Source organism: Eikenella sp., from assembly GCF_057315495.1.
In genome coordinates this window covers 1-111,136 of the sequence record NZ_DBHKXY010000010.1, presented here as the reverse complement: position 1 = coordinate 111,136, position 111,136 = coordinate 1, and the positions used below count along the sequence as shown (strand labels likewise).

Below are 111,136 nucleotides of genomic sequence, written 5' to 3'. Positions count from 1 at the left end.
CAATATCTACAAAGGCATCATCACCCGCATCGAGCCCTCGCTCGAGGCCTGCTTCGTGGACTACGGCACCGACCGCCACGGTTTCCTCCCCTTCAAAGAAGTTTCCCGCGCCTACTTCCAAGACTACGACGGCGGCCGCGCCCGCATCCAAGACGTATTGCAGGAAGGCATGCAGGTCATCGTGCAGGTGGAAAAAGACGAACGCGGTAACAAAGGTGCCGCGCTCACCACCTTCATCAGCCTGGCCGGCCGCTATCTCGTGCTCATGCCGAACAATCCGCGCGGCGGCGGCATTTCCCGCCGTATCGAAGGCGAAGAGCGCCAAGAGCTCAAAGCCGCCATGAGCGAGCTTGATGTGCCGCACGGCATGAGCCTGATCGCCCGCACCGCCGGCATCGGCCGCAGTGTGGAAGAGCTGCAATGGGATTTCAACTATCTGTTGCAACTGTGGCGCGCCATCGAAGAAGCCGGCAATGCCCATCAAGACCCTTATCTACTCTTTATGGAGAGCTCCCTGCTCATCCGTGCCATCCGCGACCACTACCGTTCCGACATCGGCGAAATCCTCATCGACAACCGCGAAGTGTTCGACCAAGTGCAGGAATTCATGAGCTATGTGATGCCGCACAACGTGGGCAAGCTCAAATACTACGACGACCACATCCCGCTCTTCTCCCGCTTCCAAATCGAGCACCAAATCGAAAGCGCCTTCTCGCGCTCCGTGAGCCTGCCTTCCGGCGGCGCTATCGTAATCGACCACACCGAAGCCCTGGTTTCCGTAGACGTGAACTCCGCCCGCTCCACACGCGGCGCCGACATCGAAGAAACCGCCTTCCAAACCAATATGGAAGCCGCCGAAGAAGTGGCCCGCCAAATGCGCCTGCGCGACTTGGGCGGCCTGATCGTGATCGACTTCATCGACATGGAGAATCCCAAGCACCAACGCGATGTGGAAAACACCTTGCGCGACGCGCTGAGGAAAGACCGCGCCCGCGTGCAGATGGGCAAACTTTCCCGCTTCGGCCTGCTTGAGCTTTCCCGCCAACGCCTGCGCCCCTCCTTGGGCGAAAGCAGCCACGTGGCCTGCCCGCGCTGCGCCGGCACCGGCGTGATCCGCGGCATCGAATCCACCGCCCTGCACGTGTTGCGCATCATCCAAGAAGAAGCGATGAAGGACAACACCGAAGAAGTGCACGCCCAAGTACCGGTGGATGTGGCCACCTTCTTGCTCAACGAAAAACGCGCCGAGCTGTTCGGCCTGGAAGAGCGGCTGGATGTGTCTATCCTGATGATTCCCAACACCCATCTGGAAAACCCGCACTACAACATCACCCGCGTACGCCCCGACGACGTGGACGACGACGCCGAGCCCAGCTACAAACAAGTCGAAATCCCCGAAGAAGACGACAGCCAAAACTTGGAAATCGGCCACCAAGCCAAGCCGGTTAAACCCGAGCCTGCGGTAAAAGGCATCAAACACAGTAGCCCAGCCCCCGTGGTGCAGCAGCCTGCCGAACCCGGCTTGCTGGCCGGTATCGGCGCCTGGTTTGCCAAATTGTTCGGCGGCGGCGAAACCAAGCCCGCCGAAGCCCCCGCAGCCAACAATGGGCGTAATGGCGGCAACCGTAGCAAAGCCCAACAAAACCGCAACCGACGTAACCGCGGCCAGCAGCGCAGCCAAAACGGCAACAACCGCCCGCCGCGCCAGCAAGCTGCCGACGATGCCGAAACCTTGGATAACCGCGCCCCGCAACAGCCGGCTGAAAAATCCGCTGCCGAGCAGCAGTCCAACCCGCGCCAACGCCGCCGCCAACGCAAAGACAGCGATGTTCAGGTAGCCTCGGCCGAAAACGACAAGCTGCAGACTGCTCGCCAAGCGGTTGATATTCCCGAACGCTTTGCTGACGAAACCGGCAACTCTGCAGAAAACCAAGAGCGTGGCAGCGAACGCGGCGATCGCGAGCGCAACAATGAGCGCGGCGAACGCAACGAACGCCGCTCCGGCCGCGACCGCCGCCAAGACAACGGCCAGCGCAACGGCAAAGGCCGAGGACGCCAGCGCAACATCCCCTCGGCGCAGAAAATCATCCAATATCTGGATATTCCGCTGCAAGCCGAGCTGGTGAAATCTGCCGCCGACGTGGTATTAGGCCTGCACACCGAAGCACCCACCCCCGTGCCGCAGCCCGATGAGACCGACAACGACAAACCGCTGGTCATCACCATCCCCGAAATGGCCGATGAAGCCGATGCACCCACCTTCGTGTTTGCCGAAGAAAATGCAGCCGAAGCCGTGGAAACAGCTGAAGCTGTAAATCCGGCTGCTGTTGAGAGCCCGATTGTGGCAATTGCGCAGGAAGAAGCCGTTGCGGTAGAAATCTCATCTGCCGAAACTCAAGCCGCTCCGGAAGCTGCTCCTGCCGATGATTCCATTGCTGCTGCCGCCCAAGCTGTAGAAATAGCAGCGGCAGCCGTGACTCAATCCACACCACCAGCCGCAGCCGAACCTGCTGTTGCCAATCTCGGCGGTTTGGTATTGGTACAAACCGATCCCGCCGCGCTCACCGCCGTTCAGCCCGAGCCCGAGCAGCCCAAAGGCCTGCGCCGCGCCGATGTTGCCCCCGCCGCCCCGGCTGCCGTGCCTGAGCCGCAGCAACTGCAACAAGTGGAAACCCACCGCAGCTGATACAGGCTTTCAGGTAGCCTCAGCAGCCAATAGCAAACCACCCCGAATGATTATTCAGGGTGGTTTTTTATGGTCAATTTCCAGGCTAGCCGGATCTGTATAGCTATTCCAAAGGGAGACAAAGCAAGGCAGCAACCCTCAAAATATGGGCACAATAGCAAGATGAATCCACCGCATTCCTATTGCTCACGACCAACAACATTGCAATTCCGTTATATATCGCTTTCAGCTAGCCTTTCCCAGCTTGCCGGGCTGCCTAAAATCCATCTGTCCGTTTAAGGCAAGCAAGACTAAGGTTTCGCCATTTTTTCCTACGAATTCAATTTCATACTTATCTTGCCCATATATATCCACAATCACGCCGCGTGCGCCGGCGGTCAAGCGGTGCTCAGGGATATCTCGAATCAGTTCAACCACATCCAATAATTGATACGGCATAGCTATTTCCGTTTCTAACGCTAAAACCTTCACACAGCATTGGCTCGCTCTGCTTTACATTTCATTCCTTATCTCGTTAGCAGGAAGCGGCTCTATCTGCAAAGCCGGCCAGATGCCGTGTGGCGGCAGCAGAAGCCGACCTTGGCTATGCAGCCGCTCTTCCAAAGCCAATGCTGCAGGCAAAAAGGTGGACTGGTGCGGCATAGAGGTGATGGCATCATCAATTGTAGTGGTACTTATCCGACAGCCATGTTGTCCTGGCAGCAGGCTACCTGAAACTTGCCACCACACGCTGCCTTCCTGCTCCTCGTGTCCCGACTGTTCATAAGCCCAGCCCAGCAGCACGGTTTGCCCCGGCTCGGCCAGCAATGCGTTCAGCACGGCATACAGCGGGCTGAGGCAATCGGCGGCATCGGCGGCGAGAAACACGCTGTTGCCGCTGCTGCCGAGGATTTGCGCCAGCTGGAACGTGGCGGCGTTGTGGAGGTTGGCCATGAAATCGAGCGGCGAGGGCTGGCTGGCGGCAAGTTTTTGCTGCATCGCGGCCATTCGCGAGGGGGAGCTGAACGGCGAGGCGAGATAAATGGCAGGTTTTTCAGGTAGCCCTTGGCACAGCGGCAAAGCGCCGAGCAGGGCGAGCAAGGTGAAACGGCTCAGGCGGCGGGCATCGATGCCGTATTGCTCGCGCAAAAGGCGGCGCAGTTCGCCATCGGGCTGCTGCAGCTCGGCGATAAAGCGGGCAGTGGCTTGGAGATAGGCCAGTGTTCGGCCTGGATTTAATGGGTTCGACATCATCAGAATACTTTTCAGGTAGCCTCAGCCCTGCCAATCCAACACCCAAGCGCAATGGCTGCCGCCGAAGCCGAGAAAATAGTTCAGATAGCTGCCATTGGGCAGCGGCTGGCCGTGCAGGGTGGGCAGGGGGAAATCGGAGGAGGATACGGGCAGGGGTGGCAGGCGACCTTGTTGCAAGGCTGCGTGATGCAGGGCGGTTTCCAAAGCGGCGGTGGCGCCGAGGGTGTGACCGGTGTAGGGTTTGAACAGCAGGGACGGAGTATGCGGCCAGATTTGGCGGCGCACCTGCTTTTCTACTTCATCGCTCAAGCCGCCGCTGCCGTGGGTTTTCACGCCGCGCAAATCCGGCGCGGCTATTCCGGCGCGGCGCAGGCATTCGGCAAGCAGGCTGTACAGTGGTTCGGCGGAGGAGGCGGTGAGGTTGAGATGGTCAGTTTGCGCGGTGAAACCATGCAGGCGGCAAACGTAATCGCGGTGCGGCCGGGCAGAGAGTGCCAGCGCAGCCATGCCTTCGCCCAACACCAGCCCGCCGGCATTAAGAAACGGCAGCCTGCCCGGCTCAGTGTCGAGCAGGTTCATGGCCTGGAAATGCTCGAAGGTGAGCCGGTTGAAGCTTTCAAAGCCGACCACGATGGCACGTTCGGCCAAGCCGTTTTCGATGCTGCGGGCGGCGTCGAGCAGGGCTTGGGCAGCGGCGGTGCAAGAGGTGGCGAAGCTAAATACGTTGGGGCTGCGTAAACGGGTTTTCAGGTAGCCTGCAATTTCACACAGGGTGTAGTGTTCTTCTTCGGGGCTGGCAGCCGGCGCGGCTTCGCGGTCGGACATCACATAGGAAGTGGAACCGATAAACACAGGAATGCCGGCCAGATTGTCTGCATCCCAGCCGGCCGCGGCGGCGGCTTGGCGGATTTGGGCCTCAATCCAGCCGCACAGCTGCGCCAGCGTGGCCGGCGCGGCGGGGAAGGCGGCAAAATACGGCAGCTCGCGCGGCTGCCCCAGGCCTTGGGCGGTACGGCGGGCGGGCGGCAAGAATAAGGTTTCAGGTAGCCCGAACGGGCGGCTGCCCTGCCCTTGTGCGCACCAATAGCTGCTGCCGCACAAATAGGCGGCGCAGGATGGAGTGTTTGCAGTGTTCATTTTTCAGGTAGCCTCAAGCGGTCTGCCCGGCGTTTCCAGCAATTCCCATTCATACTCCGCCTCATGGATGGCCAGCGCATAGCCGTTTTCAAGATACAGCCCGAAATCGCCGTATTGTTCAAACCAATGATCCAAAGCGGCCTGCAAGGCGGGCAGGGAAATGCGCGCCCAGAAGCCGTTTTCGCTTAAACTTATCCACGCCGTATCGGCCAGCAAGGCACGTATCCGGCGCACCATTTCGGCGCGGGCGGCTTGGTGTTGGGCTTGGTATAGCGGGTGGTCGATGATGCCGTTTTGATGAAACGGGAAGGTGGCTGCGGCCTGGTTAGTAAGCCGATAGATGCCGCTGTCGACAAACCGGCGGGCAATGTCGCCATCTGTGGATTGGATGTCGGCAATGTTTAAAAAGGCATAGCGCTGCCGCAAGCGGGCTTGGGTGTTGCGTTGTTGGAGTTGGATGATTTTCGGATTCATGCGGTGTGCTTAGCGATACGGCAAAGGCTACCTGAAAGCGGGTAGAACGGTTTTTCAGGTAGCCTTTATGCGCCGTGCTGTTCGCGGATAAAGGCGGCCAAATCGCGCACGTTCATCATGTGTTTGCGCACCATGCGGTCGCCGTTGAGGCGCACGCCGTAATGGGCTTGCAGCGCGACGGTGATTTGCAGCGCATCGAGCGAATCGAGGCCGACCGGGCTTTCCGGGCCGAACAGCGGGGAGTCGTCGGCAAAGGCGGCCATGTCCACATCGTCTTGTTTTTCGGTTTCGCGCACAATCAGGTTTTTCAAGGCCTGCTCCAGCGCGGGGGAGCTTAAATCGGGCGTGTTCACTTTAAAATCTCGCTTGGGTTTTGAGTTGGCGGCGGTAGAGTGCGGCGGCGGCGGCAAGGGCAGCCAGGCCGAAGCCGGCCAGGCGCAGCAGCTGTGGGGCGATTTGCGCCAGGGTGTAATGGTTTAACAGCAGTTTCTGGAAGGCGGCCAGCCCCCAGCCCATTGGCGAGAGTTGGGAGAGCTGCTGCATCAGCGCGGGCATGATGTGCACGGGCACCATCACGCCGCCCAGTGCGGCCATGATGATGATGCCGCCGCCGCCCAGCACCACGGCGTGTTCGGTGGTTTTGGCCAATACGCTTACCAAAAGTCCGTAACCCAGCGCGGCCAGGCTCACGGCGCAGGATACGGCGGCATAACCCGCCCAGCCGCCGGCCAGCGCAAAGGCGGGCATGCCGAGCAGGGGCAGCACCCATGCGCCCAGCGCAATCATGCCGGCAAACTGCAACTGATTGATTAAGAAGTAGGGAATCAGCTTGGCGGCCAAGAGCTTCCAAGCGGGGGCACGCGCCATATTCAGGCGGGTGAGCGTGTTGGTCTGCCGCTCCATCGCCATCACGTTGGATAGCGGTATCATGATGAAAAACATGCCAAAAATCAGCCAGGCGGGTACGCTGTGCTGCACAGAATTGGGCTGTTCCACTGCCTCACCCTGCCGGTTGAGATAGGTTTCCTGCCACATTTCGCGCCCGAGATAAGTTTCGATTTGGCCGAACTTATCGTCCAATTCTTTATTCACTTGGTCTTGAATGCGGCGCACGGCGGGATTCTTGTTGTTGTCCAACACGATTTCGTTGCCATCGAAATACTGCGCCAGGCGCGCCCGGGTGTAGTGCTGGCGCATCAGGCCTTTGATGCCAAGCAGCCAGCCGCGGTCGGCATCGGGCTGGAGCCACAGGCGCAGGGGCTGTTCTTTTTCCAGCGGGGTGGCTTCATCGTTTGGATTGAGCAGCAGCAAATCGGCCTCGCCGCGCTGTAAGGCTACCTGAAACTCGGTCAGGCGGCTTTTATCGGCCAGTTGCACTTTCAGCTTCTCGTTTTGCAGGGCTTGCAGAAACTGTTGGTTGAGCTGGCTGCCGGGCTTACCAAGCAGCACGATTTGCGCATCGGGATTGAGGTTTTCCCGGCTGCTGCTCAAGGCGGCCGACATAATCAGCATAAATAGAATCGGCATCACAAACAGCACTGCCACGCCGTGCAAATCGCGGCTGAGCAGCTTGAGTTCTTTGGTGATGGCGGCGGCTAACATGAGGCCAGCCTTGTGGAATGGAATGCTTGCATGGGTTTGATCATATTCGTTTTATGGTTTTCAGGTAGCCTGCTTGGCCAAGAAGTCCAAATAAAAGCTTTCCAGCGAAGCGAAGCCGAAACGGCAGGCTTCGGCGGTATAGCCTTTATTTTGCAACTCGGCCAGCAGCTCGGCAGGCGTATCGGTATCGAAATGCAGCGTGCCGTCGGCAGTGCGGCGGCCTTGCAGCGCGGCCAGCTCGGCATCGGGCAGCGGCGGCACGGTGCGCAGAGCCAAACCGGATTGCTCGCCTTGGCGCAACACTTCGTGCAAGTCGCCGTGATACACCAGCCGTCCGCCGTACAGCAGCGCAATATCGCGGCACAAGAGCTCGATTTCCTGCAAGTAATGCGAGGTGTACACCACCGTGATGCCCTGCTGCGTGAGCGCGGCCACGCTATCCAAAATAAAGCGGCGCGATTCGGGGTCGATGCCCACGGTGATTTCGTCTAAAAAAATCAGCTTGGGGCGGTTGATGAGGCCGATGGCAAAATTCAGCCGCCGCTTCAGCCCGCCGGAGAGGTGTTTGGCCAGCTTGGTGCTGTGTTCGGCCAGGCCGGCCTGCTCCAGCAGGGTTTTCAGGTAGCCTTCGTCGCGCACGGCATACAGCGCGGCGAAAAAGCGCATATTGTCCCACACCGAGAGCAAGGGATAAAAAGCAAAATCCTGCGGCACCAGCGAAATACGCTGCCGCTCTTTAGCCGGCAGCCTGCCCAGCGGCACGCCGTCAAACAAAATCTGCCCGCCTTGCACCGGCAACAGCCCGGCCAAAAGCGACATCAGCGTGGTTTTGCCCGCTCCGTTGGGGCCGAGCAAGCCCAGCGCCGCTCCCTCGGCCACCGGCAGGCTCACGCCGTTGAGCGCATTTTCCCGTGCCTGCGGGTAGCGATAGGTAATTTCCTGTATTTCAATCATAAATTTCTAAATTTTAAGCCAAAGCAACAGCAGCCGCCCATTGTATTCGGCTACCTGAAAAATAAATCGGAATAATAGCCCAAATTCGCTTGAAACTGCCTCCCAAAGTTTCTACAATCGGTTCTCCTTCTCAACTCAACCTCAAAGGATACTGATATGAGTACAATGAAAGCTGCAAGATGGTACGGCCGCCGCGACATCCGCGTGGAAGACGTAGCCGTTCCCGAAATCACACGCCCATCACAAGTGAAAATCGCTGTGAAATACACCGGCATCTGCGGCAGCGACCTGCACGAATACCTCGGCGGCCCTATCTTTATCCCGGTAGAGAAAGAGCACCCCTATTCCGGCCGCAAAGCCCCGCTCACGCTCGGCCACGAATTTGCCGGCGAAATCGTGGAAGTGGGCGCTGGTGTGACCAACGTAAAAGTGGGCGACCGCGTAACCGTTGAGCCGATTTTGGCCAAAGACGGCCTCAAAGGCAAATACAACCTCGACAAAAACCTCGGCTTCGTTGGCCTGGCTGCCGACGGCGGCTTCACCAGCTACTGCGTGGTAGACGGCGAATTGTGCCACAAATTGCCCGACAGCATCGACTACGAACAAGGCGCGCTCACCGAGCCTGCCGCCGTGGCCCTGTATGCCGTGCGCCAGAGCAAACTGAAAGCCGGCGACACCGCTGCCGTATTCGGCTGCGGCCCCATCGGCCTGCTCACCATCGAAGCCCTGCGCGCTGCCGGCGCCACTACCATCTACGCCATCGAGCTTTCTCCTGAGCGTCAGGAAAAGGCCCGCGAGCTGGGTGCCGTGGTCATCGACCCCTCCAAAGTAAACGTAGTAGAACACATCAAAGCCGAAACCGACGGTGGTGTGAATGTATCGTTTGAAGTAACCGGCGTCGCCCCCGTGCTGAAACAGGCTATCGAAGCCGTGGAAAACGACGGCGAATGCGTGATCGTAAGTATTTGGGAAAACGAAGCCTCCATCCACCCGAACGAAATCGTGATCAAGGAAAAAACCGTGAAAGGCATCATCGCCTACCGCGATATTTTCCCCGCTGTGTTGCAATTGATGGAACAAGGCTACTTCCCGAAAGACAAGCTGGTGACCAAACGCATCAAGCTGCAAGACATCGTGAGCGAAGGCTTTGAAGCCCTGGTGAAAGAGAAGAGCCAAGTGAAGATTTTGGTGTCTCCGAACTAAGCACTCGCTTAGCTTAAACCGAACAGCCGCCCGCAGGGAAACTTGCGGGCGGTTTTGTGTGAAAGGCTACCTGAAAAACGGCTTTCAGGTAGCCTTGCGGCATAGCAGAAAACGTGTATAAATCACATCCATCGCTTGCCGCTCCTGGTTAATAGTGCAACAATGCGGCCTGCAAAAAACAGCACAGGCAAACGTCTGCCGGCCGCCTTGTTGATTTGGCCGTTTTACGCTAATTGATTAATCCCTTACCAAGAAAGAAGCCCTATGCCGAACTTCCTCCTCGTGCCCATCGGCACCAAAACCGGCCTCACCAGCATCTCGCTCGGCCTGCTGCGCGCCCTGCAACGCAGCGGCCGCCGTCCGGTGTACTACAAACCGGTATCGTACAAACCCACGCCTGCCGGTGACACCGAAGCCGCCATCGTGTTTGCCAACAAACTGTTCCACCTCAACCCGCCGCCTCCGCAGCCGCTCTCTAAAGTAGAAGAGTTGGTGGGCGCCGGGCGTGATGACGATTTGATCGAGCTGATGGTATCCGACTTCGACCGGGTTACCGCCGCCGAACACGACGTGGCTATTATTGAAGGCGTGGTGCCCGACAGCGAACGCGGTTTCCTCTCCAACAAAAACGCGCAAATCGCCGCCGCGCTCAACGCCAACGTAATCTTGGTGGCCGCTGCCGGCAACCACAGCGCCGAACAGGTGGCCGACCAAATCAACCTAGCCGCGCAGGAATACGCCAACAGCCATACCGATGTGGCCGGCTTCATCATCAACCGCTACCACGGCAACGACAGCAAAGCCTTCGCTGCCGAAGTGGCTGCCAAAGTGCGCAGCGACACCCCCTGCATGGGCGTGCTGCCTTTCGCGCCAGAACAATCGCTGCGCCGCATGGCCGACATTGCGGGCTACCTGAACGCCCAAGTGATTGCCGGCCAAGAGCATTTGGGCAACCGCACCAAAGAAATCGTGGTGGCTGCGCAAAACGCCGCCCACATGCACCACCGCATCACTTCCGGCGCACTGGTGATTACTCCCGGCGACCGTGAAGACATCCTGATGGCTGTTTCGCTGAAAATCCTCAGTGGCGTGCCGGTGGCCGGCCTGCTGCTTACCTGCGGCACCGCGCCTTCGCCTGCCGTACATGGCATCATCAGCCCCGCGCTGAGCCAAAACGTGCCGGTGCTGCTCACCGAACACGACACTTTCGCTACCGCCTACGCACTGGCTCACCAAGACCAAACCATCCCCGCCGACGACACCGAATGCATGGAAACCATGGTGGAATTCGTGGCCGAACATGTTGATGTGGAAGAACTCTGCCGCCACATCGGCCAGCCGCGCCAGCTGCTGATGTCGCCGCCCGCCTTCCGTTTCCGCATGATGGAGCAGGCGCGCGCCGCCAACCGACGCATCGTTCTGCCGGAAGGCGACGAGCCGCGCACCGTGGAAGCCGCCACCATCTGCCAAAGCAAAGGCATCGCCCGCTGCGTGCTCCTGGCCAAACCGGAAGCCGTGCGCGAAGTGGCCGCCAACCGCGGCATTACCCTGCCTGAAGGCTTGGAAATCATCGATCCCGACACCATTCGCGAGCAATACGTCGCCCCGATGGTAGAGCTGCGCAAAAACAAAGGCCTCACCCCCGGCTTGGCACGTCAGGCGCTGGAAGACAGCGTCGTGCTCGGCACCATGATGCTGCAGCAAGACGACGTGGACGGCTTGGTATCTGGCGCGGTACACACCACCGCCAACACTATCCGCCCAGCCCTGCAGCTGATTAAAACCGCCCCCGGCGCCAGCCTGGTGTCCAGCGTGTTCTTCATGCTGATGCCCGAGCAGGTGTTCGTGTATGGCGACTGCGCCGTGAACCCCGAGCCGACCGCCGAAGAGCTGGCCGACATCGCCATCCAGTCGGCCGAATCTGCCAAAGCCTTCGGCATCGATCCCAAAGTGGCCATGATTTCCTACTCCACCGGTACCTCCGGCAGCGGCGCCGATGTGGAAAAAGTGAAAGAAGCCACCCGCCTGGCGCAGGAAAAACGCCCCGACCTGCTCATCGACGGCCCGCTGCAATACGACGCCGCCAGCGTGCCCAGCGTAGGCCGCCAGAAAGCGCCCGACAGCAAAGTAGCCGGCCAAGCCAACGTGTTCGTTTTCCCCGACCTGAACACCGGCAACACCACCTACAAAGCCGTACAGCGCAGCGCCAACGTATTGAGCATCGGCCCCATGCTGCAAGGCCTGCGCAAACCGGTAAACGACCTCTCGCGCGGCGCATTGGTAGACGACATCGTCTACACCATCGCCCTCACCGCGATCCAAGCAGTGCAGATGAGCAAGTAACTGCCCTGCTGGTTTGAAGCATCAAGCAAAAGGCTACCTGAAAACTTCAGGTAGCCTTTGTATTGCAGACAAATACAATGTTTAGAAACGCACGCCGCCTCGAATACCGAAGCTGTGGCGGTTAGTTTTCGGCACTTCGATATTCTCACCTTCGTGGGTAAAGCTGGTGGCTTTATCCCGTGTGTAGCGGTAGTAGGGGCCGAAGGTGAGGCTGGTGCTTTCGCCCAGCTGTTTGTTCACGTCCACGCCCAGGCCGAGGCTGTAGTTGTTTTGTTTGTATTTACCATCGCTGGCATACTCAATCTGTGTATATTGCTCTTCCACTCGGCGGTGTAGGCTGACTTGGGCTTCAGTCCAGGGGGTAATGCTCCAGCCGCTGTCCAGTTGCTGCTCGTATTCCACCTGGGCTTTCAGATACAGGTTGTTGGCACTGATATCGACAGAATCGTCATCGGAATCAATTCGGTGGTTGCGCACATCGATTTTGCCATGGTTGTAGCCCAAACCGCCGCCCACGCGCAGACCGCCGTTTTTGAAGCCGGAGGGAGAGAACAAGTAGCCGGCATATACGTCTACATTATTGGTTTTGGCACCATTAATCACTTTCTCGCCATTGGCTTTCGCATCAGAATCAAGGTATTGATAGCCCAATTCGGTACGAATGGCGTGTTGCTGAGCCAGCGGGATATCGGCGCGGCCTTGCAGGGTAACGCCGTCGCCGGAATATTTGAGCTGATCAATTTTGGCATTTTCGTGTGCGTAGCCGGCGGTTACGGTGTAGCGGCCGTCGTTGATAGGGTGCAACGGCACGCCCTCATCTGCGGGGGCAGCCTGAACAACAGCAGACAAGGCCAACACGGCCAAGGCAATCAGGTTTTTTGCATAATTTTCTCCGGTGTGGATGGAAAGAATACCGTGGAAGCGGTTTGCCGTATCCAACGGTGAGATATTACTGACAAAATCGGTTTAATGCTTTGAGGAAGCAATATTTTCGAGTGCATGATAAATCTTGGTCGAATTGAGCTTCAACTCTGAATGGACAAACCGTCCTATTTTTACTGCCCATCAGGCTTATCAACGTTCAGTGTAGCAAGATAGAGTATTGAAATTTAGAAAAATTAGCACATTATTCTTTTCAGGTAGCCTTTATCCATCAGCCTTCATACCCGTTCGGATTACCACTTTGCCAGCGCCAAGAATCACGCATCATGTCGTCTAGGCTGCGCTCGGCATACCAGCCCAGCTCAGCAGCGGCGCGGGTGGGGTCGGCATAGCATTCTGCGATGTCACCCGCGCGGCGGGGTTTGACGGCATAGGGGATTTTTTTGCCCGAGGCGGCTTCGAAGGCACGGATGATTTCCAACACAGATGAGCCTTTGCCGGTGCCGAGGTTGTAGATGTGCACGCCTGCTTCGCGGCTTTTTTTATCGAGGGCGGCCACGTGGCCGAGCGCCAGATCGACAACGTGGATATAGTCGCGCACGCCGGTGCCATCGGGAGTGGTGTAGTCGTCGCCGAATACGGAGAGTTCGGCCAGTTTGCCGGCAGCCACTTGGCAAACGTAGGGCAACAAATTATTCGGAATACCGTTGGGCTGCTCGCCGATGCGGCCGCTGGGGTGTGCGCCGATGGGGTTGAAATAACGCAGCAAAATCACACTCCACTCAGGGTCGGCCGTGTGGAGGTCGGCCATCATGCGCTCCATCATCTGTTTGGATGCGCCATAGGGATTGGTGGCTTCGCCGATGGGGGCGCTTTCGGTAATCGGCACGGTGTCCGGGTCGCCGTACACGGTGGCGGAGGAGCTGAACACGATGCTTTTCACGCCCGCGCGCTGCATTTCTTCCAGCAGGATAAGGCTGCCTGAAACGTTGTTGCTGTAATACTCAAGCGGTTTTTTCACGCTCTCGCCCACGGCTTTGAGGGCGGCGAAGTGGATGACGGATTGGATGGGGTGTTCGGCAAAAATGCGGCGCAGTAATCCGCGGTCGCGGATGTCGCCCTGATAAAAGGCAAGAGTGTGGCCAGTAATTTCGGCGATGCGGTCGATAACTTGGGGCGAGGCGTTGCAGAGGTTATCGACAATCACCGGACTGTGGCCGGCTTGGATAAGCTCAACTACGGTGTGCGAGCCGATAAAGCCGGCACCGCCGGTAACGAGGATGGTGGACATGGGTTTCTCTCTAGCTTTTGATGACAATATATTAATGGCTATTCTTAACTTATAAAAACTTGCTGTCTTCGCTTTCAGGTAGCCTTGCTTTGCTACCGCAGCAATGCCTTACAACATCCCGATTCCCGACACTTCCCGCGCCAGCCGGGCGGCGGCATTGTCGGTCATACCGCCGACGAAATCGAGGATTTTCATGTAGGCGGTGTAGAGTGTGTCTTGTTCGTTCAACGGGTCGTCGCGCAGCAGCTCCAAGGCCAGCGATTGGCGGGTGCCGATGTGTGCTTTGGTGATGTAGGCGAAGGCAGCGGGCACGAGCAGGTTGAGAATCGAACCGATACAGGGGAAGGCGGCGATTTCGGTAATCAGCTTGCTCTGATGGCGAAACACGCGGGTGCGTGCCAGCTCTTTGGCCCGTTCCAGCGAATCGCGCACTTCGGGCGTGCACACGCTGAGCAGGTCTTTGCCTTGGAAGCTCCCGGCAAGCAGATCGGCATGGTGCAGCATAAAGGTTTGCGCCATATCGTCGATGGCGCGGCCGATGGCCATGCCGCGCAGCATGGCGCAACGCTGGCGGGCGGATTGCTCCGGCCAGAGTTTGTCGATGTGCACCATGCCCTGCAATACGTTTTCCACTTCGCGGTCGTCCAACAAGCCGAGCTCCACCGCGTCTTCCAAGTCCAAGAGCGCATAGCAGATGTCGTCTGCCGCCTCCATCAGATAAGACAGGGGGTGGCGGCTCCAATGGTGTGCGGCAATTTCAGGTAGCCCCAATTCGGCGGCCACACATTCGATAAACGGCAGCTCGGTTTGATAAATATTAAATTTTTTCAAACCCTGCGGCGCGGAGGTAGTCCACGGGTATTTGAGCAGCGCGCCGATGGAGGCGGCGGTAAGCCGCATGCCGCCGCGATGCTGATACATTTCCAGGTTGGCCAAAATGCGCAGGCTGTGGGCATTGCCTTCGTAGGTTTGCACGTCGCGCCGTTCGGCTTCGGCCAGGTGTTTCAGGTAGCCTGCATGCTCGGGATTGCGGAACCAATCACGCAGCGCCTCTTCGCCGGTGTGGCCGAAAGGCGGGTTGCCCATATCGTGCGCGAGGCAGGCCACCTGCACCACGGCGCCGATATCGGAAGGCGTATTCTCCGGCGGCAAGAAACCGCCCTTGGCCAGCATCACGCCCACGCGGTTGCCCAAGCTGCGCCCCACGCTGGCCACTTCCACGCTGTGGGTGAGGCGGTTGTGGGTATGGTCGTGCTCGGCGAAGGGGTGCACCTGCGTTTTGCGCCCCAGCCGCCGGAACGAGCCGGAAAACACCACGCGGTCGTAATCGATGTGGAAATCGGTGCGCAGCGCATCCGCGCCTTCTTGGCTGGATGGGGTAACGGTGGCCACCAGCCGGCCGTTCTCGGGCTTGAAACGCTTGGTGCTGAGCAGTTGCTGCCAGTTCATGTTGGTCCTTTGGTTTGGCTGGATAAATTGAGGCTACCTGAAAACTAAGCCTGCGGTTTTCAGGTAGCCTCTTTGCGCTTTAGCGGGTTACCGGTTTGTAGCGGATACGTTTCGGTTTCGCGCCCTCTTCGCCCAAACGGCGTTTCTTGTCGGCTTCGTATTCCTGATAGTTGCCGTCGAAGAACACCCATTTCGAATCGCCTTCGCAAGCCAAGATATGCGTGGCAATGCGGTCGAGGAACCAGCGGTCGTGCGAAATGACCATCACGCTGCCGGCAAATTCCAGCAATGCGTCTTCCAGCGCGCGCAGGGTTTCCACGTCGAGGTCGTTGGACGGTTCGTCCAGCAGCAACACATTGCCGCCACTCAACAAAGTTTTTGCCAAGTGCAAACGCCCGCGTTCGCCGCCGGAAAGCTGCCCCGCGATTTTGCTTTGGTCGCTACCTTTGAAGTTGAAACGACCCAAATATTGGCGTGCGGGGATTTCAAATTGCCCCACCTGCAAAATGTCGCGGCCTTCGGCAATGTTGTCGAACACGGTTTTATCGTTTTGCAAACCTTCGCGGCTTTGGTCAATCAGGCTCATTTTCACGGTTTGCCCAATTTTCACTTCGCCCGAATCGGGCTGCTCTTTGCCTGAAATCATTTTAAACAGCGTCGATTTACCCGCACCGTTCGGGCCGATGATGCCGACAATCGCGCCCGCAGGCACTTTGAAGCTCAAATCGTCAATCAGCACTTTATCGCCGAACGATTTGGAAACGTTCACAAATTCAATCACTTCGTTACCCAAACGCTCGGCAACAGGGATAAAGATTTCCTGCGTTTCATTGCGTTTTTGGTATTCGTAGTTGCTCATTTCTTCAAAACGCGCCAAACGCGCTTTGGACTTGGCTTGGCGGCCTTTGGCATTTTGGCGCACCCATTCCAATTCCTGCTTCATCGCCTTCACGCGCGCAGCTTCGGATTTCGCCTCGTTTTCCAAGCGTTTTTCTTTCTGCTCCAGCCAAGACGAGTAATTGCCTTTCCACGGAATGCCGTGGCCTCGGTCGAGTTCCAAAATCCACTCGGCGGCGTTGTCGAGGAAATAGCGGTCGTGCGTTACCGCGACCACCGTGCCGGGGAAGCGCACGAGGAATTGTTCCAGCCATTCCACCGATTCCGCATCCAAGTGGTTGGTCGGCTCGTCCAGCAGTAGCATATCGGGTTTGCTCAACAAGAGTTTGCACAAGGCAACGCGGCGTTTTTCACCGCCGGACAGATTGCCGATTTTGGCATCCCATTCAGGTAGCCTCAACGCATCGGCAGCGATTTCCAATTCGTGCTCCGCACCGCCGCCCGTGGACGAACCCGCCGCAATAATCGCTTCCAAACGGCCCTGCTCTTCCGCCAGCGCGTCAAAATCTGCATCAGGATTGGCGTACTCGGCATATACCTCTTCCAAACGTTTCTGCGCCGCGGCCACTTCGCCCAAACCGCTTTCCACTTCCTCGCGCACGGTTTTTTCGGGATCAAGCTCCGGCTCTTGCGGCAGATAGCCGATTTTGATGCCGCCCATCGGCACGGCTTCGCCCTCGAATTCCTTATCCACGCCCGCCATAATCCGCAGCACGGTGGACTTGCCCGCGCCGTTCAAACCGAGCAGGCCGATTTTCGCGCCGGGGAAGAAGGAAAGGGAAATATCTTTAATGATGGTTTTCTGCGGCGGCACAACCTTGCTCACGCGCAGCATGGAATAGACGTATTGCGACATAACAACTCCTCGAAAATAGGGGAAACAGGCAAATGGGTAAATGCCGCCGATTCTAACCGAAAAAAGCATTTCAGGCAGCCGAAAGGCTACCTGAAAATACAGGTCGACTGCGTTTCTGAGAAAAAGAAATTTTTCAGGTAGCCTCTCCCCCTCTTGAGGCTACCTGAAAACTGACATCATCTATCCGGCAGCAAAAAACGGCGTTTGCAGCCCGGTTTGCACACAGCCCTTTCAGCCTGCCCGCTCTTGCCTTACAATGCCGCCCGTTCTTTCTATTTGCGGTTTTCCCATGCTTGCCAGCCTGATTGATTTCGTTCTGCATATCGACCAACACCTCATCGAGCTCACCCAAACCTACGGCCTGTGGATTTATGCCATCCTGTTCCTCATCGTGTTTTGCGAAACCGGGCTGGTGGTTACGCCCTTTCTGCCGGGTGATTCGTTCTTGTTTGCTGCCGGCGCGGTGGCGGCGCTGGGCGGGATGAATGTGCATATCGCGGCCGCGCTGCTCTTGGCGGCAGCGGTAATCGGCGATGCGGTAAACTTCGCCATCGGCAAGTATTTCGGCGAAAAGCTGTTTGCCAAACCGGATTCGCGCGTGTTCAAACGCGAGTATCTGGATAAAACCCATGCTTTCTACGAAAAATACGGCGGCAAAACGATTATTCTGGCGCGATTCGTGCCGATTGTGCGCACCTTTGCGCCCTTCGTAGCGGGTATGGGCAATATGCATTACGGCCGCTTTATCCGCTACAATATCATCGGCGCGCTGATGTGGGTGGGGCTGCTCACTTATGCGGGCTACTTCTTCGGCGAGCTGCCGGTGGTGAAAAATAATTTCGGCTTGGTGGCGATCGGCATTATCGTGGTGTCCGTGCTACCGATGGCAGTGGAAATCGCCAAGGCCAAATGGGGGAAGAAGGCTTAGTCTGCCGCTCCTGCTTCATTTTCAGGTAGCCTCTTACCATAGCGAATTAACATGGCGGCAAGCCAACGCAGTAGCAGTCTTATTGTCATTCACTCTATTTTTAAACGGCTAATTTCTTTTCAGGTAGCCTTCACGTTTTCCTATGATTTATCCTTGGCATGAATCCGCTTGGCGGCAGTTGGCTGCCCAATGGGGCAACCGCCCCAACGCCTGGCTGCTCACCGGCCGGCGCGATACCGGCAAAACCGCGTTTGCCCGCCATCTGGCGCAGGCGCTGTTGTGCGAACAGCCGCAGGCCGAACACCAGCCATGCGGCAGCTGCCCTTCCTGCCATCTGTTCGCCCAAGGCAGCCATCCGGACTACTACGAACTCGCGCCCGAGCTGCCTGCCGAAGGCGAAAGCGCGCGCAAGCTGCTGCAAATCAAAATCGATGCCGTGCGCGCCGTGCTATCGCCACTGCTGCAAAGCTCCGTGCGCGGCGGACTGCGCGTGGTGCTGGTGCAGCCAGCGGAAACCATGAACACCCAAGCCGCCAACGCGCTGCTGAAAATGCTGGAAGAGCCGCCCGCATCGGTGGTATTTCTCTTGGTTACCCACAACAAAGACCGCTTGCTGCCCACCATTAAAAGCCGCTGCCGCCCCTTCCTGCTGCCCGCCCCGAGTGCAGAAGAAGCCTTAGGCTACCTGAAAACGCAAAACACCCCCCAAGCCGAAGCCCTGCTCGCCTTCCACAGCGGCGCCCCGCTGTTTGCAGCCGAGCCGGAGCAAGACGCCATGCGCGAAGAGCTGTGCCAACTGCTGGCCAAACCGCGCCTGTTGGCCATGCTGGATTACGCCGCCGCCTTCGACAAGCAAAAATGGCCGCTAGCCGTGTTTCTCGACTGGCTGCACAAATGGCTGGCCGACACCGCGCTCGCCCAACAAAACCTGCCCCCGCTCTACTACCCGCAACACCAAGCCGCCATTTTTCAGGTAGCCTCCCGCACCCGGGGGACAACCTTATTCCAACTGGTACACACCCTAAACCGCCTCAGCCCTTACGGCCGGCACACCTTAAGTGTTAGAATGCAGGTTGAAAATTTATTAACCAACTACCTTGCTTTCTGGCAAAACAAACCGCTTTAAGAAAACAAGCCCGTTATTTATTTTGTATAAACGTTACTTACTTAAAACAAGGAAATACCCATGAGCACACCCGCCGACAGCGCCCCCGGCCGCATGATGAGCGTCAGCCTCAAAGACAAACCCATCGCCTACTACAGCTACATGCCGTTTCTGGAGCATGGCGGCATTTTCGTGCCCACCAACGACGAATTAAAAATGGGCGAAGAAGTGCTGTTGGTATTGGAACTGTTTGACAATCCGGAAAAATTCTTCCTGCGCACCCGCGTAGTGTGGATCAACCTCAGCCGCACCACCAACGGCCAGCCGCAAGGCGTAGGCCTCGCTTTCGGCGACGACGAAACCGGCATCAAATGTAAAAACTACATCGAAGACCAACTGCCCGGCCTGGTGCACACCGACCGCGCCACCTACACCATGTAGCCATGCTGATCGATTCGCACTGCCACCTCAACTTCCCCGACCTCGCCCAAAGGCTACCTGAAGTCCTCGCCAACATGGCCGAGGCCGGCGTGGATAAAGCCATCGCCATCAGCGTGAGCCGGCAGAGCTTCGAAGAAGTGCACGCCATCGCCCAAAAACATCCCAACATCTATGCCACAGTCGGCATCCACCCCGACGACCCGGAAGCCGAAGAATTCAGCCTGGAAGAACTGCTGGAACGCGCCGCCCGGCCCAAAGTGGTGGCCATCGGCGAAACCGGCTTGGATTATCATTGGTGCAAAGGCGATCTGGCCTGGCAGCACCAACGTTTCATCCTGCACATCGAAGCTGCCAACCGCAGCGGCCTGCCGCTTGTCGTCCACACCCGCGATGCCGCCGCCGATACCATGCGGCTGCTGCGCGAACACCAAGCCCGCGCAGGCGTTATCCACTGCTTCACCGAAGACGTGCGTATTGCCAAATTGGCGCTGGACTTAGGCTTCTACATCTCCTTCTCCGGCATCGTTACCTTCAAAAACGCCACCGCCATCCAAGAAGCCGCCCGCTACGTGCCGCTCGACAGGCTGCTGGTGGAAACTGATGCCCCCTACCTTGCGCCCGTGCCCAAACGCGGTAAACCCAACGAACCGGCCTACGTCCGCCACACCGCCGCCTTCGTTGCCCAGCTGCGCGGCGACAGCTTGGAAAATATCGCCCAAGCCACCACCGCCAACTGCCTGCGGCTGTTCAATAAAATCTGCACGGCGGCTTGAGATCTGTTGGGTACACACGGCTTCTGCTGAAAATCTGTAGCATCCGTGTGGTTTAGTCGTACTAAATCGGCATACCGAAGCCACATCGGATCATCCCAATCCGAAATAAAATAAAAAGGCTACCTGAAATCTTTCAGGTAGCCTTTTAACATTGCAGAGAGCAGGCCAAACATTTATACCAAACCAGCTGCCACTTAATGCCAATTTCTTCCATTCAGCCAAAGCATAAAAACAGATTGCTCACGCTTGGCTGATAGCTCATCTTCCCTTATGCAGCCTCTCACGCCCGCATAGATTCAAACAATCGGAAATAATCGGGAAAGGTTTTATTCACGCATTGCGGGTCGTTGATATACACCGGCACGCCGAGCAGGGAAACCAGCGAGAAGCACATGGCCATGCGGTGGTCGTCGTAGGTGTCGATACGGGCGTTGGCGGCCAGGCGGGGCGGCGGGGTGATGTGGATGGCTTCGGCTTCCTCTTCCACCCGTGCGCCGAGTTTGCGCAGTTCGGCGGCCATGGCGGCGATGCGGTCGGTTTCTTTCACGCGCCACGAGCCGATATTGCGCAGGCTGCAACGTGCGCCGGAAGCCAGTGCCACTACGGCCAGGGTCATTGCCGCATCGGGGATGTGGTTGGCATCCAAATAAAAGGGGCGGATGCGCTGGCCGGGGCGGCGGGCTACCTGAATATAATTTTCGCCCCACTCCACGGCGGCGCCGATTTTTTCCAGCTCGACGGCAAACGCAGTGTCGCCCTGGATGCTGTGCCGCCCGATACCGTACACGCGCACGGGGGCGGCGGCAAGCAGGCCGGCGGCAAGGAAATAGGACGCTCCGGAGGCATCACCTTCCACATGAAGGGTAGCCGGGGCGTGGTAGCGGGCACTTTCAGGTAACCTGAACAGGCAGTGGCTGTCGTGGGCTACCTGAACGCCGAATTGCGCCATCAGTTTGAGCGTGATGTCGATATAGGGTTTGGAAATCAGCTCGCCCTGTACTTCGATTTCGTACGCTTGGCCGGTGAGCGGCAAGGCCATCAAAAGGGCGGTGAGGAATTGGCTGGACACGTTGCCGCGCACGGTAATGCGGCTCTGGCCGTCGGCCTGCCGCTCACCGATGTGCAGCGGCGGATAGCCTGCCTGGCCTTCGTAGTGAATGCTCGCCCCGGCTTGGCGCAGGGCATCGACCAAATCGCCGATGGGGCGTTCGTGCATCCGCGCCACGCCGTGCAGATGATAATCGCCGCCAAGCAGAGCCAGGGCGGCGGTAAGCGGGCGGAAGGCGGTGCCGGCGTTGCCGAGGAACAAATCGGCCTGCCGCTGCGAGAAACGGCCGCCGCAGCCGTGTACGGTGTAGCTGCCGCCACCATGATGTTCGATGCAGACACCGAGACTTTGCAGCGCGGCGAGCATGTGACGGGTATCATCGGCATCGAGCAGGTTGTCGATGCGGCAAGCGTTGTCGGACAGGGCGGCCAACAGCAGGGTACGGTTGCTGATGCTTTTGGAGCCGGGCAGCGTGATGGCGGCGGGTCGCAGGCGGGCGGCGGGGAGGTAGAGGGAATCGGTCATGATGGGATGGGCTTGGGATAGAGAGGGAGGCTGGCTGCAAACAGGCAGCGGGTTTTATAGTGGAATGGCTGCTTTCAGGTAGCCTTTCGTGTTTGCGGGCTACCTGAAATTTTGGCGGATTTCTTTTTCAGGTAGCCTCTTTTTTGGCCTAAAGGCTACCTGAAACAACCGCCCTACTCTGCTGCCGCCATTTCCAGCATTTCGGCGGCATGGCGGCGGGTGGTGTCGGTGAGGGTTTCGCCGCCGAGCATGCGGGCGATTTCTTCAACGCGCGCACTGCCTTCGAGATCACGGATGGTGCTCACGGTTTGGCCACCGCCGCTGTGTTTGCTCACCTGCCAATGCTGCGCGCCGCAGGCGGCCACTTGCGGCAGGTGGGTCACGGCGAGCACTTGGTGTTGCCGACCCAACGTGCGTAGGGCGCGGCCGACGGTTTCGGCTACGCCTCCGCCTATGCCGCTGTCTACTTCGTCAAAAATCAGGGTGGGAATTTGCGTATATTGGCTGGCGGTGACCTGCAAGGCTAGGCTGATGCGGGCCAGTTCTCCGCCGGAGGCCACTTTGTTCAGCGGCCGCAAAGGGCTGCCTTGGTTGGCGGCTACCTGAAACTGCACCTGCTCCAGCCCGTATGCCTGCGCTTCGCACGGAATGAGCTCGATGTGGAAACGTGCGCCGCGCATGGAAAGCTGCTGCATGTGTTCGGTAGTTTCTTCGGCCAGTTTGGCGGCGGCCTGCTGCCTTTGGGCAGACAGCTCGCGCGCAGGCTGCAAATAAGCGGCTTCGGCCAGGCGCACTTGTTCGCGTAGGGCTTCGATGTCGGCGGCAGCTTCGGAATCAGCCAAATCCTGCTGTAGCTGTACCAGGCGGGCGGGCAGTTCTTCGGGCTCGATACGGTGGCGGCGGGCGGCAGACATCAGTTCGGCCATGCGCTCTTCCTGCGCGGCTAATTCGGCGGGGTTGATTTCGGCACGGGCAGCCACGCTGTGCATGTGGCTGCCGATTTCGCCCAACTCGGCTTCGATGCTGTCGAGCATAGCCAGGCTTTCGGCAAAACGCGGTTCGATGCCGGAGAGGCTTTCCAGCTGGCGGCGGCAGCGCCCGGCCAGGCTGTGCAGGCCGTTGTCGCCATCGATGTGTGCGGCCACTTCTTCGGCAGCCTGCAACAGCTCGGCGGCGTGCGCCAGGCTGTCGTAGCTTTGCGAAAGCTGCGCCCATTCGCCTTCCACCGGAGCGAGTTTTTCCATTTCGCCCACCTGCCAAGCCAACCGTTCGCGCTCTTCGGCCAAACGCTCGCCCTCGGCTTCGGCGGTGGCCAAATCTTCTTGTGCCTGCCGCCATTGCCGATAAGCGGCTTGCACTTGCTCAGCCAAAGGTTTGCTGCCGGCAAAAGCATCCAGCAGATCGCGCTGCACGGCTTCGCTGTTGAGTGAGTGGTGCGCGCTTTGGCCGTGGATGTCCACCAGGCGGCTGCCGATTTGGCGCAGTTGGGCTAGGGTGGCGGCCTGATTGTTGATGAAGCTGCGGCTGCGGCCTTTACTGTCGATGGTGCGGCGGATGGAAAGCTCAACTTCGTCTGTACCAAGCAGGCCTTGTTCGCAGAGTTCGGCACGCAATTTGGGCAGATCGCTCAAATCAAACAGGGCAGACAGCTGCGCTTCGGGGCAGCCGTGGCGGATCTGGCTGTAGTCGGCCTTATCGCCGAGCAGCAGGCTGAGCGCATCGAGCGTGATGGATTTGCCGGCGCCGGTTTCGCCAGTAAGCACGGTAAAGCCGGGCTGGAAATCCAGATGGAGTTGCTCAACAATCACAAAATCGCGCAAAGAGAGGGCAAGCAGCATGGCGTTCTCGAAAGGAAAGGGTGAGGCGGATTATATAACAAGCTACCTGAAAACCGAGAGGCTACCTGAAAACGGTTTTTCAGGTAGCCTTTTGCTGTGCATAGTGGAATTACAGCAGTGCGTCTACAAACTCGCGGGCGTTGAACGGGCGCAAATCGTCGATGCCTTCGCCCACGCCGATAAAACGCACCGGCACGGGGCGACGGCTGGCCAATGCAGCCAGCACGCCGCCTTTGGCCGTACCGTCGAGCTTGGTCACGATGAGGCCGGTGAGCCCCAGCGCGTCATCGAAGGCAATCACTTGGTTCACGGCATTCTGGCCGATATTGGCATCCAGCACCACCACGATTTCGTGCGGCGCGTCGGGCATGGATTTCTGCAACACACGTTTCACTTTTTTGATTTCTTCCATCAAATGGGTTTGCGTGGGCAAACGACCAGCCGTATCGGCCAGCACGATGTCGATACCGCGCGCCTTGGCGGCTTCCACGGCATCGAAGCAGACGGCGGCAGAGTCGCCGGACGCTTGGGAGATCACGGTAACACCGTTGCGCTCGCCCCATTCGGCCAGCTGCTCGCGGGCGGCGGCACGGAAAGTGTCGCCGGCGGCCAGCAGCACGCTTTTGCCCTGGGCTTGGAAATATTTGGCTAACTTGCCGATGGAAGTGGTTTTGCCCGCGCCGTTGATGCCGGCGAGCATAATCACAAACGGCCGTTTGTCTGCCGGTAAGGCCAGCGGCTGTTCCAGCGGTTTAATCAGCTCGTAGATGGCCTCTTTCAATGCCCCGCGCAGTTCTTCACCGTCTTTCAGGCCGCGCAGGCTCACGCGCTGGCGCACTTCTTCCATCAGATGCTCGGTGGCTTCAATGCCCATATCGCTGGTGAGCAGCACGGTTTCCAGCTCTTCATACAGGTCTTCGTCTATCTTGCCGCCGCCAAACACGCCGGCCAGCGATTTGGCCATTTGCTGGCGCGATTTACTCAAACCTTGCTTGAGGCGGGCCGCCCAGCCAAGCGAGATTGGCTGCTCTGAAACTGGCTCGACAGCGGCTTGGTCGATGTCGGTGCTTAATGGAGCAACTGATTCCGCCGCTGCCGGTTCACTGGATGCTGGCTCGTTGCTTGCCTGAGCATCAGAGTCGTGTTCATCAACTAAAGCAGCTGCTTCAGCTATAGCAACAGATGTTTTGCCCGTTGCTGGTTCTGCCACTTCCACCGCAGGCACGGCATCAGTGATTGTATCTGCCTGTGTTTCAACAGGGGATTGTTCGGCCAAAACTTCCGGTTGTGCGGGCGCTGCTTCAGCATCTGCTATTTCTGTGCTTGCGGGCTCGTATGCCGATGTTCCGGTGGCTAAATCAGTTAACTCCGATTCGGGCACAGCAATTTCAGCAGCAGGCGTTTGGGCAGCGGCTTGCTCTGCGGTTTCTGAGGCTGGTTGCGCCACAACCTCTTCGGTTTGCACTGCTTCTTCAACAGCCTGTACCAACTCGGCATCCTGTTGCGGAGCGGCAGGTTGCGCTTTGCGCTTTCTAAAAAATCCAAAAACCATCTGGTTGGTTATACTCCATAAACAAACCGGTTTACCAACCGGCAATGGAACAAAGGCTACCTGAAACAGATTGGCTGTATTTTCAGGTAGCCTGGCGTGCGGCACTCAGTGCGTATTGGAGAGGCGTTTAGCTGCTTTCCAAATCCACAATGCTGCGGGCTGCACGGCGGGCGTCGAGCAGAATCAAACCCAATTTAGCGCTTTCGCGGGCGGTTACTACCAATACAGTGTCTTCGCCGGCCTGAATCAGCAAGATGTAGCCATCGGTGCCTTTCACAATCACCTGCTCCAATTCGCCGCACAGCAGCTCTTTGGTAGTACGGTTACCCAAGGCCAGCAGAGCGGCAGACATCGCACCCACGCGATCCGGGTCGATATTGGCCTGGAGCATAGAAGCAATCGGCAGACCGTCACTAGAAATAACAGCGGAAGCGGTAATATCAACAGACGAACTGTTCAAATCGCTCAATACGGAAGAAACTAATTGTTGTTGCATATCGTGTTTTCCCAATAATTTAATCAGAATGTTTCAATTTGGTTCGCAGAATCAACGATTTGATACAGCGCCCGCACCAAAGATACAAATTCATCTTTATGCAACTGCGGCACGCCGCCGGTCACCAGGATAAATTTCAAATCACCGATATACAGCGGGAAGAAGGTCAGCTCGCTTTGGCCGGACGGATCACAAATGCCCACCGCGTTGTGGTAGATGTTCAGGTTATTCTTAATCAGAAGACTGTGCTGTTCATACAAACGCACGGCTTCACTAGCCAACACAGCGATTTCTTCAGCCGCTTCGTGGTTAAAACCAGAGCTGGAGAAATAGAAACCGTCTTGATCCACCAACAATGCTTTTTGCACATCAGAAAGGTGCATCAGGATATTGGGCAGGCCGGTACCGCTGAGTAAATCAGTTTTCTTGTCTGGCTCGTCTTCGCCATACAAAAATTCCAAACGCTGCATGCGATACAACAAGTTGAGTGCGGCATCAATATCGTTGGTTTGCGCCCAGCGCAATACATTTTCACGGCTAACGGTTTCCTGCTCACCAGCTTGTAGAATACCGCCCAATAGAGTACGGCTAGCGCTTTGGCCTTTATTGGAAACCGCATAATATGCGCCGGCAGGAGTTACTCGCGGGTATAGATTAGGCTGCAAAAGTAGTGTCGAATCCATTTTTATACCTCTAAACCAGGATCAATTGAATACAGCATAGCTGTAACCAGCTGTTTCACATCGTTTTCGTTACGAGCATCAATTTCAAATACTGGCACGTTCATGCCGTATTGCAACAGATATTTCTGGTATACCTCGATACCGGGCGTAGCTTTCAAATCCATCTTGGTTACACCCACTACCACTGGTGCGGTTTTGAGCAAGTCGCTGAATGAGTCCAAAAAGAACTTCAAATCTTTCAAAGGATTGGAACGGGTATTATCCAACAGCAACACCAAACCCATACTGCCTTGGCTCAAAATGTCCCACATGAAATCAAAACGTTCCTGCCCAGGCGTACCGTACAAATGCACTTTGGTTTTTTCATCCAAATGAATCACGCCATAGTCCATGGCCACAGTGGTGTGGCTTTTCATGGAGGTAGTCATATCAGATGCACGGGCATCGGTCTTAATCGGTGGGTCGTCTGACAGTGCAGCAATAGCGGTAGTTTTCCCCACGCCGACCGGGCCTGTAAAAATAATCTTATTCTCTGCCATGTTATATTCCTTTATCGGCCAATAATTTTATTCATCAAACGTTGCAGCAGTCCGCGCTGTTTCGGTACTTCTTCGTCGCCATCATCTTCATGCGATCTGGCATGGACTCTCTCCGGACGCTGTATAGTTTGCGTTTGTGCGGCAGCTCTAGCTTGCCCTGCTCCAGCAGCCTGAGGCTCAGCCTGCCCGGCCGATTCCACAATCAGATGGTCGGTAACATAGACTGCAGTGAGATAGTCAGCCAAATCTTTGTTATCGATAAGCATCAGCTTATGCAGGATAGTCAGGCTACCTGAAGCCTTGGTTAAGAAGGCAGATAGGCGCATTGATTCGGCAAGCGGGGCCAGACGGGTCAGGTTTGGCCAGTTGCGAACTTTGAACACTGTATTTTTATTGATTACTTTGGGGAAGCGGCCATTACCTGTCCAAATAGCCAGCTGCCACAGGCAAGCACTGATGGAGAGTTTAGCCTTGGCCTTCAAATGCTCTTCAGTAATTACTCGTGTCTGCAAATCAACAAACTTTTGCTCACACAAAGATTGCAGTGTTTCAGAATCGGTTGCTAGCAACACTTTCTGAACGGAGGGGAACACCAACAGCACAGGTTTACCATTGTGCATTACTGCCACATCGTTATCCTGCTTGGCTGCTTTGCGCACTTCGCCCAGCAAGCCGCTGTCTTCATCAAAATGTTCGATGGTGATGCTGGCAGAATGAGATTGTGTGGCTGCCGGTTCAGTCTCTTGTATTGCCTGTCTAGAAACAGGAGCCGCTGAGCTGCCACTACTACTAGCTACCCAGATACCATTACCCTGTTGCAAGTTCTTTAAGTTCAAAAACAGAGTATCGAACTTAATTGGTTTGGCTAAATAAGGAGCGGTTACCGGAGGCGGAGAACTGGAGAAATACACCACTTTCGCATCTGGAAACTGGTTTTTCGCATCTTTCCAAATCTCTACATCGGTATCGGCATCGGCCAATACCATATCCGGCTGAATGCCCTGCTCCACCGTAACCAGTTCATAATTGGTGATGCCGTGCATTTTGAATGCCATGCGGAACATCGCATATTGGCGCTCATCCATGCCCAACAGCATAATGTGAACCGTCTTCACTTGGGGGATTGCGTTATTAGTCATTTATTATGTCCGAACAGAACCGTAGTTGATTTTTTGTAGCAACTGGCTCATTGCCAATACTACCTCCTCTGGCGGATGCTGGATATTGGCACGTATCTTATGCAATACCTGCTCCAAGCGCTCCCACTCTTCCGCACGTTCGCAAATATCGAACAGCGTGATATACAGCTGCGATTCGCTGGGGTATTCCAAAATCGATTCTTCCAGCAAATTCATTGCTTCATCCAGCTGACCGTACATCAATAAAGATTCGATATCACGCAACACTTTTTCTGTCGGCGTCTGTTTTACGCTGACATCATCAGTACGGGTTCTAATAAGGGGTTTGCGGTGCGCTTTTTGGGTACTGGTGCCTCGATCCAAGAAACCGTTGGCAATCCCGATTTCGCGCAGTTGAGCCTCATTCGGATTAGCTTCCAACTGAGTAAAGATGGGGTGCTCGCCCAAATTGAGACCCCAGCCCAGCATTCTTTCTTTCACTTGGCGGCCATACGGGCCCAAGGTGTAGTAAAGCTGCCAAAGATGCTGTGCAAAGCGGTCGATATTTTGATTTTTATAGTCCAAGCTCAGCGCATCAATAATCAACGCTGCAGGTTTATTGGCTTGGCGGATGGCCTTATTGGCATAGCTGACTGCCGCATCGTAGACCAATCTGTCCTTCATCAATCGATAGCCGGATTCGGGTTCCATAAAGCCCATAAGCGCCGCTTTTTCCTCATCGTGCACAAGGATGGCACCAGCGTATTTGGCGTTGGTTACCAGCTCCTTGCGAGACTTGGCTGGTACCAAATCTGCCACCTTCTGTTCACTCTCGGCTTCTGCAACCGCACGACGGCTTTTCTGTTTGGTCTGTTTGCTTTGTGCCGGAGTATCCAGCCCGCTGCGTTCGCCGATTTCGGCAGAGGTTTGCTGTACACCCCAGCCCAGTACTTCTTCAGCCAACACACGTAGATTAAGGTTGTTTTTATCAACCGCCAAGCCTTGCTTGATGTAGTCCTCGGTTTGGGCTTTGGTGAGCAGGTTGCCGAACTGGCGTAAGGTTTCGGCCAATTCGTCCGGCTTTTTAGCATCCAGCCACAGTTGCACCAGCTCATTAACCAAGGTGCTGCGCATACCGTCGCTCACTGCTGCTGAGCCGGAAGTTAGATATTGAGACAGCGATTCGGCTGCTTTTTCATGATAACCAAATTGCTTATAGACTTTATATTCCGTGAGCGCATCAACTTCCTGCGCCACATTGACTGCTGCTTCTTCCGCTTCCACATCAGGCACAGCTTCCCAACCCCAGTCTTCGCTCACCTCAACCTCTTCAGGCTCAGATGGCGAGGCGGTTGCAGCTTGTCGAACAGCTGCCGGCGCCGACTTCTTACCGGCTGATCGAGCGGCAGCACGCTTATCTCTGCCTTTTTTCTCTTCATCAACAGCGGCTTTTGCTTGTTGTTTTTGGCGGCGCTGCACAAAAATCAAGCCTGCCAAAACCACCAATAGCGGAACTAGAATCGTCAGATCCATTTATCCCACCCTCCCTAAACATAATTGAATGAAAATATTCATCCTACTTCTCTTAACATCTTTCCAAACACAAATGTCGGAAATTTAGACTAAAGTATATATTAATTTACACGTTCTATTCAAACGGATTAATGAAACTCTCCGCTAAAAAGAATAGAGATTACACACTAACAGCGTACTTTTTCTCTGCCTAGCAGGTAACAATTGATGGGCAATTTCACGGCAACACCCCGTTAGGCAACAGCAGCCAAACATAGCCGGTCTGCTTCATACGGCCGGCCACTCTACCCGCCTCATCGCCATAACCCCAAAAAAAGTCCACACGCACCGCACCGTTGATAGCACTACCAGTGTCTTGCGCCATAATCAGGCGGTTGAGCGCATGGCCGGTTTCAGGATGCGCAGTGGCCAGAAACAGTGGTGCACCCAAAGTGATGAAGCGTTTATCAACTGCGCCGGAATAACCGCCGCTCAGCGGCACACCCAACGAACCAATCGGCCCGTCGTTGCCATCCGGCAGCTGGCGGAAAAACACATAACTGGGATTTTGGCCCAACACTTCAGCCAACTTATCCGGATGCGCACGCAACCAATCACGAATTTTCGGCATACTGGTTTGCGCCAGCGGCAGATAACCCTTATTGGCCATATAACGGCCGATAGAAATATAGGGGTGGTCGTTTTTATCGGCAAACCCTAAGCGGATATAGCGCCCGTCCGGCGTACGAATTCGGCCGGAGCCTTGGATATGCAGGAAAAACAATTCAACCGGATCATCGGCATAAGCCAACACCGGCGCACTGCCATTTACCGCACCGGCATTGATTTGCTCACGGGTGTAATACGGCACAAAACGGCTACCTGAAACTCGCCCTTTCAAAGATCGGCTTTTATCCCGACCAGGGAAGTCTGCTAGATTGGCCGTGTATTCACCATTGGCGGCAATTTGGCCACTGTTGCGACCGGTGAGGTGGATTCGTACTGTTCCCGATTGCGGCGCACCGGCCAGCGGCACAGTAACCAAATCAGCGGGTAAGCCATAAATTGGGAAGCGCGCCTGCGCAGTTTGCCGCGCACTACCGTGCAACACCGGCTCGTAGTAACCGGTTATCGTACCGCCCAACTGCCCGTTGTGGCTCACTTCCCACGGAGTGAAATATTGCTCGAAAAACTGCCTAGCCGCCGCAGACTGACTGCCCACCCTGTCGGCCTGGGCACACACATTCTGCCATTGCGGCTTGTTCTTCAAAGCAGTACAGCTTTTGCGAAACGCATTCAAGCTAGCCGCAAAATCCTGTTGCGGCCACTGCGGCAAAGCAGCAAACGACACCGCCTTATACCCTGCCGGGCTACCTGAAACCCGATGCTGATAGCCTTCTGCATAACGCTGCCCGGGCGGCAAAGCCGGCATACCGCTGACACCGATGCCAGAGGGCTTGGGCCGACTATGAAAAAAACAGCCGCCCAGCAACAATGCCGACACCAACAGCCAGCCGTTACGAGAAGAAAGAAATTTTCCTGCCATTTCAGTTTTCATTCCATGAAGTTGAATTTATACCACTGAAAGAAATCGATAAATAATATATAAACATTGCCGCCCGTCCCGCGCCGCTTCCAGTGCATTCCAGCCAACTCCTGCCCGTTTACGGCGGCCGCAGGCGCAAACTGGCAGAATTTAACCACCCACCCCAGCCGCCGGGCAAATCATTTTACAAGTACAAACATTTCGTCCGCTGCCGCATCGGCTACAATATCGTTTTTCGCCTTTCCATTTTTCAGGTAGCCTTTCATGAGCCGCAAAAGCGCCGTATCCCCGATGATGCAGCAGTATCTCGAGATCAAAGCCCAGCACACCGACAAACTGCTGTTCTACCGCATGGGCGACTTCTACGAGCTCTTCTTCACCGATGCCGAAGAAGCTGCCCGCTTGCTCGACATCACCCTCACCACCCGCGGCCAAATCAACGGCGAGCCCATCAAAATGGCCGGAGTGCCACACCACGCGGCCGAGCAATACTTGGCCAAACTGGTCAAACTCGGCCGCAGCGTGGCCATTTGCGAGCAAGTAGGCGAAGTGGGCGTTGGCAAAGGCCCAGTGGCGCGAGAAGTGGTTCGCATCATCACCCCCGGCACGCTCACCGATGCCGCCCTGTTGGAAGACAAAGAAACCAACCGCATCACCGCCGTGGCTTGGAACGGCAAGGCCAAGCAGCCGGTTGGCCTCGCCTGGGCCTCCCTGCAAAGCGGCGAATTCAAAGCCAAAATCATCGCCCCGGCCCAACTGCCCGACGAACTCGCCCGCTTGCAGGCCGCCGAAGTATTGTTGCCTGACCAAGCCGCCGCTAAACTGAGGCTACCTGAAAACTGCAACCCCACCCGCCTGCACGACTGGCAATTCGCCCCCGACAGCGCCCACACTCTGCTCACCGACTACTTCGGCTGCCAAGACCTGCTCGGCTTCGGCCTCCAATCCGGCGAACACGATCCCGCCATCGGCGCCGCCGGCGCCCTGCTCAACTACATCCGCCACACCCAATCCCAGCTGCCGCGCCACCTCGACAACCTCAGCCTCGAAACCGAACAACAATACATCGGCATGGATGCCGCCACCCGTCGCAACCTCGAAATCACCGCCACCCTGTCCGGCAAAAAAGAGCCCACCCTCTTTTCCACCCTCGACCGCTGCGCTGGCAACATGGGCAGCCGCCTGCTCGCCCAATGGCTGCACAACCCGCTGCGCAACCGCGAACACATCCGCGCCCGTCAAGAAGCCGTATCCGCCCTGCAAAACGATTATTCCGCCCTGCAAGACTACCTGAAAACCATCGCCGACATCGAACGCATCGCCGCCCGCATCGCCGTAGGCTCCGCCCGCCCGCGCGACCTCTCCGGCCTGCGCGACAGCTTATTTACCCTCACCCGACTCAGGCTACCTGAAAGCAGCCTGCTCAATACCCTGGCCGACATCTTCCCGCAAGGTGCCGATATTGCCGAGAAGCTGCAAAAGGCCATCCTGCCCGAGCCCGCCGTGTGGCTGCGCGACGGCGGCGTGATCAACCACGGCTTTTCCGCCGAGCTCGACGAATTGCGCCGCATCCAAAACCACGGCAGCGACTTCCTGCTCGAACTCGAAGCGCGCGAACGCGAGCGCACCGGCCTTTCCACCCTCAAAGTCGAATACAACCGCGTGCACGGCTTCTACATCGAGCTTTCCAAAATTCAAGCTGCCGAAGCCCCCGCCGACTACCAGCGCCGCCAAACCCTGAAAAACGCCGAACGCTTCATCACCTCCGAGCTCAAAACCTTCGAAGACAAGGTGCTCAATGCCCAAGAGCACGCCCTCGCCCTCGAAAAACGCCTCTACGACAGCCTGCTGCAAGAGCTCCAGCAGCAACTGCCCCTGCTGCAACGTACCGCCAAAGCCGCTGCCGCGCTGGATGTACTCTGCTGTTTCGCCCACTTTGCCGCCGAACACGATTACCACGCCCCCCAGTTTACCGACTATCCCGGCATCGAAATCGACAACGGCCGCCATCCCGTGGTTGAAGGCCAAGTGCCGCACTTCACCCCCAACCACACCCGCCTCGACCACAAACACCGCCTCATGCTGCTCACCGGCCCCAATATGGGTGGCAAATCCACCTATATGCGCCAAGTCGCCCACATCGTTTTGCTCGCCCACACCGGCAGCTTCGTGCCCGCCGAAGCCGCCCGCATCGGCCAAATCGACCAAATTTTCACCCGCATCGGCGCCTCCGACGACCTCGCCGCCAACCGCTCCACCTTCATGGTGGAAATGAGCGAAACCGCCTACATCCTGCGCCACGCCACCGAGCAATCCCTAGTGCTCATGGACGAAGTCGGCCGCGGCACCTCCACCTTCGACGGCCTCGCCCTCGCCCAGGCCGTGGCCGAACATTTAATCCAAAAAAACCAATCTTTCAGCCTGTTTGCCACTCACTATTTCGAGCTCACCCTCCTGCCCGAGCAACACAGTGCCGCCGTCAATATGCACCTCTCCGCCTTAGAAGAAGGGCAAGATATCGTCTTCCTACACCACATCGAGCCCGGCCCGGCCGAAAAAAGCTACGGCATCGCCGTAGCCAAACTCGCCGGCCTGCCCGCCCCCGCCCTCAAAGCCGCGCAGAAACACCTCGAACAGCTCGAAGCCCAGGCCGCCGCCCACCGCCCACAGATGGATATGTTCAGCCTGCCAGAAGATGCAGTGCCCGAACACAGCCCGGCCGAGCCCGTCCCGCCGGCCGCCCACCCCCTGCTGCAAGAGCTCGCCGCGCTGCACCCCGACGAACTTACCCCGCGCCAAGCCCTCGAGCTGCTGTATCAACTGCAAAAACAGGCTGCCACTGCACAAGAGGCTACCTGAAAGCGGAGCTGCACCCCCCCAACGCCAACTACCGACACAGCTAAAAGCAGCGTCGCTGTTTTTCAGGTAGCCCCAAGCCGCGAAAAGCTGCCTGAAAATGCTGTATTGGTTTCAGGTAGACTTGCCACAAAATGCTGTCTGAAAACGTAATAATTTGTAGATTTCCAGTAAAACGGCGATAATACAGCCGTTTTCGAACACGAAAGCCCTCAGTGTCAATTTAATAATCGTAAGGACTTTAACTATGAAACAACGCTTACTCGCTTTAGCCCTCATTTCCGTATTGGCAGCCTGCGGCGGCCAAGCTCAATCCGCCGCAGCCAGCGGCGCACAAACCGCTGCTACCGCACCTGCTCTCGATTCTGTATTGGCCGAACCTAAAGTAGGCGACCTCTACGCTGCAAAACTCAGCTCTTTCTCCGACCAAGGTTTCGGTCAAAACGGCAAGGAGCAATCCGTGGCCTACGGTCTGATGAAAGTAGTGGAAGTACAATCCAACCACATCATCGTGATCACCGAAGATGCCGCTTGGGAAGTGCCTGAAGGCGCCAAACAAGACCTGAACGGCGACCTCTCCAACATCACTTGGGACGAATCCGAACGCATCCAAATCAAACGCGACGAACTGCCCCAAATGGTGGCTGACGGCCGAATCGTAGAAACCCGCCGCCTCGACAAATAATCCGTTCCGCATATGATTAAAGGCTACCTGAAAACTTTCAGGTAGCCTTTTCCATTGCCCAACATCCCATCCACTACCGCCTGGTTAAGTCACTTGCGATACAAGCCGATGCCCTGCATACAGCAGGCGCAATTCAGCACAGCGAAACCAAGCCGCACGAGAGTGAAGATAATTCGCGATAGCGATATAATCCTTATCACTACCGCCACACATCAGCGGCAACTTCATTCCAACCATCCCAAAGGCATCCCTCATGGCAGCCACCAAGCTCAACAAAATCACCTGCATTACCGACCTCCAGCGCATCGCCCGGCACAAAGTGCCCAAAATGTTCTACGACTACGCCGACACCGGCTCGTGGACCGAATCCACCTACCGCGCCAACGAAGCCGATTTCCAATCCATCCTGTTCCGCCAGCGCGTGCTGGTAAATATGGAAAACCGCAGCCTCGAGAGCAAAATGATCGGGCAAACCGTGACAATGCCGCTCGCCCTCGCCCCCGTCGGCCTCACCGGCATGCAGCATGCCGACGGCGAAATCCTCGCCGCCCGCGCCGCCGCCAAATTCGGCGTGCCCTATATCCTCTCCACCATGAGCATCTGCTCTATCGAAGACGTGGCCGCCAACAGCCCCGAGCCCTTCTGGTTTCAGCTTTATGTGATGCGCGACCGCGAATTCATGCGCGACCTCATCCGCCGCGCCAAAGCCGCCCAATGCTCCGCCCTCGTGCTCACTGCCGATTTGCAGGTGCTCGGCCAGCGCCATAAAGACATCAAAAACGGCCTCTCCACCCCGCCCAAGCCCACCCTGATGAACCTGCTCAACCTCGCCACCAAGCCCGAATGGGGCTTAGGTATGCTCAACACCCAGCGGCGCGGCTTCGGCAACATCGAAGGCCACGTTAAAGGCGTGAGCGACATGAGCTCCCTCTCCGCCTGGACGGCCGAGCAATTCGACCCGAGCTTAAGCTGGGACGACGTCGCCCGCATCAAAGACGAATGGGGCGGCAAACTCATCATCAAAGGCATCATGGAGCCGGAAGACGCCGAAGCGGCGGTGAAAAGCGGCGCGGATGCCATCGTGGTATCTAACCACGGCGGCCGCCAGCTCGACGGCGCCCCCTCCTCCATCCGCGCCCTGCCCCGCATCGTTTCCGCCGTCGGAAACGATATCGAAGTGTGGATGGACGGCGGCATCCGCAGCGGCCAAGACATCCTGCGCGCTTGGGCATTGGGCGCGCGCGGCGTACTCATCGGCCGCGCCTACATCTACGGGCTAGGTGCCTACGGCGAAGCAGGCGTCACCCGCGCGCTGGAAATCCTCTACAACGAAATGGACATCACCATGGCCTTCACCGGCCACCGCAATATCCAAACCGTTACCCGCGATATTTTGGTGGAAGGCACATACTAACGCCCCTTGCCCTGTACTATAATTCAGGCTACCTGAAAAACAGCGCAGCTTTCAATTTCCGTTGAAGCCCCCGTTTTCAGGTAGCCTTCTTAATCAATCTTTTTATAGGAAAACCCAAATGCGTACCCAACCCCTACTGCTCGCCCTTCTCATCGCCACCCCCTTCGCCGCTGCCGGCAATCTCGAATGCAACCCCCAGCCGGTTCAACAAGGCGTACCCACCGTATACCGCTGCACCTATCACAACGGCACCCTCGCCCAAGCCTACGCCGCCATGCGCGCCAACCAAAACGAAAACCACATCCTGCAGCTCGACCATCCCCATCTGCCGCGCACCCTGCCCACACGCACCTTCACCCGCAATAGCCAAGCCCACTTCGACTATGACGGCGACGGCCAAAACGAGGCCTACCCGATCAAACTCGTCATCAACCGCCCCGGCCCGAACCGTGTGCTGGTCAGATTCTTCCACGACAGTCCCGCCACCCCCTACTCCCGCGCTACTCTGTTTGAGCGCAAAGGCCGCAACGTAGAAATCACCATTTCCGAATTTGCCTCCTAAAGCGTATGCACGACATCATTTTCAGGTAGCCCCACACCAAACCCGCAAGGACGCCCCGCATGACCATCCAACAACGTTTCCAGCAAGCCAACGGCATCCTGGAAAAAGCCGACCTCCTGTTCGACGAAGCCACCTGCCGCGCCGCCCTGGAGCGCATGGCCGCAGAGATTACCGCCGATCTGGCCGGCCAATACCCCCTACTCCTGCCCGTGATGGGCGGTGCCGTCGTATTTACCGGCCAGCTCCTGCCCCTTTTGCGCTTCCCCCTTGATTTCGACTACGTACATGTTTCCCGCTACGGCAGCGAACTGAGCGGCAGCGTGCAGCTCAACTGGCTGCGCGCCCCGCAAAACAGCGTGGAAGGCCGTCATGTTTTAGTGCTCGACGACATCCTAGACGAAGGCCACACCATGGCCGCCATCCACAAACAAGTGATGGAAATGGGCGCCGCCTCCTGCCGCACCGCCGTGTTCGCCAACAAAGACATCAACCGCTCCAAACCGATCACTGCCGATTATGTGGGCATCCACGTGCCCAACCGCTATGTGTTCGGCTACGGCATGGATGCCAGCGGCATGTGGCGCAATCTCGGCGCCATCTACGCCCTGGCTGATAAATAACGAAGCCTAAGCTGGAGGCTACCTGAAAGTGGCAGTATCGTACTGCCAACTATCCATTCCTTTTACAATAACAACAAAAGGCTACCTGATTGTTCAGGTAGCCTTTTTCATCTGCACAAACATCACTCGATATTCTGCACTTGCTCGCGCATCTGCTCGATGAGCACTTTCAGTTCTACCGAGGCCTGGGTGCATTCGGCGGCAATGGATTTACTACCCAGCGTGTTGGCTTCGCGGTTGAGTTCCTGCATCAGGAAATCCAGGCGCTTGCCGATGCTACCTTTGGGCTGGCTGCTTACGATGCGGCGCACTTCGGCGATGTGGGTGCGCAGGCGGCTGAATTCTTCGTCCACGTCTGCCTTCTGCATAAACAAGGCAAACTCTTGCTGCAGGCGGTCGTTTTCCACGTCGCCAACGGCTTCGCGCAACCGCTGGCGCACTTTGTCCATATGCTGTTGCAGCAACTGCGGGAAAGCGGCGGCCAAAGCATCCAGAATCTGCTCCATCTGCTGCAAACGCTGCAGCAGGTGTTGCTGCAACTGCTCGCCCTCGCGGCTGCGGGCCTGGTTGAAGGCAACCAGCACTTCGTTGATGAGCTGCAACACGGCTTCGTCTAAATCATCGGTTTCTTCCGCCGGAGCAGCCAGCACGCCGGGGAAAGCGAGGATGTCGGCTACGCCCAAGCGGTTGATGTCGGGATGTTTCTTACAGATTTTATTGTTGATTTTAGCCAGCCGGGCAACCAATTTTTTGTTCAGCCGCAATTCTTGCTCGCCACCGGCCTGCTCGCCGTGGCGCAGTTGGATGCGGCATTCGATTTTGCCGCGCGCGGCGTGGGCGGATACGGCTTCGCGCAATGCACCTTCGAGGTGGCGCAGATCTTCTGGCATTTTGAATTGGATGTCGAGATAGCGGTGGTTGACCGCGCGCAGTTCGATATACAGGCGTTTGCTGCCATGTTCGGCGCTGCCGTTGGCAAAACCGGTCATGCTATTGATCATAATTTTCTCCTTTAAATACAGTGGATAAATTGTTCGCCTTGCTGTCAGGTAGCCTTTAAGCCCCCTTATTTGCCCTTGGCAAAGCTGCCCAATACGCCGGCGCATACAATCACCAACATACCGATGATTTCGTGCCAGCTGGTGCTGTCGCCCAGCCAGAAAATGCCCAGCAGGGTGGAAAACACCACCGTAAGGTAGGACAGCGAAGCCACCGTGAGCTTGCGCCCCACTTGGTAGGCGCGGGTCATCGCCAGCTGGCCGAGGGTACCGGCAGCGCCCAAGCCGAACAGGTAGGGCAGCGATTGGGCGGTGGGCGGCTGCCAGCCGTTGATGCAGGCCAATATGCCCGACATAACCGTAGCCACGCAGCAGAAGTAAAACACCACGCGCCAGCTGGGCTCGCCCAGCTGCGAGAGTTCGCGCACCTGCAAATACGCCCAGCCGGAACACACGCCGGAAATCAGGCCGATCAGGCCGGCAAGCTGCTGCTCGGCGGCAATGGTGGGCTGGAGCAGGATGATGATACCGCCGAAGCCCATCAAAAGCGCAGCCAGCATTCGCGGGGCAATTTTTTCCTTGAGAAAGATGAAGGAAAGCAAGGCCAAAAACAGCGAAGAGGTGTAATTGAGCGTGATGGCGGTGGCCAGCGGCAGGCGGGTGAGCGCGAAAAACGAGAGCAAGAGCGCCACCGAGCCGGTGATGCTGCGGTTGAGGTGCGATTTCAAATAGGGCGTGCGGAAGGGCTTGTTGCGCCACCATTCCGGTAGCCCGATTGCCACCAAGCCAAACAACATACGCCAAAACACCAGCTCGTTGAAGCTGAAGCCGAAACGGCTGCCGGCGGCTTTGGCAAACGCGCCCATCAGGGCAAACAGGGTGGCTGAAACCACCATCCAACCGGAGCCCAGGCGGTCGACACGCAGAGCGGGATTACTCATAACATTATACAAAACAAAATAATATGCTCAAAATTGCGGCAACTCCGCAATCCATTATGCTTCATACTGCAGCGGCATACAGGGCGCACCAAACGGATTCTCACACATCATGCTTGCAGCCTCCACGCCGGTGATGCCTATCTCGCTGCTGAATGCGTCCAGCCCGTGCCGAATATTGCCACTCACCACCCAATGCCGCCCCAACTGTTGGGCAAAATCCAACAGATGAAACACGCCCTGCGGCCAATTTGGCGCATTCAATTTCACGACAAACCCACCCTCTTCTGCCATTGCCTCACCATGATACGGCTGCAAACTTTGCTGGATTTTATTGATGGTTTGCCGTTTGGCAACAGAGGTTTGCGCAGCGAGGGAGAAGTTGAGGTAAACGGTTAGCTCCATGATTGCCGATGATTTATAGTGAATTAACAAAAACCAGTACAGCGTTGGCTCGCCTTGCCGTAACGTGTGTACTGTCTGCGGCTCGCCGCCTTGTCCTGATTTTTGTTAATCCACTATATATGCTGTTTGCTATGGCAGAAATATTTTCAGGTAGCCTCTTGCAGACAGCAGGCTACCTGAAAACCATTGATACCTATTATTCGGCAGCCGTTCCGCTGTCTGCCGCCGCTTCGGAAGCGGGCAAAATGCGGTAATACACTTCACCCGGCCCCACATAGCCCAAATCAGTGCGGGCGATTTCGGCGATGGCTTCTTTTCCGGTGCGCAAGTTTTCCACTTCGGCCGTCAAGGCTTGATTGCGCAGCACCAGGCTTTGGTTGGCCTGCCGCTGGCGTTCGGCTTCGGCCTCCAGCCGCCACATATCGCGCCAGCCGCCTTTGGCCAGCCACAGATTATGCTGCAGCCACACCAGCGCCACGGCCAGCACCACGGTTACCCATTTCATGTTTCAGGTAGCCTTTAGCGAGCCAAATGGTAAAACGCGGCTTGGCCGGGATAATAAGCGGCTTCGCCCAACTCTTCTTCAATGCGCAGCAGCTGGTTGTATTTGGCCATGCGGTCGGAGCGGGAAAGCGAGCCGGTTTTAATCTGCATGCAGTTGGTGGCCACAGCCAAATCGGCGATGGTGCTGTCTTCGGTTTCGCCGGAGCGGTGGCTCATCACGCTGGCGTAGCGGTTACGTTTGGCCAGCTCCACGGCTTTCAGGGTTTCGCTCAGAGTGCCGATTTGGTTCACTTTCACCAGCAGGGCGTTGGCAATGCCTTCTTTAATGCCTTCGGCCAGGATTTTCGGGTTGGTAACAAACAAGTCGTCGCCCACCAGCTGCACTTTGCCACCAAGCTTTTTGGTGAGCAGCTTCCAGCCTTCGCGGTCGTTTTCGTCCATGCCGTCTTCAATCGAAACAATCGGATAGCGGCTGGCCAAATCGGCCAGATAATCGGCAAATTCGGCGCTGGTCAGCGCTTTGCCTTCAGCGGAGAGGTGGTATTTGCCGTCTTTATAAAACTCGCTGGAAGCGCAATCGAGCGCGAGCAGCACGTCTTTACCCGCTTCGTAACCGGCGGCTTTCACGGCTTCCAAAATCAAATCTAAAGCTTCAGCGTGGCTGCCCAAATTGGGGGCAAAGCCGCCCTCGTCGCCCACGGTAGTGGGAAAGCCTTTGTTGTGGCAGATTTTTTTCAAGTGGTGGAACACTTCCGCGCCGCAGCGCAAGGCCTCGCGGAAGCTGGTTGCGCCCACCGGCATAATCATAAATTCCTGAATATCCAGGCTGTTGTTGGCGTGTTCGCCGCCGTTGATCACGTTCATCATCGGCACCGGCATCGCCATCGGCCCCGCGCCGCCCAAATAGCGGTAGAGCGGCAGGCCGGCATCTTCGGCGGCAGCGCGCGCCACAGCCATGGATACGGCCAAAGTGGCATTGGCGCCGAGGCGGCCTTTGTTGTCCGTGCCGTCCAATTCCACCAGCACTTTGTCGATATAGCTCTGTTCGGAAGCATCAATGCCGATAACGGCTTGGGCGATTTCGTTGTTCACATGCTCCACGGCTTTGAGCACGCCTTTGCCCAAATAGCGTGCGGCATCGCCGTCGCGCAGCTCCAGCGCTTCTTTCTGGCCGGTGGAAGCGCCGCTGGGCACGGCCGCGCGCCCCATCACGCCGCTTTCCAGCAACACATCGCATTCTACGGTGGGATTGCCGCGCGAATCGAGAATCTCGCGGGCGAAAATATCAATAATGGCGCTCATGCACTCTGCTCCAAAAAGTTAGTTGGCTGAAGAAACGGCGGCTTGCCCGCCCAAACGGCAAGATTATACCCGAAACCGGCGAGCTTGAAACACAGCCCGGCAAACAGCCGCTCTTGACAAAACCCATATTTGGGCATTAAATACGCCACCATTATTTACGCCGATTTGATACAGCTTGCGGGCGTTAAAACAGCTAAAGCGTACCATCCATAACACGCATCTCTGTTTTAAGCCCATTGTTGATCCAGTGGGCTTTAAATCTTTGCAGCCGCCGAATGAGGCGGCCATACAACAACATCATGATTATTCTGGATTCCGTTTGTAAAAGCTATCATCACGGCAAAAGCAACCAATTCATGGCCGTACATCCCTTGAGCCTGAGCATCGACCAAGGCGAGGTGTTCGGGCTGATGGGCTATTCAGGCGCGGGCAAATCCACCCTGCTGCGCCTGATCAACCTGCTGGAACGCCCCGACAGCGGCAAAGTACTGGTAGACGGCCAAGACCTCACCGCCATGAGCCCCGCCCAACTGCGCACCGCCCGCCAAAACATCGGCATGGTGTTTCAGCAGTTCAACCTGCTTGCAAACCGCACCGTGGCCGGCAACGTGGCCTTCCCGCTGGAGATTGCCGGCTGGAGCAAAAGCAAAATCAACGAACGCGTGCGCGAATGTTTGCAGATTGTCGGCCTGTCCGACCGCGCGCAGCACTACCCCGCCCAACTTTCCGGCGGGCAGAAACAGCGCGTGGGCATTGCCCGTGCGCTCGCACCCAACCCGAGCGTGATTCTGGCCGACGAGCCCACTTCCGCGCTCGACCCGGCCACCACCCGCAGCGTGCTCGACTGCCTGCAAGACATCAACCGCCGTTTCAACGTAACCATCGTGATCGTCACCCACGAAATGAGCGTCATCCGCCGCCTGTGCCGCCGTACTGCCCTGCTGCATCAAGGGCATTTGCTGGAAGTGGCCGACGTGCGCGACAAGCAGATTCTGGCGCACACCGACATCGGGCGCGAATTGGTACAGGAGGATTAAAATGAAATACGATATTTTCGAAAACCTCATCCGCCTGCTGCCCAATTTTTATAAAGCCTTTTGGCAGACGGCAGTGATGCTCGGCATTTCCGTGCCCGTCAGCGTTATTTTTGGTGGCGCGTTGGGCTTATGGCTGTTTACCACCGGCAAAAACCAAATTTATGCCAACCGCCGCATTCATCAGATTTTGGGCTTCATCATCAACTTTATGCGCGCCTATCCGTTCGTTATCCTGATGATTATGATGGAAATTCCATCACGCGCGCTTGTCGGCACCACTTTCGGGCCGGTAGCCGCATCTGTTTCCCTCAGCGTGGCCGGTATTTTTTATTTCGCCCGCCTGGTGGAACAAAATCTGGCCGAAGTACCCAAAGGCGTGGTGGAGGCCGCTTTAGCCATGGGTGCGAAACCGCCCACCATCATGACCAAAGTCTTGCTCAACGAAGCGCGCGCGGGCTTGGTTCGCAGCATCACCATCCTGATTATCGCCATTCTCGGCTTGAGCGCCGCAGCCGGCCTCATTGGTGGCGGCGGTATCGGCGACCTCGGCATCAATTACGGCCACCACCGCTTTATGTCTGACGTTATGTGGACGGTTGTTATCCTGCTCTCCATCATCGTCATCACTATGCAAGAAATCGGCAACTACCTTGCCGCCCGTTTAGACAAACGCTAATCTGTTTTTTCCCAACCTGTTTATCCACTTAAAAGGAGACACGCAATGAAAGCATTATGGAAACTCACCTGCGCCGCCGTGCTGGGTATGACCCTGGCCGCCTGCGGCGGACAAGACAGCGGCAGCGGCGCACAAGCATCCGCCGCATCTGCCGGCAGCCAGCCCGCCGCCGAAGCCAAGCGGGAAATCCGCTTCGGCACTACCCCGGGCGACTTTGCCGACATGATTACCGACCAAATCAAGCCCATGCTGGAAAAACAAGGCTACACCGTTACCCTCACCGAATTTCCCGACTACGTTACCCCCAACCAGGCACTGGCCGAGGGCGCAATCGACATCAACATCTTCCAGCACAAACCCTATCTAGACGGCTTCAAAGCCGAACGTAATTTGGATTTGACCGAAGTATTCCAAGTGCCCACCGCCCCCTTGGGCATCTACCCCGGCAAGCTCACTGCGCTGGATCAGGTGAAAAACGGCAGCACCGTTTCCATTCCCAACGACCCGTCTAACCTCGCCCGCGCATTGGTAATGCTCGACAACCTGGGCTGGATTAAACTGAAAGAGGGTATCGACCCGCTCAAAGCCGCCCGCACCGATATTGCCGAAAATACCAAAAATATCGAATTCGTGGAAATGGAAGCCGCCAACCTGCCGCGCAGCCGCCAAGACGTGGACTTCGCCATCGTAAACGGCAACTACGCCATGTCTTCCGGCATGAAACTGGCCGAAGCCCTGTTCCAAGAGCCCAGCTTCGCCTACATCAACTGGTCTGCCGTGCGCACTGCCGATAAAGACGCGCAATGGGTGAAAGACGTAACCGCCGCCTACAATTCCCAAGAATTCAAAGACTACGCGCACAAACGCTTCGTCGGCTACAAATATCCCGCAGCATGGGGCGAAGGCGCAGCCGCCGCTCCGGCCGCTTCTGCAGCAGCCGCCTCCGGCGCATCTGCCGCCAAATAAGCAACGCGGATAAAAACACAGCCGTTTCAGCTAGCCTGAAGCGGCTGTTTTTAATTGAGGAAAAGGCTACCTGAAAAATACCCTTATATCTGGGAACACGCAATAAACTGATTTTATGTATCTTGCTCCTTCCTAACGCGTTGCTCCTCCTTACTGCCAGAGCCCCGCCCACAGCCTCGCCCGATTTTGCCATCTGCATAAAATTTTCCGAGCAAACCAATCTGTTGCCCTTTTGTTTACATCTGTTATGATTTTTGGTACTTTACTGCCATTGTTCATGCAGATACACACCACACATTTAGATTTCAAATTCCCCCTTTCCGCCATCCGTCCGCTTGTTCGGGCGGCTGGCATCCGCCGGCCGTGCCGCAAAGGCATACGGCTGCATTTCCACCCGAAAAGGAGATCTACCATGACCGATGTGAAAAAAGTAGCCGTAGTTACCGGTTCCGCCGCAGGTTTGGGCAAAGCAATCGCCACCCGTTTGGCCAAAGACGGCTTCCGCGTGGTGCTGCACGACATCAACGCCGACAACCTGAACAAGGTTAAAGCGGAATTCGATGCCGCCGGGTTTGAAAATATCGCCGTAAAGGGCAATTCCGCCAGCCGGGAAGACCAGTTCCGCCTAGTGGACGAAGCAGTCAAGGCCTTCGGGCGGGTGGACGTGTTTGTCAACAACGCGGGCGTGGAATCGGTCGGCACATTCTTGAGCCTGAACGAAAATGAAATCGACCGGGTGTTGGGCATCAACATCAAGGGCGTGATTTTCGGCACGCAGGCCGCCGCCGAACAAATGAAAAAACAGCAGGGCGTAGGCAAAATCATCAACGCATGCAGCATCGCCGGTCACGAATCCTACGAAATGCTGAGCCTGTATTGCGCCACCAAGCACGCGGTACGCTCGTTCACCCATTCCACCGCAAAAGAACTCGCCCCCTACAACATCCGCGTAAACGCCTATTGCCCGGGTGTGGCCGACACCCCCATGTGGGAGCGCATCGACGCCGCATTTGTAGAACACAAGGGCTACCAGCCGAAACAGGCGTGGAACGAATTTACCAAAGGCATCCTCGCCGGCCGGCCGCAACAGCCGGAAGACGTGGCCAACCTGGTATCCTTCCTGGCTTCGGAAGACGCCGACTACATCACCGGCCAAACCATCCTCACCGACGGCGGCATGGTATTCCGTTAAACAACAGGCAAACGGCCGGCGGCAGCCGGCTGTTTTTATGGCCGCCCGCATTTTGCATCCGCTAAATTCGGTTAAACCCGCACCCTGCCGCCCAAACTTTGCTACACTGCGCCCCTTTTCACTCTAACATAAGGGAAAATCATAACTTTAATGGATAATCTAATGAACGCGGCCAGCCAGATGCTGGGCGGCAAAGACGGCGGCCAAGGCTCGCTCACCGATATGGCGATGGATTTGGTGAAACAGCACGGCGGCGTGGGCAACCTGATCAGCCAGCTGCAACAAGGCGGCTTGGGTGATGCCATCAGCAGCTGGGTTTCCAACCAGTCTGGCAATATGCCCGTGTCCGGCAGCCAACTGCAACAAGCGCTGGGTAGCGACACCGTAAACCAGCTGGCGCAGAAATTCGGCGTGGATGCCAACCAGGCAAGCGAGATGCTGGCCAAAATCCTGCCCAACCTGGTAGACCACGCCACCCCAAACGGCAGCGCGCAAGACGCAGACGGCTTCGGCCTGGACGATGTGGCTTCCATGCTACTGAAAAACTTTATGAAATAAACCAAAAGCCGTCTGAATGTTCAGACGGCTTTTTTATAGTGAATTAAATTTAAACCAGTACAGCGTTGCCTCGCCTTGCCGTACTATCTGCGGCTCGTCGCCTTGTCCTGATTTTTGTTAATTCACTATAGTTGTGAGGCTACCTGAAAGCACAGCTTAGGCGAAGTTTAAACGGCGAGATGGCTGAAGCAATGCACTGCATATCGCGTTAGCTCGCTTGGCAGCGGGGAAAATGCTTTGGCCATAGTGGATTAAAATCAGAAGGGGCAAGGCGGCAAGCCGCAAACAGCACAACCAGTACGGCAAGGCAAGCTAACGCCGTAGCATACTGATTTTAATAAACTATATCTTTCAGGTAGCCTCTGCCCTGCCCCGCTCCATCACCACGCCCACCGATGCCACGCCGGGCAGGATACCGGGTTTTACCGCCTTAATCCGCACGCTCTCGCAGGAAGGGAAATGCTTAAGCAGCAGCTGCGCCACATAACCCGCCAGCGCCTCCAGCAAGAAAAACTGCTGGCCGGCCAAGGCCGCCGTTACCAGCTCCGCCGCCTCGGCGTAGCTGATCGTATCGGCCACGTTATCGCTCTTTTCCGCCGCACGCAAATCGGCATGGATGTCGATATCCAGCAACACGGTTTGCGGCTGGCGGCGTTCCCAGTCGAAAACGCCGATTAGGGTTTGGGCTTTTAAGCCGTGCAGAAAAACGGTATCCATGCTGTGCTTGTCCTCGTGATAGAATCCGGCTCGTTTGTTTCAATGTGAAAAAATCTTATGGCTGACATCTTGTCTGTGTGGGGCCTGGCCGCCGTGGCCGCCGCCTATTTAATCGGCTCGCTCTCGTTTGCCGTTATCGTATCCAAATTCTACGGGCTGGACGACCCGCGCAGCTACGGCTCGGGCAACCCGGGCGCCACCAATGTTTTACGCAGCGGCCGCAAAAAAGCCGCCGCGCTCACGCTCTTGGGCGACGCGCTCAAAGGCCTAGTGGCCGTGCTGCTTGCCCGATGGCTGCAATCGTATTTCGGCCTGGCCGACGAAGTGGTGGCCGCCGTGGCGGTGGCGGTGTTGGTGGGGCATATGTGGCCGCTGTTTTTCGGCTTCAAGGGCGGCAAGGGCGTGGCCACCGCGCTGGGCGTGCTGCTGGCCTTATCGTGGCCGGTGGCGCTGATTTGCGCGGCAGTGTGGCTGATGATGGCCTTCGGGCTGAAAATTTCCTCACTGGCCGCACTCACCGCCACCGTAATCAGCCCGCTGGCCGCCATGTTCTTGGTGCAACAGCCCTCCTGGCAAGCGGCCATTGCCGTGATTGCCGCGCTGGTGCTGCTGCGCCACCGCAGCAATATCCAAAACCTGCTCAGCGGCAAGGAAAGCAAAATCGGCTCAGGCAAATAGCAGCGTTACCTACCCGATAAAGGCTACCTGAAACAGGCGACGCAAGTTTCTGCGAAGCTGAAGTTTCAGGTAGCCTTTTGCTTTGTCAGCATGACCCTAAGGGCTACCTGAAATGTACATCTCAACTGTACTTTTCAGGTAGCCTTTCCCCACCCCGCATCTTTCAACAACAAAGCCGCAGCCTGCCGACCGCTTTGCACGGCAGCTTCCAGCGTGGCGGGATAGCGCGGGTGGAGATAGTCGCCAGCGAGGTAAATATGCTGATAACGCAGCCAGGCAGTGGGGGTGGTAGGGTTATTGATGCGGCTGGCGGTGGTGGCGCGTTTTTCGGTGATGACTTGGGCGGCAGTGGGGCGCGGCAAGTGCGGGCAAATGCGCCGCAAATCTTGCTGCACTCGCTTGATCCACTCTTCGCGGCTGAGTTTGCCATATTGGTCGGACAGGGAAATCACGGCGGATACTTCGCCGCGCCCGAAGCCGAGCGCATCACGGTCGATAAACCATTGTGCTGTGCCTTCAGCCAGGCCGGTAATCGGCGCGGGCAGCTCGGGCGAAACGGGATAACGCAGATACACGGTGGTGATGGCGTGGTAGGCTAAAGCATCCAGCGCAGTGGCAATCTCAGGCGGGGCGGCCTCGGGCAGCAGGAGCGGCACATGATAGGGAGCAACAGCCAACACGGCGGCATCGAAGGTTTCGCCGTTCACCAACAGGCTACCTGAAAGCGTTTGTTCAATCTGCGGCACACGCGTTTCCAGCCGGATTTGTGCGCCGTATTTTTGCAGGCGGCGGCATACCGGCTCGGCAAACAGCCGCCCCAAATCCTGCTTGGGCAGCAAAAAATCGCTGGCGGCGCGTTCCGCCCACACGCCATCGCGCAGCACGTTTTGCAGGCGTTGCAGCGAAGCCTGCTCCAAAGCGGTGTTCATCGCGCCCCACACCAAAGGCTGCCAAAACTGCTGCTGCAAACGGTGCGATACCTGCTGCTGCCGCAGCCAGACGGCCACAGGAATATCGTCTGCCAAGCGCAGGTTTTGCAAAGCACGCATCTGGCGCAGCAGCGCGGTTTTCTCGCCCCAGCCGATGCCGCGCGCCCCCAGCACACCGGCCAGCAAATGCAGCGGCGCGCTCAGGCGGCGGGCAGAAAATTGCAGGCCGTCGGCCAAATGCCATTGCAGCGGCAGGCGCAAAAATGCCTCTTCCTCGCGCACGCCGCAGCGCGCCAGCACATCCAACACCTGCCGATACGCGCCCACTAAAATATGCTGGCCGTTGTCGGCCTGAGCAAAACCGCTGCCGCCGCCCAACGTGCGGGCGCGGCCGCCGCACTGCCGCCCGGCCTCAAACAGGGTGATTTGCGCCCGGCCGCACAGTGCTTCTGCTGCCGAGAGCCCGGCCCAGCCGCCGCCAATCACCGCCACACGCGGCGCGGTGCTCATGGCTTAAACCCCAAGAGCCAGGTTTTCAGGGCAATCCGCGCTTTGCGCGGCTTCGGGATCGCCAGCTTGTAGCGCAGCACATTGGCCGCGCCGTCGCGCTCGATTTCGTTTAAGAGAGCGTAGTAGATGGCGGCCATCACCAGCCCAGCCTTCTGGCCGCGTCGTTCGGCAGCAGGCAGCAGAGCCACGGCTTCGCGGTAGGTTTGGCGGGCACGGGCTACCTGAAACGCCATCAGCTCGGCAAACTCTTGGCTGTTTCGGCGTTGCCGCAAATCGGCGGCGGGCACGTTGAAGCGCTGCAAATCTTCCACCGGCAGGTAAATCCGCCCGGCCACCGCGTCTTCGCCAACATCGCGGATGATGTTGGTGAGCTGCAGGGCCAAGCCCATTTTGTCGGCATAATCCAGCACGGCGGCATCTTGGAAGCCGAGGATGCGGGCAATCAGCCGCCCCACCACTCCGGCCACGCGCTGGCAGTATTGCTGCAAGGCGGCGAAATCGGCATAACGCGCCGGGGTTAAATCCATTTCCACGCCGTCAATCACGGCGGTTAATTCGTTTTCAGGTAGCCCGTAGGCCGGCGCCACTTCGCGCATGGCCTGATTAACCGGATGCTCCGGCAAGGCTGCGCCGTGAAATACCTTGGCCGCGTCCTGCCGCCACCAGGCCAGCGTTTGCGCCGCCATGGTCGGATCGGCGCAATCGTCCGCCACATCGTCGAGCTCGCGGCAATAGGCATACAGCACAGTCATGGCACGGCGTTTTCCCGGCGGCAGAAAGCGGAAACCGGCCAGAAAACTGGAGCCGCTCTCTTCGGCTTTTTGGTGGCAGTAGTCGTAGGGGGTCATAAAATTTTAATAAACTAATGTGTGGTCAAACTGTAAAGGCTACCTGAAAGCGTGAGCTTCAACGAAGTTTAAACGAGCAACACGAATTTCTGCGAAGCCAAAACCTCAGCCCGCAATATACGCATCATCCGGCTCGCCGTCTTGCCCGCCTTCCACCAGAATCACATGCCCGAAAAACAAATCGCCATCGTCATAGTAGGCAGTGAACCCTTCCTCCTGCAATGTGAGCTCGGACAATTCGATACAACGCGCAAACGCTTCGGCATCCAAGCTTTCCGGCGGCACGGCCGGCTCGTCGGTTTCCCCTTGCCAGTTTACCGCGTCTTCCAGCAGCTGTTCGGCAGCAAAACTACGCCAACGGCGGTCGAATTCAGCAGCTTGGCTGTGCAGGCGACGCAGTAAGGCGAGGGATTGATTGGCGGTTTCCTCTTGGCCGGCATCGGCGTCAAGCAAGATATGCACTTCCTGACCCAGCCAATCGGCATAGCCTTCAAAGCTGGCGAAATCGCGGTTGAGGCTAAATTGGCCGATGCCCGGCTCGTTCAGCACCACCGGCGTTAGATAATGTTCCAGCTCGGCCTGCAAGGCGGGCGAATCGGGGTTTTCTTCCAGTATTTCCAGCAGCATAAAGCAGAGCAGGGAAAAGTCTCGGTCTGCACGCTGCGGCCGCACGCGCAGGCGGTAGATGCAGTTGGGGCGCAGGAAGAAGCGATAGTGTTCGGGGGCGGTGCTTTCCACCAGCCATTCGAGCCGCACGGTTTGGCGGTGGCATTGGCCGGCGGCATCGATATAGGCGGCACAATGGCGGCTGGCCGTCCACAACACATCGCGCCCGCCCTTGCCCGCCCCGCCGCCGCTACTGCTGTCGGTAAGCACCAGGATTTCCTGCTCCTGCGGCTGATAGAGCTGATCGAAGGTTTGCTGCTCTTGGCAGATACGTTTTTTGTTGCTCATTACTTAGTCTCCTGAGGGAAAGGCTACCTGAAAATGGGGTTTCAACGAAGTGGGGCGATGTCTGAACCTGGCTAAGGCTGCTTTGCGGCGCGATATGGCGGACTAACAAAATTGGCACAAGGTGGCAAGCCGCAAGTAATACAGACATCTGGCCAGGCAAGCCAAGCGCTATACCGGTTTTTGTTAGTTCCCGATAACAGGCGCATTATCCGGTTTTCAGGTAGCCTGTTCATCTGATGGCAAGGCTACCTGAAACCGCCCTACCCCGCCAAACCAAAGAAGCCGGCCTCGAAAGCCGGCTTCCACCATTTATTATTCCCGTAGCGAATCCACACGGATGCTGTGTTCCATCTGGCTGGCGGGAGCAGCGTTGCTGTCTTTTTTACGTTCAAGGTGTTTCAGGTAGCCTTCGTCGATGTCGCCGGTGACGTAGCAACCGTTGAAGCAGGAGCTGTCGAAGCCTTCGATGGCAGGGTTGAGCGCATGCACCACGTTTTCCAAATCGTCCAAATCTTGGAACACCACGCCGTCGGCAGAAATTTCGGCGGCAATTTGCTCGGCGCTGCGGCCGTTGGCAATTAATTCAGCGCGGGTATGCATATCGATGCCGTACACATTGGGGTAGCGCACTTCGGGGGCGGCGGAGGCAAAATATACTTTCCGTGCCCCGGCGGCGCGCACCATTTCCACAATCTCGCGGCTGGTGGTGCCGCGCACGATGGAATCATCCACCAGCAGGATGGATTTGCCGGCAAATTCGCTATCGATGGGGTTGAGCTTCTGGCGCACGGATTTTTTGCGCGTGGCTTGGCCGGGCATGATGAAGGTGCGGCCGATGTAGCGGTTTTTGATGAGGCCTTCGCGGTAGGGTTTGCCCAGGTGCATGGCCAGCTGCAAGGCGCTGGGGCGGCTGGTATCGGGAATGGGCATCACCACGTCGATTTCGTCTGCCGGCAGGCTGCGTTTCACTTTTTCGGCCAGGGTTACACCCATATCGAGCCGCGCTTGGTACACCGATACGCCGTTCATCACGGAATCAGGGCGGGCGAAATACACGTATTCAAACAGGCAGGGCAAAAGACGTGGCGCTTCGGCGCATTGGCGGCTGTAAAACTCGCCATTAAAGCCGATAAACACGGCTTCGCCCGGCGCAATATCGCGCACCAATTCATAGCCCAGGCCGGGGAAAACGATGGATTCGGAAGACACCATATAGGCGGTGCGCCCCGCTTCGTCGGTAGATTTGCCCAACACCAGCGGGCGGATACCGTGCGGATCGCGGAAGGCGAGCATACCATAGCCGGCAATCAGCGCCACCACGCCGTATGCACCGCGCACTTGGCGGTTGAGCGAGGCCACGGCATCAAACACATCGCCCACTTCCAGCTTGCTGCGGCTGCCGATCACGTGCTGCAACTCGCTGGCCAACACGTTGAGCAGCACTTCAGAATCGGAGCCGGTGTTGATGTGGCGCAGGTAGCGGCGGCATAAATTGGCCTCAAGCTCTTCGGGGTTGGTGAGGTTGCCGTTGTGCGCCAGCACGATGCCGAAGGGCGCATTCACATAAAACGGCTGCGCTTCGGCGCTGCTGCCCGCGTTGCCGGCGGTGGGATAGCGCACATGGGCGATGCCGGCGTTGCCCACCAGGTTGCGCATATCTCGCGTGCGGAACACATCGCGCACCATGCCGGTGTCTTTGTGCATATGAAACATCTCGCCCTCGGCGGTTACGATGCCGGCGGCATCCTGCCCGCGGTGCTGCAACACCTGCAATCCGTCATACAGCAACTGATTCACCGGCTCAAAAGCCACCATGCCCAATACGCCACACATAAATTCACTCCCCCGGCGCTTGCCGGTAATCGACACGATCCGCCATAAACGGCGGCAGATACGGCACGGCCAATTGGGCCAAGCCCTCGAAAACAAATGCGGTTTGCGAATGCCGCCACTCCTCGATCTTCGGCAAATCGGTAAACGCGCAAGCCAACACCGCCAGCGTTACCGCCAACACCCCCTTCACCGCGCCGAACACCCCGCCGAGCAGGCGGTTTGCCCCACCCAGCCCGGCCGCGCCAGCAGAAGAAGTGAGCAAGGTTTGCAGCAGCCGGAACAGCAGCCGCGCCAGCAGGAACACACCGATAAACGCTGCCACCACCGCCAGCGCATGCGGCTTGAGGCTACCTGAAAGCCAGTCGCCCACCGGCGGAGCAAGCAGCTTGGCCGCCAGCAGCGAGCCCAGCCAAGAAACCAAGCCCACCAATTCGGCCACCACGCCGCGAAACAGCGAAATCAGGGTAAACGCCGCAATCACCAGCAGCGCGAGATAGTCAAACAAAGTCATCAGCGCTCCAGCAGGATGCCGTCGAGCCCCTGCGATTTAATTTTACCCATCGCCTGGCTGGCAGCCTGGCGGTTGGGATATGAACCGGTGCGCACACGGTAGAGCGCGTTGCCGCCTTTGTTGGCCGGCGGCGCCACATAGGCGCTCACGCCTGCATCGGCCAGCCGTTTTTGCACGGCACGTGCCTGCTCTTCGGTGGTGTAAGCCCCCACCTGAATCACCATGCGCCGCTCCGTCTGCGCCGCTTGATGGTCGGCAGCTTTGCCATTGCCAGCCACATGGTTGGCAGCGCGGTTGTTCAAAATATCTTCCGGCGAGAGGCGGTTGCCGTTTGGCTTACGTTCTTGCCGACGTTCGGTGGGGCGGCGGCGCTCAGCAGGCTTCTGTTCGGCCTGCTTCGGCTCGGCCGGTTTGCTTTCAACACGGCGCTCATTCGGCTGCGCGGCCGGCGTTTGCGGTTTCACGCCCTCGGCGCGGCGCGGAGTTTCCGGTACGGCAGGTTTGGCCTGCGGCTGGGTAGCCGGTTTATTGTTTTCTGCCTGTTGCGCGCGCGGCGCGGCCGGCACCGGCTTGGCTTCTACCCGTGGCTGCGGCACAGGCTTGCTTTCCGCCCTTACTGGCGGTGCAACCGGGCGGCTTGGTTGCGGATTGGCCGCGTTGCCGGAGTTGGCCAACGGATTGGGCAACACCGTGGTACGCGCCTCCACCGGCTTGGCCGGCTGCACGGGCTGCGGCGCAGGCGGAGCAGGTTCCACAACCACTGCTTCCGGCTCAACAGACGGCGCAGATACCGGCTGCGGCTGCATTTCCACCGCCGTATCCGCACCAGTCGGCACTTCGGCCACCGGCTCGGGCAGCGGTTGGGTTTCCACCACCATAGAAGCCGCAGTTTCACTGCCGCCGCTCACGGTGATTTCGCCCGGCGCGGCAGTATTTTGGCTGCTGCCCATCACTTTGGCCAGCAGCAGCGCCACCACCGTAGTGAGCAGCAGTGCGCCCACCAAGCGGCGGCGGTTTTTGCGCTTAATCTGTTCGTATTCTTCCAGATGGCGCCAATTGGGGTTGGATTGGGGGGGCATAATTCCTTATTCCTGTTGCGGTGCGCCCATCACTTCGGCCACCGTGTGAAACGAACCAAATACCACAATTCTATCATTTTCCCCTGCCTCCGATAAGGCGGCGCGATAGGCTTCGCCCACACTGGCAAACAGGCACACTTTAGCCGCGCCCGCCGCTTCCAGATGCTGCTGCAAGGCTTCCGCCGAAAGACCGCGCGGCAGCGGCAGCGGGGCGGCCAGCCATTCGTCGAACTGGTCTTGCAACAGGGAAATCACGGTATCAATGTCTTTATCGGCCAGCATACTGAACACCGCCAGCCGTTTTTCGGCAAACGGCAGCGCCATCAGGCTGCGGCGCAAAGCGCGGGCGGCGTGCGGGTTGTGGCCGACATCCAAAATAGTGAGCGGGCGGCCGGGCAACACCTGAAAACGGCCGGGGTGGCTCACCAGCAACAGCCCGCGTTTGATGGCACCGATATCCACCGGCAGCCGCGCATTCAGACATTCAAGCACGGCCAGCGCACAGGCGGCATTGCCCAGCTGATAGCCGCCGCGCAGGGCGGGAAAAGGCAGAGCGTTGCGGTTGCGGCTACCTGAAAACAGGCGGCTGTGTTCGGGATGAAAGTGAAACGACCATTGCTGCTGCTCCAGCTTGCTGAAGCTGAAATCGCGCCCGGCCAGCAAGAGGTCGGCGCCGATGGCTTCGGCGTGGCGGCGCAGCGATTCGGGCGGCGGATTCTGGGCGCAGATCGCGGGTTTGCCCGCACGGAATACGCCCGCCTTTTCAAAGGCCACCTGCTCCACCGTGTCGCCCAAAAAGGCTTGGTGGTCCAAATCCACCGACGTTACCACCGATACGTCGCCGTCAAAAATATTCACCGCGTCCAGCCGGCCGCCGAGCCCGACTTCCAGAATCATCACATCGGTTTCAGCGCGCTGGAAAATATCCACGGCGGCCAAGGTGTTGAACTCGAAATAAGTGAGCGCGGTATCGCCGCGCGCGGCTTCGATGCGCTCGAAAGCAGCGGCAATGGTTTCATCGGCAGCGGGCTGGCCGTTCACGCAGATGCGCTCGTTATAGCGCAGAATGTGCGGGCTGGTGAGCATGCCGGTTTTGAAGCCGGCGGCGCGGTAGATGCTTTCCAAAAAGGCGCACACTGAGCCTTTGCCGTTGGTGCCGGCCACCACAATCACCGGGCATTGCGGCTGTAAATCCATCCGCTCTTTCACCGTGCGTACGCGCTCCAAGCCCAAATCAATGCTGCCGTGGCTGTGGGCAGTGCCGCCGGTGTAGGCGGTTTCGAGGTGGGCGAGCCATTGGGAGAGTGTTTTCATGTGTTCAACCTTGTTTGAGGGCTACCTGAAAATGCCAAACGGGTTTTCAGGTAGCCTGTATGCCGTACGGGCGGCTTGGCGAAGGCTAGCTGAAAATAATGGTGCCGGTCAGCATTATTGTGCCAAGCGCTTGCTGGCCGGGTTTTGATCGGCGCCTTCAGGTAGCCTGCTTTAACTGATGAAGGCTACCTGAAAACGGTTAAACCTTTTCAGGTAGCCTTTTGTCGCCGCATTATACCGCAGCAGAATTCAGCCTGGCACACTCTCCAGCGCGGCAGCAATCAGTGCGCCCGTGGCGACATCGATTTGCGCAGCGGCAGTTTCGGCCGCATCCAAACCGCGCCCCGCCACCAGCGGCAACACGCGGCGGTACAGCACCTGTACACAACCGTTTTGCTCGTACACCAACACCTTCAGCGGCAGCTCGGCGGCCAGCAGCAAATCGGCCTGCATCAGCGGCGTACCTTTGGCCGGATGACCGACTATCAGCAGGCTGGCAGGCGCCAGCGGCAGGCCGTGTTCGGCGGCCAACTTGGAATGCGGGATTTCGGCAAACAGGGTAATCTGCTTGGCGGCAAAAGCCTGTTTCAACACGGCCAGCGTTTCGGCAAAACCTAAGCGGCTGGGCAGGATAGTGTGATTGGGATTGGTCATGGGATTGAGTCCTGTATACAATGAAAAAGCCAATAAAGCCGCGTTGGTGCAGCCGTTTTTTAGCAGGAATCCTGCATATCCAACGGTTTTCTCCGTTTCTTCCGCGCCTGCCCCCAACGCGCCCACACGCGCAGGCGGCGCAGGCCTTCGGCATCGGCGGAATCCGGCCACACGGCTTGGTAAATCTGCCGGCCGCCATCAGTTTGCCAATGCAAGATCTGCAGCCACGGCAGCACCATGCCACCGCGCAGGGTGGCCGCCACGGCAATTTGCTGAGGCTGCAAAAACAGCACGGCCTCGCCGCCGCTGCCCACAGTGAGACTGCCGATTGGCAACGGCCGTCGCAGAGCATACCAAGCAGCGGGGGCGGTGAGCGCGAGGCCAATCAAACGTAGCCAACCGGCAAAATACAGCAACCACAACGCCGCCAGCCACACCCATGCGACCAACTGCAGCAGGCTTTGCAGCCGTGAAGGCCAAAAGGCTACCTGAAAAGGCTGCACGGCGGCTACATCATGTTGTCCACCACGGGGCTGACGCGGATATCGTCGTCATCCGTGTCCAACACCATGTCGTGGAATTCGAGGTCGAAAAAGCGGGCAAACAGCTCGGGCGTGAGCTCCGGCCATTGCTCCTGCGGCACTTCCCACGAAGCAATCTCGCCGCTGAGCACCTCGCGCCAGCGTTCGCCAAACAGGCCGGCGCTCTCTTCGGGCGTATCGGCCTGTGCCAACAGATACACGCTGCAATTGCTGCGGATTTGGGCAAGGGTAAGGTCGGGCAGGTCGTCGCCGGTGCTTTTGAGCCAGGCAAGGAAAGCTTCGGTGGGCTTCACCACCACGGCGCTGCGGTCTACAAAATACATGGTATTTCCTTGGGTTGGTTGTCGGAGTTTCAGGTAGCCTGCCGGGCAAGATACAGGCTACCTGAAACAGATTTTCTGAAGTGTCGGATTTCTGAAAAACCTGAACACTGGCACCCGCTACAGCGGATAATCGTAATCCACCACCAGCGGGGCGTGATCAGAGAATTTCTCCTGCTTATAAACATGGGCGGAGCGGGCGCGCTCGGCCAGGGCGGGCGTGGCCATTTGGTAGTCGATACGCCAGCCCACGTCTTTGGCATAGGCCTGGCCACGCTGGCTCCACCAGGTGTAACCGGGCATTTCGGGATAGAGCGTGCGCCAAATATCCACCCAGCCCAGTTCGGCAATCACTTTGCCGATCCACTCGCGCTCTTCGGGCAGGAAACCGGAGTTTTTCAAGTTGCCTTTCCAGTTTTTCAAGTCGATGTTTTGGTGTGCGATATTCCAATCGCCGCAGATCACGATATCGCGACCTTGGGTTTGCAGCTCACGCAGCAACGGATAGAAGGCTTCTAAGAAGCGGAACTTCACCTGCTGGCGCTCTTCCGAGCTGCTGCCGGACGGCAAGTAGAGCGAAATCACCGACAAATTGTCGAAATCAGCCTGCACGAAGCGACCTTCGGCATCGAATTCGGCAATACCCATGCCGGTTTGCACGCGGTCTGGCTCACGTTTGCTATACAGCGCCACGCCGGAATAGCCGCGTTTCTCGGCGCAGTGCCAAACGCCATGCATACCGTGCGGGGCTTTCATGCTGTCGTCCAAATCGGCTTCTTGAGCCTTGAGCTCCTGAACGCAAACGATATCGGCGCCGCTTGCGGCCAGGTATTCATGAAAGCCTTTTTTATAGGCAGAACGGATGCCGTTTACATTAGCAGAAATGATACGCATGAGTATTTCCAAATAAAGTTATTGCTTGATTATACAGGGAAGCAGGCTACCTGAAATGTTCAGGTAGCCTGCTTAGCCAGCGTTTGCCGCCACACCAGATAATCACGCAACGGCGGCATGGGCGGGTTGATGCAATGCGGGCAGATGCCGGTTACGTCTTCATCGTCAAACTCTTGGTGGAAAGCATCCGGATCGAAACGGGACTGCTGCATCACCGCCTGCACCAGCGCCTGCTGCTGCACCACATCAAATTCGTAACCACGCAAAATTTCAGCCAGTAGATCGGTTTCTGCCGGGCTGAAAGGAGCAATATTGCTTTGAATCATGCGTGCGTAATCGGCATTTTGAATTTTTTGTTGTAATAAAAGAGTAATACTCATCAAAATTTGAATTTTAACTAAAGAAAAACTAATGCAATAATTCGCATTCTTGGTCGATATTATTACCGCCAGAAAACACTTCTTTATTATCGCAACGGCTACGGCTGCTTTGGCAAATCCGTACCGTTTGATCTTGGTTAATCAATAAAACCCTTGGCTCTTTATTCACATCAAAAGCCACGGCTTTAATTGTATATTTATCTCCCAACACCCCGCGTGCATTGCCTTGGAATTTAATACAGAAATGCTGCGTCTGGCTAACCGCTAACGCCGGCCAAGTGGTGGAAGTGGCTTTAAACGTGCGGTTTCGCGAATAAAAACGCTCCATCGCCCGGCTATTTTCCAATAAAGCAGCATTGGCCTCTTCTAAACGGGATTTGCGCACAAACGATTGGTATGAAGGATACGCAATAGCCGCCAAAATTGCCACTATGGCAATAATGATCATCAGCTCCATCAGTGTGAAGCCGCGTTTGGTGAAAACAGATAAGCCGTTCATGCTGCTACTCCTTAGTAAGAACCGGAAGAGACAGTATAAACGGCTTCATCAAGAAACGGAATAGAGTCCAATACTAATATGGCTCACAATTGGTTCTGCTACCTGACTGATCAATAGTATTGGCATCACAACGACTCATCGTTGTACCAATGCTATTGAAGTAAATACCTTGAGTTTCGTTCGGATTTCTGTTGGTTGGCTTAGCAAAAATTTCATAGCTATCCGATTGTGGGGCTCCGCCTACAAAGCCAATCGTGAAGAAATCAGTACTAGCAGGAGCTGACGCGGGATGGTTGGCATCGGTAAACGAACGAGCTTTGGTATACAACCGCTCCATATCTCGAGACTTGGCTAGAATACTGGCTTTAGCCTGTTCCATACGAGATCGACGAACAAATGTATCATAACTTGGGTAGGCGATAGTTGCTAAAATACCTACTATTACAACAATTATCATCAACTCCATCAAGGTAAAACCTTGCGTCTTTAACTTATTCATCACATTCCCTTTTTATTCTTATTTTCCCACAAGCATTACTTGTTACTTACCTAATTTCTGCCTAGTTAGGTTTATTCTCATATGGCAAGCACAACATTATTTGACAATCCACCACATCTCAAAACAAGCCGATTCCAATCTAAATTTAATCCGGCTGACTCCGAGCCCGATAAATCTCTTCTTTCATTTGGCGTATCGCTTCCGGCAAGCCCAAAAACACGGCTTGCGCAATGAGTGCATGGCCGATATTCAGCTCGCGAATCGGCAAAATCCGTGCTACCGGCGCTACGTTGTGAATCGTCAAACCATGCCCGGCATTAACCACCAAACCCAATTCCGAAGCAAAATATGCTGCTTCTTCCAAGCGCAACAACTCGTTTTGTCGAGCGGCATGCGAAGTTGCATCGGCATATGCGCCGGTATGCAGCTCAATGGCTTGTGCGCCAACATCACGGGCAGCCTTGATTTGCTGCTCATCCGCATCGATAAACAACGAAACGCGGATGCCGGCAGTATTTAATCGCTGCGTAAACTCCGCTACAGTCTGCTGCTGAGCCAGCACATCCAAGCCGCCTTCGGTGGTCACCTCCTGCCGTTTTTCCGGCACGATGCACACATCTTCCGGCTGCACCTGCAAGGCGTTATCCAACATTTCTGTCGTCAGTGCCATTTCCAAATTCATACGGGTGCGGATTGCCTGTTTGATGGCGAACACATCTGCATCTTTGATATGGCGGCGATCTTCGCGCAAATGCAAAGTAATTAAATCCGCGCCGTGAGTTTCGGCAACCAAAGCTGCCTCCAACGGGCTGGGATAGCGCGTACCGCGCGCATTCCGCAAAGTAGCAACGTGGTCGATATTAACGCCCAACAGCATCTTCTTTTCCTTTCGGGTATCGAATTTCGCAATTTAGCTTTATGACTCACGCCGTAGAGGTAACTAAGCAACCGGCGTGCCATCTGCACAAAGCCATTCTAAGGTATTGCCAACACCGCGCAATTACACAAGTCATCGCTCTCAAATGCCGTAATCTCGCCTGCCTCCAATCCTGGAACGGGGAACAGGCGTACAGTGAGCGGCTTGTTCAGGCGGAAGGCCATGGTGCCGGTATCGCACATGATGCCGGCAATTTTCTCCGCCGGAGTGCTGCCCGCAATCGGCACGGTATCCAAACCGATACCGCATACGCTGCTGTAAGTGAGCAGGGCACGGATATCGAACTGTTTCCTGCGAGTGGCCTCGGCCAAGCCTTCGTCTTCGGTTACCGCCAGCATCAGGCCGGAAAAACCCACGGCCTGCACCCGTTCCAGCGACTTGAACACACGGGTGAGCAGTGCGGATACTTCCACCGTACCAGCTGCGCCGAAATACGGCACGCGCATCAGTCGATACAGCTCTACCATTGAAGTGCAATTCTTTGACGGCGCAGCCGAAGTATCCATCCCAGCATAAGCCCAACCTGCATCCAAAGGCGTGTCGGCCACACATTGCTGCACACGGTCGATGTGGTATTGCAGCGCCTCGCGCATGGCCGAATAGGCTACCTGAAAATATTTGGCATGCTCTGTCGGCTGATTATTTAATCCACGTAAGGCAGCAGCCAGCAAATCCGGCGTTTCCAAGCCCAACACAATGCAGTTGCCCTGCTCTGCGCGGTGGTAGCCGGCGGGGAAATACGGAATCAGCGGCCGACAATTGAAGTTTACCGTGAAATTGAAATTGCCTTCGCCGCGCGGCGTAATGCGGCCGATTTCCTGCATAGCCGCCACGCACAACTCAATGGTTTGCCTGTCTAAAAAACCATTCTCATCCATGCCCACATTCACACAGGCATTACACAAATCGCCGTAATCGCGAATCAACTCCGGCAGCAGGGCGATTTCGTGCGCACCCACCGCCTCTCCAACAGCAAAACGGATACGCATCGCCTTTCCGTGATTCAATTCCTGCAAAATCTGCTGGATACGGGCTAGCCCCTGCTTGGCGGTTTGCGCGTTTTCGGTATCCAAATATTCGCCGAATGGGTTTGACACCAGCCGTACCGACTGCACGGTATAGCCCGCCCGGGCAAACGATTCGGCCAAACGGTCGCATTGGAGTTTGGCTTCCGCCAGCACGCCAGCCCATAAATGACTATTTTTATTCAAACTGATAAACGCGGTAATCGCCCGCACGCGGCAAAGTTCGGTGTTGCGCAAATCCACTTCGTTTTTCCTCAAAGCATGATGTGATTGGAGGATAAAGGCTACCTGAAAGCCTGTATCTGCTGCAACACCTGTCGCGATTTAATCCCTTCCGGCAGGCGGAAATCCAGCAGCAGGCGGGTAATCCGGCGTGCCTGCTGCAAAGTGGCGGTATCGGTAAATTCACCGTTTTGCAGCTGAATCAACACATTGCCATCTACCGCCACGCCAGGCTGCACTTCTGCCGGCGTCAGGCTATGCCGCTGCTCTAGCGGCAACACTGCATGTTCCGGCTGCAGCCAGTATTGCCGGTCTGCTTCCACCGGGCAACCTGCGCTGTCTTTCTGCAAGTCTGGGGCGTAGCCCGCCAACGTGAGCAAGGTCCACTCAAAACGGCGCAGCACGGCAGCGTGGTTCGGCTCGGTGCACAAGGTGCGCATCACCTGCTGCAAAGCCGCATACAACGCGGGCTGCGGGTCTTCTCGGGCAGTGAGTTTCTGCACCAACTCATTCACATACAGCCCGCTCAACAGCGCCCTGCCCTGCGGCTGCGGCCAGCCGCCCAGCCATTCGGCGCGATGCAGTGTTTTCAGCTCTTCCTTGCCATACCAGGCCACCTGAACCGGCACAAACGGCACCAACACGCCGCGTAATTCGCTCTGCCGTTTGCGCGCGCTGCGCGCCACCACCGCCACCCGCCCGTAATCGCGGCTAAACAGCTCCGCCAGCAGGCTGGTTTCGCGCCACGGCGTGGCCGACAGCAAAAACGCCGGCTGGGAATCGATGCGGTTAGGCTGCTTCATAACTCGTTAAAGAACAATAGGAAAGCGGCTGTTTAATTTTTCAGGTAGCCTTTGATCGGCGGCATACCGTCAGCCATGCCGGCGGCGGCTGTCCGGCAGCGGCAAATCCGCCCATTTCATCACCGAAGCCACTTCCGCCGCGTTCAGCTCATAAAACTGCCCGCGTTTCAAGCGGTTGGGCAAACCAATCGGCCCAAAGCCGGTGCGCACCAAGCGGCTCACGGTAAGGCCGAAATGCTCGAAAATGCGGCGCACTTCGCGGTTGCGCCCCTCTTTGAGCACCACATTATACCATTTGTTCACGCCTTCCCCGCCCTGGCTGTGGATGCGTTCCACCCGCGCCAGACCGTCTTCCAGCATCACGCCCTCGCTGGTGAGCAGGCGCATCTCATCCATGCCCAGCTCGCCCAATACGCGCACCGCATACTCGCGCTCCACTTCGAAGCTCGGGTGGGCAAAACGGTTGGCCAGCTCGCCGGAAGTGGTAAGAATCAGCAGGCCGCTGGTATTGATGTCCAAGCGGCCGATGGCCACCCAACGGCTGCTCGCCGCCTGCGGCAAGCGGTCGAAAATGCTCACGCGCCCCTGCGGGTCGTCGCGCGACACAATCTCACCTTCCTGCTTGTAATACAAGATGATACGCGGCAGCCTATCCGGCCATTTCAGCTTGATCACGCTGCCTTTCACCAACACCTGGTCTTCCGGTTGCACCTTATCGCCCAGCTGCGCCACCTTGCCGTTTACCGTTATCCAACCGTTCTGAATCCACTCCTCCATCTCGCGGCGCGAACCTACGCCGGAAGCGGCCAGCGCCTTTTGCAGGCGCACCGGCTCGATGCCGCTCAAATCGGAACGCTGTTCCTGCAAACGGCGCACTTGGCTCTGCACCTTTTGGTTGCCCGGGCGCACCGCAAGCTTTTTTGCCCGTGCCACGCGGGTTTTTGGTGCTTTCTCCATTTCAGGCCGCTGCTGGCGCTTAGGGCTAGCTGAAACTTTTTCATCGGTGCGGCGCGGATTGCGCTTATTGAAATCGCGTTGGTTTTTCATATAGTTACACTCCTAATCCGTGATATTTATCAACGGTTCTTCTGCGGCACGAAGCGGCAGGGTTGGGGAAAATGATGGAATAGGCTACCTGAAAACGAAGCCTCAATGAAGCTATAATGGATTAAATTTAAATCAGGACAAGGCGGCGAGCCGCAGACAGTACACACGTTACGGCAAGACGAGCCAACGCTGTACTGGTTTTTGTTAATTCACTATAAAACAATAGGGCTGCGGCAAAGCAAATATCAGCAACGCCATCTGTTTTTCAGGTAGCCCAAACGGTATCGTCGTTCAAAATAGAAATCAGACCATCCCATGAAACGAGATGTTTTAGCTGCGGTTTACGTTTACGGCACAATGTGCCGTAGATTGGCTGTTTTACAGGCTGCTCGGAAAGCGGCATTTTTGGGCTTGGCTTGAGGCGGCTCCCCGAAACAGTGTTCATGCACAGGGGAAGCGTTCTCATTACACTCAAACAACTAATCATCTCACTGTAAGCCGGGCAAACAAGCCAATCGCTCGGGCAAACTAAAGGCTACCTGAAAACAATACAGCAATTTCGTGCCGCTTCCCAATTTTCAGGTAGCCTTTATTATTTACAGCCAGCTGCTACCGAACCGGCCATAACTAAAACGCTTATTTCCCCCTACTGCGTCGGTTTGCCCAGCAGGGGGAAATTGTTCAGCCATATCAGGCACGGCGGCCTTGGGCGGCCGGTTTGCGGGCTTTGCTGCGCGGATTGCCGGCGGGGCGGCCGAAGGGTTTGCCGCTGCCGTTTGGCTTGCGGCCGCCTTTTTGTTTCCAACCGCCGCCTTTGGCTTTGCGCGGTGCTTTGCTGCGCTTGCGGGTGGGCTCCATGCCTTCGATGGTGAACTCGGGCAGCTTGCGGCCGAGGTATTTTTCGATTTTGTGCACCGCCACGTATTCGTTCACTTCGGCAAAAGTGAGGGCGAGGCCGTGGCGGCCGGCGCGGCCGGTGCGGCCAATGCGGTGCACATAGTCTTCGGCCTGTTTGGGCAGGTCGTAGTTGATCACGTGGGTGATGCTGGGCACGTCGATACCGCGCGCAGCCACATCGGTGGCCACCAGCACTTTAATCCGGCCTTTGCGCAAATCCATCAGCGTGCGGTTGCGCCAGTTTTGCGGCATGTCGCCGTGCAGGCAGTTGGCGGCGAAGCCTTTTTCGTAGAGCTCGTCGGCCAGCTGTTCGCTCATGGCTTTGGTGCTGGTGAAGATGATGCACTGGTCGATATTGGCATCGCGCAAAATATGGTCGAGCAGGCGGTTTTTGTGGTTTTTGTCGTCGCAGTAAAAGAGCTGCTCGTCGATTTTGCCTTGGTTGTCTTCGCGTTCGATTTCAATCACTTCGGGATTTTTAGTGAGCCGGCGGGCGAGCTTGCCCACGGCGCCGTCCCAAGTGGCGGAAAAGAGCAGGGTTTGGCGGCTTTCGGGCGTAGCGGCCACGATGGTTTCGATGTCGTCGATAAAGCCCATATCCAGCATGCGGTCGGCTTCGTCTAGCACCAGCACTTCAAGGCGGTCGAAATCGATGCGGCCGCTGCGCATGTGGTCCATCAGGCGGCCGGGCGTGGCCACCACCAAATCAATCGGCTTGGCCAGCGATTTGATTTGAAACCCGAAAGACGAGCCGCCCACCAGGGTGACGGTGCGCAGCCATTTCATGTTTTGGGCGTAGATTTTGGCGTTTTTCTCCACCTGTGCGGCCAATTCGCGCGTGGGCGTGAGCACGAGAATACGCGGGCCCTTGCCGGGCTTGTCGCTGCGGCGGGTGATGCGCTGCAGACTGGGCAGCAGGAAAGCGGCGGTTTTGCCGGAACCGGTTTGCGCCGAAGCCATGATGTCGCGGCCATCGATGGCGGCAGGCAGGGCTTGGACTTGAATGGGGGTGGGCTCGATGTAGCCGGCAGAACGCAGGGCGGCGAGCAGGTTTTTATCGTGCAGCAGGTCGCTGAATTGGATGGTCATGTATTTCCAAAAAGGACAACAATACTTTCCGCCCGCACAAAACGGGCAGCCGCGAAGCAAAAGGATGCGCTAACAGAAAGAGGCGGGGTCAGTTCGCTTTCAACACTAGGGCGGGCCGCAAACAGTACAGCAAGGCATGCTGACGCAGTAAAGAAAGTGAAGGCAACCCGCTGGAGGTTACGCAAAAGATTGTCGCAAGCAAAACGCTTGGAGTGGCATCGGCGACAACCTGCGAAGCAGAGAAGGATTGCACGCAAAATGCGGCAAACAGACGCAGCTGTAAAACTGCGGGGGCTGAAGACGATGGCTTCGAACAAAAAGAGGCGGCATCTTAGGCGTTTATCCGAGTTCGGTCAAGCAAAATCTTTGGATTGACACCTATAGTGGATTAACAAAAATCAGGACAAGGCGGCGAGCCGCAGACAGTACACACGTTACGGCAAGGCGAGCCAACGCTGTACTGGTTTTTGTTAATTCACTATATCTACCGAAAAGGCTACCTGAAAGCCACAGCGGCCCGTTTGGAGCGATAGGGCAATTAACCGTAAAATAGCCGCATTCCTTTTCCACTTTTCAGGTAGCCTCACATGAGCGAAATCACCGCCTTTGCCAACCGGCTGGGCAAAAACGCCAAACACCTCATCAAATGGGCACGCCGGCAAAACATCGAAGCCTGGCGGCTCTACGACCGTGACATCCCACAATACCCCTTCGCCATCGACATCTACGGCAACCACGCCCACCTGCAGGAATACGACACCGGCTGGATTATGCAGCACGCCGAATACGAAGCCTGGCTGGCCGAAGTGGTGGAAGCCGTGCAATTCATCACCGGTTTTCCCGCCGAACACATCCACCTCAAACAGCGCAGCCGCCAGCGCGGCAGCAGCCAATACGAAAAAACCGGCCGCAGCGGCGAAGATTTTATCGTGCACGAAAACGGCCGCGCCTTCTGGGTAAACCTCGACAAATACCTCGACACCGGCCTCTTCCTCGACCACCGCAACACCCGCACCCTAGTGGGCAGCGAAGCCCAAGGCAAACGCTTCCTCAATCTTTTTTCCTACACCGGCAGCTTCAGCGTATACGCCGCCACCGGCGGCGCCGCCAGCAGCGAAACCGTAGATTTGTCCAACACCTATCTCGATTGGGCACGGCGCAACTTCGAGCTCAACCACATCAACCCCGAGCAGCACCGCATCATCCGAGCCGACGTCTTCCAATACCTGCAAAACGCCGCCGCCGAAGGCAAACGCTTCGACCTCATCGTGATGGACCCGCCCAGCTTTTCCAACAGCAAAAAAATGCTCGATATCCTCGACATCCAGCGCGACCACCCCCGCCTCATCCGCGAAGCCATGCAGCTGCTCGAACCCGGCGGCACGCTTTACTTCTCCAACAACCTGCGCAGCTTCGAGCTCGAACCCGCCGTGGCCGAACGCTATGCCGTGGCCGAAATCAGCCGCCAATCCGTGCCCGAAGATTTCCGCAACCGCAAAATCCACCGCTGCTGGACAATCAAACACCGCTAAAGCAAAGGCTACCTGAAAACATCCAAACCGTTTTCAGGTAGCCTTTTATATTAAACGTCCCCTATGAACCAATCCGCCATCGATCGCGCAGCCGCCATCCTATTCGCCCTGCTCAGCGCCGCCCTGATTGCCGCTTTTTTTGCCGACAGCCATTTTTTCCATTGGGCATTCGCCCGGCATCATAACCCCCTGAGCTGGTACATCCGCCCGTTGTTCCTCATCCCCTTCTGCCTCGCAGCCTACCACCGCAGCCACGCCGGTATTTGGGCTACCTTGTTGCTGCTGCTCAGCAGTATGTTTTGGTTTCCCCCGCCCGACTATCCAAACGAACGTATCCGGCAATTCTTGGCCATGGAGCAAAACTTCCTGCTCGGCGGCTGGAATACGGCCAAAGTCTTGGCATCGGGCATGGTTGCCCTGAGCCTGATGCTAATTGCCGCCGCCTTCTGGCAGCGCAAACCGCGCCTCGGGCTGTTCTGCCTAGCCGCAGCTGCCGCAGGCAAAATCCTGTGGAGCATCTGTTACGGCCGGGCGGCAGGCTACGCCGTTATCCTGCCTGCAGCCTTCGGCCTGCTGCTCTGCGCCATCGTTATCGGCATGGTATTGCATAAAATCAAGTGGCGGCCTTAATGGGTAAAGGCTACCTGAAAATCTACAATCGATTTTCAGGTAGCCTTTACCAGGCGTCCGGCTCAAACTACAGCGGCTCGATTTCCACCGCTTCGCCCGCCGCCGCGCCCAACACTTCGTTCAGCATGGCGAAAAAGCCGCTGCCGTCGCGTGTGGAGCGCCATTCGCCGTCGCGCAGGGCGAAGTGGTAGCCGCCGCTTTTGGCGGCAATCCACAGCTCCTGGTTCGGCGTGTGGCGGTTTACGATAATCTGCGTGCCGTTATCGGCCTCGATGGTGAGCACATTGCCGTTGTGTTCGCAGTCGAAATCGGCGCCGCACTGGTCGAGCTGGTCTTCGATGTGGGCAAACAACTGGTCGGAATAGCGCAAAAATTCGGTTTCGTTCATGATGGTTTGTGCATGGCGGCATTTTTGTTTAAGATGCGCCATCTTGCCACAGCCGCCTGTTTCAGGCAATTTCGAGTTGATGATGATGCGAACCCTGCTCCCCGCCCTTGCCGCCGCCCTGCTTTTAAGCGCCTGCGGCTATAAAGGCGACCTCTACCTGCCCAAAGAAAGCGACCGCGCCCGCTTCGCCCCGGTGCAAACCGGCCTGCAATTCAGCCCCATCGCGCCGATGCCCGATGTGGAGCCGCAACCGCTGCCTGCCGACAAATAGCCGCGAAATGCCTCAGCCATACTTTTTCAGGTAGCCTCATTCCTGCCGGAGGCTACCTGAAAATATAACTGCGGCACTATTGCCTATCCCGCCGCTCCTGCCCGGCTTTACTTCTTCGGCGGCAGGATGCTGCCGGTTTCGGCGGCGCGCTCTTTCCAGATGGGCAGCCACTGGGCTACACGTTCGCGGTAATGCTCGTAGATTGGTCGGACAGTAGGAAAATCATCTTTGATAAACCGTTCCACATAATCAAAGTCCAGCAGGATGGCGCGGGCAATACAGTTGCCCAAGCCTTCGTAGGCATCATCCGTAGAAGGTGCGGGGAACTCGCCATAAATCGGATAACCGGCTAGAAACTCCTTTTCGTCCGGATTATTGAAATAACGCTCAACCAAATCCAAACCCCGTTCGAAAAAATCGCGGATATAGGCTTCGGCATCAGGCAGGGTATGTACCAGCTTTTGATAAATCATGCAATGGTTATGGGCATCCGGGCTAAGGATTAACATACGGGCAGTCCAGTTCGTTTGAAAATCATTAAAACCCTCCTTAAATATCTTATTAACTGATTTGTTATAAACAATAACACTAGGCATGGCTGATAAATGCAACACCCATCCAGTATCGATCCAAACCTCAGAATGCTTTAATGTCTTATTTTTAAAAGAATTCGCTTTATATTCCCAGCCGGGATACTCCCCCGCCAAGCGAATGCAAAATTCTTTCACATCTGCTTTATTCAACATATTTTCCCTTTCCGTTTTATCCCGTTTGTCTGCCCGCGTATTTTCCGCTGTGCCGATGCCTGCACTTCTCAGGTAGCCTTCCCCTGCTCCTGCCGATACGCTTCCTGCAAAGGCTTAATCCGCGCCAGCCTGTCGGCGGCGATGGCTTCGGCGATGCGTTGCGGTTGCTCGGCGTGGGCGGCGGCGATGGCGGCGGTGTCGGTTTGCTGCGCGGCGGCGAGCAGGGCGAGCCAGTGTTCGCGCTGCGGGTAGGCGGCGTGTTCGAAGCCGAGGCGGCCTTGCGCGTCGGCGCGGCATACGTTGAGCATGGCGGCGAAGCGTTCGGGGCGGCGGTAGGCATCGGTTTGCTGCAAAATTTTGGCGGCGGTTTGCGGGCGCAATTCGGCCGCTTTATGCAGCCGTCCGTGCCAGCGGCACACCTGCACGGCCAAGTCGGCGCAGGCTTTGGGCACTTTCCAGCGCTGATTAACCGCCTGCACCAGCGGCACGCCGGCTTCTTCGTGGCCGTGGTGTGCGGGCAGGATTTCGGGCGCGGTGGTGGCTTTGCCCAAATCGTGCAGCAGCGCGGCGTAGCGTTCGGGCAGGCTCAAGCCGGCATCGGCGGCGCTTTGCAAGGTGAGCAGGGTGTGGATGCCGCAGTCGATTTCGGGGTGGTAGTCTGCGCGTTGCGGCACGCCGAACAGGGCTTCCACTTCGGGCAGCAGCACGGCGAGCGCGCCGCATTGGCGCAGCACTTCAATCATGCGCACCGGCCGCGCTTCCATCAGCCCGCGCGCAAATTCCTGCCACACGCGCTCGGCCACCAGCGCATCGGCTTCGCCGCTTTGCACCATATCCACCATCAGGCGCAGGGTTTCGGGGGCTACCTGAAAACCGTAGCGGGCGGCAAACCGCGCGGTGCGCAAAATCCGCACCGGATCTTCGGCGAAGGCGGGGGAAACGTGGCGCAATATGCCCGCAGCCAAATCGGCCTGCCCGCCGAAGGGATCGATAATCTGCCCGGCCGCATCCTGCGCCATGGCGTTGATGGTGAGGTCGCGCCGTTGCAGGTCTTGCTCCAGGGTAACGTCCGGCTCGGCATGGAAGGTGAAGCCGGCATAGCCGCGCCCGGTTTTGCGTTCGGTGCGCGCCAGGGCGTATTCTTCATGCGTTTCGGGGTGCAGGAACACCGGAAAATCCTTGCCTACCGGCTGATAGCCCGCCGCGAGCATGGCCGGCGCATCGGCGCCCACCACCACCCAATCGCGGTCTTTCACTTCCCGCCCCAACAAGGCATCGCGCACCGCGCCACCCACCAGATAAATCTCCATCTGCCCTTTTTCCTGTTTGCAGTTCGTCCAAACCGAATCATGCCCGATTTGCCCTGTTTTGCCAAAACCATTGTGGTTAAGGCTACCTGAAAGCATATCCACCTACATCAAGCCAGCCGCCTGTTTTTGCTGCTACAATCCACGCCAATCCTTTCCCCAGCATTGGAGATCGCCATGAAACCCACCCTACTGCTCCTGCTTGCCGCCCTGCCCCTCACCGCCCACGCACGCAGTCTAACGGTAGATGCAACTAACCTGCCTCCCGGCTGGCAGGCCGAAGTGCAAAGCGACAGCTGCGACAGAGATGGCTTGATTTGCATGGGTCCAGCCCAAATCACCCTGCGCCGCGGCAGCTTCTCACAAAGCTTCCGCAGCGAACAACTCGCTTTCCACAACGATGGCTTGTGGCCAAGTGATGTGCAAATGGGCGACTACAACTTCGACGGCAAACCCGACCTGGCCATCCGCAACGGCAATGGCGGTTCCTACGGCACCCCCAGCTACGATATCTACGTGCAAACCCAATCCGGCCGCTTCGTTAAAAGCCGCGAGCTCACCGAGCTCGCCTCCGCCTACATGGGGATGTTCCGAATAGACCCTGCCCGCCGCACCCTGGGCACCGAATCCCGCGACGGCTGCTGCTTCCACGTCGAAGAAACCTGGCAGATTATCCCCGGCCGTGCTCCGCGTAAAATCGCCATCACCACACGGGATAGCCGGCAAGGCAACGGCGCCTACACCGAAGTCATCACCAGACGGCTGGTGAATGGCCGCTGGCAACAAAGCGTGCGCCGCGAACGCTGATGCTTTCGCCCAAGGCATCATGCTTGGCAGAGGCTTCAGGCTATCTGAAAACTTAAACAGCCCGGCGTTTCAAATAGCAGCATCGCAACGCTGCCTCGTCCCCCGTAAAAAAGGCTACCTGATTGTTCAGGTAGCCTCTCGTTTATCCCAACATCAGCCAGCCATACAGCTTAAACACCAGCCAGCCCAAAAACGCGCCGGCGGGCAAATCTATCAGATAGTGCTGCTTGGTAAACATACAGGAAAGCGCAATCAACACCGGAAAGGCAAACGCCACCGCGCCCATGCTCGGGTAGGCATACATGGCCGTGAGCATCGCCACCGAAACGTGCATACTCGGGAAGCAGTTGGTGGATTGGTCGAACTTCTGCACAAACAGCAAAAACTTCTCCGAAGCAGTTTTGCCCGTGTTCACGCTGCGCCAGTGCGGCGGCGTGGACACCGGCCACAGCCAGAAAAACATCATTTGCACAAACAGCAAAATCAAAAAGCTAAACGCCGTCATCACAAACTGGCGCGAATCCGCCATCAGCCAGTTTAAATACAAAATCGCCGGATAATACAAAAAGCTATACACCCACGACCACCAAGCCACAAACGGAATCTTCTCATCCAGCGGCGAATGCAGCACCTGTGGCGGCCGCAGCGGGTGGCGCTGGGTGAAAAAATAAAACTGATACGCCCCCACAATCAAAATCCCGCTCAACACCAAATTGACTACATAATCTACAGCAGTCATCTGCCGCTCCCTTATCGTGTAAAATGTTGTGAAGGCTAGCAACCAGCCATCTTTTTGTCAATTTATTAACATCGCCACCATGCTCAAAATCACGCCCATTCCCGCCCTTGCCGACAACTACATCTGGCTGCTCCAACAAGGCAACGAAGCCGTCTGCATCGACCCCGGCGACACCGCCCCCGTAGCAGGCTACCTGAAAGCCCACGGCCTGATGCTGCGCCAAATCTGGATTACCCACCACCACGCCGATCACATCGCCGGCCTGCCCGAGCTCATCCGCCAGTTTCCCGACTGCCGCGTTTACGCCAACCACGATATCCCCCACGCCACCCACACCGTAGGCGAAGGCAGCCGCTGGCCGCTCTGGCAAAGCCACGTGGAAGTTTGGCACACCCCCGGCCACACCCAAACCCACCTCAGCTACCTGCTGCAAGCAGGCGGGCAAGCCCGGCTCTTCTGCGGCGACACCCTCTTTTCCGCCGGCTGCGGCCGCGTCTTCGACGGCACCCCCGCCCAACTCTTCGCCTCCCTGCAACGCATCAACAGGCTACCTGAAAACACCCTGCTCTACCCCGCCCACGAATACACCGCCTCCAACCTGCGCTTCGCCGCGCACATCGAGCCGCACAATCCCGAAATCGCCCGCAGCCTGGCCGCCGCCGCGCACACGCCCACCCTGCCCGTGTCCCTCGCCCACGAGCGGCAAATCAACCCCTTCCTGCGCACCGCCGATTTTCAGGTAGCCTCCCGCGCCGCCGAACTCGCCGGCCAAAGCCTGCACAGCGAAGAACAAGTCTTCACCGCCCTGCGCGAATTGAAAAACCATTTTTAACCCCGCAGCAGCTTGGTTGCGGAGATAAAAAGGCTACCTGAAAACGAGCTCGCGAGTTTCTGCGAAGCTAAATTTTTCAGGTAGCCTTTATTATTTGATACGCCGATTGCGGTTAGTCCAAATATTTCAATTTGCCGCGGAAATCGTCCAGCGTTTCATAGCCTTTTTCGGCCATGATGGCTTTCAGCTCTTCGGTGATGCGGGTGAAGGCGGGTACGCCTTCTTTATGCAGGGTGGTGCCCACCTGCACCATGCTGGCGCCGCACAGGATGTGTTCGAAGGCATCGCGGCCGGTGAGCACGCCGCCGGTGCCGATGATTCGGATGGAAGGGTTGAGCCGTTGGTAGAAGGCGTGCACATTGGCCAGCGCCGTGGGCTTGATGTATTCGCCGCCGATGCCGCCGAAGCCGTTTTTGGGGCGGATGATCACGGTTTCGTCTTCCACATACAGGCCGTTGCCGATGGAATTGACGCAGTTCACAAATTTGAGCGGGAATTTGTTGAAGATGGCGGCGGCTTGGTCGAAGTGGACGATATCGAAATAAGGCGGCAGCTTGATGCCCAGCGGTTTGCTGAAATAGGCAAAGGCATCACCGAGGATTTTTTCCGTGGTTTCAAAATCATAGGCAATCTGCGGCTTGCCCGGCACGTTGGGGCAGGAAAGATTGAGCTCGGTGAGGCCGCTAAAGCCGCTCTCTTCCACTTTGCGCAGAAGGGTGTGGGTTTCGCTGGGCGACATGCCCACCAGGGAGAGGAAGAAGGTGCGGTTCGGCTCGCGGTTTTGCAGGTCGAGCAGGTAGTCGAGGTAGTAATCGATGCCGTGGTTGGGCAGGCCCATGGAGTTGATGCTGCCCAGCGGCACGTTGCGGTAGCGCGGCTCGGGATTGCCGGCGCGCGGCTCGAGGGTGGCGGTTTTGGTCACAAAGCTGCCGGCGGCGGAGTTCTTCACTTCCTCCAATTCGGCAATGCTCATGCAGGCCACGCCGGCGGCGTTCATGAGGCAGTTGTCAAACGAGAAACCGGCAATCTGGGTTTGGGTGCTGGGCATGATGGCTCCTGGGTTGATGGTTAAACGGCGGCATTGTACACCGAACGGGAACATGCCGCTTGCGGCAGAGCAAATGAACGTGGCAGGCCGCCCTACGGATTTTCAGGTAGCCTGCAGCAGCACAGGCTACCTGAAACATATCAAGCAAAAGGCTACCTGAAACCGAATACGGTTTTCAGGTAGCCTTTATGCGGTTGAGACAATGCCGCCTTATTGCAGTTGCTGCCCGGTCATGGCCTCGATTTCCATGCCGAACAGGGCTTGCACGTCGGTGTCGTCGAACACGTATTTTTCGCCGCAGAAATCGCAGTCGATGGCGATGCTGCCTTGTTCGGCCACGATGTTGCCCACTTCCTGCCCGCCCAAAAGCAGCAGCATATCGCTCACTTTGCCGCGCGAGCAGGTGCAGGCAAATTCGATTTGTTCGGGCTCGAATACGCGCGGCGGGGTTTCGTGGAACAGGCGGTAGAGCAGGTGTCGGGCGTCGAGCTCGATCAATTCCTGCGGGGTAACGGTGTCGGCCAGGGTGGTGTAGTGCGCCCAGGCGTCGGCGTCGATTTGCTGTTCGGGCAGCCTTTGCAGCAGCAGGCCGCCGGCGGCGTGTTCGGAGGCGGCAAGGCTGATGTGGGTGTCGAGCTGCTCGGAGCGGCGCATATAGGCGCTGAGCATTTCGGCGATGTTGCTGCCTTCGAGCGGCACGATGCCTTGCCAGGGTTCGCCTTCGTTGGGCTGGAGGGTGATGCCGAATACGGCGTTTTCGCCGAGCAGCTCAATCAGGCTGCGGCCGTCGTCTAAGTTGACTTGTTCGTTCCAGCGGGCAGTGGCGCGGCAGCTGTGGTTGGAATCGGTTTCGGCCACGAGCATTTTGAGGTCGCCCTGCCCTTGGATTTGTAATATGAGCTTGCCGGGCAGTTTGAGGTTGCTGGAAAGCAGAGCGCCGGCAGCCAGCAGCTCGCCCAATGCGCTGCGGATGGCGGCGGGGTAGGGTTTGCGCTGTACGATGTGCTGCCACACGCTTTGCAGCTGAACATGCAGGCCGCGCACGGGCTGGTCGTCGAAAATAAAGCGGGTGCGCAGGTTGGCGGATTGGGTGGTCATGATGCTGTCCTTGTTGTTATCTTGTATTGGGCTGCTATATGGTTTCCAAGGGCGGATATTCAAGTTTCAGGTAGTCTGAAATCGGTTAAAATAGATGCCAACCCGTTATCAGGAACACTTTCATGACCATCATCGTTACCGGCGCTGCCGGCTTTATCGGCAGCAATATCGTGCACGCGCTCAACCGGCGCGGCATCACCGACATCATCGCGGTGGACAACCTCAGCCGTGCCGACAAATTCCGCAATCTGGTGCAGGCCGATATCGCGCACTATCTGGACAAACACGAATTCATCCGCCAAGTGCGCGCCCACCAAATCGACGGCGGCGACATCGAGGCCATTTTCCACCAAGGCGCTTGCTCCGACACCATGAACCACGACGGCGTGTATATGATGGACAACAACTACCAATACACGCTCGATCTGCTCGATTGGTGCCAAGACGACCGCATCCGCCTGATCCACGCCTCCTCCGCCGCCGTGTATGGCAAAGGCCAAACCTTCCGCGAACAGCGCGAATTGGAAGCCCCGCTCAATGTGTACGGCTATTCCAAATTCCTGTTCGACCAGGTATTGCGCCGCCGTATGGAAGAAGGGCTGCACAATCAAGTGGTTGCCCTGCGCTATTTCAACGTATACGGCCGCCGCGAGCAGCACAAAGGCCGCATGGCCTCCGTGGCCTACCACCACTTCCACGAATACCGCGAGCACGGCCGCGTCACCCTGTTCGGCGGCTACGACGGCTACCCCGACGGCGCGCAAAGCCGCGACTTTATCTGCGTGGAAGACGTAGTCAAAGTAAACCTCTTCTTCTACGACCATCCCGAAGTATCCGGCATTTTCAACTGCGGTACCGGCCGCAGCCAGCCCTTCAACGACCTGGCTGCCGCCACCGTCAACGCCTGCCGCGCCCGCGAAGGCAAGCCAGAGCTGCCGCTGGAAGAGCTGGTGGCACAAGGTTTGATTGTGTATAGCGAATTCCCCGACGCGCTCAAAGGCAAATACCAAAGCTTCACCCAGGCCGACATCAGCGCCCTGCGCGAGGCAGGCTACCCCGAAGAATTCGACGACGTGGCCACCGGTGTGCGCCGCTATGTGGATTGGTTGGCCGGGCAGGATTAAGCGCCCTGCCGTAGCATTCTGATTTTAATCTACTATACTGAGTTGCAATTTATGTTTTCAGGTAGCCCTTCCGATATGGAGGCTACCTGAAAACATAGCAGCGCAAAGTTGCTGCCCAGCCCAAACCTTCCCGCCCTAATTTCCCCCTAATTCACGCCTGCTATACTGCCACCGTCCCCCACCCACCCCAAGCCGAACCGCCATGCGCATCCTCCTCATCGAAGACGACACCATGATTGCCGACGCCGTAGCCGGCAGCCTCAAAGACAGCGGCTACGCCGTAGATTGGATCAACAACGGCCGCACCGCCGTTGCCGCCTTCGGCAGCCAAAGCTACGACCTCATCCTGCTCGACCTCGGCCTGCCCGGCCAAGACGGCCTCGACGTATTGCAGCAGCTGCGCGGCAGCGGCAACCCCACCCCCGTACTCATTCTCACCGCCCGCGACGACCTGCACAGCCGCCTCTCCGGCCTCGACGGCGGCGCCGACGACTATCTCGTCAAACCATTCGACATGGCCGAACTGCAAGCCCGCATCCGTGCCGTCCTGCGCCGCCAACACCATCGCACCAACCCCCTGCTTAGCAACGGCGCCCTTACCCTCAACCCCGCCGCCCACCAAGTGGAAATCGTCGGCCAGAGCGAACCCGTTGCATTGAGCAACAAAGAATTCGCCATCCTCGAAGCCCTGCTCCAACGCCCCGGCACCATCCTTTCACGCAGCAGCCTCGAAGACAAAATCTACGGCTGGGGCGAAGAAGTGGAAAGCAACGCCATCGACTACCTCATCCACGCCCTGCGCAAAAAAATCGGCAAAGAACACATTAAAAACATCCGCGGCGTCGGCTGGATGGTGCCCAAAGAGCCTAAGTCGGATTGAATCTGTACCACACAACCCAAGTTCCGAAGGCTGGTCATTGCTGCCTGCCACCATACCACTATCAATCATCCGTAGAACCAAATGCAAAACATTGGGCTCAAACTGTTGGAGTCGCGCCTCCCTGCTGGCACAACCGAACGGAGCGCGGTTTTTCGGGGAACAAGGGCTTGCATGCCCGAAGCGGCGCAGCCGCAAGTTGCGAGCCCTCCCGAAAAACCGTGCAGAGTGAGGGAAGTTTGGCGGAGCCAAACCTGTGCCCGCAGTCGCCTTTCTTTGCTTCCTTTCTTTGGCGAAGCAAAGAAAGGAAGTGCCCGCGCCGGCATGAGGCGCAAAGGCAAACGGAATATGAGTGGAGAAGGCTACCTGAAATTTGGTAAGCCGCCTAAAATCAATCTTTATGATTTACAAAATATAATCCGCTAAATTCCCGTAAGTAATTTTAAAATAAATCCCATGAAACTCCCCATCCCCTTCCGTCACTCCATCCAGCTGCGCCTGGCCGCCGCGCTCAGTGCCGCCCTGCTGCTCGCCGCACTCCTGGCCGGCGGCTTTGCCTTTTACGACAGCTACCGCAGCACCAACAAACTGCAAGACGACCTCCTGCGCCAAATCGCCGCCCACATCGACCCCAACAGGCTACCTGAAAACACCGAAAGCCAGCGCGACGCCCACATCCGCATCCAAACCCCCGCCGGCGACCGCGCCAGAGGCCACGATACCGATGACGACGATGATGACGACCACATCACCCTCCCTGCCAACCTGCCCGAAGGCCTGCACACCTTCCAAGAGCCCGATGGTAATGACACCTACCGCGCCTACATCCGCCACACCCCCCAGGGGCCCGTTGCCGTGCTCCAAGAAAACGACTTCCGCGAAGACATGGCCGAACGCGCCGCCTGGAGCAGCGCCCTGCCGCTCATCCTGCTCGCCCCCCTCAGCATCCTGCTCACCATCTTCATCGTCCGCCGCACCATGCAGCCCGTGCACCGCCTTTCCCAAAGCCTCGAAGCGCGCCGCAGCAGCGACCTCGCCCCCCTGAGCACTGAAAACATCCCCAATGAAATCCGCGGCTTCATCCAAGCCATCAACCGCCTGCTTGAGCGCACCCACCAAGCCATGCAGCAGCAACAGCGCTTCATCGCCGATGCCGCCCACGAACTGCGCAGCCCCATGACCGCCCTCTCCCTGCAAGCTGAACGCCTGGCTGCCAACAGCCTGCCCGAACCCGCTGCCGGCCAGCTCGCCAGCCTCCTGCAAGGCATCCACCGCAACCGCCGCCTGCTCGAGCAACTCCTCTCCCTCTCCCGCGCCCAAGCCCCCGAAGCCCAGCGCCCCCGAGAGCGCCTGACCAGCCAAGACCTCTTCCGCAGCGTGATCGAAGACCTCCTGCCCCTGGCCGCAGCCAAAGAGCAAGACCTCGGCGTATCCAGCCCCGCCAACCCCGTCTTCCATGCCAACGAAGCCGACCTCTACACCCTCGTCAAGACCCTGGCCGACAACGCCATCCGCTACACCCCGCCCGGCAGCCAAATCGACTTGGGTGCCGAAGAAACGCCCGGCCACATCATCTTCCGCATCGAAGACAACGGCCCCGGCATCCCCCCCGCCGAACGCAGCCGTGTGTTCGACCCCTTCTACCGCATCCTTGGCAGCGGCCAGGAAGGCACCGGCCTCGGCCTCTCCATCGCCCGCACCATCACCGAACGCCACGGCGGCCGCATCGAACTGGCCCAAAGCCCCCACCACCCCAGCGGCCTGCTCGTGAGCGTGTATCTGAGCAAACAATATTTGTAGCGTTTTTCAGGTAGCCCCGTTTATTAAAGGCTACCTGAAAAACGCTAATTGCCAGATTTTTGCAGAGTGGGTATTTATGCCCGCTCTGCGCCTGTTGGTCTTCAAACAATATAAATATAGGTTTTATATGGAGCACATATTTGAATTAGATAACATACTATCCAAATATAGGGGAGAGTTTGATAATTATTGGTATGATTATTTAATACTTGATGCTATTGATATTTTAAATAAATTTAACGATGCTGAATGGAAGCATTTATTCGATATCTTGCAGAGTCAAAAAAACGAACTATGGTATTTAGCACTTATTAGCATACTGTCTGATACTAAAAATTTTTCTAATGCATTAGAGCTTTGTATTTCAATTTTTAGGGGGAATTCATATGCCGTTCAAATTGCCACTATAGATACTATTAACGCCATTATAAGTGGTAAAGATATAAGCATAAGAATTATTAACGAGATTAAATGCATGGTTGTAAATTTCACCCCGAAATCCACAATAGACGATATTGTATATAACGCACTTTTATCTAATTTAGCGGGTAGGCTGGGTTAGCAAACCCAACGTTTTCAGGTAGCCTGAAAGAGGGCTACCTGAAAGAGAGTGTGTGGGCATAACTACCCACCCGATGCTGGCTGTAATTCGGTTTAGCCAAAAATACAAGGCCGTCTGAAAAACTCAGACGGCCTTTTATTCTTGGCATCAATTATGTAGAGACTGAGCTGACTAAGACAGCCGTCCTGCCGTGCCATAAGCCAACACTTCAACCGTACCTACCACACCGCCTTGTTGCGGTTGATAGATATTATCCAAAGAGGCTGTTTCCAATTTGAAATTCAACACGGCATTTGCCCCTTTCGCTGCGGCCTGTTCTTTTAGGCGCAGTACGGCTTCGCGCCGTGCGCGGTCGAGCAAGGTTTCGTAGCTGCGGATATTGCCGCCGAAAAAATTGCGGAACGCTGCCAGCATACGGCGGAAATAATCGCTGGAAACCACAACTCCCGCATAAACCAATTCTCCGCCGCTAAAGTCCTGCGGCGGTTTTTTAACGGCAATCACCATAATATGCCGCAGTGCGGCTTCCCGCGCCTCTATATCAGCATAATGTTTCCGCTCGATGTGGCGGCCGGTAAAATAGGTGATCAGCAGCAGCCAAATCGGCCACAGGTACACCAGCAGCAGGATAATGGAGAAACCATCGTTGTCGTTCGACATCGCAGCCTCCTATTCCAAAACCACAGCTGTACCGTAGGCAAAGATTTCGGCAGCCCCTGCCGCTACGGATGCGGTGGAAAAACGCACATTTACCACGGCATTGGCTCCGGCCTGACGCGCTTGTTCGATCATACGGGCAATCGCCTCATCACGGGCTTCGTTTAACAGTTCGGTGTAGCCCTTCAGTTCGCCGCCAACCAGGTTTTTCAAGCCCGCCATAAAATCCCGGCCGACGTGTTTGGCGCGCACGGTCGAACCCTGGACCAATCCCAAATGGCGAACGATGGTGCGACCGGGAACAGTTTCAATATTGCTCAATAACATCATATTTTTCCTTTTCATTAGATTGATATTTTATGCAGGCTGACTTGATAGAAGTCTGCGACAGTTCCGTTATGGATAACGGCTGTCCATCATATCATTTCCGCCAACACCCCAACAATTCGGCCACCATCCTTGCGGCTTCTTCCGAGCAGGCTTCTCCGTTGAGCCGGGCCACTGCCTGCCCACGCGGATAATCAGCGTTGTTCTGCACCTCCAAGTGTTTCAGGTAGCCTCCGCCTCCTCCGCAAAGCTCTCCTGCAATATCCGCAATACGGCGGCAGTACGGGCGGCTTGCACGCGGTGGGGCGTTACGGCATAGAGGGTAACGGCGGGCAGCTGCCAATCGGGCAGGAGGATTTGCAAACGGCCTTGGGCAACAGCATCACGGGTTTCGCCGGCAATAATCAGGGCAAGGCCGAGGCCGACTTCACACAGGTGGCGCACGGCGGCGAGCTGGTTGCACACCGTGCCGTGATCGATACTGAGCAGGTAGCATTCGCTGCCGCGCGCGAGCTCAATGTGCGGCGGCAGGTGGTATACCCAAGGGTGGGCGGCTAAATCGGCAGGATGGGTGATGACGGGAGCGGTTTTCAGGTAGCTCGGAGCAGCGCAAATTTGCCAAGGCCATTCGGCCAGCCTGCGGGCGACCAGGTCGGGCTCGTCCAAGGCATGACCGCCGCCGCGCAGGGCGATGTCGATACTGCCTTCGCGCAGTTCGGCGATAGCTTCGCCAAAGTGCAATTCCAGACTAAGGGCGGGATGTTCGCGGCGGATGCGCCGCAGGGCGTGCTGGAAGGCGGCAGCGTTCACTAAACCGGTGGGCGCGGCCAGGCGCACGCTGCCGGCAATATCGGTTTTCAGTCCGTCGAGCGCGGTGCGGGTGTCTTGCACGGTGGCGAGCAGGCGGCGGCAATGCGCGGCTAGGGCTTGGCCGGCATCGGTGGGGGCCAGGCGGCGGGTGCTGCGGTGCAATAATTTCACGCCGTGCAACTTTTCCAGCCGGCTGATGTGCTGGCTCACCGCAGACGGGGTCATGCCCAAGGCTTGGGCGGCGGCGTTCATGCTGCCGTGTTCGAGCACGGCGGCGAAGGCGAGCAGGGGTTTGAGGTCGTCCATAAAGGTTTACTTAAACAAGTTTTTTGTCTTCACTGTATAAGCGCTGCCTTCAAACACGCGTATTTCAAACTCAAGCCGGGTGCAGATGCTTTCCAAGGGGCGGCGTTTTTTGGTGGTGAGCGTGAGGCTGTCTTGCTCTGCGGCGGGCTCGACATTTTTGATGTTTTCCTCCCGCATGATGCAGCGGATGATTTTGGCCAGCTCGTGGCCGCTTGGGGCATATTGCGAGAAAAAGCAGCGTTCGTGCCCGCCTAAACCGGCAAACGACAGGCGGAAGCGGTTGCCGGTTTGAACAATTTGATTGTGCATGGTTTATGCGCCCAACAGTTGTTCGAGCAGCTCATCGCTCAGCAGGCGATTGGGCTCGCGCAGCCAGTCGCCATCGGCCTCGGGGAAGGCGTTGCGGCAGTAGCCGGCATGGGCGGCAAAGTCGAACACGGCGTGGATGTAGCCGTTGATATCGAGCGCGGCCAGGCCGAGGTCTTCGCTCCACAGAATGCTGATTTCAGATGGGATATGGCGGTCGGCCACATCGTCCACGTTATAAATATGCAGCGCATCGAGAATGCCTTCCTCTTGGTGCACGGCATAGAAATAGCCGGTGCCGCAATCGTCTTCAAACACCACGCCGTAGGGGCTTTGTTCGAAAAAAGATTCCAACACCAGCTCTTGGCCGGGGGTGAATTGCTCGGGCTCGCGGCCTAAATACAGGGTTTTTTGCGCCATCATGACCTCCATTGTTTAGCTGAGCTTCATAGCGTAAACAGTTTACAGTGGATTATCAAGCGAAATGAACGCATTTAGAATGCGATCCATCGTAATTAATCAACAAAACTTAAGGAGCCAAATATGAAATTCGCTGTAATTGGTGCAACTGGTTATGTGGGCAACGCCGTGGTGCGCGAGCTGGCCGAGCGCGGGCATGAAGTAACCGCCTTTGTGCGCAACACAGGCAAGACGTTGGCCGCGCCGAATGTAACAGCCGTGCAGGCCGATGTGCATGCAGTCGATTTTGCCGCACAGCTCTCCGGCTTTGATGCGGTGGTGAGCGCGTTCAACCCGGGCTGGACCAATCCGAACATCGGCCGCGATTTCACCGTCGGCTACGCAGCCATCTTGGCGGCAACCAAAGCGGCGAAAGTGCCCTATCTTTTGGCCGTGGGCGGCGCGGGCAGCCTGTTCGTGGCACCCGGCGTGCAGCTGATTGATACGCCGGAATTCCCGAAAGAAATTTTCGACGGCGCCAACGCCGCCCGCAACCTGCTGCGCGACTTGCAAACCCAACACGCCGATGTGAATTGGGCGATGATTTCCCCATCCGCCCGTCTCGGCGCCGACGGCGGCTTCAGTGAAGAGCGCACCGGCCAATACCGCCTGGGTGGCGATGAACTCCTGATGGCGGGCGAGGTGCCGGCCGGCATCAGCGTGGCAGATTTGGCCATTGCGATTGCCGATGATGTGGAGCAGAAAGCACATCTGCACCAACGCTTCACCGCCGCAGCCGTATAAATAATGCATATAAATAATGCATACTAAAAGGCTACCTGAAAACCATTATAGTTTTTCAGGTAGCCTTTATTTCATTCGATAAGTCTGGCACTCGCTGCCCGCACAAATGCTTTTCAGGTAGCCTTCATCATGGCAGCGAGCTTCAACGCAGCCACTGCCAAGTGCTGCCCGGCGGCACGTGCGCCTGGTGCAGCATGGTTTTGAAGTCCAGCCCGTATTGCTCGCTCAGCTTGGCGGCTTTTTTCTGCAGTGCCGCCAGCGGCTGGGGCGCTTGGTTTTGGAAGGCGAGCACGGCCACGTTGCCGTGGGTTTCGGCGGGCACGCACAACACGCGCTGTTCAAACACCTGCGCGAGCCGTTGCAGGAAAAGCGGATAGCGTTTGTCGCCGCTCCACCAATTGGTGACGAAAATGCCGTTGTCGCTCAGGGCGGTGCGGCAGTCGGCAAAAAACGGCTCGGCCACCAGGGCATCGATAATCTGCACGCCATCGAAGCCGTCCACCAGCAAAATATCCGTGCCGCCACGCAGGGTTTTGATGTATTCCGCGCCGTCGGCCTCGATGATTTCAAATTTCTCGCTTTCAAACGGCAATTCAAACAGGCCGCGCGCCACGCTGATTACCTGCGGGTTGATTTCCACCGCCGTTTGCGCCACCTCGGGCAGGTGGGCATCGATCCAGCGTACAAACGAGCCGCCGCCCAGCCCGATTTGCGTGATGTGGCGCACGTTTTCGACAAACAAGAGCCAGGCCATCATGGCGCGGCTGTAGGAAAGCACTAGCTCGGCGGGATAATCCACATTCATCGAGCTTTGCACCGTTTCGCTACCCAAATGCAGCGAGCGGATGTTGCCGTGTTCGGAAATGCCCACTTCGGGCAGGGCGAAACGTGCCGAACGCAGGCGGCGGTAGGGATGACGTGCCATATCAACAAGCCTTTGGCCAAAATGCGGAAGGCGCGCATTCTAGCACGGTTTTCAGGTAGCCTTATACCGCTGCCCCGCCTCTATTCATCAGAATGAAGGCATTCCGCCCGAGGCTACCTGAAAATATAGTGGATTAGAAATAAGAATGGGACAAGGCGGCAAACCGCAGACAGTACAGCAGTACGGCAAGGCAAACCAACGCTGTAGCGAAAGTTAAGTTGGTTTGCTCAGCCTTGCTGCCATTTTAAAGCTGCCGGCAAGCTGCCGGTGTTATACTATTGCTTTTAGCCAAAGCCGTTATTTATTCCTGCCAAGCGAGCCAATGCCGCAGGTATAGAGGAGCACCCCGGCTATACCAGCAATCCAGCACAACGGAGGCAATCATGAGCATTTTGGTCACCGGCGCATCAGCCGGTTTCGGGCGGGCCATCTGCCGCACGCTCGCCGCAGCGGGCTACCGCGTGATCGGCGCGGCGCGGCGTGCCGACAAACTGGACGAACTGCGCGCGGAATTGGGCACCAACTTCCTGCCGCTGCAAATGGATGTGGGCGATACTGCCTCGGTGGATGCCGCGCTCAAAGGGCTACCTGAAAACTTTGCCCAGATCGACTGCCTGGTCAACAACGCCGGCCTGGCATTGGGTTTAGACCCGGCCCATCAAGCCGATTTTGCCGACTGGCAAACCATGATTCAAACCAACATCATCGGCCTCACCTACCTCACCCACCAAGTGCTGCCCGGTATGGTGGCGCGCGGCAGCGGTTATATAATCAACCTCGGCTCGGTGGCCGGCACCTACCCCTACCCCGGCGGCAATGTGTATGGCGCCACCAAGGCCTATGTGCGCCAATTCAGCCTCAATCTGCGCGCCGATTTGGCCGGCACGGGCGTGCGCGTGAGCAATATCGAGCCCGGCCTGTGCGGCGACACCGAGTTTTCCAACGTGCGCTTCAAAGGCGACGACCAACGCGCCGCCGATCTATATAAAAACGTGGACTACATCCGCCCCGAAGATATCGCCGATACCGTACTGTGGCTCTACCAGCGCCCCGCGCACATGAACGTGAACAGCATCGAAATCATGCCGGTGGCGCAGAGTTTCAACCCGCTCGCCGTTGTGCGCCACCCCAGCCAATAATCATAGGAAGCAGCCATGACCAAGCACTCCGCACCCGACTACAAAACCGCCATCATCGCCCGCGCCCGCGAGCAAGGCCTGCAGATTACCACCCTGCGCGAGCAGGTGTTGGATATCGTTTTGCGGCAGGAAGGCGTGATTAAAGCCTACACTGTGCTGGCGCAAATGCAGCAGCAGAGCAACGGCGTGGTGGCGCCGCCCACCGCCTACCGCGCGCTCGATTTCTGGGCCGAACACGGCGTGCTGCACAAAGTGGCCGCGGTAAACGGCTACGTTTTATGCAGCCATGCCCGCCACCATTGCGACGACCACTGCCACAGCAGCGACGAGCAGCAACACCACCACAGCGCCTTCATTTTGGTGTGTACCGAGTGCGGCAACACCGATGAGCAAACCCTCTCCCGCGAATGGCAGGCGCTGTGCGCCGGCGTAGCCGCAGGCGGGTTTAAATTAAAAGAAGAACATGTTGTTTTAACAGGAATATGCAAACAATGCCAGAAATAAAGAAAGCAAAAGTACATCTGTTTTCCGGCTTTTTGGGAACAGGTAAAACCACCGCCCTGCGCCACCTGATGGAGCAAAAGAGTCTCGATGAAAAATGGGTGATCGTGGTGAACGAATTCGGTGAAATCGGCATCGACGGCGCCGTGTTGAGCGACAACGGCATCCCCGTGGCCGAAATCGCCGGCGGCTGCCTGTGTTGCGTGGCCGGGGCGCAGATGGGCACCACCATCAACCGCATGGTGAGCGGCAACAAGCCCGACCGCATCATCATCGAAGCCAGCGGCCTGGCACACGCCGCCAGCGTGATCGACGAGCTGCGCGCCAAACCCTTCGACCAAATGCTGGATATCGGCGCCGTGTTCACCCTAGTCGATCCGCGCCAATTCACCAACCCCGACTACGCCAACCAGCCGCTCTACCGCGACCAAGTGAGCGTGGCCGACGTGCTGATTGCCAACAAAACCGACATGTGCAGCCCCGAAGAAATGGCCGCCTTCCGCAGCAAAGCCGCCCAGCTCTTCCCACCCAAAGCCGCCGTACTGGAAACCACCGACGCCTATTTAGACATCGCCCTGTTGGAAACCCCGGTGGTGGAAAAAAGCCGCTACCGCATCAAAGAGCTGCCCGACAACAGCATGGGTCTGCAGTCGCAAGGCTACACCTTCCCTGCCGGCAGCAGCTTCGACGGCGAAAAGCTCACCAAATTCTTCAACGACCTGCCCAAACTGTGCGAAGGCCTTGTGCGCGCCAAAGGCGTGTTCCAAGTGCTCGGCAGCTGGGTGTGGCTCAACTGGAGCGAAGGCCAATGGGGCGCCAACCAAGTGGCCTGGCGGCGCGACAGCCGCTTTGAAGTGATCGCCAAATCCTTCGACAGCGACACGCTGGAGCAAAGATTGCAAGCCGCGCTGGAAAAATAAGCGGGAGGCCAACTGAAAACAGAGCTGTGCGAGTGTTTGCACAGCTCTGTTTCAGGTAGCCTAGTCAAGACAGGCAAAATGCTGGGTATTGTTCGTTATCCGTTTGCCGGTTCTACAGGCTTTACATAGGTAAAGTTTTGTTTGCCGCATTGCTCCCCCCCCTTGCAATTTACACTGACACCGCATACAACTTGTATGTTCTTAAATCTTTCAACCCACGGGAGTAGACTTATGAAACAAAACATCATCGTTGTCTTATTCAACATCTCCAGCGAAGCTTATCAAGCCTTTTCTGAATTGAAAGCTTACTCGCAGACAACAGATGCTTTGGTGGCACAAGCCGTTTTGATTAAAAAGGAAAATGGTCTGATTATCCCAGCAGAAAGCACCGACTTTACCGCCAATACGGTCGAAGGCACATGGACGGGCGGCCTCATTGGTTCACTGGTCGGCATTCTCGGCGGTCCTATCGGTGTTCTGTTGGGTGGAGCTACTGGCGCACTCATCGGCAGTGATGCAGGCACTGCCCAAACATTGGGAGAGGGGTTGTTGCTGGAAAATACAGCCAAAAAACTGGATAACGGCAGTACTGCAATCATTATTTTGGCGCAAGAATCCGACGAAGCTGTATTGGATGCTTTCTTCCACCGTTTCAAAACCGTTATTCTCCGGCAAGATGCAGCCGTTGCCCAACAGGACGTATTGGCAGCAATAGAAGCGCAGGAAGAAGTGGCACGTCAGGCACACGAAGCGTGGAAAAAACAGCGCAAAGCCGAGCGCAAAGAGAAAGTGGAAGCCTTCAAGGCCGACATCAAACAAAAATTCGACAAATTGGCAGCCAAGTTGAAATAACACTGCCACCAACACAAGGTATGTAACCGCTCAAATTTTCCGTTTCGGATGCATGCCAAACCGGTTTGAGGCTACCTGAAAATCTATTTTTCAGGTAGCCTCTCCCTTTTTCATGCCCCACCACTCCATCATGCTCACCCCGCAAAGCTGCGACCTGTTCCAACGCCCGTTTTTCCAGTTCGCCCAAATCCGCCAATACCAGCCCGAAACCGAAGCGCAAACCAAGGCCGACTACAAAGCCGCGTGGCAGGTGTGGCGCACGCTGGTTTTGCAGGTAGCCTCCGAATTGGGCGCAGGCTTTGCCCCGCCGCATATCGAACGCTGGTGCAACGGCTGGCAGGTGCGCGCCCACTTTTTCGCCTATTTCAAATATCAAACCCATGCCGATACGGCGGTGATTCTCTCGCTGCTGCTCAACCGCCGCCGGCTCACCGCCAGCCTCGAATGGCACGAATACCGCGCCGCCCGCTCCACCCTGCCGCTGGCCTGCTATCAACAGGCTTTGGCCGATTTCCCGCATGCCGAATTTGCCGACTTCCAAATCTGGCACGGCAACGACAGCGAATACGCCGACTACCCCGCCATCGCCGCCGCCCCGCCCGAAGCCTTCGCCCTGCGCAGCCCGCAGGACTTCCTTTGCCTCGGCCGCCACTTAGAGCGCGACCAACTGGAGCAGGCCGACAGCGCGGCCTGGCTAGTCGAAACCCTGCGCCGCCTGCTGCCAGTGTACGAAGCCTGCCACAACGTGCGGCTGTGAGCGGAAGCAAGCGTTCCCCCCGGCTGCCGTTAAGGCTACCTGAAATCTAAAAGAGACAAACAAAACGGCAGCGTCGCAACGCCGCCCTGCCCCATCATCATCGGAGAAACCCATGGAACTTCCCTTTATCCTGCTGCTCATCACCGGCTTTTTGGCCGGGCTGATGGATGCGGCCGTTGGCGGCGGCGGGCTGTTGCAGCTGCCCGCGCTGTTCGGCGTGTTGCCGCCGGCCACGCCCGTACCCACCGTGCTGGGCACCAACAAGGCGGCTTCGTTCGCCGGCACCTTCACCGCCGCCGGCCAGTTTGCCCGCCGCCTGAAGCTGCCGTGGAAAATGCTGCTGCCCGCCGGCGTGCTGGCTTTTGCCGCCTCGTTCGCCGGTGCGAAGCTGGTGGCCTATGTGCCGGTGCAATATATGAAACCAGCCATGCTGGTGATTATGGTGGCGATGTTTGTGTACACCTTCTTCCGCAAAGATTTGGGGCAAACCGAGCGCACCCACGCGCTCACGCGGGGCGAAATGCTGCTGGGCACGGCGTTTGGCGCGGCCATCGGCTTTTATGACGGACTGTTCGGCCCGGGCACGGGCAGCCTGCTGGCCTTCGTGTTCGTGCGCTTTTTTGCCTACGATTTCCTCACCGCCACCGCCTGCGCCAAGGTAATCAACCTGATGACCAATCTGGCCGCACTGAGCTTTTTCATCCCCAGCCAACATGTGCTGTGGCATTGGGCGCTGCCGCTGGCGGCGGCCAACCTAACCGGCGGCTTCTGCGGCGCAAAGCTGGCGGTGCTCGGCGGCAGCCGCTGGCTGCGTTATGGCTTTATGGCTTTGCTGTGCCTGCTGATTGGCAATTTTGCCCGCCAGCTTTGGTTATCTTAAGCAGCGGGTTTTCGGCGGCTGGCAAAAAGAGTATGCTTAAGGCCGTTTGCCGCATTGTTTATTTGCTATCGTGTTTTCAACTGCACGAAAATTGCTTTTCAGGTAGCCTGATCAGGCAAAATTGAGGCTACCTGAAAACCCTATCCCCCCCTATTCATTCACCTGGAAAAGACACCATGACCCAACCGCTTCATCCGCAAACCCTCGCCATCCGCGGCGCCAAAGAGCAAACCGACTACAACGAACACAACCAAGCCCTGTTCCTCACCAGCAGCTTTATGTTTGATTCCGCCGCCGACGGCGCCGATTTATTTGCCCACAGGAAACCCGGCTTCACCTACTCGCGCACCGCCAACCCCACCGTTTCCGCCTTTGCCCGCCGCATCGCCCTGCTCGAAGGCGGCGAAGCCGGCATCGCCACCGGCACCGGCATGGCCGCCATCCAAGCCGCCTTGCTCACTTTCCTTTCCGCCGGCGACCATCTCGTCACCAGCCGCAGCCTGTTCGGCACCACCCTGGGCTTTATCCAAAACCACGTAACCCGTTTCGGCATCGAAGTCACCCTCGTGCCGCAAACCGACCCCGACGCCTGGCGCGCCGCCATGAAGCCCAACACCAAAATGCTGTTTGTGGAAACCCCGTCCAACCCGCTCAACGAAGTGGCCGACATCGCCGCGCTGGCTGAAATCGCCCACAGCAACGGCGCCCTGCTCACTGTGGACAACTGCTTCTGCTCCCCCGCTCTGCAGCAGCCGCTCAAATTCGGCGCCGATTTATCCGTGCAATCCGCCACCAAAGCCATCGACGGCCACGGCCGCGTGATGGGCGGCGTGGTGTGCGGCCGCGCCGAGCTGATGGAGCAAGTGGCGGTATACACCAACTCCGCCGGCCTTTTGCTCTCCCCGTTCAACGCCTGGGTGCTGCTCTCCGGCTGCGAAACCCTGCCGCTGCGCGTCGAAAAGCAAAGCGCCCAAGCGCAAGCCGTGGCCGAATGGCTGGAACAACGCAGCGAAGTGGCCAAAGTGTATTACAGCGGCCTGCCCAACCATCCCCAAGCCGCACTTGCCGCCAAACAGCAATCCGGCGGCGGCATCGTGGTGGCCTTCGAGCTCAAAGGCGGGCAGAGCGCCGCCTGGCAGGTGATCGACCGCGTTAAAGTATTCTCCAAAACCGCCAACCTCGGCGACGTGCGATCCACCATCACCCATCCCTGGACCACCACCCACTGCCGCCTCGAGCCCCAAGCCAAACTCGAAGCCGGCATCCGCGAAGGCCTGATCCGCCTCTCCATCGGCCTGGAAGACACCGCCGACTTGATTGCCGACTTGCAACAGGCATTGGAAAGCATCCGCTAAGCCCAACGTAGTGCAACGTACAAAAGGCTACCTGAAAACGAATTCAAGATTTTCAGGTAGCCTTCAATCTGGCGGCTATCTATAGCCTGAATAATGATTTCTTCAACACCAGGCATCGCGCCGCAGCCAGCATGGTCAACACGGTATGAAAACGAGGCATTCCGGCCATAGCCCGCCCGCTTCCCCGCCCGATCACACCTGTTCATCCCCCGCCATATCAGGCACAATAGCGCAGTTTTCCACCATCCCGCCTCTTAAATAGCGGAAACACTTATTTTTCATGTCGGGCAACAAGCCAACGGCGTAGGAAGCAAGCGGCGTTTTCGCGATATAGTGGATTAACAAAAATCAGGACAAGGCGGCGAGCCGCAGACAGTACACACGTTACGGCAAGGCGAGCCAACGCTGTACTGGTTTTTGTTAATTCACTATAAAGGCTACCTGAAACCCACCAAACACACATCATGACCACATTCACCCCTCCCCCCTTCGCCGGCCACAGCCCCCTGAGCTGGTATCAGGCCGCATCCCGGCAGCCCGGCTTTATCCGCGATGCCGCCCAAGAAACCGCCATCCGCCGCCTCGACCAGCTCTGGCACAAGCTCAACGCCCACCGCCAGCAACGCGGCCGCCTGCTGGGCAAACTCTTCGGCAAGAAAGCCCAGCCGCCCAAAGGGCTCTATTTCTACGGCGGCGTCGGTCGCGGCAAAAGCTTCCTGATGGACGCCTTCCACGGCTGCCTGCCGCCCGGCACCGCCCGCCGCGTGCACTTTCACGCCTTCATGGCCGAAGCCCACCGCCGCATGCGCGAACACAAAAACCAAGCCAACCCCCTGCAAGCCGTGGCCCGCGACATCGCCCGCGATGCCCAAATCCTCTGCTTCGACGAATTCCACGTGAGCGACATTGCCGACGCCATGATTCTCGGCCGCCTGCTCGAAGGCCTGCTGGCCGAAGGCGTAGTGCTCGTCGCCACTTCCAACTACGAGCCGGCCGGGCTCTACCCGCAAGGCCAAAACCGCAGCAGCTTCCTGCCCACCATCGCCCTGCTCGAAAAAAGCCTCGACATCCTCAACGTAGACGGCGGCCAAGACTACCGCCAACGCAGCCTCAGCCCCGCCGATATCTTTTTCATCCCCGACGATGCCGCAAGCGAAGCCCAGCTCGCCGCCCTGTTCGAGCGGCATACCGGCCAAGCCCCCCAGCCCGGCAGCCTGCCCCTGCTCGGCCGCGAAATCCCCACCCAAGGCCAGGCCGACGGCGTAGTGTGGTTCCACTTCGACGCCCTGTGCCGCGGTCCCCGCTCCCAGGCCGACTACCTCGCCCTGGCCGAAACCAGCCGCATGATTTTCGTCTCGCACATCCCGCAGCTCAACGAAACCGAACGCGCCGAAGCACGCCGCCTCACCTGGCTGATCGACGTGCTCTACGACTACCGCGTCAAACTCAGCGCCAGCCTCGCCGTGCCGCCCGAACAAATCTACACCCACGGCGACTTTGCCAACGAATTCGTGCGCAGCGCCAGCCGCCTCACCGAAATGCAGTCCGAAGCCTACCTCGCCCTGCCGCACCTCACACTAGACAAAGAGGCTACCTGAAAGCGCCGCTTCAGCTACGCCAAAACAGCCCACTCTTTTTCAGGTAGCCTGAACCAACAAGGAAACCCCATGCCCATCAAACTCATCGTCGGCCTCGGCAACCCCGGCCCCGAATACGAAGACACCCGCCACAACGCCGGCTTCTGGCTGCTCGACCAGCTCGCCCAGCAATGGCACAGCCATTGGCAAGACGACAGGAAATTCTTCGGCCACCTCATCCGCAGTACCCGCCCCAGTGGCGAAATCCGCCTGCTCAAGCCGCAAACCTATATGAATCTCTCCGGCCAAGCCGTACAGGCCGTTGCCTCATTTTATAAAATCCGGCCGCAGGAAATCCTCGTCATCCACGACGAGCTCGACCTCGAACCCGGCCGTATCAAATTCAAACTCGGCGGCGGCAACGGCGGCCACAACGGCCTCAAAGACATCCAAGCCCGCCTCGGCAGCCCCGACTTCTACCGCCTGCGCCTGGGCATCGGCCACCCCGGCGACCGCAACGAAGTGGTGAACTACGTGCTGAAAAAACCCCGCCGCGAAGAAAAAGAGCTGATCGAAGACGCCATCGACAAATCCATCGCTACCCTGCCCGACATCCTCGCCGGCAAAATCGAAGCCGCCCAGCGGGTGTTGCACGGGAAATAGCGGCGCTGTCTGCTCACGAAAGCCCAATCATGCTCGAACATTTCGTTTTCCACGATGCCACCCATGCCCGCCTGTTTCACGCCACGATGGAATGGCTGGCTTTGAGCGGCGGCTTTTGGCCATAATGGCGCTTGGGCATTATGAGCGTTGGCCTGGGCGCAGCCTGAGGCTACCTGAAAAATAGGGAATAAGAATGAGCAAAGATTTTCGTGTCTTAAAAGCATCATTGGCCGCAATAATTACCGCACTGGCAACAGGCGTAAGTTTGGGTGTGGTCACACTGCTTCTGGTGTTCTTAGGGCTGATCACGGGTGTATTTGGAATTTATCGTGATGATGCTGATAATGCGTTTTGGGCGGGGATAGCATTATCAATAGCAGGGGCATTGATAGCGGCGGTCGTGGTGTTTATCAATGTTTACTCTACCGACAACAAAAAGCAGGAAGGCAAGCGGCGTGTTCGCATCCGCCGGAGGTGATGAGTGAGGAATTTTCAGGTAGCCTGCAAGCGGTGCAAAGCCCCATCCCTATCTCGGCTATAGTGAATTAACAAAAATCAGGACAAGGCGGCGAGCCGCAGACAGTACACACGTTACGGCAAGGCGAGCCAACGCTGTACTGGTTTTTGTTAATTCACTATATCTTCCTAAGGAGAATAAAATGTTGCGTCATTCATTATGGTTGCTACTGCTGCTCGGCGGCAGGCTGCCCGCTGCGCCCATTCAAGGTTTCTACACCGTGCAGGGCGATTGGGAGCTGGCCTGCAACAACACCGGCACTTGCCGCGCCGCCGGCTATGCCAACGAAAAAGATTACCTTGAATTTCCGGTTTCCCTGCTGCTGCAACGTGCCGCCGGAGAGCAGGCTGTTGTGTCCGCCCGCTTGCAGGCCAGTTATCAAGGCGAGCCGTTTTGGCCGCTAACAGCAGCCAAACTGTCTATCAACGGCCGCCCGGCTGGCCAAATCACCACCGTTCCAAGCTCCAGCAGCGATGGCGTAGTTAAATTATCCGAAGGGCAAACTCAGGTTTTATTAGATGCCTTGAAACACCATGCCACCATCAGCCTACAAGGGCCAGACGGTATGGAATGGCGGCTGTCGTCCGACGGTGCTGCCGCCATTTTGCGCCGTATGGATGCCTTCCAACGCCGCAGCGGTACCCCTTCCGCGCTCATCAATCCCGGCCACAGCCGACGTGCCGTGTTGCAGCCGCAACCATTGCTGGTCATCCATGCAGTTGCCGTGCCTGGCATGCCGCTTGCCCAATCGGCCGGCAGCAATAGCCCATTGATGCCGATAATGCGTGTATTTAACCCCCGCACTGCGCAATACCGTGTATTGCTGCAAAAACTGCGCCGTTTACCGCAGGCAAAATCTTGCGAGTTTGTTGATTCACCAGAACAAAATCCGAAAATTGAAGCCCACCGCTTAAGCGGCGGGCATATGTTGATACAGGCCGACTGTATCCAAACCATCTACAACGACACTACCCAGCTGGTTGTTGTAACCAACCAAGATTTCTCGCAGATTGAATCGATAGTCGGCAGAGAAATCAACCAAGGCTATGGTTATGATGGCATGGTAGCCGGTAGTTTCAAAGGACGAGGCATTGGCGATTGCTGGGGAGGGGCAAGCTGGATTTGGGATGGCAGAAAATTTAGCTTGACCTATTCCGCCCCTGGTCAAATGTGCCGTGGATTTACCGGCGGCGCATGGATCATGCCCACCTTCCTTTCCCTGCCCACCGACACCCCTGAAGCCGAAAAACAAGCAGAATGGAATAGGGAGCGGCTGAAAGAATATGCCGATTAAGCGCTCCCAACCACACCCAAAGCCATGCATCATTTTCAGGTAGCCTTTAAATGAAATACAAAGACCTACGCGACTTCATCGCCATGCTCGAGCAGCAGGGCAAACTCAAGCGCGTCTCGCATCCCGTTTCGCCGCATTTGGAGATGACCGAAATCGCCGACCGCGTGCTGCGCGCCGAAGGGCCGGCGCTCTTGTTTGAACACGCCGTGCGCCCCGACGGCAGCCGCTACGATTTTCCCGTGTTGGCAAACCTGTTCGGCACGCCCGAACGCGTGGCGATGGGCATGGGCGCGGACAGCGTGTCCAAGTTGCGCGAAATCGGGCAGACGCTGGCGTATCTGAAAGAACCCGAACCGCCCAAAGGCATCAAAGACGCGTTTTCCAAACTGCCGCTGCTGAAAGACATTTGGAGTATGGCGCCGAACGTGGTGAAAAACGCGCCGTGTCAGGAAATCGTGTGGGAAGGCGAAGATGTTGATTTGTATAAATTGCCGATTCAGCATTGCTGGCCGGAAGACGTTGCGCCGCTGGTAACATGGGGCTTGACCGTCACGCGCGGGCCGCACAAAAAACGCCAGAACTTGGGCATTTACCGCCAACAACTCATCGGCAAAAACAAGCTGATTATGCGTTGGCTGTCGCATCGCGGCGGTGCGCTGGATTATCAGGAATTCCGCAAACTCAATCCCGATACGCCGTATCCCGTCGCCGTCGTACTCGGCTGCGACCCCGCCACCATTTTGGGCGCGGTAACGCCCGTTCCCGATACTTTGAGCGAATACCAGTTTGCCGGACTGCTGCGCGGTTCGCGGACGGAACTGGTGAAATGTATCGGCAACGATTTGCAAGTGCCTGCACGCGCTGAAATCGTGCTGGAAGGTGTCATCCATCCGAACGAAACCGCGTTGGAAGGCCCGTACGGCGACCACACGGGCTATTACAACGAGCAGGACCATTTCCCCATGTTCACGGTCGAACGCATCACCATGCGCGAAAACCCGATTTACCACTCCACCTACACGGGCAAACCGCCCGATGAACCTGCCGTTTTGGGCGTGGCGTTGAACGAAGTGTTCGTACCGCTCTTGCAAAAGCAGTTCCCCGAAATCACCGATTTTTACCTGCCGCCCGAAGGCTGTTCCTACCGCATGGCGGTGGTCAGCATGAAGAAACAGTACGCCGGACACGCCAAGCGCGTGATGATGGGCTGCTGGTCGTTCCTGCGCCAGTTTATGTACACCAAATTCATCATCGTGGTCGATGATGATGTGAACGTGCGCGACTGGAAAGAAGTCATCTGGGCTGTAACCACGCGCATGGACCCCGTGCGCGATACTGTGTTGGTGGAAAACACGCCCATCGACTATCTCGACTTCGCCAGCCCCGTCAGCGGACTCGGCGGCAAAATGGGCTTGGACGCAACCAACAAATGGCCGGGCGAAACCGACCGAGAATGGGGACGGGTAATCAAAAAAGACCCTGCGGTTACGGCTAAGATTGATGAGATTTGGAGGGAATTGGGGTTGTAAGGGACTGAATCTTGCCGGGCATTTGGGGACTTTTTAGGTAGACTTTGCCATGCTGAAGGATCGGCTTGGGAAATAAAATGAACAATAACGAATTGATTGAACAAATCAAAAATCCACAAACCCCGCTGCGGAACAAAATCCCACTGATTTTAGACCTTGCCGAACAACGCAATTGGGAAATCTACCCGTTGATTTTGGCCGCACTAAACAGTGCGGAATATGCCAAAGTTCGCGGTACGCTGATTTATGCATTGGCAAACTATCCGGCGAAGCCTTTGTTTGAGAAAGCCATCGGCTGGCTGATTGACGGCAATTTCGAAATGGCGCATGAAGCAGCGGGCATTCTCGATAAAATTGAAAAAATAGAAGGTGTACGCGCAGAAAAAGCATATACCGCCCTCACTGCCGCGCTGAACAATCCCGCCAACGAAATATGGCGCATTGAGCTGTTGGAAGAAGTGCTGAGGATGTTTGAATAGCAAAGAGAAATATGTCGATAAGCTCTCCATCGCCTGATAAAGGCTACCTGAAAACCTAAAAAGCAGCCTGCACTTGGTAAATTCAAAGTGCAGGCTGCTTTTTCATCTCCGCCTTCCTGCTGCCATTCCTTGCCACACACCCAAAACCCCTATACCATTCAACCCACTAACCATCAACACAGCCAACCCTCATGCCCGCATCCCTCCCCTTTTCCCTTGCTGAACTCTGGCAAATGCTGCTCACACATTTATGGCTCTCCGGGCTGGCTTTGCTCGCGGCAGTGGCCATTGCCGTGCCTGCCGCCGTGTTGTTTGCGCGCAGACAGCGGGCAGCGGAAGCGGTGTTGCAGTTCACCAATATATTGCAAACCATCCCGTCTTTGGCGCTGCTGGGTTTGCTGATTCCGTTTGTCGGCATCGGTTCGCCGCCCGTCTTGATTGCGCTCACGCTATACGCGCTGTTGCCGATCTTTCAAAACACCTATCTGGGGCTGACCCAAATCGACCAATCGATTCAAGATGCGTACACCGCATTCGGGCTATCGCGTTGGCAATCATTGTGGCGGATTGAGCTGCCGATGGCGTTGCCTGCCATGATTTCGGGTATCCGCACGGCGGCGGTGCTGATTGTCGGCACAGCAACTCTTGCTGCGTTAATCGGCGCAGGCGGTTTGGGCAACCTGATTCTGCTCGGCATCGACCGAAACAACATGACGATGACGTTTACCGGCGCATTGCTCTCCGCACTGCTCGCCGTCGGCGTAAGCGGCATGATTGGGCTGTTGCAAAAATCACGGCGCAAGCTGCCGATTATTCTTGCATTGGCGGTGGGCTTCGGTGCGCTTGGTTTGTCGCAGGTTTCATTTACACCTGCCACACAAAACGTGGTGATTGCCGGCAAAATGGGCAGCGAGCCGGATATTCTAATTAATATGTATAAATTATTGATTGAACGTGAAAATCCGAATATCAAGGTTACAATCAAACCTAATTTCGGCAAAACCACCTTCCTGTTTAACGCGCTGAATAGCGGCGAAATCGACATTTATCCCGAATTCACCGGCACGGTGCTGGAAACCTTGGTGCAAGTGCCGCCCGAGCAGAACAACCGCCATCTGTCGCCAGATGAAACCTATCGACTGGGCAAACAATTATTGGCGGAACAATATCGGCTGGAGTTTCTGCCGCCGATGTCTTATCAGAACACTTATGCGTTGGCAGTCAAAGAGGGTTACGGTGCAGCGCACCAACTGAATGCCATCAGCGACTTAAAGCAGGCTGCACCCGATATCCGCGCCGGTTTTTCGCTGGAATTTGCCGACCGGGCAGACGGCTACAAAGGCATGCAGGCGGCCGGTATTACGCTAAAACATATTGTCAGCCTAGAGCCCGCCCTGCGCTACACCGCCCTGCTGAACGACAAAATCGACTTGGTGGAAGCCTTTTCTACCGATGCTGAGTTGAAACAATATCAATTGCGCCTGCTGAAAGACGATATTGCCCTGTTCCCCGCCTATCAGGGCGCACCGCTGATGAAAGCAGAATTTGCCGCGAAAAATCCGCAAATCGTGGCCGCGCTGAACCGATTGGCCGGCAAAATCAGCGAAACGGAAATGAGCGAAATGAACTACCGCGTAAAAGTACAAGGTGAAAGTGCTGAACACGTGGCGCGGGATTATTTGGAGAAGAATGGGTGGTTAGGGAAATGAAACCGGCAGGGAGTGTTTTCAGGTAGCCTGGAAGCACAAAAAGCAGCCTGCACCTTGTTTTTCAAAGTGCAGGCTGCTTTTTATTTCGGCGCGCGGTTCCGCCGCTTACTCGCCTCACTTGCCGCCGCGTCTGCCGAAGCCGTGCGGCATATCACTTTCAATCACTTTAAACAAACCCGGGCTGGCAGTTACGCCTTTCGGCATGTTGTCCGGCAGGGCTTGGCGCATTTTGGCGGTGGCGGCTTGGAAATCTTCCGTACTGCGCCAACGGGCAATGTTTACCAAATGATATTTGCCGTTCGGGTCAATATTTTGATGCAGGCGCGTGCCGATGTAGCCCGGCTGGGTTTTCAGGAAATCGCGTGATTTCTGCCAAGCCGCAAAAGTTTCGGCTTCTTTACCCTGCGGCACCTCAAAGGTGTTGATGAGTACAACGCTGTTATGCATGGCTTCGCGTTGTGCGCGCCATTGTTCCGCTTTGGCGGTGCAGCCTGCAACGCAAAGGAAAACTGTGGCGGCAGCGACAGCGATAATGGTTTTTTTGCGGGTATTCATGTGTAAACTCCTAATATAAAGTGTGTTGGGAAAAATTGAGGATTTAGGCTTTTTTCTTCGGCTTGCGGATAGAAAAACCGTCTTTCATGCTCAAGCCCAGCAGCGTCAGATTCGTCGCGCCTGCAATCAGTTCTATACTTTGTACGATGTAAAACACGCTGTCAAACTGTCCTACGGCGGCGCGGCTGTTTAAGAAAAACGCGCAAGGCAGCAAAATCAATACTCCGTTAGCGGCGATAAAGGGCATACGGCGGCGTTTGGCGGCAATCGCGGCGTGTTTGCTTTTACCGCCCATTTTCATGCCCGTTGCGCCTGCGGTTGCCATGCAGGCAATCAACCCGAACAGCGCATAAACAATGGTTTGCCTCACGGCGGCGACGGTTTCGTGCGAGCCGAAGAGTTCGCTGAACACGGTGCTGCTCCAAAACGAGGCGATGAATAAAAATGCGCCCGCTCCTGCGGCGGCGTGGATTTTGCGTAAAGTATTGCGGTTCATCATGGTTGCCTTTGAACATTTAAGAGAGGCCGTCTGAAAGCGTTTAGATAGCAAGCTATCGAGCTGAAATAAGTATAGCGTGCTATGAATTAAAATAGCAAGCTATGTTTGTGATATAATCCGCAACAATTTGATTTGAAAGGAAACAAAGTGAACGAAGTTTTCAAAACTGAATCGGCAGGCTATCTGATGAACCACATTGCACGCCAATTTGCCATTTTATTGGGCGAAGGTTTGAAGCCTTTGGGTATCGCCCCAGCGCAATTTCCGATATTGCTGGAACTGTGGCAGAAAGACGGTTTGAGCCAGCAGGAATTGGTGGAACGCGCCGATTTGAAGCAGGCAACGATTGCCAACACCTTGGCGCGGATGGAGCGCGACGGCCTGATTACGCGCGAACCGAATCCCGACGATGCGCGCAGCCGCCTGATTATGCTGACGGAGCAAGCTCGTGCCTTGCAGCAGCAGTCTACGGAAATTGCCAAAGCCATCAACCAAACGGCTTTGTCGGATTTGTCGGCAGACGAACAGAAGTTGTTTTTGGAAATGGCGGCAAAAATTGTGGCACGACAGCAAGAGATGATTGCAGGCGGGAAGACGGATTGAGGGTTTAACTTCGTTGAAGCTCTGCTTTCAGGCAGCCTGCAAACCAAAAAATCAGCCTGCTTAATACAGGAATCACATCCATGCAAAACAACCCCATCCCCTTCATCGAATTTCACGGCACAGGCAAGCAATATGACGGCAAATATGCCGTGCGCGATTTGGATTTGACCATTTATCAAGGCGAATTTTTCGTGTTGGTGGGCGGTTCGGGCAGCGGAAAATCCACCACTTTACGCATGATTAACGCGCTGATTGAACCGACCGACGGCAACGTTTATCTGCACGGCAAACGCATTAAAGACTATGACATCCGCCAGCTGCGCCACCAAATCGGCTATGTATTGCAGCAAATCGCCCTGTTCCCCACCATGACCGTGGCGGAAAACATCGCGCTCATGCCCGACATTTTGGGCTGGCCCAAAGCCGAACGCAAAACTCGCGTGAACGAATTATTGGAGTTGGTGGAACTCGACCCCGCACGCTACCGCGACCGCTATCCGCACGAACTTTCCGGCGGCGAACAGCAGCGCATCGGCATTTTGCGCGCCATCGCCGCCAAGCCCCAAGTGCTGCTGATGGACGAACCGTTTTCCGCGCTCGACCCGCTGGTGCGCACCGTGCTGCAAGACCAAATCGCCATGATTCACCAGAAATTCGGCACCACCATCGTGTTTGTAACCCACGATATGCAGGAAGCCCTGAAACTCGCCTGCCGCATCGGCGTGATGCACAACGGCCAACTCGTGCAAATCGGCACGCCCGAAGAAATCAAAAAGCAGCCTGCCAACGATTACGTGCAATCGCTGTTTGCCGCCGCCGACACACCCGATGCCGAACGTATCATCCACCAATTCCTGCGGCTGGACCAAAAAGGACAAGAGGCGGTGAGGCAAGCGTTGCTTTGATGCGCGTTTGAGGCTACCTGAAAACCTAAAAAGCAGCCTGCACTTTGAATTTCCGAAGTGCAGGCTGCTTTTTCATGTTCAGACCGTCTAAAACGCTCAAATATCCACAATCTGCCGTTCCATCCCTTTCACCGGCGGCAGCCACGGCGAATTGGTCAGGCAGCGTTGCCACAGCGCGTCAGGCAGGCGGTAGTGGTCGGCTCGGGCGGGGTCGAGGTCGGTTTGAATGTCGGCATCGCGGTCGTCGCGCAGCAAATCGGCTAAATCGGGGTTAATCATCACGGTTTTGCCCAGCGCAATAAACTCTGCCCAGCCGGTGTTCAACGCTTTGGCAATGTCGCTGCCGGTATAAAGGTTGCCCACGCCGATTAAGGGCAGTTTGCCACCGATGCGCTCGTGCAAAAGTTCCATGCGGGGGCGGTTGGTGTCTGCGCCGCGTCGGGCGTGTTTGTAGAAGTCCCACAGGGAAACATGCAGATATTGCAGCGGTTTTTGCACCAGCGCGTCTACGAGTGCGAAAGTTTCTGCCATGGTGATGCCCTGCTCGCCGGGCTCTTCGGGCGAGAATCGGTAGCCCAAGATGAAGTCGGGTTTGGCGTGCGCTTTGACGGCGGCGGCAACGGCATCGACCACGGCCAGCGGGAAACGCAGGCGGTTGTGCAGGCTGCCGCCCCATTCGTCGGTGCGGCGGTTGGTTTGGGCGGACACGAATTGTTGCAGCAGGTAAACGTTGGCGCCGTGGATTTCCACGCCGTCAAAACCAGCCTGCATTGCGAGGGTGGCGGCCTTGGCATAGGCGGCGATGAGTTGTTCGATTTCGGCGGCGGTCAGTTCGCGCGCGCCCGTAGCCTCATCGGCGGACGGAGCGACGATGTCGCCGCAGAGCTCTTTGGGAGCCAGTTTGCCGCCGTGGTGGATTTGCAAGATAGCTTTCGCGCCTTGCGCCTGGGCGATTTGGGCCACTTCGCGCAGGCTGGGCAAATCGTCCTCATTGATGGCATACGGCTGGCCGTGAAAGGTTTTGCCGTTGGCCTGCACCAGTGTGGCGGCGGTGATAAACAGGCCGAAGCCTTTGAAGCGGTTTTGCAAAAACGTGCGCTCTTGGTCGGTGATATGGCCGTTTTCGTCCGAAGCGAAATGCGTCATCGGGGCGACGGCGAGGCGGTTGGGAACGGTGGCGCCGTTGTTGAAGGTGTAGGGCTGGAAGACGGGATTCATGTTGGATTCCTTGTGTGGTGGGAGTTTCAGGTAGCCTGAAGCGGCGGGCGCATTCGGTATACACACAGTTGCCGTATCAGCAGCACTGTGCTAGTTGGGCAGTTTGACTGGGTTTTCAAGCAGACAGGCTACCTGAAAATACCACGAAGCAACCGGCATTTTCCCCTCAATATGCTGCCTCAACCTATCTGGATAGGCCGATTTGGAACTTTCAGGTAGCCTTTTCAGCCCAACAGGCAATGCCACAAATTCAGGCAACCTAGCATAGGCATTTGAAAATTAACAGCCCAAACCTAGATGCCCGATAAAACCTTTATAATCGTGCTACCAACTTTTCAGCCAGCCTCATCCTAACACACCACAGAAAGCCCGCCATGCTCATCCTGCTCGACCAAGACAACGTGCTCGCCGACTTTGAAAGCGGATTTCGCCGCTATTGGCGCGGCCGCTTCGGCGAAGACGCGCCGATAGAAGGCAAAGAACACATTTTCTACATCCGCGACCGCCTGCCCGAGCACCTGCGCCCGCACGCGACCGAACTCTACGGCGCGGTCGGTTTTTTCGAAAGCCTGCCGCCCATGCCCGGCGCGGTGGAAGCCGCCCACGCCCTTTTGGCCGCCGGCCACGATGTGCGCATCTGCACCGCGCCGGTAAACCAATACCGCTACTGTGCCGGCGAGAAAATCGCCTGGGTGGAACAACACTTGGGCGCGGAATGGACACGGCGCGTGATTATCGCCAAAGACAAAACCTGGGTGCGCGGCGACATCCTCATCGACGACAAGCCCACTATCGAAGGCAGCCTGCCGCCCCTGTGGCAACACCGCCTCTACGATGCGCCACACAACCGCCACCTGAACGTACCGCGCATTGTGTGGACAGAGCCGGAAACCTGGGCGGATTTGCTGGATAATTGATGCCGCCAGCTTGAAGGCTACCTGAAAAAGGAGTGCAACTATTTTTCAGGTAGCCTTTCTTATTCAAATAGCACGCCACTCTGCTCCCCGGCCAATAATTATCTTTCCCGCTCATCCGCACCTAAACTCTGCTTATGCAGAAACTACTTTCCTGCTTTTCAGGTAGCCTCCACTATTCTGCTGAATCAGCGGGGAAATTTATTCACAGCCAATCAATTTGCCTGTTGCCTGCCGCTTTTTCCGTTGTTATACTCATTTCCCGATTAATGAAATAAATCTGCGGCCAATGTCCATCTGGCCACAAAGCTAAAGCGCTTATTTCTCCACATCGGGCAATAAACGGAGAAATTGGGCTTTGGCTTTTGCTTTTGGCGGATGCGGATTAGGCGCAAGAAAGGAGAAAGTGAAATGAATGCCGTAGTGTTGGCTGTGCTGGTGATGCTGATTTTGTCGGCGGCACGCGTACACGTTGTGTTAAGCCTGGTGATTGGCGCATTTGTGGGCGGCCTGGCCGCCGGGTTGCCGCTGGCGGATATTACCGACCCGGCCACCCATGAAGTCATCACCAAAGGCGTGATTACCCATTTCCAAAGCGGCCTGGCCGGCGGTGCGAAGATTGCGCTCTCCTATGCCATGCTCGGCGCGTTTGCCATGGCAATTGCCCACTCCGGCCTGCCCTATCAGCTGGCCGGCATGGTGGTGCGCAAAATGGGCGGCGATGCCAGCCGCGACCAAATCCCCTCCGGCGTAAACGGCCTGAAATGGGGGCTGATTGGCGCACTCTTGCTGATGAGCATCATGAGCCAAAACATCATCCCGATCCACATCGCCTTCATCCCGATGGTGGTGCCGCCGCTTTTGCTCGTGTTCAACCGCATGCAGATCGACCGCCGCCTGCTGGCCTGCGTGCTCACCTTCGGCCTGGTAACCACCTATATGTTCCTGCCTTATGGTTTTGGTGCGATTTTCTTAAACCAAATCCTGCTGGCCAACATCCAAAAAGCCGGTATGGACGTGCAGGGCGTCAACGTGATGGAAGCCATGGCGATTCCCGCCGCCGGCATGCTTGTGGGGCTGCTGCTCGCCTTCGTCCACTACCGCAAACCGCGCCACTACACCAATAACCAGGTGGATTTGAGCTCCGAGCAGGCTGCGGCCAACGCGCCGAAAATCTCCACCTACCGCAGCGTGGTGGCCGTGGTGGCGATTGTGGCTTCCTTTGTGGTGCAGCTGGTGTACGACGACGCGCTGCTCTTGGGCGCGATGATCGGCTTCGGCGTATTCATGGCCACCGGCGTGGTGCGCCGCCGCGAAGTGGATGCGGTATTCGACAGCGGCCTACGCATGATGGCGATGATCGGCTTCATCATGATTGCCGCCCAGGGCTTCGCCGAAGTGATGCAGGCCACCGGTCAGATCAAACCCTTGGTCGACACCAGCGCCAGCCTGTTCGCCGGCAACAAAAGCATGGCCGCCCTGGTTATGCTCGCCGTCGGCTTGTTGGTAACCATGGGCATCGGCAGCTCCTTCTCCACCCTGCCCATCATTGCCTCCATCTACGTTCCCCTGTGCGCCAGCATGGGCTTCTCGCCGCTGGCCACCGTGGCCATCATCGGCACCGCCGGCGCGCTGGGTGATGCCGGATCGCCTGCTTCCGACTCCACCCTCGGCCCCACTTCCGGCCTAAACGTAGACGGCCAGCACGACCACATCTACGATTCGGTTATCCCCACCTTCATCCACTACAACCTGCCGCTGATGGCCGCAGGCTGGGTGGCCGCCATGGTGCTGTGATGACGCAGAACGACACCGAAGCGCGGCTGGCCGAACTGGAAATTCAGGTCGCCCTGCAAAACGACCTGCTCGACAGCCTGAACGATACCGTCGCCCGCTTGCAGCAAGCCTTAGACTTGCAACAGGCTCAGCTGCGGCTGCTCTACGGCCGCTTGCAGGAAAAAGACGGTAGCGGCACCAACCAAACCTTTAATCCCGCTGCCGAAATCCCACCGCATTATTAAAGGCCAAGCGTGTATCAACCAAGAGGCTACCTGAAAACGTTTTATGTTTTCAGGTAGCCTCTTGCCAACTTGCCTATTCCTTTTCTATCATTCCGCCCCTCATTTCCACCATAAGAAAGCACATCATGCCCTCCCCAATCTCCATCGGCCGTACCGCCCTCCTGGCCGGCCTCGTTTGCCTCACTGCCGGCTGCGCCAGCCTAGACACACGTATGAAACGCTTTGTTGGCAAACCCATCGATGCCGTTATTAAATCCTATGGCGTCGAACCGACAGAAGGTAGAGTCAAATCGGGAAACAATCGCTATGCCTACCTCTGGCGCTATACTTATTACTCCTACGGCGGCCGTGAATACGAAGGCAACAGTCAAAACGGTCCCATCATTACCAACTACTATAGCGACGTCTGCTACGGCCAAAACCAAGACCGCATCTTCTACACTGATAACCAAGGCATCATCGTGGATTATTATTGGCAAAACAGCAACAAATGGCGCGTGAATTGCCGCACTCACCAAATTGGCCGGTATTTCCGAAGATCTCTGTAATCAACCACATCCTTCAAACTACATTGATGCGTTTGCCATAACGGAAACGGTTTAGCCACAGCAAAACCTTATCAAATAGTGGGAAAATAAGAGTGGAATAAAGCGAAAAGCCGCAGACAATACAACCTAGCGAACTTACACAGTAGCATTCTTATTTTGATCCACTACAAATCAAGGCTACCTGAAACTTTCAGGTAGCCTTTCTACACTGCCAACACACTTCAAACACACAAAAAATAGCAGCCCGAAGGCTGCCCAAATAAGTCTTACAAAAGGAAATCTGGTGGAGGCGGGGGGAATCGAACCCCCGTCCGAAAGTCCTCTACAGAGCGTTCTACATACTTAGTCTTGCCAACTTAGAATCTCGCCCCCATTCTGCCGACAGACAGGCTGTTTGGGAGCCAGTTACCTTAAATCTCATTTCCCGCCAAGTAACCCGACGGGAAACCAGTCAATGTAGAATGACGTTGCAGTAGCTTACGCTACACAGCCCATTGACCAACTGCTGCAACGGCAGGCCTTAGGCGGCCAATGCGAAAGTTTCGTCGTTTGCGACTATTTAAATTCAGTGTTTTACGGGAAATCTGAGACCCCGGTATGCCCGCATCTGCTTCGCAACCCCCGTCGAAACCAAGGTCGCCCCCAGATAAAGGAAGGTGGATTATACGCTGCCGGCCAGCTTTGGACAATTCGTTTTGCCAGCCGCCCCCCTAAAGGCTACCTGAAAGTGCAACTTCAACAAGATGAACCGACGTCTTGGCGCAGCCAAAGCCTGGTTTCTGCGAAGCTAAAGCGTTGGTTTCGGCTAAGCGGATCGATGGCTTGGCATGCCAAGGTGAGTTGCCGCCCAACCTTCTTCTCGCATTTATAGTGAATTAAATTTAAACCAGTACAGCGTTGTCTCGCCTTGCCGTACTATTTGTACTGTCTGCGGCTCGCCGCCTTGTCCTGATTTAAATTTAATCCACTATAATTTCCGCACAATAAAAAATCGGCCGGAAAACTCCGACCGATTTTCTAATCGGGCATTAGGCCAAAGCGGCTTTGGCTTTTTCAACCAGCTGCGCGAAAGCAGCTTTGTCGAATACAGCCAAGTCGGCCAATACTTTGCGGTCCAGCTCGATAGCGGCGCGTTTCAGGCCGTTCATGAATTTGCTGTAAGACAGGCCGTGCTGGCGGGCACCGGCGTTGATACGGGCAATCCACAGTTGACGGAACTGGCGTTTGCGCTGACGGCGGTCGCGGTAGGCATATTGGCCTGCCTTCATCACCGCCTGTTTGGCAACACGGTAGACGTTCTTACGACGGCCGCGATAGCCTTTGGCCAGAACTAATACTTTTTTATGACGGGCATGTGCGGTTACACCGCGTTTTACGCGTGGCATATTTCAGACTCCTTTAAGCGTAGGGCAACATTTTGTGAACAGAAGCCACATCGCGCTCGTTTACCATAGCGGTACCGCGCAGCTGGCGTTTGTTCTTAGTGGTTTTTTTGGTGAGAATGTGGCGTTTGAACGCGTGGGCGCGTTTGATGCCACCGTTGCCCAGCACTTTGAAGCGTTTCTTCGCACTGGATTTGGTTTTCATTTTAGGCATGGGAAAACTCCATTGGTTTATCGGATTAGGCATCGGGAGGCTGCCTGCAACAGGCCGCGCTTAATACCCGAAACCACGGTTTTATGCCGCACACACAATACTGAAGCCGTTTCCCGCGTGCAGCGGAGCGGAAAACGGCGAATTATACGGTTACTTCTTCTTGGGTGCAACCATCATCACCATCTGGCGGCCTTCCATTTTCGGAAACTGTTCCACAACGGCCACTTCGGCCAAATCGGCCTTCACACGTTCCAGCAGCTGCGCGCCCAAATGCTGGTGCGCCATTTCGCGGCCGCGGAAACGCAGGGTGATTTTCACTTTGTCGCCATCGGCCAAGAAGCGGGTAACGTTGCGCATTTTGATTTGGTAATCGCCTTCGTCGGTGCCGGGGCGGAATTTGATTTCCTTAATCTGCACCTGTTTCTGCTTTTTCTTGGCTTCGTCGCGTTTTTTCGACTGCTCGTATTTATATTTGCCGTAGTCCATCAGCTTGCAGACAGGCGGTTTGGCGGTGGGGGAAATCTCCACCAAATCCACGTCTTGCTCTTCGGCCATGGCCAGGGCTTCTTTCACGGTTACGACGCCGAGCTGCTCGCCCGTGCCGCTGATTAAACGCACTTCTTTGGCGTGAATTTCGCCGTTGATCCGTGCTTCGCGTTCTTGTGCGATGATGAATCTCCTATTAAGGTTAGTCTGGTGGTGCGCTTTGGCGCACCTGCTGTTCAGGTAGCCTGATGGGGACAACACTGTTCAACCCGGCCACCAAACCACTGTATTTTATCAAAAACCGCTGCGCTTGGCGCAACGTGCCCGCGATTATAGCAAGTTTCGCCGTAAATACACCAAAAACCTGCGTTTAGCCGCCCAAAACGATACTTCCCACCAACAATCCAAGCAATCTGTGCGAGCGATGCTCTCGATTTTGCCTGCTTACTGTCAAACATGCGCTGCGTATCCGCCCGATTTTTTCAGGTAGCCTCCAGCAATCGCCGATACAGTGCCGCATCTTGCTGTGAAAAACAACAGAACACCACCCGCTCCATCTGCGGGCATTGCAGCAGCGTTTCGCGCACCGCCCGAATCGCAATTACTGCTGCCTCACGTGCGGGGTAGCCATACACGCCGGTGCTGATACAGGGGAAAGCGATGCTTTGCGCACCCTGTTCGGCAGCCAGGCTCAACGAATTGGCATAGGCTGCGGCCAACAGCGCCGCTTCACCATGCTGTCCGCCGCGCCACACCGGGCCGACGGTGTGCACCACCCAGCGCGCCGGCAGCCGGTAGCCCTGCGTGATTTTGGCCTCACCGGTGCGGCAGCCGCCCAGCCGGCGGCACTCGGCCAACAGCTCCGGCCCGGCGGCACGGTGTATCGCACCGTCCACTCCGCCGCCGCCCAATAGCGAAGAATTGGCGGCATTGACTATCGCGTCCACCGCCAGCATGGTGATATCGGCTTGGCATACTTCCAAAGTGGCAGTCATATCGGTTTCCTTTGTTTTAAATGAGAGGCTACCTGAAATTGCTTCAGCCTTGCCGTAGTCTATTTTGCTGCGTTGCGGCAAAAGTTTTCAGGTAGCCTGATTCTCCGTTGGTACAATACGCCTAGTTTACTGCCCGCACTATCCAAAGGCTACCTGAAATCTATGCTGCCATTTCCACTGCACCAACGCATTAGCTCCGTAGAAAAATGCGCTTTCAGGTAGCCCTTCCTGTTTCAGGTACAATACCCGCCGTCTCCTTATTCATTCACTCCCAACCGCCGTGCCCTACTGCCAAGTTGCCCTCAATGTTCCGCTCGACACGCTGCTTACCTACCGTGCCGACCGTATTCCCGCGCCCGGCACCCGCGTGGCTGTGCCGTTTCGCGGTAAAACCGTGGCCGGCATCGTGTGGGGCGCGTGCGAAGAGCCGGAAATCAGCCCGGCCAAAATCCGCCCGCTCGCGCAAGTGTTTGAACACGAACCGCCGTTGCCCGCCGCCTGGCGCGAACTGATTGAATTTACTGCCCGTTATTATCACCACCCCATCGGCCAAACCGCCTTCACCGCCCTGCCAGCCGGCCTGCGCGAAGCTAAGCCCTGCCCGCCGCCGCAGCCGGAAACCTATTTTTCGCTCACCGATTTGGGGCGGCAACAGCCCGCACCACCACCGCACCACCGCCGCAAGGCCGCGCTGTGGCAGGCGCTGCTGGAGAGCCCGGTGAGCCAAAGCGCCGCCTGCACCATCGCGCCGCAGGCCGCCGCCCAGCTGGCAAGCTGGCAGGCGCAAGGCTGGCTGGCAGCCGAAACTGGCACTCTGCCCACCCACATGCCGATTCCGCCCTCGCCCGTACCGCTCAACCCCGAGCAGCAGGCCGCGGCCGATGCGGTGGCGCAGGCGCAGGGTTTTGCCCCCTTCCTGCTGCATGGCATCACTGGCAGCGGCAAAACCGAAACCTATTTCGAAGCCATGGCCGCCGCGCTTGCAGCGGGCAAACAGGTGCTGTTCCTGCTGCCTGAAATCAGCCTCACGCCGCAGCTTATCGCCCGCCTGCAACAGCGTTTTGCCGATGTGCCGACTGCCGTGCTGCACAGCCAAACCGCCGCCGGCGAGCGCACCCAAGGCTACCTGAAAGCCATGTGCGGCCAGGTGCGGCTGGTGGTGGGCACCCGGCTGGCAGTGTTTACGCCTCTGCCGGATTTGGGGCTGATTGTGGTGGATGAAGAACACGATTCCTCGTTCAAACAAGACAGCGAACTGCGCTACCACGCCCGCGATTTGGCCGTGTGGCGAGCACGGCAGGCAGGCTGCCCGATTGTGCTCGGCAGCGCCACACCCTCGCTGGAAAGCTGGCACAAGGCGCAAAGCGGCGGCTACCGCCTGCTCAGCCTGCCGCAACGCGCCCGCGCTGCCGCCCGCCTGCCCGAAATTCGCCTGATCGACATCCGCCGCGAGCCATTGGACCAAGGCTTCAGCCCGGCCGCTTTCAAGCTTTTGCAGCAAAATCACGCCGCCGGCGGCATGAGTATGGTGTACCTCAATCGGCGCGGCTTCGCCCCCGCCCTCTTCTGCGGCGACTGCGGCCACACCTTCGGCTGCCCGCACTGCTCCGCCAAGCTGGTGCTGCACCAGCGCGCGCACCAGTTGCGCTGCCACCATTGCGGGCTGGCGGTGCCGATTCCGAAAAAATGCTCCGACTGCGGCAACCAAGACCTCACCGCGGTGGGCATCGGTACGCAGCGGGTGGAAGAAGCCCTGCGCGCGCAGCTGCCCGATGCCAAAATTGAACGGGTAGACCGCGACAGTGTCGCCCGCAAAGGCGACTGGCAGCGGCTCTACCAGCGCATCGCCGCCAACGGCGTGGATATTTTGGTGGGAACGCAGATGCTGGCCAAAGGCCACGATTTCGCCCGCCTGAATTTGGTGTTGGTGCTCAATGCCGACGGCAGCCTCTACAGCGCCGACTTCCGCGCCCCCGAGCGGCTGTTTGCCGAACTGATGCAGGTGGCCGGCCGCGCCGGGCGTGCCGAGCTGCCCGGCCGCGTGTTCATCCAAACCCGACTGCCGGAGCATCGCGTGTATCAAACGCTGCTGCGGCAAAACTATGCCGACTTCGCTGCCGGCGAACTGGCCGAGCGCGAAAGTTTCGATATGCCGCCCTTCTCTCATACCGCCGCCATCCGTGCCGATGCCGCCAATATGGCCGATGCGCTGGAATTATTGCGCCTGGCTGCCGAATGGGTGGCACAACAAAGGCTACCTGAAAGCGCAGAAACCGAAGCTGCAAAAGTGCTCTGCCTCGGCCCGGTGCCCATGCTGCTGGCCAAACTCGCCGGCCGCGAACGCGCCCAGGTGTTTCTGGAAAGCCCCAGCCGCAAAGCGCTGCACCGCCAAGTCTCCCTCTGGCAGCAAGCCCTCGCCGCGCTGGCACGGCAGTTTGCCGCGGCCAGATGGTCGGTGGATATCGATCCCTTGGAAATGTAAGCTGCCAGTATTCAGTGTCAGCACCACGCATTCATAAAAGGCTACCTGAAAATACCCCCACCCTTTCAATGGAGTATTTTTCAGGTAGCCTTGCTGCAATAAGCTGCCTTTAAGCTAAAACCGCCAAAGGCAGATAAGCTTTCTCTCCCCTGCGCCGCTATTCAAATCTGCTCCCGCCAAGCGGCCCGCTAGCCATTGGGCAGGAAAAAGGCTACCTGAAAACAGCAAATCTGTTTCAGGTAGCCTTTTCTACGTTCTAAGGGTTACGCCAACACGCGGGCAAACAAGATATTGTCTTCCAAATCGATGTGGTCACGCAAATCGTCCACCAGCTCTTGCGCCAGGCTGTAGAGCTGTTGCCAGCTGCGGCAGGCATCGGCGGGAGCTTGCAGATTGTTCGTGATTTTCAACAAGCGTTCGATGGCGGCATCGTGCTCGGTGTGTTCATGCATCATCATGCGCACGGGCATGGCGGCGGCGCGGCCGGCACCTTGCTTGAGCATGGGGAACAGGATGCGCTCTTCTTTCATCATGTGGCTGAGCAGTTCGCCTTGAATGGTATGCAGCAAGGGAACCATCTCGGCAGGAAACGTGCCTGCATGCACGCCGGCCACTTTTTCGGCCAGGGGGACGAGTTCGTCGAGCTGACGGCGGTGGGTGTCGTGATAGCGCGGCAGGATGTGGTCGATTATGTCGCTGTCGGAGGCGTTTTGCCAGAGTTCGTGATCAATCATGAGCGTGGTGTCCTTTATATGGTTCTATAAAAAAAGGGGCTGTACTAGATTAACCCTAAATTCCACACCAATCCCGCAAGATTTTTAGCTGTCGGGACGGTGTGCCGA

114 protein-coding genes and 1 other RNA gene (1 of these 115 cut by a window edge) are annotated in these 111,136 nt (G+C 57.0%); 49 read left to right on the top strand and 66 right to left on the bottom strand.

What is annotated here, in order from left to right:
* A protein-coding gene (locus ACO6EE_RS01895) for an Rne/Rng family ribonuclease (protein ID WP_485958826.1) crosses the window boundary here: on the top strand, positions 1-2,686 show its 3' portion. Its footprint begins 116 nt before the window's first position; the window shows 2,686 of its 2,802 coding nt (coding positions 117-2,802); the start codon falls outside the window, past its left edge; the stop codon is at positions 2,684-2,686.
* Between the two features lie 225 nt (positions 2,687-2,911).
* On the opposite strand, the gene ACO6EE_RS01890 is transcribed toward ACO6EE_RS01895, so the two are convergent.
* The 7 genes from ACO6EE_RS01890 to ACO6EE_RS01860 form a co-directional block, all read right to left on the bottom strand.
* Positions 2,912-3,124, bottom strand: a complete 213-nt coding sequence (locus ACO6EE_RS01890) for a DUF4926 domain-containing protein (RefSeq protein ID WP_485958824.1) — start codon at positions 3,122-3,124, stop codon at positions 2,912-2,914.
* A 54-nt stretch (positions 3,125-3,178) separates the two neighbouring features.
* Complete coding sequence (locus ACO6EE_RS01885) at positions 3,179-3,919, bottom strand: hypothetical protein (RefSeq protein WP_485958822.1); 741 nt, start codon at positions 3,917-3,919, stop codon at positions 3,179-3,181.
* A 21-nt stretch (positions 3,920-3,940) separates the two neighbouring features.
* Positions 3,941-5,056: a beta-ketoacyl synthase N-terminal-like domain-containing protein gene (locus tag ACO6EE_RS01880; RefSeq protein ID WP_485958821.1), complete on the bottom strand. Its 1,116-nt coding sequence runs from the start codon at positions 5,054-5,056 to the stop codon at positions 3,941-3,943.
* 3 nt (positions 5,057-5,059) lie between these two features.
* Complete coding sequence (locus ACO6EE_RS01875) at positions 5,060-5,530, bottom strand: hypothetical protein (protein ID WP_485958819.1); 471 nt, start codon at positions 5,528-5,530, stop codon at positions 5,060-5,062.
* Positions 5,531-5,595: 65 nt separating this feature from the next.
* Positions 5,596-5,883 (bottom strand): acyl carrier protein, encoded by a 288-nt coding sequence (locus ACO6EE_RS01870; RefSeq protein WP_485958818.1) that lies wholly within the window; start codon positions 5,881-5,883, stop codon positions 5,596-5,598.
* A 1-nt stretch (position 5,884) separates the two neighbouring features.
* On the bottom strand, positions 5,885-7,132 hold the full coding sequence (locus ACO6EE_RS01865; protein ID WP_485958817.1) for an ABC transporter permease: 1,248 nt from the start codon (positions 7,130-7,132) through the stop codon (positions 5,885-5,887).
* A gap of 60 nt (positions 7,133-7,192) precedes the next feature.
* On the bottom strand, positions 7,193-8,086 hold the full coding sequence (locus ACO6EE_RS01860; protein WP_485958816.1) for an ABC transporter ATP-binding protein: 894 nt from the start codon (positions 8,084-8,086) through the stop codon (positions 7,193-7,195).
* 156 nt (positions 8,087-8,242) lie between these two features.
* Here ACO6EE_RS01860 and ACO6EE_RS01855 point away from each other — a divergent pair, with 156 nt between their 5' ends.
* On the top strand, positions 8,243-9,289 hold the full coding sequence (locus ACO6EE_RS01855) for a 2,3-butanediol dehydrogenase (protein WP_023887256.1): 1,047 nt from the start codon (positions 8,243-8,245) through the stop codon (positions 9,287-9,289).
* 264 nt (positions 9,290-9,553) lie between these two features.
* The gene (gene pta, locus ACO6EE_RS01850; protein WP_485958815.1) at positions 9,554-11,632 is read left to right on the top strand and encodes a phosphate acetyltransferase; all 2,079 of its coding nucleotides are present in this window, start codon (positions 9,554-9,556) and stop codon (positions 11,630-11,632) included.
* An 81-nt stretch (positions 11,633-11,713) separates the two neighbouring features.
* Here pta and ACO6EE_RS01845 read toward each other — a convergent pair whose 3' ends face one another.
* The 4 genes from ACO6EE_RS01845 to ettA form a co-directional block, all read right to left on the bottom strand.
* On the bottom strand, positions 11,714-12,571 hold the full coding sequence (locus ACO6EE_RS01845; RefSeq protein ID WP_485958814.1) for an outer membrane beta-barrel protein: 858 nt from the start codon (positions 12,569-12,571) through the stop codon (positions 11,714-11,716).
* Between the two features lie 214 nt (positions 12,572-12,785).
* On the bottom strand, positions 12,786-13,805 hold the full coding sequence (gene galE / locus ACO6EE_RS01840) for a UDP-glucose 4-epimerase GalE (protein ID WP_485958812.1): 1,020 nt from the start codon (positions 13,803-13,805) through the stop codon (positions 12,786-12,788).
* Between the two features lie 108 nt (positions 13,806-13,913).
* On the bottom strand, positions 13,914-15,254 hold the full coding sequence (locus ACO6EE_RS01835; protein WP_088383668.1) for a deoxyguanosinetriphosphate triphosphohydrolase: 1,341 nt from the start codon (positions 15,252-15,254) through the stop codon (positions 13,914-13,916).
* Positions 15,255-15,333: 79 nt separating this feature from the next.
* Positions 15,334-17,007 (bottom strand): energy-dependent translational throttle protein EttA, encoded by a 1,674-nt coding sequence (gene ettA, locus ACO6EE_RS01830; protein WP_064086157.1) that lies wholly within the window; start codon positions 17,005-17,007, stop codon positions 15,334-15,336.
* A 289-nt stretch (positions 17,008-17,296) separates the two neighbouring features.
* Between ettA and ACO6EE_RS01825 the strand changes: the two genes are divergently transcribed.
* The 4 genes from ACO6EE_RS01825 to ACO6EE_RS01810 all read left to right on the top strand — a co-directional run bounded on the left by ACO6EE_RS01825 (position 17,297) and on the right by ACO6EE_RS01810 (position 20,254).
* Entirely contained in the window at positions 17,297-17,935 is a 639-nt protein-coding gene (locus ACO6EE_RS01825; protein ID WP_485958809.1) for a DedA family protein, read from the top strand.
* A 142-nt stretch (positions 17,936-18,077) separates the two neighbouring features.
* A complete protein-coding gene (holB, locus tag ACO6EE_RS01820) occupies positions 18,078-19,061 on the top strand; it encodes a DNA polymerase III subunit delta' (protein ID WP_485958808.1) in 984 nt (327 codons plus the stop codon).
* 60 nt (positions 19,062-19,121) lie between these two features.
* Positions 19,122-19,481 (top strand): PilZ domain-containing protein, encoded by a 360-nt coding sequence (locus ACO6EE_RS01815; protein ID WP_485958807.1) that lies wholly within the window; start codon positions 19,122-19,124, stop codon positions 19,479-19,481.
* A gap of 2 nt (positions 19,482-19,483) precedes the next feature.
* Entirely contained in the window at positions 19,484-20,254 is a 771-nt protein-coding gene (locus ACO6EE_RS01810; RefSeq protein ID WP_485958806.1) for a TatD family hydrolase, read from the top strand.
* 280 nt (positions 20,255-20,534) lie between these two features.
* Here the strand turns inward: ACO6EE_RS01810 and aroA are convergent, their stop codons facing one another.
* The 9 genes from aroA to mltA form a co-directional block, all read right to left on the bottom strand.
* Positions 20,535-21,827 (bottom strand): 3-phosphoshikimate 1-carboxyvinyltransferase, encoded by a 1,293-nt coding sequence (gene aroA, locus ACO6EE_RS01805; RefSeq protein WP_485958804.1) that lies wholly within the window; start codon positions 21,825-21,827, stop codon positions 20,535-20,537.
* 173 nt (positions 21,828-22,000) lie between these two features.
* Positions 22,001-23,665 carry a DNA repair protein RecN gene (recN, locus tag ACO6EE_RS01800; RefSeq protein ID WP_485958802.1) on the bottom strand — a complete coding sequence of 555 codons (1,665 nt, stop codon included), beginning with the start codon at positions 23,663-23,665 and terminating at the stop codon, positions 22,001-22,003.
* Between the two features lie 109 nt (positions 23,666-23,774).
* Positions 23,775-25,217: a signal recognition particle-docking protein FtsY gene (gene ftsY, locus ACO6EE_RS01795; RefSeq protein ID WP_485958801.1), complete on the bottom strand. Its 1,443-nt coding sequence runs from the start codon at positions 25,215-25,217 to the stop codon at positions 23,775-23,777.
* A gap of 127 nt (positions 25,218-25,344) precedes the next feature.
* Complete coding sequence (locus ACO6EE_RS01790) at positions 25,345-25,713, bottom strand: roadblock/LC7 domain-containing protein (RefSeq protein WP_064089949.1); 369 nt, start codon at positions 25,711-25,713, stop codon at positions 25,345-25,347.
* Positions 25,714-25,736: 23 nt separating this feature from the next.
* The gene (locus ACO6EE_RS01785; protein WP_003824087.1) at positions 25,737-26,396 is read right to left on the bottom strand and encodes a roadblock/LC7 domain-containing protein; all 660 of its coding nucleotides are present in this window, start codon (positions 26,394-26,396) and stop codon (positions 25,737-25,739) included.
* A 2-nt stretch (positions 26,397-26,398) separates the two neighbouring features.
* On the bottom strand, positions 26,399-26,935 hold the full coding sequence (locus ACO6EE_RS01780) for a GTP-binding protein (protein WP_003824085.1): 537 nt from the start codon (positions 26,933-26,935) through the stop codon (positions 26,399-26,401).
* A gap of 11 nt (positions 26,936-26,946) precedes the next feature.
* A complete protein-coding gene (locus ACO6EE_RS01775) occupies positions 26,947-28,074 on the bottom strand; it encodes a hypothetical protein (protein WP_485958799.1) in 1,128 nt (375 codons plus the stop codon).
* Positions 28,075-28,077: 3 nt separating this feature from the next.
* Complete coding sequence (locus ACO6EE_RS01770) at positions 28,078-29,586, bottom strand: hypothetical protein (protein ID WP_485958798.1); 1,509 nt, start codon at positions 29,584-29,586, stop codon at positions 28,078-28,080.
* Between the two features lie 217 nt (positions 29,587-29,803).
* A complete protein-coding gene (gene mltA, locus ACO6EE_RS01765) occupies positions 29,804-31,111 on the bottom strand; it encodes a murein transglycosylase A (protein ID WP_485958797.1) in 1,308 nt (435 codons plus the stop codon).
* A 264-nt stretch (positions 31,112-31,375) separates the two neighbouring features.
* Here mltA and mutS point away from each other — a divergent pair, with 264 nt between their 5' ends.
* The 5 genes from mutS to ACO6EE_RS01740 all read left to right on the top strand — a co-directional run bounded on the left by mutS (position 31,376) and on the right by ACO6EE_RS01740 (position 37,248).
* Positions 31,376-33,970: a DNA mismatch repair protein MutS gene (mutS, locus tag ACO6EE_RS01760; RefSeq protein ID WP_485958796.1), complete on the top strand. Its 2,595-nt coding sequence runs from the start codon at positions 31,376-31,378 to the stop codon at positions 33,968-33,970.
* A gap of 244 nt (positions 33,971-34,214) precedes the next feature.
* Positions 34,215-34,652: a hypothetical protein gene (locus ACO6EE_RS01755; RefSeq protein ID WP_485958795.1), complete on the top strand. Its 438-nt coding sequence runs from the start codon at positions 34,215-34,217 to the stop codon at positions 34,650-34,652.
* A gap of 253 nt (positions 34,653-34,905) precedes the next feature.
* A complete protein-coding gene (locus ACO6EE_RS01750; protein ID WP_485958794.1) occupies positions 34,906-36,066 on the top strand; it encodes an alpha-hydroxy acid oxidase in 1,161 nt (386 codons plus the stop codon).
* 118 nt (positions 36,067-36,184) lie between these two features.
* Positions 36,185-36,628, top strand: a complete 444-nt coding sequence (locus ACO6EE_RS01745) for a hypothetical protein (protein ID WP_485958793.1) — start codon at positions 36,185-36,187, stop codon at positions 36,626-36,628.
* 59 nt (positions 36,629-36,687) lie between these two features.
* Positions 36,688-37,248: a hypoxanthine-guanine phosphoribosyltransferase gene (locus ACO6EE_RS01740; protein WP_485958792.1), complete on the top strand. Its 561-nt coding sequence runs from the start codon at positions 36,688-36,690 to the stop codon at positions 37,246-37,248.
* 122 nt (positions 37,249-37,370) lie between these two features.
* Here ACO6EE_RS01740 and ACO6EE_RS01735 read toward each other — a convergent pair whose 3' ends face one another.
* The 5 genes from ACO6EE_RS01735 to eno form a co-directional block, all read right to left on the bottom strand.
* The gene (locus tag ACO6EE_RS01735; RefSeq protein ID WP_485958791.1) at positions 37,371-38,249 is read right to left on the bottom strand and encodes a YicC/YloC family endoribonuclease; all 879 of its coding nucleotides are present in this window, start codon (positions 38,247-38,249) and stop codon (positions 37,371-37,373) included.
* A 65-nt stretch (positions 38,250-38,314) separates the two neighbouring features.
* On the bottom strand, positions 38,315-39,187 hold the full coding sequence (locus tag ACO6EE_RS01730) for a DMT family transporter (protein WP_485958790.1): 873 nt from the start codon (positions 39,185-39,187) through the stop codon (positions 38,315-38,317).
* A 54-nt stretch (positions 39,188-39,241) separates the two neighbouring features.
* Positions 39,242-39,589 (bottom strand): hypothetical protein, encoded by a 348-nt coding sequence (locus ACO6EE_RS01725; protein ID WP_485958789.1) that lies wholly within the window; start codon positions 39,587-39,589, stop codon positions 39,242-39,244.
* Between the two features lie 196 nt (positions 39,590-39,785).
* Positions 39,786-40,094, bottom strand: coding sequence for a cell division protein FtsB (gene ftsB, locus ACO6EE_RS01720; RefSeq protein ID WP_485958788.1), 309 nt, complete (start codon positions 40,092-40,094; stop codon positions 39,786-39,788).
* Between the two features lie 14 nt (positions 40,095-40,108).
* Positions 40,109-41,395, bottom strand: a complete 1,287-nt coding sequence (gene eno / locus ACO6EE_RS01715) for a phosphopyruvate hydratase (protein WP_314252439.1) — start codon at positions 41,393-41,395, stop codon at positions 40,109-40,111.
* A 299-nt stretch (positions 41,396-41,694) separates the two neighbouring features.
* On the opposite strand from eno, the gene ACO6EE_RS01710 reads away from it, so the two are divergent.
* The 5 genes from ACO6EE_RS01710 (at position 41,695) to ACO6EE_RS01690 (ending at position 45,824) form a co-directional block, all read left to right on the top strand.
* Complete coding sequence (locus ACO6EE_RS01710; RefSeq protein ID WP_126982930.1) at positions 41,695-42,432, top strand: methionine ABC transporter ATP-binding protein; 738 nt, start codon at positions 41,695-41,697, stop codon at positions 42,430-42,432.
* A gap of 1 nt (position 42,433) precedes the next feature.
* On the top strand, positions 42,434-43,108 hold the full coding sequence (locus ACO6EE_RS01705; protein ID WP_485958787.1) for a methionine ABC transporter permease: 675 nt from the start codon (positions 42,434-42,436) through the stop codon (positions 43,106-43,108).
* 45 nt (positions 43,109-43,153) lie between these two features.
* Entirely contained in the window at positions 43,154-44,074 is a 921-nt protein-coding gene (locus ACO6EE_RS01700) for a MetQ/NlpA family ABC transporter substrate-binding protein (RefSeq protein WP_485958786.1), read from the top strand.
* Positions 44,075-44,486: 412 nt separating this feature from the next.
* Positions 44,487-45,266: an acetoin reductase gene (locus ACO6EE_RS01695; RefSeq protein WP_049259334.1), complete on the top strand. Its 780-nt coding sequence runs from the start codon at positions 44,487-44,489 to the stop codon at positions 45,264-45,266.
* A gap of 141 nt (positions 45,267-45,407) precedes the next feature.
* Positions 45,408-45,824, top strand: a complete 417-nt coding sequence (locus tag ACO6EE_RS01690; RefSeq protein ID WP_064105784.1) for a YidB family protein — start codon at positions 45,408-45,410, stop codon at positions 45,822-45,824.
* Between the two features lie 351 nt (positions 45,825-46,175).
* Here the strand turns inward: ACO6EE_RS01690 and ACO6EE_RS01685 are convergent, their stop codons facing one another.
* A complete protein-coding gene (locus ACO6EE_RS01685) occupies positions 46,176-46,541 on the bottom strand; it encodes a dihydroneopterin aldolase (protein WP_485958785.1) in 366 nt (121 codons plus the stop codon).
* A gap of 57 nt (positions 46,542-46,598) precedes the next feature.
* On the opposite strand from ACO6EE_RS01685, the gene plsY reads away from it, so the two are divergent.
* Positions 46,599-47,219: a glycerol-3-phosphate 1-O-acyltransferase PlsY gene (gene plsY / locus ACO6EE_RS01680; RefSeq protein ID WP_420898747.1), complete on the top strand. Its 621-nt coding sequence runs from the start codon at positions 46,599-46,601 to the stop codon at positions 47,217-47,219.
* A 134-nt stretch (positions 47,220-47,353) separates the two neighbouring features.
* On the opposite strand, the gene hpnE is transcribed toward plsY, so the two are convergent.
* The 19 genes from hpnE to ACO6EE_RS01585 all read right to left on the bottom strand — a co-directional run bounded on the left by hpnE (position 47,354) and on the right by ACO6EE_RS01585 (position 65,005).
* Entirely contained in the window at positions 47,354-48,658 is a 1,305-nt protein-coding gene (hpnE, locus tag ACO6EE_RS01675) for a hydroxysqualene dehydroxylase HpnE (protein WP_485958784.1), read from the bottom strand.
* Entirely contained in the window at positions 48,655-49,506 is an 852-nt protein-coding gene (gene hpnD / locus ACO6EE_RS01670) for a presqualene diphosphate synthase HpnD (RefSeq protein WP_485958783.1), read from the bottom strand. The genes hpnE and hpnD overlap by 4 nt, the downstream gene beginning before the upstream one ends.
* Positions 49,507-49,611: 105 nt before the next feature.
* A complete protein-coding gene (locus ACO6EE_RS01665; protein WP_485958782.1) occupies positions 49,612-50,460 on the bottom strand; it encodes a DUF2262 domain-containing protein in 849 nt (282 codons plus the stop codon).
* A 312-nt stretch (positions 50,461-50,772) separates the two neighbouring features.
* Positions 50,773-52,293, bottom strand: coding sequence for an amidophosphoribosyltransferase (purF, locus tag ACO6EE_RS01660; protein WP_485958781.1), 1,521 nt, complete (start codon positions 52,291-52,293; stop codon positions 50,773-50,775).
* Positions 52,294-52,297: 4 nt separating this feature from the next.
* Positions 52,298-52,804, bottom strand: coding sequence for a CvpA family protein (locus ACO6EE_RS01655; RefSeq protein WP_485958780.1), 507 nt, complete (start codon positions 52,802-52,804; stop codon positions 52,298-52,300).
* Entirely contained in the window at positions 52,804-53,883 is a 1,080-nt protein-coding gene (locus ACO6EE_RS01650) for an SPOR domain-containing protein (protein WP_485958779.1), read from the bottom strand. The genes ACO6EE_RS01655 and ACO6EE_RS01650 overlap by 1 nt, the downstream gene beginning before the upstream one ends.
* Before the next feature lie 6 nt (positions 53,884-53,889).
* A complete protein-coding gene (folC, locus tag ACO6EE_RS01645; protein WP_485958778.1) occupies positions 53,890-55,197 on the bottom strand; it encodes a bifunctional tetrahydrofolate synthase/dihydrofolate synthase in 1,308 nt (435 codons plus the stop codon).
* A gap of 249 nt (positions 55,198-55,446) precedes the next feature.
* A complete protein-coding gene (locus tag ACO6EE_RS01640; protein ID WP_485958777.1) occupies positions 55,447-55,851 on the bottom strand; it encodes a DUF302 domain-containing protein in 405 nt (134 codons plus the stop codon).
* Positions 55,852-55,910: 59 nt separating this feature from the next.
* Positions 55,911-56,354 carry a YgfX family protein gene (locus ACO6EE_RS01635; RefSeq protein ID WP_485958776.1) on the bottom strand — a complete coding sequence of 148 codons (444 nt, stop codon included), beginning with the start codon at positions 56,352-56,354 and terminating at the stop codon, positions 55,911-55,913.
* A 5-nt stretch (positions 56,355-56,359) separates the two neighbouring features.
* Entirely contained in the window at positions 56,360-56,716 is a 357-nt protein-coding gene (locus ACO6EE_RS01630; RefSeq protein WP_485958775.1) for a hypothetical protein, read from the bottom strand.
* Between the two features lie 117 nt (positions 56,717-56,833).
* A complete protein-coding gene (locus ACO6EE_RS01625) occupies positions 56,834-57,607 on the bottom strand; it encodes an exodeoxyribonuclease III (RefSeq protein WP_485958774.1) in 774 nt (257 codons plus the stop codon).
* Between the two features lie 59 nt (positions 57,608-57,666).
* On the bottom strand, positions 57,667-57,987 hold the full coding sequence (locus tag ACO6EE_RS01620; protein ID WP_485958773.1) for a hypothetical protein: 321 nt from the start codon (positions 57,985-57,987) through the stop codon (positions 57,667-57,669).
* Between the two features lie 28 nt (positions 57,988-58,015).
* The gene (locus tag ACO6EE_RS01615) at positions 58,016-58,486 is read right to left on the bottom strand and encodes a type IV pilin protein (protein ID WP_485958772.1); all 471 of its coding nucleotides are present in this window, start codon (positions 58,484-58,486) and stop codon (positions 58,016-58,018) included.
* Between the two features lie 73 nt (positions 58,487-58,559).
* On the bottom strand, positions 58,560-58,985 hold the full coding sequence (locus ACO6EE_RS01610) for a type IV pilin protein (protein ID WP_485958771.1): 426 nt from the start codon (positions 58,983-58,985) through the stop codon (positions 58,560-58,562).
* Positions 58,986-59,130: 145 nt separating this feature from the next.
* Entirely contained in the window at positions 59,131-59,862 is a 732-nt protein-coding gene (pdxJ, locus tag ACO6EE_RS01605) for a pyridoxine 5'-phosphate synthase (protein ID WP_485958770.1), read from the bottom strand.
* A gap of 98 nt (positions 59,863-59,960) precedes the next feature.
* Complete coding sequence (locus ACO6EE_RS01600) at positions 59,961-61,190, bottom strand: DUF711 family protein (RefSeq protein ID WP_485958769.1); 1,230 nt, start codon at positions 61,188-61,190, stop codon at positions 59,961-59,963.
* A 41-nt stretch (positions 61,191-61,231) separates the two neighbouring features.
* Positions 61,232-61,972, bottom strand: a complete 741-nt coding sequence (gene recO, locus ACO6EE_RS01595; RefSeq protein ID WP_485958768.1) for a DNA repair protein RecO — start codon at positions 61,970-61,972, stop codon at positions 61,232-61,234.
* A 69-nt stretch (positions 61,973-62,041) separates the two neighbouring features.
* The gene (locus ACO6EE_RS01590; protein ID WP_485958767.1) at positions 62,042-63,019 is read right to left on the bottom strand and encodes a pseudouridine synthase; all 978 of its coding nucleotides are present in this window, start codon (positions 63,017-63,019) and stop codon (positions 62,042-62,044) included.
* Positions 63,020-63,709: 690 nt separating this feature from the next.
* Positions 63,710-65,005, bottom strand: coding sequence for a DEAD/DEAH box helicase (locus ACO6EE_RS01585; RefSeq protein ID WP_485958766.1), 1,296 nt, complete (start codon positions 65,003-65,005; stop codon positions 63,710-63,712).
* A gap of 587 nt (positions 65,006-65,592) precedes the next feature.
* Between ACO6EE_RS01585 and ACO6EE_RS01580 the strand changes: the two genes are divergently transcribed.
* The gene (locus tag ACO6EE_RS01580) at positions 65,593-66,537 is read left to right on the top strand and encodes a class I SAM-dependent methyltransferase (RefSeq protein WP_485958765.1); all 945 of its coding nucleotides are present in this window, start codon (positions 65,593-65,595) and stop codon (positions 66,535-66,537) included.
* Between the two features lie 63 nt (positions 66,538-66,600).
* Entirely contained in the window at positions 66,601-67,167 is a 567-nt protein-coding gene (locus ACO6EE_RS01575; RefSeq protein WP_485958764.1) for a hypothetical protein, read from the top strand.
* A gap of 67 nt (positions 67,168-67,234) precedes the next feature.
* On the opposite strand, the gene cyaY is transcribed toward ACO6EE_RS01575, so the two are convergent.
* Positions 67,235-67,558 carry an iron donor protein CyaY gene (gene cyaY, locus ACO6EE_RS01570; protein ID WP_035573723.1) on the bottom strand — a complete coding sequence of 108 codons (324 nt, stop codon included), beginning with the start codon at positions 67,556-67,558 and terminating at the stop codon, positions 67,235-67,237.
* 76 nt (positions 67,559-67,634) lie between these two features.
* Here cyaY and lptM point away from each other — a divergent pair, with 76 nt between their 5' ends.
* On the top strand, positions 67,635-67,826 hold the full coding sequence (gene lptM / locus ACO6EE_RS01565; RefSeq protein WP_485958763.1) for an LPS translocon maturation chaperone LptM: 192 nt from the start codon (positions 67,635-67,637) through the stop codon (positions 67,824-67,826).
* A 107-nt stretch (positions 67,827-67,933) separates the two neighbouring features.
* On the opposite strand, the gene ACO6EE_RS01560 is transcribed toward lptM, so the two are convergent.
* Positions 67,934-68,572, bottom strand: a complete 639-nt coding sequence (locus tag ACO6EE_RS01560; RefSeq protein WP_485958762.1) for a hypothetical protein — start codon at positions 68,570-68,572, stop codon at positions 67,934-67,936.
* A 68-nt stretch (positions 68,573-68,640) separates the two neighbouring features.
* Positions 68,641-69,882 carry a multifunctional CCA addition/repair protein gene (locus ACO6EE_RS01555; protein ID WP_485958761.1) on the bottom strand — a complete coding sequence of 414 codons (1,242 nt, stop codon included), beginning with the start codon at positions 69,880-69,882 and terminating at the stop codon, positions 68,641-68,643.
* A gap of 174 nt (positions 69,883-70,056) precedes the next feature.
* On the opposite strand from ACO6EE_RS01555, the gene ACO6EE_RS01550 reads away from it, so the two are divergent.
* Positions 70,057-70,686, top strand: coding sequence for an FG-GAP repeat domain-containing protein (locus ACO6EE_RS01550; RefSeq protein WP_485958760.1), 630 nt, complete (start codon positions 70,057-70,059; stop codon positions 70,684-70,686).
* Positions 70,687-70,828: 142 nt separating this feature from the next.
* On the opposite strand, the gene ACO6EE_RS01545 is transcribed toward ACO6EE_RS01550, so the two are convergent.
* Complete coding sequence (locus ACO6EE_RS01545; protein ID WP_485958759.1) at positions 70,829-71,425, bottom strand: phosphatase PAP2 family protein; 597 nt, start codon at positions 71,423-71,425, stop codon at positions 70,829-70,831.
* Positions 71,426-71,504: 79 nt separating this feature from the next.
* Between ACO6EE_RS01545 and gloB the strand changes: the two genes are divergently transcribed.
* Positions 71,505-72,257, top strand: coding sequence for a hydroxyacylglutathione hydrolase (gloB, locus tag ACO6EE_RS01540; RefSeq protein ID WP_485958758.1), 753 nt, complete (start codon positions 71,505-71,507; stop codon positions 72,255-72,257).
* Between the two features lie 112 nt (positions 72,258-72,369).
* On the opposite strand, the gene ACO6EE_RS01535 is transcribed toward gloB, so the two are convergent.
* Both ACO6EE_RS01535 and hslO read right to left on the bottom strand, forming a co-directional pair.
* The gene (locus ACO6EE_RS01535; RefSeq protein ID WP_485958757.1) at positions 72,370-73,305 is read right to left on the bottom strand and encodes a dihydroorotate oxidase; all 936 of its coding nucleotides are present in this window, start codon (positions 73,303-73,305) and stop codon (positions 72,370-72,372) included.
* Positions 73,306-73,515: 210 nt separating this feature from the next.
* Positions 73,516-74,403, bottom strand: a complete 888-nt coding sequence (gene hslO, locus ACO6EE_RS01530) for an Hsp33 family molecular chaperone HslO (protein ID WP_485958756.1) — start codon at positions 74,401-74,403, stop codon at positions 73,516-73,518.
* A 122-nt stretch (positions 74,404-74,525) separates the two neighbouring features.
* On the opposite strand from hslO, the gene rfaD reads away from it, so the two are divergent.
* From rfaD to ACO6EE_RS01510, 4 genes are all read left to right on the top strand, one after another.
* A complete protein-coding gene (rfaD, locus tag ACO6EE_RS01525) occupies positions 74,526-75,527 on the top strand; it encodes an ADP-glyceromanno-heptose 6-epimerase (RefSeq protein WP_485958755.1) in 1,002 nt (333 codons plus the stop codon).
* Positions 75,528-75,729: 202 nt separating this feature from the next.
* A complete protein-coding gene (locus tag ACO6EE_RS01520) occupies positions 75,730-76,407 on the top strand; it encodes a response regulator (protein WP_485958754.1) in 678 nt (225 codons plus the stop codon).
* Positions 76,408-76,860: 453 nt separating this feature from the next.
* Positions 76,861-78,204 (top strand): ATP-binding protein, encoded by a 1,344-nt coding sequence (locus tag ACO6EE_RS01515; protein WP_485958753.1) that lies wholly within the window; start codon positions 76,861-76,863, stop codon positions 78,202-78,204.
* A 76-nt stretch (positions 78,205-78,280) separates the two neighbouring features.
* Entirely contained in the window at positions 78,281-78,766 is a 486-nt protein-coding gene (locus tag ACO6EE_RS01510) for a hypothetical protein (RefSeq protein WP_485958752.1), read from the top strand.
* Positions 78,767-78,937: 171 nt separating this feature from the next.
* On the opposite strand, the gene ACO6EE_RS01505 is transcribed toward ACO6EE_RS01510, so the two are convergent.
* The 5 genes from ACO6EE_RS01505 to ACO6EE_RS01485 all read right to left on the bottom strand — a co-directional run bounded on the left by ACO6EE_RS01505 (position 78,938) and on the right by ACO6EE_RS01485 (position 81,592).
* A complete protein-coding gene (locus tag ACO6EE_RS01505) occupies positions 78,938-79,426 on the bottom strand; it encodes a YbjQ family protein (protein ID WP_126982746.1) in 489 nt (162 codons plus the stop codon).
* A 9-nt stretch (positions 79,427-79,435) separates the two neighbouring features.
* Positions 79,436-79,753, bottom strand: a complete 318-nt coding sequence (locus ACO6EE_RS01500) for a YbjQ family protein (protein WP_234404255.1) — start codon at positions 79,751-79,753, stop codon at positions 79,436-79,438.
* A 219-nt stretch (positions 79,754-79,972) separates the two neighbouring features.
* Positions 79,973-80,866 (bottom strand): LysR family transcriptional regulator, encoded by an 894-nt coding sequence (locus tag ACO6EE_RS01495; RefSeq protein ID WP_485958751.1) that lies wholly within the window; start codon positions 80,864-80,866, stop codon positions 79,973-79,975.
* A gap of 6 nt (positions 80,867-80,872) precedes the next feature.
* Complete coding sequence (locus tag ACO6EE_RS01490; protein ID WP_485958750.1) at positions 80,873-81,175, bottom strand: hypothetical protein; 303 nt, start codon at positions 81,173-81,175, stop codon at positions 80,873-80,875.
* A 3-nt stretch (positions 81,176-81,178) separates the two neighbouring features.
* Positions 81,179-81,592, bottom strand: a complete 414-nt coding sequence (locus ACO6EE_RS01485) for a DUF2251 domain-containing protein (RefSeq protein ID WP_485958849.1) — start codon at positions 81,590-81,592, stop codon at positions 81,179-81,181.
* Between the two features lie 123 nt (positions 81,593-81,715).
* On the opposite strand from ACO6EE_RS01485, the gene ACO6EE_RS01480 reads away from it, so the two are divergent.
* Positions 81,716-82,375 (top strand): NAD(P)-dependent oxidoreductase, encoded by a 660-nt coding sequence (locus ACO6EE_RS01480; RefSeq protein WP_485958749.1) that lies wholly within the window; start codon positions 81,716-81,718, stop codon positions 82,373-82,375.
* Positions 82,376-82,517: 142 nt separating this feature from the next.
* Here ACO6EE_RS01480 and ACO6EE_RS01475 read toward each other — a convergent pair whose 3' ends face one another.
* Positions 82,518-83,300, bottom strand: coding sequence for a polyamine aminopropyltransferase (locus ACO6EE_RS01475; protein ID WP_485958748.1), 783 nt, complete (start codon positions 83,298-83,300; stop codon positions 82,518-82,520).
* Between the two features lie 383 nt (positions 83,301-83,683).
* Between ACO6EE_RS01475 and ACO6EE_RS01470 the strand changes: the two genes are divergently transcribed.
* The 14 genes from ACO6EE_RS01470 to ACO6EE_RS01405 all read left to right on the top strand — a co-directional run bounded on the left by ACO6EE_RS01470 (position 83,684) and on the right by ACO6EE_RS01405 (position 97,472).
* Complete coding sequence (locus ACO6EE_RS01470; protein ID WP_485958747.1) at positions 83,684-84,439, top strand: SDR family oxidoreductase; 756 nt, start codon at positions 83,684-83,686, stop codon at positions 84,437-84,439.
* 15 nt (positions 84,440-84,454) lie between these two features.
* Positions 84,455-84,943 carry a Fur family transcriptional regulator gene (locus ACO6EE_RS01465; RefSeq protein ID WP_485958746.1) on the top strand — a complete coding sequence of 163 codons (489 nt, stop codon included), beginning with the start codon at positions 84,455-84,457 and terminating at the stop codon, positions 84,941-84,943.
* Positions 84,931-85,860, top strand: coding sequence for a CobW family GTP-binding protein (locus ACO6EE_RS01460; RefSeq protein ID WP_485958745.1), 930 nt, complete (start codon positions 84,931-84,933; stop codon positions 85,858-85,860). Before ACO6EE_RS01465 ends, ACO6EE_RS01460 begins: the two co-directional genes overlap by 13 nt.
* Before the next feature lie 231 nt (positions 85,861-86,091).
* On the top strand, positions 86,092-86,712 hold the full coding sequence (locus ACO6EE_RS01455; RefSeq protein WP_003741838.1) for a DUF1269 domain-containing protein: 621 nt from the start codon (positions 86,092-86,094) through the stop codon (positions 86,710-86,712).
* A gap of 130 nt (positions 86,713-86,842) precedes the next feature.
* Positions 86,843-87,469, top strand: a complete 627-nt coding sequence (locus ACO6EE_RS01450; protein ID WP_485958848.1) for an HI_0552 family protein — start codon at positions 86,843-86,845, stop codon at positions 87,467-87,469.
* A 112-nt stretch (positions 87,470-87,581) separates the two neighbouring features.
* A complete protein-coding gene (locus tag ACO6EE_RS01445) occupies positions 87,582-88,349 on the top strand; it encodes a sulfite exporter TauE/SafE family protein (RefSeq protein WP_485958744.1) in 768 nt (255 codons plus the stop codon).
* Positions 88,350-88,525: 176 nt separating this feature from the next.
* Positions 88,526-89,704 carry an O-succinylhomoserine sulfhydrylase gene (gene metZ, locus ACO6EE_RS01440; protein ID WP_485958743.1) on the top strand — a complete coding sequence of 393 codons (1,179 nt, stop codon included), beginning with the start codon at positions 88,526-88,528 and terminating at the stop codon, positions 89,702-89,704.
* A 464-nt stretch (positions 89,705-90,168) separates the two neighbouring features.
* Complete coding sequence (zapE, locus tag ACO6EE_RS01435; RefSeq protein ID WP_485958742.1) at positions 90,169-91,302, top strand: cell division protein ZapE; 1,134 nt, start codon at positions 90,169-90,171, stop codon at positions 91,300-91,302.
* A gap of 69 nt (positions 91,303-91,371) precedes the next feature.
* Positions 91,372-91,944, top strand: coding sequence for an aminoacyl-tRNA hydrolase (gene pth, locus ACO6EE_RS01430; RefSeq protein ID WP_485958741.1), 573 nt, complete (start codon positions 91,372-91,374; stop codon positions 91,942-91,944).
* A gap of 193 nt (positions 91,945-92,137) precedes the next feature.
* Positions 92,138-92,422 carry a hypothetical protein gene (locus ACO6EE_RS01425; protein ID WP_485958740.1) on the top strand — a complete coding sequence of 95 codons (285 nt, stop codon included), beginning with the start codon at positions 92,138-92,140 and terminating at the stop codon, positions 92,420-92,422.
* A gap of 181 nt (positions 92,423-92,603) precedes the next feature.
* Entirely contained in the window at positions 92,604-93,755 is a 1,152-nt protein-coding gene (locus ACO6EE_RS01420) for a DUF1176 domain-containing protein (RefSeq protein WP_485958739.1), read from the top strand.
* 50 nt (positions 93,756-93,805) lie between these two features.
* Positions 93,806-95,284, top strand: coding sequence for a 4-hydroxy-3-polyprenylbenzoate decarboxylase (gene ubiD, locus ACO6EE_RS01415; RefSeq protein ID WP_485958738.1), 1,479 nt, complete (start codon positions 93,806-93,808; stop codon positions 95,282-95,284).
* Between the two features lie 77 nt (positions 95,285-95,361).
* On the top strand, positions 95,362-95,763 hold the full coding sequence (locus ACO6EE_RS01410; protein ID WP_049257657.1) for a HEAT repeat domain-containing protein: 402 nt from the start codon (positions 95,362-95,364) through the stop codon (positions 95,761-95,763).
* 191 nt (positions 95,764-95,954) lie between these two features.
* Positions 95,955-97,472, top strand: coding sequence for an ABC transporter permease/substrate-binding protein (locus tag ACO6EE_RS01405; protein ID WP_485958737.1), 1,518 nt, complete (start codon positions 95,955-95,957; stop codon positions 97,470-97,472).
* A gap of 114 nt (positions 97,473-97,586) precedes the next feature.
* Here the strand turns inward: ACO6EE_RS01405 and ACO6EE_RS01400 are convergent, their stop codons facing one another.
* Complete coding sequence (locus ACO6EE_RS01400; protein WP_485958736.1) at positions 97,587-98,027, bottom strand: antibiotic biosynthesis monooxygenase family protein; 441 nt, start codon at positions 98,025-98,027, stop codon at positions 97,587-97,589.
* Between the two features lie 43 nt (positions 98,028-98,070).
* Positions 98,071-98,526, bottom strand: coding sequence for a hypothetical protein (locus ACO6EE_RS01395; protein ID WP_485958735.1), 456 nt, complete (start codon positions 98,524-98,526; stop codon positions 98,071-98,073).
* A gap of 132 nt (positions 98,527-98,658) precedes the next feature.
* Between ACO6EE_RS01395 and ACO6EE_RS01390 the strand changes: the two genes are divergently transcribed.
* Both ACO6EE_RS01390 and ACO6EE_RS01385 read left to right on the top strand, forming a co-directional pair.
* Positions 98,659-99,129 (top strand): MarR family winged helix-turn-helix transcriptional regulator, encoded by a 471-nt coding sequence (locus ACO6EE_RS01390; RefSeq protein WP_485958734.1) that lies wholly within the window; start codon positions 98,659-98,661, stop codon positions 99,127-99,129.
* An 80-nt stretch (positions 99,130-99,209) separates the two neighbouring features.
* Positions 99,210-100,034 (top strand): ABC transporter ATP-binding protein, encoded by an 825-nt coding sequence (locus tag ACO6EE_RS01385; RefSeq protein WP_485958733.1) that lies wholly within the window; start codon positions 99,210-99,212, stop codon positions 100,032-100,034.
* Positions 100,035-100,130: 96 nt separating this feature from the next.
* On the opposite strand, the gene ACO6EE_RS01380 is transcribed toward ACO6EE_RS01385, so the two are convergent.
* The gene (locus tag ACO6EE_RS01380) at positions 100,131-101,252 is read right to left on the bottom strand and encodes an NADH-dependent flavin oxidoreductase (protein WP_485958732.1); all 1,122 of its coding nucleotides are present in this window, start codon (positions 101,250-101,252) and stop codon (positions 100,131-100,133) included.
* A gap of 374 nt (positions 101,253-101,626) precedes the next feature.
* Between ACO6EE_RS01380 and ACO6EE_RS01375 the strand changes: the two genes are divergently transcribed.
* The 4 genes from ACO6EE_RS01375 to ACO6EE_RS01360 all read left to right on the top strand — a co-directional run bounded on the left by ACO6EE_RS01375 (position 101,627) and on the right by ACO6EE_RS01360 (position 104,735).
* Complete coding sequence (locus ACO6EE_RS01375; protein WP_485958731.1) at positions 101,627-102,169, top strand: 5' nucleotidase, NT5C type; 543 nt, start codon at positions 101,627-101,629, stop codon at positions 102,167-102,169.
* A gap of 408 nt (positions 102,170-102,577) precedes the next feature.
* Positions 102,578-103,963 (top strand): Na+/H+ antiporter family protein, encoded by a 1,386-nt coding sequence (locus ACO6EE_RS01370; protein WP_485958730.1) that lies wholly within the window; start codon positions 102,578-102,580, stop codon positions 103,961-103,963.
* The gene (locus tag ACO6EE_RS01365; protein ID WP_485958729.1) at positions 103,963-104,187 is read left to right on the top strand and encodes a SlyX family protein; all 225 of its coding nucleotides are present in this window, start codon (positions 103,963-103,965) and stop codon (positions 104,185-104,187) included. Before ACO6EE_RS01370 ends, ACO6EE_RS01365 begins: the two co-directional genes overlap by 1 nt.
* A 125-nt stretch (positions 104,188-104,312) precedes the next feature.
* A complete protein-coding gene (locus ACO6EE_RS01360; RefSeq protein ID WP_485958728.1) occupies positions 104,313-104,735 on the top strand; it encodes a hypothetical protein in 423 nt (140 codons plus the stop codon).
* A gap of 281 nt (positions 104,736-105,016) precedes the next feature.
* On the opposite strand, the gene ssrA is transcribed toward ACO6EE_RS01360, so the two are convergent.
* The 5 genes from ssrA to ACO6EE_RS01335 form a co-directional block, all read right to left on the bottom strand.
* Positions 105,017-105,379: a transfer-messenger RNA gene (gene ssrA, locus ACO6EE_RS01355) on the bottom strand.
* Positions 105,380-105,763: 384 nt separating this feature from the next.
* The gene (rplT, locus tag ACO6EE_RS01350; RefSeq protein WP_485958727.1) at positions 105,764-106,120 is read right to left on the bottom strand and encodes a 50S ribosomal protein L20; all 357 of its coding nucleotides are present in this window, start codon (positions 106,118-106,120) and stop codon (positions 105,764-105,766) included.
* Between the two features lie 13 nt (positions 106,121-106,133).
* Positions 106,134-106,331: a 50S ribosomal protein L35 gene (gene rpmI, locus ACO6EE_RS01345; RefSeq protein ID WP_003823953.1), complete on the bottom strand. Its 198-nt coding sequence runs from the start codon at positions 106,329-106,331 to the stop codon at positions 106,134-106,136.
* Between the two features lie 150 nt (positions 106,332-106,481).
* Complete coding sequence (infC, locus tag ACO6EE_RS01340; RefSeq protein ID WP_485958846.1) at positions 106,482-107,003, bottom strand: translation initiation factor IF-3; 522 nt, start codon at positions 107,001-107,003, stop codon at positions 106,482-106,484.
* Between the two features lie 296 nt (positions 107,004-107,299).
* A complete protein-coding gene (locus ACO6EE_RS01335) occupies positions 107,300-107,812 on the bottom strand; it encodes an O-acetyl-ADP-ribose deacetylase (RefSeq protein ID WP_485958726.1) in 513 nt (170 codons plus the stop codon).
* A 280-nt stretch (positions 107,813-108,092) separates the two neighbouring features.
* Between ACO6EE_RS01335 and ACO6EE_RS01330 the strand changes: the two genes are divergently transcribed.
* On the top strand, positions 108,093-110,294 hold the full coding sequence (locus ACO6EE_RS01330; RefSeq protein ID WP_485958725.1) for a primosomal protein N': 2,202 nt from the start codon (positions 108,093-108,095) through the stop codon (positions 110,292-110,294).
* A 263-nt stretch (positions 110,295-110,557) separates the two neighbouring features.
* On the opposite strand, the gene ACO6EE_RS01325 is transcribed toward ACO6EE_RS01330, so the two are convergent.
* Positions 110,558-111,028, bottom strand: a complete 471-nt coding sequence (locus ACO6EE_RS01325; RefSeq protein ID WP_485958724.1) for a hemerythrin domain-containing protein — start codon at positions 111,026-111,028, stop codon at positions 110,558-110,560.
* Positions 111,029-111,136: the final 108 nt, after the last annotated feature.

Excerpts from the sequence above, each read along its gene's own strand:
- metZ (WP_485958743.1), top strand. The coding sequence starts at position 88,526 with ATGACCCAACCGCTTCATCCGCAAACCCTCGCCATCCGCGGCGCCAAA.
- ACO6EE_RS01425 (WP_485958740.1), top strand. The coding sequence starts at position 92,138 with ATGAGCAAAGATTTTCGTGTCTTAAAAGCATCATTGGCCGCAATAATT.
- ACO6EE_RS01375 (WP_485958731.1), top strand. The coding sequence starts at position 101,627 with ATGCTCATCCTGCTCGACCAAGACAACGTGCTCGCCGACTTTGAAAGC.
- ACO6EE_RS01855 (WP_023887256.1), top strand. The coding sequence starts at position 8,243 with ATGAGTACAATGAAAGCTGCAAGATGGTACGGCCGCCGCGACATCCGC.
- pta (WP_485958815.1), top strand. The coding sequence starts at position 9,554 with ATGCCGAACTTCCTCCTCGTGCCCATCGGCACCAAAACCGGCCTCACC.
- ACO6EE_RS01835 (WP_088383668.1), bottom strand. The coding sequence starts at position 15,254 with ATGAACTGGCAGCAACTGCTCAGCACCAAGCGTTTCAAGCCCGAGAAC.
- ACO6EE_RS01685 (WP_485958785.1), bottom strand. The coding sequence starts at position 46,541 with ATGGATACCGTTTTTCTGCACGGCTTAAAAGCCCAAACCCTAATCGGC.
- zapE (WP_485958742.1), top strand. The coding sequence starts at position 90,169 with ATGACCACATTCACCCCTCCCCCCTTCGCCGGCCACAGCCCCCTGAGC.
- ACO6EE_RS01445 (WP_485958744.1), top strand. The coding sequence starts at position 87,582 with ATGGAACTTCCCTTTATCCTGCTGCTCATCACCGGCTTTTTGGCCGGG.
- ACO6EE_RS01640 (WP_485958777.1), bottom strand. The coding sequence starts at position 55,851 with ATGACCAATCCCAATCACACTATCCTGCCCAGCCGCTTAGGTTTTGCC.
- ACO6EE_RS01630 (WP_485958775.1), bottom strand. The coding sequence starts at position 56,716 with ATGTATTTTGTAGACCGCAGCGCCGTGGTGGTGAAGCCCACCGAAGCT.
- purF (WP_485958781.1), bottom strand. The coding sequence starts at position 52,293 with ATGTGTGGCGTATTGGGCATGGTGGCTTTTGAGCCGGTGAATCAGTTG.
- ACO6EE_RS01885 (WP_485958822.1), bottom strand. The coding sequence starts at position 3,919 with ATGATGTCGAACCCATTAAATCCAGGCCGAACACTGGCCTATCTCCAA.
- ACO6EE_RS01500 (WP_234404255.1), bottom strand. The coding sequence starts at position 79,753 with ATGATGTTATTGAGCAATATTGAAACTGTTCCCGGTCGCACCATCGTT.
- rplT (WP_485958727.1), bottom strand. The coding sequence starts at position 106,120 with ATGCCACGCGTAAAACGCGGTGTAACCGCACATGCCCGTCATAAAAAA.
- hslO (WP_485958756.1), bottom strand. The coding sequence starts at position 74,403 with ATGACCACCCAATCCGCCAACCTGCGCACCCGCTTTATTTTCGACGAC.
- aroA (WP_485958804.1), bottom strand. The coding sequence starts at position 21,827 with ATGACCGATTCCCTCTACCTCCCCGCCGCCCGCCTGCGACCCGCCGCC.
- lptM (WP_485958763.1), top strand. The coding sequence starts at position 67,635 with ATGATGATGCGAACCCTGCTCCCCGCCCTTGCCGCCGCCCTGCTTTTA.
- ACO6EE_RS01655 (WP_485958780.1), bottom strand. The coding sequence starts at position 52,804 with ATGACTTTGTTTGACTATCTCGCGCTGCTGGTGATTGCGGCGTTTACC.
- ACO6EE_RS01725 (WP_485958789.1), bottom strand. The coding sequence starts at position 39,589 with ATGGAGCTAACCGTTTACCTCAACTTCTCCCTCGCTGCGCAAACCTCT.
- ACO6EE_RS01515 (WP_485958753.1), top strand. The coding sequence starts at position 76,861 with ATGAAACTCCCCATCCCCTTCCGTCACTCCATCCAGCTGCGCCTGGCC.
- hpnE (WP_485958784.1), bottom strand. The coding sequence starts at position 48,658 with ATGAGCACCGCGCCGCGTGTGGCGGTGATTGGCGGCGGCTGGGCCGGG.
- ACO6EE_RS01460 (WP_485958745.1), top strand. The coding sequence starts at position 84,931 with ATGCCAGAAATAAAGAAAGCAAAAGTACATCTGTTTTCCGGCTTTTTG.
- ACO6EE_RS01880 (WP_485958821.1), bottom strand. The coding sequence starts at position 5,056 with ATGAACACTGCAAACACTCCATCCTGCGCCGCCTATTTGTGCGGCAGC.
- ACO6EE_RS01560 (WP_485958762.1), bottom strand. The coding sequence starts at position 68,572 with ATGTTGAATAAAGCAGATGTGAAAGAATTTTGCATTCGCTTGGCGGGG.
- mutS (WP_485958796.1), top strand. The coding sequence starts at position 31,376 with ATGAGCCGCAAAAGCGCCGTATCCCCGATGATGCAGCAGTATCTCGAG.
- ACO6EE_RS01370 (WP_485958730.1), top strand. The coding sequence starts at position 102,578 with ATGAATGCCGTAGTGTTGGCTGTGCTGGTGATGCTGATTTTGTCGGCG.
- ACO6EE_RS01545 (WP_485958759.1), bottom strand. The coding sequence starts at position 71,425 with ATGACTGCTGTAGATTATGTAGTCAATTTGGTGTTGAGCGGGATTTTG.
- ACO6EE_RS01385 (WP_485958733.1), top strand. The coding sequence starts at position 99,210 with ATGCAAAACAACCCCATCCCCTTCATCGAATTTCACGGCACAGGCAAG.
- ACO6EE_RS01400 (WP_485958736.1), bottom strand. The coding sequence starts at position 98,027 with ATGAATACCCGCAAAAAAACCATTATCGCTGTCGCTGCCGCCACAGTT.
- ACO6EE_RS01450 (WP_485958848.1), top strand. The coding sequence starts at position 86,843 with ATGCTCACCCCGCAAAGCTGCGACCTGTTCCAACGCCCGTTTTTCCAG.
- ACO6EE_RS01465 (WP_485958746.1), top strand. The coding sequence starts at position 84,455 with ATGACCAAGCACTCCGCACCCGACTACAAAACCGCCATCATCGCCCGC.
- ACO6EE_RS01380 (WP_485958732.1), bottom strand. The coding sequence starts at position 101,252 with ATGAATCCCGTCTTCCAGCCCTACACCTTCAACAACGGCGCCACCGTT.
- recN (WP_485958802.1), bottom strand. The coding sequence starts at position 23,665 with ATGCTGCTTGCCCTCTCTTTGCGCGATTTTGTGATTGTTGAGCAACTC.
- ACO6EE_RS01360 (WP_485958728.1), top strand. The coding sequence starts at position 104,313 with ATGCCCTCCCCAATCTCCATCGGCCGTACCGCCCTCCTGGCCGGCCTC.
- ACO6EE_RS01405 (WP_485958737.1), top strand. The coding sequence starts at position 95,955 with ATGCCCGCATCCCTCCCCTTTTCCCTTGCTGAACTCTGGCAAATGCTG.
- ACO6EE_RS01650 (WP_485958779.1), bottom strand. The coding sequence starts at position 53,883 with ATGCCCCCCCAATCCAACCCCAATTGGCGCCATCTGGAAGAATACGAA.
- ACO6EE_RS01325 (WP_485958724.1), bottom strand. The coding sequence starts at position 111,028 with ATGATTGATCACGAACTCTGGCAAAACGCCTCCGACAGCGACATAATC.
- hpnD (WP_485958783.1), bottom strand. The coding sequence starts at position 49,506 with ATGACCCCCTACGACTACTGCCACCAAAAAGCCGAAGAGAGCGGCTCC.
- galE (WP_485958812.1), bottom strand. The coding sequence starts at position 13,805 with ATGTCCACCATCCTCGTTACCGGCGGTGCCGGCTTTATCGGCTCGCAC.
- ACO6EE_RS01775 (WP_485958799.1), bottom strand. The coding sequence starts at position 28,074 with ATGACTAATAACGCAATCCCCCAAGTGAAGACGGTTCACATTATGCTG.
- holB (WP_485958808.1), top strand. The coding sequence starts at position 18,078 with ATGATTTATCCTTGGCATGAATCCGCTTGGCGGCAGTTGGCTGCCCAA.
- plsY (WP_420898747.1), top strand. The coding sequence starts at position 46,599 with ATGGCTGACATCTTGTCTGTGTGGGGCCTGGCCGCCGTGGCCGCCGCC.
- ACO6EE_RS01420 (WP_485958739.1), top strand. The coding sequence starts at position 92,604 with ATGTTGCGTCATTCATTATGGTTGCTACTGCTGCTCGGCGGCAGGCTG.
- ACO6EE_RS01610 (WP_485958771.1), bottom strand. The coding sequence starts at position 58,985 with ATGAATAAGTTAAAGACGCAAGGTTTTACCTTGATGGAGTTGATGATA.
- ACO6EE_RS01810 (WP_485958806.1), top strand. The coding sequence starts at position 19,484 with ATGCTGATCGATTCGCACTGCCACCTCAACTTCCCCGACCTCGCCCAA.
- recO (WP_485958768.1), bottom strand. The coding sequence starts at position 61,972 with ATGAAGCAGCCTAACCGCATCGATTCCCAGCCGGCGTTTTTGCTGTCG.
- ACO6EE_RS01780 (WP_003824085.1), bottom strand. The coding sequence starts at position 26,935 with ATGGCAGAGAATAAGATTATTTTTACAGGCCCGGTCGGCGTGGGGAAA.
- ACO6EE_RS01755 (WP_485958795.1), top strand. The coding sequence starts at position 34,215 with ATGAAACAACGCTTACTCGCTTTAGCCCTCATTTCCGTATTGGCAGCC.
- ACO6EE_RS01520 (WP_485958754.1), top strand. The coding sequence starts at position 75,730 with ATGCGCATCCTCCTCATCGAAGACGACACCATGATTGCCGACGCCGTA.
- ACO6EE_RS01890 (WP_485958824.1), bottom strand. The coding sequence starts at position 3,124 with ATGCCGTATCAATTATTGGATGTGGTTGAACTGATTCGAGATATCCCT.
- ACO6EE_RS01695 (WP_049259334.1), top strand. The coding sequence starts at position 44,487 with ATGACCGATGTGAAAAAAGTAGCCGTAGTTACCGGTTCCGCCGCAGGT.
- ACO6EE_RS01705 (WP_485958787.1), top strand. The coding sequence starts at position 42,434 with ATGAAATACGATATTTTCGAAAACCTCATCCGCCTGCTGCCCAATTTT.
- ACO6EE_RS01665 (WP_485958782.1), bottom strand. The coding sequence starts at position 50,460 with ATGAGCAACAAAAAACGTATCTGCCAAGAGCAGCAAACCTTCGATCAG.
- ACO6EE_RS01410 (WP_049257657.1), top strand. The coding sequence starts at position 95,362 with ATGAACAATAACGAATTGATTGAACAAATCAAAAATCCACAAACCCCG.
- rpmI (WP_003823953.1), bottom strand. The coding sequence starts at position 106,331 with ATGCCTAAAATGAAAACCAAATCCAGTGCGAAGAAACGCTTCAAAGTG.
- ACO6EE_RS01625 (WP_485958774.1), bottom strand. The coding sequence starts at position 57,607 with ATGCGTATCATTTCTGCTAATGTAAACGGCATCCGTTCTGCCTATAAA.
- ACO6EE_RS01700 (WP_485958786.1), top strand. The coding sequence starts at position 43,154 with ATGAAAGCATTATGGAAACTCACCTGCGCCGCCGTGCTGGGTATGACC.
- ACO6EE_RS01875 (WP_485958819.1), bottom strand. The coding sequence starts at position 5,530 with ATGAATCCGAAAATCATCCAACTCCAACAACGCAACACCCAAGCCCGC.
- ACO6EE_RS01335 (WP_485958726.1), bottom strand. The coding sequence starts at position 107,812 with ATGACTGCCACTTTGGAAGTATGCCAAGCCGATATCACCATGCTGGCG.
- ACO6EE_RS01735 (WP_485958791.1), bottom strand. The coding sequence starts at position 38,249 with ATGATCAATAGCATGACCGGTTTTGCCAACGGCAGCGCCGAACATGGC.
- ftsY (WP_485958801.1), bottom strand. The coding sequence starts at position 25,217 with ATGGTTTTTGGATTTTTTAGAAAGCGCAAAGCGCAACCTGCCGCTCCG.
- ACO6EE_RS01480 (WP_485958749.1), top strand. The coding sequence starts at position 81,716 with ATGAAATTCGCTGTAATTGGTGCAACTGGTTATGTGGGCAACGCCGTG.
- ACO6EE_RS01365 (WP_485958729.1), top strand. The coding sequence starts at position 103,963 with ATGACGCAGAACGACACCGAAGCGCGGCTGGCCGAACTGGAAATTCAG.
- ACO6EE_RS01710 (WP_126982930.1), top strand. The coding sequence starts at position 41,695 with ATGATTATTCTGGATTCCGTTTGTAAAAGCTATCATCACGGCAAAAGC.
- ACO6EE_RS01815 (WP_485958807.1), top strand. The coding sequence starts at position 19,122 with ATGAGCACACCCGCCGACAGCGCCCCCGGCCGCATGATGAGCGTCAGC.
- ACO6EE_RS01860 (WP_485958816.1), bottom strand. The coding sequence starts at position 8,086 with ATGATTGAAATACAGGAAATTACCTATCGCTACCCGCAGGCACGGGAA.
- ACO6EE_RS01740 (WP_485958792.1), top strand. The coding sequence starts at position 36,688 with ATGACCATCCAACAACGTTTCCAGCAAGCCAACGGCATCCTGGAAAAA.
- ACO6EE_RS01585 (WP_485958766.1), bottom strand. The coding sequence starts at position 65,005 with ATGACCATCCAATTCAGCGACCTGCTGCACGATAAAAACCTGCTCGCC.
- ACO6EE_RS01535 (WP_485958757.1), bottom strand. The coding sequence starts at position 73,305 with ATGCCCAGCACCCAAACCCAGATTGCCGGTTTCTCGTTTGACAACTGC.
- ACO6EE_RS01485 (WP_485958849.1), bottom strand. The coding sequence starts at position 81,592 with ATGGCGCAAAAAACCCTGTATTTAGGCCGCGAGCCCGAGCAATTCACC.
- ACO6EE_RS01550 (WP_485958760.1), top strand. The coding sequence starts at position 70,057 with ATGAAACCCACCCTACTGCTCCTGCTTGCCGCCCTGCCCCTCACCGCC.
- rfaD (WP_485958755.1), top strand. The coding sequence starts at position 74,526 with ATGACCATCATCGTTACCGGCGCTGCCGGCTTTATCGGCAGCAATATC.
- ACO6EE_RS01785 (WP_003824087.1), bottom strand. The coding sequence starts at position 26,396 with ATGGATTCGACACTACTTTTGCAGCCTAATCTATACCCGCGAGTAACT.
- mltA (WP_485958797.1), bottom strand. The coding sequence starts at position 31,111 with ATGGCAGGAAAATTTCTTTCTTCTCGTAACGGCTGGCTGTTGGTGTCG.
- ACO6EE_RS01395 (WP_485958735.1), bottom strand. The coding sequence starts at position 98,526 with ATGATGAACCGCAATACTTTACGCAAAATCCACGCCGCCGCAGGAGCG.
- pth (WP_485958741.1), top strand. The coding sequence starts at position 91,372 with ATGCCCATCAAACTCATCGTCGGCCTCGGCAACCCCGGCCCCGAATAC.
- ACO6EE_RS01615 (WP_485958772.1), bottom strand. The coding sequence starts at position 58,486 with ATGAACGGCTTATCTGTTTTCACCAAACGCGGCTTCACACTGATGGAG.
- ACO6EE_RS01750 (WP_485958794.1), top strand. The coding sequence starts at position 34,906 with ATGGCAGCCACCAAGCTCAACAAAATCACCTGCATTACCGACCTCCAG.
- folC (WP_485958778.1), bottom strand. The coding sequence starts at position 55,197 with ATGAAAACACTCTCCCAATGGCTCGCCCACCTCGAAACCGCCTACACC.
- ACO6EE_RS01590 (WP_485958767.1), bottom strand. The coding sequence starts at position 63,019 with ATGAAAAACCAACGCGATTTCAATAAGCGCAATCCGCGCCGCACCGAT.
- ACO6EE_RS01865 (WP_485958817.1), bottom strand. The coding sequence starts at position 7,132 with ATGTTAGCCGCCGCCATCACCAAAGAACTCAAGCTGCTCAGCCGCGAT.
- pdxJ (WP_485958770.1), bottom strand. The coding sequence starts at position 59,862 with ATGCTGTTGGGCGTTAATATCGACCACGTTGCTACTTTGCGGAATGCG.
- ubiD (WP_485958738.1), top strand. The coding sequence starts at position 93,806 with ATGAAATACAAAGACCTACGCGACTTCATCGCCATGCTCGAGCAGCAG.
- gloB (WP_485958758.1), top strand. The coding sequence starts at position 71,505 with ATGCTCAAAATCACGCCCATTCCCGCCCTTGCCGACAACTACATCTGG.
- ACO6EE_RS01620 (WP_485958773.1), bottom strand. The coding sequence starts at position 57,987 with ATGAGTATTACTCTTTTATTACAACAAAAAATTCAAAATGCCGATTAC.
- ACO6EE_RS01510 (WP_485958752.1), top strand. The coding sequence starts at position 78,281 with ATGCCCGCTCTGCGCCTGTTGGTCTTCAAACAATATAAATATAGGTTT.
- ACO6EE_RS01490 (WP_485958750.1), bottom strand. The coding sequence starts at position 81,175 with ATGCACAATCAAATTGTTCAAACCGGCAACCGCTTCCGCCTGTCGTTT.
- ACO6EE_RS01580 (WP_485958765.1), top strand. The coding sequence starts at position 65,593 with ATGAGCGAAATCACCGCCTTTGCCAACCGGCTGGGCAAAAACGCCAAA.
- ACO6EE_RS01730 (WP_485958790.1), bottom strand. The coding sequence starts at position 39,187 with ATGAGTAATCCCGCTCTGCGTGTCGACCGCCTGGGCTCCGGTTGGATG.
- ACO6EE_RS01555 (WP_485958761.1), bottom strand. The coding sequence starts at position 69,882 with ATGGAGATTTATCTGGTGGGTGGCGCGGTGCGCGATGCCTTGTTGGGG.
- ACO6EE_RS01575 (WP_485958764.1), top strand. The coding sequence starts at position 66,601 with ATGAACCAATCCGCCATCGATCGCGCAGCCGCCATCCTATTCGCCCTG.
- ftsB (WP_485958788.1), bottom strand. The coding sequence starts at position 40,094 with ATGAAATGGGTAACCGTGGTGCTGGCCGTGGCGCTGGTGTGGCTGCAG.
- ettA (WP_064086157.1), bottom strand. The coding sequence starts at position 17,007 with ATGTCGCAATACGTCTATTCCATGCTGCGCGTGAGCAAGGTTGTGCCG.
- ACO6EE_RS01745 (WP_485958793.1), top strand. The coding sequence starts at position 36,185 with ATGCGTACCCAACCCCTACTGCTCGCCCTTCTCATCGCCACCCCCTTC.
- ACO6EE_RS01455 (WP_003741838.1), top strand. The coding sequence starts at position 86,092 with ATGAAACAAAACATCATCGTTGTCTTATTCAACATCTCCAGCGAAGCT.
- ACO6EE_RS01770 (WP_485958798.1), bottom strand. The coding sequence starts at position 29,586 with ATGGATCTGACGATTCTAGTTCCGCTATTGGTGGTTTTGGCAGGCTTG.
- ACO6EE_RS01470 (WP_485958747.1), top strand. The coding sequence starts at position 83,684 with ATGAGCATTTTGGTCACCGGCGCATCAGCCGGTTTCGGGCGGGCCATC.
- eno (WP_314252439.1), bottom strand. The coding sequence starts at position 41,395 with ATGAGCGCCATTATTGATATTTTCGCCCGCGAGATTCTCGATTCGCGC.
- ACO6EE_RS01475 (WP_485958748.1), bottom strand. The coding sequence starts at position 83,300 with ATGGCACGTCATCCCTACCGCCGCCTGCGTTCGGCACGTTTCGCCCTG.
- ACO6EE_RS01505 (WP_126982746.1), bottom strand. The coding sequence starts at position 79,426 with ATGTCGAACGACAACGATGGTTTCTCCATTATCCTGCTGCTGGTGTAC.
- ACO6EE_RS01790 (WP_064089949.1), bottom strand. The coding sequence starts at position 25,713 with ATGCAACAACAATTAGTTTCTTCCGTATTGAGCGATTTGAACAGTTCG.
- ACO6EE_RS01825 (WP_485958809.1), top strand. The coding sequence starts at position 17,297 with ATGCTTGCCAGCCTGATTGATTTCGTTCTGCATATCGACCAACACCTC.
- ACO6EE_RS01495 (WP_485958751.1), bottom strand. The coding sequence starts at position 80,866 with ATGGACGACCTCAAACCCCTGCTCGCCTTCGCCGCCGTGCTCGAACAC.